Here is a 115,098-nt window from a genome sequence, read left to right on the forward strand (position 1 = left end):
TCGGCGGTTCTCTTTTAGCCAGCCGAACATGCGTTCGATGATGTTGCGCTGTCGATATTTTGGGCGGTCAAACAGTCTTGGCAAGCCGGGTTTGGGCTTGCGTTTCATTGAGCGCAGCGGAATGACCGGCTGCATCCGATATCGATCGCAGTAACGGCGCAAGGCCTCGGCGTCGTAGCCTTTGTCAGCCAGCAACCATTTGCATCGTTTGCGTGGACGACCACGCTGGTTTGTCGGGATGCTGACATCATCAAGTAACGGCTGGGCGGTGGCAATGTCCCAGCCGGCGAAGTTGCTACTGCCGACGCAGGTTATCTGCCTTCACGGATCAACTGCTCCATTGCCTGCCAGATTTCTTCCCAAGGCGTTGCACGGCCAACATGGTGCATCTGGTAGAGATCGATATGGTCAGTCTTCAGGCGCTGAAGACTGGCTTCGCAGGCACGGCGTATGTGATAGGCCGACAGGTATTTGTCGTTGGGACCAGTGCTAGGCAGAAAAACAGCACTACGCAACACTAACTGATTCCGTTGACCATAATACCGTGCCTTATATGCGGCTCGGGAACGCTACACATAGGGCGCTGTTGTATTCATCAGCGTGCCCGATGTGTAGCGTGCCTTGCTAGCCACCCAGAGTGGTCTGGCGGGCAGCGCCACCACGGTTATACTAAATCGCGTGCGCCTCTACCGTATCTTGGGTGGCAGCTGGCCTAAGGACTGACTAGTAAGTACTTGATGGCCCCTGTTTAGCTAGCGGTCTACAGGCTCCGAGTTATCTTTCAATATTGCCGAAAAAGCTGCCGGCTATCGTGCGGCCTTATCGTAGCCACTCACCAAACGGCGCGTCGGCATCAATGTAGCGCGCCGCAGATTGCACATCACGCCATCCAACATACTCCATAAGAGATTTGCTGCTCCACCGATTATCGCTCGCCCAAGTGGCGAAACCTCGACGTAGAGAGTGTGCCGAATAGCCTGCCGGGGCGACACCGCTGCGCAGGAAAATTTGACGCAATAGGCGTGAGAGACTGTTGGCATGGAGCGTATGCCTGCCTAAGTTCCCCCAGCGATCGATGGCGCGAAACAGCGCACCCTCGGTAAGTCCACTCGCTTTCAACCACACCTCATAAGCCGCGACCGGGCATAAACGCTTGAGCGCGGGAACCTTGAGCACACGGCCGCGGTTGTTGCGGTCGGATTTACTACTCGGCAAGAACAGCTCCAGCCCCTGCGCTTGGCTCAACTGAATGTGCTCGATGCGCAACCGGCTCAACTCATCACTGCGGAACGCGCGCCAGAAGCCAAGCAGGATCAGCGCCTGATCACGCGCAGCGCGCAGCCTCACCGCTGGCAACGGATCCGCAAGTTCCTCAGCTAAGTGGGCGATGCAGGTTTCCAACTCCTTTAGCGCCAGTGCCTCGGCTTGCTTTACCGGCTGCGGGTGCAGCGCCTGAATCCCCTTCAGCGTATCGCGTACCCGATAGGATTTGGTGGGGTCGGTAAAGCCCAGTTGCAGGTGCCAACGGGCCAAGGCAGCCAGATTCACCCGCAGGGTTCGGGTCGTCAATTGATCGCCGTAATGCGTGAGGTAGCGGACGACACTCTCGCTGGAGGCCGGCAGCAGACCGCCCCACTCCGTTTCGAAGTGCGCGATGGCTTGGGCGTAGCGCCGCTCGGTACTGGCTCGACGCGCGGCCTGGAGATAACGCTCGGGCGAAGTGTCCACGCCCTCCTCCAGCTGTACCTCTGATAAGGCCAAAAATTCGCAAAAAAGCGTTATCACGTTCGAGAATCTGGGCTTCTCACACCTCAGTATCCTGCCCGTTTAGCGCTCGGGGCGGCTGGCTATACACCTGTAATTTCGTACCGCTCATTCGGTACGAAATAATCGGCGGTAATACCGCGAGGGCAGCTGTAACACGCCTTCGGCGGCGGCCTTCGCCGAGCTTGGACTGACGCTGCGGGGCGCACCGGTTGGCGTGCATTCGGCACACCGCCCCGGGCCTCCTCCACTTCTCAGTGTAGTCAAACGTCACGGCGCCCCCCCCCCCCGCACAGTGTCACCCGCCTCAGCTGAGCCCGCGCGACCGATGGCCCACTGCGCAAGTCGCCGGCTTCTACGCTTAAAGGAACGCTGGCAAACGAGGCAGCCCCATGAAAATCCTGGGACGCGTGGAACAGCACGCCGTGACCGATGTGCGCTGTGATATCTGCGCTGAATCCACCCGGCTGGCGAATGGCAACTTGCAGTTCGGGACGCTGGAGGCGCGGTGGGGTTATGGGGCGGCGCACGACGGTGAGCGCTATGAAGTGCACCTGTGCGAGCGCTGCTTCTTTACCACCCTCGCCTTCCTCAAACAGGAGCGACGGACCGCGCACCTGTTCGACAGCGACCCCAGCTCCAGCGAACCGGAACTGGGCCTGGTCAGCCGCAACGATTGGTTCCACGACGGTGGCTGACAGGTGCCCTCAAGACTCGGCAGGTCACCTGCTTTGTGGGTGGGTAAGACCGGCCAACCCCGGCTGAGCTGATCTAGGCCCTAGCGAAGGAGGCCAACTGTCGATGGATGTGCTCGCAGACGCCGCCACTGCCTTGCGGCAGGCCCGCCATGTCGTGGTGCTCAGCGGCGCGGGGATCTCGGCCGAAAGCGGGATTCCGACGTTTCGAGATCAGCTGACGGGGCTATGGGCGCGCCATGATCCGCAGCGCCTGGAAACGGCGAAGGCGTTTCGCGAGAACCCGGCGCTGGTGTGGGGCTGGTACCTGTGGCGACGCCAACAGATGCTGCAGGCCCAGCCGAACGCGGCACACCACGCCATTGTCCGCCTGGCCGGCAGCGGACGGCACCTCACAGTGATTACCCAGAATATCGATGACCTGCATGAGCGCGCTGGCTGTCAAGGCGTCGTGCACCTACACGGCAGCCTGATCACGCCCAAGTGTTTTGCCTGTCACCGCCCCGCCGAGCGCAGTGCCGTTGAGCAGCCCGTCTCCCAGCAAGGCGAGCTGGTCGAACCGCCGCGCTGTGGCCACTGCAATGGCCGATTGCGTCCGGGGGTGGTGTGGTTCGGCGAAGATCTGCCGGCAGGCGCCTGGAAGGCCGCCGCGCAAGCGGCGCGTGAGTGCGACGTGCTGCTGTCGATTGGCACCTCCGGCGTGGTCATGCCGGCCGCCAGTCTGCCGGACCTCGCCCTGGCGGCAGGCGCCGTGGTCATCCACATCAACCCGATCGACGTCAGCATGGACAAGCCCAAGGAGCTGATGCTGATTGGCAATGCCGGACAGGTACTGCCCTCCCTGCTCGAACGGGTACTCGCTAATTAGGGAACGGCACTCAGAAAGTGCCTTCTCAAGGCGCCACCCAGCTAACACGCGACCGCGACCAAAGCAGCGCATCCGGTTTGCACCATACTGTGTAGAAGCCACCCTGACGGATCAACGCCATGGCCCGTAGCGGAATCAACAAAGCGCTGGTGCAATCAGCGCGCGACGCACTGCTCGCCCGGGGTGAAGCGCCGAGCATTGACGCGGTGCGGGTCGAACTGGGCGACACGGGTTCGAAAACCACGATCAGCCGTTACCTGCGCGAACTGGCGAGCGAAGAGCCGCGACCGCCTGCGGTCACCTTGAACGAAGAGGTCCAGACCTATATAGGCGGTTTAGTGCAGCGCCTGGCGGCAGATGCACAAGCAGCGGTCAGCGCCGACCGCGCTCGCCTTGAACGACAAAGACTGGTTTACGAACAGCAACGCCAGGTCGATAACGCCCGCCATGACGAGTTGAAAAAGAATCATCAAATGCTTCTAGAGGAACGCATGGAAGCTCGCAAGCAAGAGCGCAGCCTTGCCACGCGCATCGAACAGCTGGAAGGTGACCGGCAGCGACTGCTCGCCACTGAATCCCATCTCCAGCAAGCCGTGCGCGATCGTGACGAACAGCTTCGGTCGCTGGAGGAAAAGTACCAACAGGCGCGCGAGTCGTTGGTGCACTTCCGGGAGCAGAGCCGTCAGCAGCGAGAGGCCGACATCCAGCGCCATGAAGCACAGGTACAGCAGCTCCAGCATGAGCAGCGGCGTCTGCAGGAGCAACTGATGAGCAAGCAGGAAGAGTTGACCCACCTGTACCGTGATCTGGAGCGTCAAAACGCTGAACACCAGGCCCATCGCCTCGCCTTGCAGGCCGAACAGAAACAGGTCAAGCAGCTTCATGCGAGTCACGAACAGCTGGATACAGTTATCATCCAACTGCAACAGCAGGAGCAGTTGCTGCAGCTTGAAGCGACCAGCTTACGGGAACGCGCACACCGGTATTTGCTCGATCGTCGCCAGGACCGTCGCAGTCTTCGCGACCTCACGCAACAACTGCACCAGGTTCATCAGCTGTTGGCCCGTCTGCCCAGCCCAACAGTTTCCCCCCGCCAAGCCTCAGGCCCCGATAACGCCACTCCCTGAGTGAACAATACGTCGGCGGCTCCACCACCGGCGAGGCTGCTTGCTTATCGCAAGAAACAGCAAGCTATGCATGCTGGTCAGAGAATTCGCAGCAAACACCATTTAAGTGGATAGGGTGATCCATCCATTGCGAGCGTTTGCGGCACCACTTTTTCCGCAAGGAATAGGGCAATCCACAACCTGATGGCCCCATAGCCTGCGGAGGACCAACATCCAACTCGTGCTGAAGCTGCTGACGGAAGTTCCAGATCAGTAGCGCGAGATGTTGATCATCGCCATGTACCCACTGCCGTCCCTGCAGAAGTTCAAAAAGCGTTTCATTGGCAGCCCAGCTCGAAAGACACCACTGCCGGTCGGCTTGCGATGCAGACTCAATGCCAAATATTGTGGGGAACAGATAATCTCGGAGCTCAGTACAAATGTCACTAATCGGTCTCTGCATGCAGTAGAGACCCGCCATGGTCACAAAATTTTTTTTCAGCCACATCCGATGAAATTCAAAGCGAGTGCCGCGCGTCTGCAACAATGCCAAATGAACAGCCAGGCAAGGCCAATCCACGCGATCATACAATAGACGAGTTAACTTACCGTTATACCTATCCAAAGGTTTTCCGCCCACACGTATCGTATCGGCCAATTCATCCCACTCGTTCGTCCACTCAGGATGCGAGGTCACTAACCAAAGTGGATTTTCGTACAGTGACCGCAGGTTTGAAAAATTTTCAAACAAACATTTCAGATGATCATCACGGGGCGTTGCACCGCGCTGCATGCCTCTCCAGAACGACCTGCCATCCCCCCAGGGCCAAAGGTTTCGCCAGTATTTGGCGATGGCGCAAGGCGCGTGAGCGCAATTCATCGATTCGGCCGTTGCATGGAACAAAGCGATGCTGCGAATCCGATACAAATTACATTCACTTTTAGCAGGGTACATGTCGTACACCTCCGTTACGTTCATCTCACGATCCACTTTGCGCGGTTTTTGATCACCAGAAATTACGACTGGGAAACGCGAGCTAGAGCCTTGCGCGGAAAAAACAGAGCAGCGATTCAACGCATTCCGACGACCGCTATTCTGCTCCAGCGATTCAGCTCATAATGAAACCCGTACAGCAAATGTTCAATAAGATTGACACCCAGAATCAAGCCGGGTCTTGAAGGAAATTTGCAAAAGCTATTGAGAGGAAAGTCGCGATGCGATTTACTTATTAGCTGACCGCTCTAGGCTTAGAAGGATCTGCTGTCAACAGTGAGGCCAAAATGAAACCGAACATTACTGCGATCCCATCAGCCAGGCTCAAAACACCGGAATTGCACATTGGGTTGGACGTAACTCACTTAGATATATTGATGGCAGAGGCAGATGATCTGTCTTCGAGAGAGCATATCTGTCGCCCGTATTTGAGCTTGATGTATCACATTCACTCAAACACCCCCTTGTGCTATCAAGTTACATCGAAATGTCCGTCAAAATCACACCCACTTGTGAGCCTGAAATTTTTGTCCTCGAGTTTGCTTGCTTCGCCAAGATGCCGTGTGGTGATTCACGCCGAACCATCACTGTTCAGCAATCAACTGCTTGATCAACATTTCAAGGACGTGACTTTCACCAATATGCCCCCTTTTAAAAAGCTGCCATAGAATCTCGGCAATTTCATCTATCGCAATTCTTGGGCAATGGAGCGTTAGGATAGATCGCCCCGCGGTAAAGAGAAGCGCCTTCAACAGCTCGAGGCTAAAGCTGACCAAGGTACTGGAAGAGATATTCGGATTAGCGACGCGTTAACCGATCTCGATTTCAGTAACCGTGTTGCATAGCATCGCCATTCTATTCTTTAAGCTTGGAGAGCTGACATGAAACCGTCGATCAACGTCCTCTTAGCCGCCATTGCCAGCAAGCGATTTGGTGACCGTAACGGAAATGCTGCGTTCGATGTTGTCTGCGGGCGCTGGAACAAGCCCCTGAAGAAACGTCAGATTGTTCCCTACAACCTGTTTGCCAGCGGCCAACAGGATATCCGTCTGAATCGGTGTAGCAAACGACCGCCATTGCGAAACGATGACAGAAGCAGACGGCCTGTCAATCGGGCTTACTCGACTCACCCAGGGCCGATGTGGCAAATGAGCGAAGGTGCACACGGGCAATTGAGTACCGTCATGCCTAAGTCCCTCAAGCAGAGTGCATTTCAGGCCCGCTTCGGCCTTGATCGGAATAGCAAGTTTTCAATCCTGGGTCAACGTATCCCAAACCAAAGCTCTGGATTTTCCATGAGTCCAGTCAGAATGACGTTGCGCATCGAAATCAATACAAGGCATTCGGGGTTATCGCCGAATTATCACCTGATGAAACACCTCCATTCCCTCCTCTTTCGGATTGAATAAAAAATAGGGTGTCCGGTATAGCAGGTAGGCCTTTAACTCTTTCAGTGCGGTTTTCCGTTAGCAGGAGTGATCAATCATGCTCCGAGTACCCGCTGAGTTCAGCAACATCATCAACTTGAATCCCGCACATCCGCCAAAGCGCGGTCGATACGGGCGAAGAGTCACTCGTTTTCCTTCACGTAAAAATCACTGCTCAGTTCCGTGCGACTCCTTATTGGAGTCCGATTTCTGCCTCCTCCTTGAACGTGATCTTAGGGTAGTCAAATACGAGTCTCACCCGGTGACGGTACACTCCCTCGAACACCGCGCGCGCTACACACCCGATTTCTGCGTCCATTATTCCAATGGTGACGAAATCTTTTATGAAGTGAAAATTACTGAGCGTATGACATCACCACGAAGCGTGATGACGCGCACTGTCTTTGAGCCTGTTTTCGCTACTTGCGGGGCAACGTTAGTAACGGTAACCAGCGCTCAAATACAAGAAGGCCCATCACTGGTAGCGCTGGAAAAGTGGTACCAGTACGCTTTCCACTCAACACCCCAAAGGGCCTGGCCTGTCGTCGAAAAACTCCACCCTCTCTCCGCCGGAGCCCCACTAAGCTCACTTCTCGATGAAAACATTACCATCAATGAGGTTGCCTATGGTTTGTTCTATCAGCTCTTAGCCACTGAGAATTATTCTAACTTTAGTGGCAGTAGCATCCTGCGCGCCAACGTCGATCAGAATCAATTCACTCGACTTTTAAACCAAGGAGTACTGCCAGCATGGTGCCATTGCGACCTTAACTTTCCTGGACTACACGCTGACAGACCCAATATACCGAGGTAATAGCGCTGAATCACACGTACACATGCTGCACCAGTTTTCACATGCATATCTATTTGTATGATGATGGAGTATCAATCATGTCTGCAGAAGTTCAACTCGTCATTCAGGTCGGGGAACATTATTTATATCAGCAGGACAGGTATCAAGTGGTAGATATCATCGCGAATACGGTACAGCTACGAAGCCTTCGGCGCTCGAGCGACATCATTTTCCAATCCTATGAGCGTTTGCTGCAGTCGTGGCAACGCGGAAACTTCGTCCGGATTCAAGAAGCCCCTCTCAAAGGAGCAGCCAATAAGATTGTAGCCGGGCTTTCTCATATAGAGCGTACCCACTTGGATCGCCGGACGGCCTATACGCTAGCAGTTGAGACCGATCAGCATGGAAAACTCCCTATAAATGAGACACGTAAACTCATTGATCGAGTTGCGCAAAGGATTGGTGATACACATCCTCCCAGCTATTCGGCGCTATATGTCTGGAATAGAAAATTCAAAATATCCGGAGGAAGTCCGATCGCGCTTATTCCAAAACCTCGCAAACACAAGAATCGTCTTGGGCGGCAACATATCGAAACTCAAGAGACGATCATAAAGACTCTTGACCAACTCTACTATAAGCGTCCACCCGCCTCTCTGTCAGATGTCATAGATGCCATTCAGGAAAAAATTAAAATGATCAATCGTCAGCGTATTGAACATTTTAAGATCCCATCTAAGACAACCTTGTGGCGCATTATCAGCGAGCTTGACACTTATACGAAAGAACTCCATCAATTAGGCTACCGCGAGGCGTCGAAGCATCAGAAGTGGAGCAAACGAACGCCACAGTCAGCATATCTATTGCAATATCTGGAATGCGACACGCATGTCGTGGATTTGGAGCTCGTGGATGATCAAGGCGTAAATGTTGGAAAATGTTACTTGACCGTTGTATTGGAGCTAAAAAGCCGTCGCGTCATTGGTTACGACTTGTCATTCAACCCACCGAGTCTCGAGAAGACGCTTCGCGCACTGAAAATGTCGCTCTCGAAAAACTTTGAATACAACGGGCTTGGTAGCCATTACAAAGTTGACAATGGTCCTGATTTTATCGCCGAACTCTTAGCAGACAAATTTCATTTATTGGGGGCCAAGATGGCTTTTTGCGCACCCGGCAGCCCTGATCAAAAACCACATGTAGAAAAGTGGTTTGATACTTTTGAAGAGCAACTACCCCACATTATGAAAGGGACCACGTACTCTAACCCCCGAGAATGCGGTGACTATAAATCGGCTGAACACGCGATTTACACCCTAGAGCGCTTCCAGCAAATTTTTTCAAATTGGCTGGAAAAGATCTACCATCAAAGCCCTCACTTCAGCCTCAACGGTTTGTCTCCAACCGTCGTCTGGAATGAACATCTTGATCCTGTATTCCCACCGCGGAAATTTTCTGACGAGGACATCCACCAACTGTTCCTCAGCAAAACCACAGCCACGCCATCCAATGGACGCCTGAGGTTCAACAATCTGCAATGGACCCTTCCGGCAGTACCATTCTTGGGCACCCAAGGAATTTCTTCACCTGATTTGGACCTCTATTACGATATTTCCGAGCTCGGGTACGCATGGACATGCCACCCAAAAAACCCTGAGAAAATTTTCAAACTAGAAGCGGTCGATCCTGAATACCAGTGTGGCCTGACTATGTCCACCCATGAGGAGATCCACCGAAAACTCCTTGAAAAGGCGAAGACCTTTGATTTCTCCTCTGCAAAACAAGAGCGGTTACTCCTTATTGAAGAGTGCAGCCAGGCGACTAAGCGGTCTGAAAAGCAGATGCGCAAAAAGATGAAAGAATCTGTTCCACCTAGCAGCGCGTCTCAGATGCCCTCTCACTCTACCGATTTGGCCATGCCACTGAATGTAGAAAACAATGTGCCTTCCGACATGGAAGTTATGCAGTTCAAACCTTACCCTGAATAACCCTAGTCATCACTGACAAAAACGGGAGTGCAAAATGAATGATATAGATACTCTGATAAGTCTTTATTCCAATCAGATCGTCTTTTTCAGCCATTACCGCAAGGCGTATGCGATGATGGTTAAGTCAGTAGAGTCGACCCGTACACGCCAGAGACCCAATTGCTGTGTGATAGCGGGACCCTCGGGAGTTGGGAAGTCCACAATCGCTATGCTCTACCGAGATTCTTTTCCGCCTCCTACACGTGTCATCACCCCTGAAGACAGTATAATAGAAGAGTTACCCGCGTTCTACTTTTGCTTACCATCAGCAGCCACAGTAAAGTCCTTTCTCAAAACGCTGATCAAGGCTCTGGGCAGCGAAGATGGACAGGGTGACACAGTCGATTTGAAGGCACGGGCCATCAGGGTATTCAAAGAGCGCAACGTGAAGGTGTGTTTTTTAGATGAACTTCAATTCCTTACAAGCCCTGATACTCAGCACTCAAGAGACGCAGTGATCAACTGCCTCAACGACTTACTAAATAGCATTAACATACCTATTATCATCCTCGGGACCGAGGCATGCATTGATGTGGTATACAGCAGAGAGGTATTGGCCCGACGCTACCCGTACCGTGTCGACTTTGGCTACCTACGTTTCAGCACAAATGAAAACTCTGACTACATGCAACTTTTGAACAGCCTTGACTCAAAGCTGTATGAGATAGGCCAATTGAACGCAGGAGTACACCTGACAGATCATCGCCTTGCGACAGGACTATTCATCGCCAGCAACGGTAGTTTAGAGTACATTAAAAAAATAACATGCGAAGTCCTTGAGGTCTGCCTGCACCGGAACCGGAAAATGCTATTTACGGACTTTATCAACGCGGCCGACTCCATACATCTATCATTAAGTTTATACCCCGGAAAAAATCCTTTTACACTTTCAGGCAGTCAAATACCTAGAGCATTGGAGCGATATCATGAATTTACACTACCTCCCCCTCGCTAAACCTGACGAATCGCCTACAAGCATGATTCGCCGAACGGCAATTCACAACGGCTATTCCAGCTGCACGATGTTTATGAGGCACTTCCTTGGCACCAGTTATTACAATCACCTTCTATTCCAAGAAGGCGAATTAGCGCGCAAATTAGCCGAACAGGCACGCCCCTACGACAAAGAATTGCTCAAGGGATTTTACCAGGTAAAATTAAAAGCCAACAATCAAACACGAATCATTTCGCTACACAATATCACCATCCCGAATGCGTTACTTCGGTATAGCGAGGCCGCTATCTGCACTGACTGCTGGCAGGAAGAACTGGAGAACAAAATCAAAGACTTAAGATCCTCTTCGTATTGCCTGCGGCACCGCAAGCAATATTTATCCTATTGTTTATCTTGCGGACGTCACTTTACTTGGTACAACCAGATAACAATTAAATGCATTTGCGGCACTCCAATTCAATCACCCTCTGTTAGCTCAGCCGATGTATATCCAGAAAGTCTTGTCGCCAGCCTGCTAGGATCGGAAAGCCAGGAGCGACTTGATCTGTTTTCGCAAACACTAACTACTATGGACTTCTATGCCTCCAAACAAAAAGACCCCGTACGCAATCGCAACATTGTTAAAACCGCAATAGGGCTAGCACTTAATGATCTGGAACTATGCGCCGAAGCGCTGGCCAATCTTTCCAACACCAGTTCAACACGGGGAAATGCAATGCTACTCGCAAAACTTCCAAGTAGCCCCGATCAAATTGATGCAATTTCAAAAATACTTGCTAAGAAAACCAAAACTTTCAGCCAGAGCTGCACCGAAACACTTAATACCGAACAGGTTAAAAAAGTAATTAAGGTATCAGAAGCACACTGGAACAAGATTCAAGCCCACCCTAAATTCCCACGAACTTCCAGGACGCGCCCGCGCTATGACAACTCCGACATCAACACAATCTTAGCGATTTACGAAGACATAAGAATTCACAGGCCCCATACTTATGAGCACGAATTAATTTCGCTGAGGGAATGCTATACCACACTAAAAATGCCGAAACCAAATTTCTCCAATTTGTGCAAACAGGGATTCTTTGGCCCTACTTTCCAACTCGGAGCAGCCACGCAACATTTTTTCGAAGCTGCAAAATTTGAAGTTTTTCACCGCGAATATATTTCAGTTTGGCAATTAGCTCAAGAATACAGCCTTAACGTGCTAACCGTCCGAAAAATTATCAGCAAAGGCAAACTAAATACTATTAAAACTGATCGCTATGTGTCGTCCACATCGCCCCTTGCTTCTTTTATCAAGCGAAAAGATATTGCGGCATTCAATCAATTCAAGGAAAGTCATGAAGCAGACGCAAAACTTACAGCGCAAGCAATTCTTCATGGCTGCCCTGCGCTACCTACATCCATGTCCACTTTAGTTCTGAGCAGTCACGACGCTGCATTACACCTGCGCACACATCGCAAGTACATTTATGCACTGATACATAAGGGCTTTCTCGATGCGTATCGCAAAGGCCGAGAACTGCATGTAACTCTCGATTCATTTAAAAAACTTAGGCAAGAATTCATGACTGGAACCGAGCTTGCAAAGCATCTGGACATTCATTGCGCCTACATACCTCAAGTTCTAGCACATCACGGACTGCTTGACTTAGCGATTGTACTTCCGTACTGTCAAGTTCAATATTTATATAGGCGCTCAGATTTCACTGAGGAGCGCCTCGCAACCCTCAATCCAAGTAAAAGTGATTATGGGCGGGCGCGCCAAGAAAAAAAACTTATAAGAGTTTCCAAGGTTCGTCAAGAATTTGAAATAATTCCTCACGAGTTCCACAAAATCACTTTCCATATATTTAACGCCCGCCCGGAGCATTACCGCACCGAAAGACATAGGCGCTACTTATCAGAGTCTGAAGCCAACCGTATTCGTCGCTTTATTGGAACGTTAAGGTCGGTTTCCACCCTGAGTGTTGAATACGGCGTTTCGCAAGTAGAAATTGAGTGTCGATTCATCCGGAACAATTCAATCGAGAGCCTCCGCATCGGCACTGAACACTATATAAGCAAAGTCAACTACAAAGTCCTTGATCAGTTCTATGCATCCAACTTCACTCTTAAACAGGCTAGTAAAATCACCGGACTACCCGGCAGTTACTTGCAGGGCCTGCTAATGAAGAAAGCCATTAAAGCTTCGAAAATCCCACTTGGCGGACATCCAACGCCGACCATGATCTCAATCAAAGCCCTTCGTAAGGCCATCAGTCGATACAAGCGCAACGGAAGCAAGTTGCTTCACTTGAAGCTGGCAAATTTATAACATCAACATCCTTTCTAAGCTTTCGAAAAAGTGCTAGCTATCAAGCCTACGTCATCATTTTCTGAAAATAAGTTCGCCATTTCTATTTTTTTGAAATAGCATTTTTTTCATTGTGAATTAATCTCCCTCGCCCTGAGGCTTATCAGGCTGATCATTTCAATGGTTTCTGAAAAACGTCGCCAGGCCTGAGTGACCCGTTTGAACTGAAATTCTTCCATCGAGGTTTGAAATGGATCCAAGCCAGCCCTGATGAGCCCGTTAGCCGTTGCAACAGCTGCCGCCCGGAATCTGCATTTCAAGTGCAATGCACCCTGCTGGGCGGTTCGAGGATCAATGACCAGACTTGGGCCTGCGGACTAGGCGTTCGTTGCAGGGTTGCGCGCGGGGAATTCCGCTGATCGACGACAGCCACTGGGCACGAGCTTCGCGATGATGACGGCCACAACGGCACCGTGGCATATTGAATGCTCGTGACCTGATCCTGGCATTCGGATTTGGAGGATTCCATGCGTGACATCATTGACGGCTTTCTGCGCTTTCAGCGAGAGGTTTACCCCCAACGCGTCGAGCTATTCAAGCAACTCGCGACGACGCAAAACCCGAAGGCATTGTTCGTCACCTGCTCGGACAGTCGTGTCGTACCTGAACTTCTTACACAGCGCGAACCGGGCGAACTGTTCGTGATTCGCAACGCCGGTAACATCGTGCCGTCCTATGGACCCGAACCCGGCGGCGTCTCGGCAACCGTCGAATATGCGGTCGCGGTGCTCGGCGTGCAGGACATCGTGATCTGCGGCCACTCCGACTGCGGTGCGATGGGCGCGATTTCACGCTGCACTTGTCTGGACCATCTTCCCGCGGTCGCTAGCTGGCTGCGGCACGCAGACGCCGCAAAAGCGATCAACGCGGCGCATGCGTTCGACACGCCTCGCGCCAAGCTCGACGGCCTTGTGCGGGAAAACGTGATTGCGCAACTGTCGAACCTTCGTACCCACCCCTCGGTCGCACTGGCGCTCGAGCAGGGGCGTTTGAACCTGCACGGCTGGGTCTACGACATCGAGGCGGGTTGCATCGATGCGCTTGATGGCGCGACACGAAAATTCGTCTCACTTGCAGACTCGCCGAACACGGTCGCGATCGCTGCGCGCAACAGCAGACAGATCTGATGGCGAAAGCCACAAGCGACATCGAGGCAAACAAAGCCCGCGATGGCTGTGGCCAGGTGGCTAGCGCAGGGTCAGTCCAGACCTTGTCTAGGCTCAGCTACCGCGGCCTAGCCGCACAGTCACCTGAACACGGCCCACCTCAGATGAACATTGGCATTAATACGCCGGGCGTCTGCGCGCCGAAGACAACGGCCCCATTAATGCGCAAAGAGGGAATCACACGTCCAGCCCAGGCGGCGACAGAAGCTTCGGTTTCCTGCAATTCATCGCTGAAAGCGGCACTTTGCATGAATGCCTGAATGTCGCCGAAGGACGCCATCTCGCGCCCCAGCAACTTTTCCAGCATGGCCGGATCACCTATGTCCTGACCATGGCAATACAAGGCTTGGTACACGCTTTCCACGAATGGCCGGGCAGGCCTGGCGCTGCGCTGCAACCACAGCACCGCCGCAAGCGCCAGCCGCGTGTCCGGAACGCAGACGATTGCGCTGAACGCCGGTTCAATGCCCAGCATTTGCAGTTCCGTTGCCACGAGGGACTGATGGAGCACCGCTTGTGTCCCGAAGCGGTACGCCAGGAAGTCGCGGTAGGTCATGCCGGCTGCCGATCGACTCAGCACGCAGCGGCAGGGTTGAAAGGTAACATTCAGTTCTCTATTGGCCTGGGTCATCGCGATCACGAGCCGGCGCATTGCGACCCAACCCCAAGGGTCGAGAAAGTCGAACGCCAAGATCGGTGGAGTCTGCATGATTACTACCCTGAAGGATTCGTTCATCCAAGGGTAAGGCGTTACGGGGACAGACTGAAGCCACGCACCACGCAATGGAGCGTTGCGTACGCAGCTATGCGATATTGAGCAACTCTTTCATGAACTGCGCAAATACCTTGATGCGTGTCGATTCACGGTTGATCGGCAAGTAGACGATGTTGATCGAGGAATTGACGGATATCGGGTTCACTTCATATTCCGGCAGCAAGCGGGTGAGCCGCCCCTGCTGCACATCCTCGGCGACCAGCCAGTCGGCCAACAGTGCAATGCCCTGCCCTGCAACGGCTGCTTGCCTGAGAATATCGGCATTGTTGCTTTGCATCCGCCCCTGAACCGAAACCGGCAGAGTCTGGTCAGCGACTTCGAAAAGCCAGTCTCGCATCGGCCCACCGTAGTCGAATCGCATACAAGAATGGGTGCTGAGTTCGCCTGGCTGAGTGGGCGCACCATGCTGTTCAAGGTACGCCGGGCTTGCCACCAGCCAGCGTTGAAAGTGACCGATGGTGGTGCAGATGACTTCCTCGCTGGAGACCGTCGAGCCCAAGCGAACGGCCAGATCGATTCGGTCCTTGAACAGATCCACCCTCTCATCGCTGAGGTTCAGGCTCACCTCCACCCCCGGATGACTCGCCAGAAACCGGCCCAAGTGGGGTGAGATCAGGCGCCGGCCGAACTCCACTGGCACGCTGACCCGAAGCTTGCCTTTGGCTTCGCTTCCTCTGTCCGTCACCCTGCTGTCAGCGGCAGCGAGCGCATCGAGGATGGCCACCGCGCTTTCGAAATAGGCCTGCCCCAAGTCGGTCGGGCTGTTCTGGCGTGTGCTGCGGGTGATCAGCGTGGTGCCCAGCTCCGACTCCAATGCGGCAACCTGACGCGCTACGGAAGAAGTTGCCACGCCAAGCTTTCGGGCCGCTGCGGAGTATCCACCGCAGCGCACCGTCTCAACGAACATGCTTAACGCGAGAAACTTATCCATATTTCCGACTCCGTTGAAGATCCATCCGGCAAGCCAGTGTCGTCACCCGTCGACGCTGCTGGCAGGCTGGATGATAGTCATGTGAACGGACGTGGAAATAGAACAGGCGTGCTCAGCTCATCGATCAGCGCTTGCCCGCATGCTTCATGAGGAAAATCACCAGCGCCACGGCCGGAAACGCAGCGGCAGTGAAGATCGTGGCTGGCCAGCCAAAGCGCTCATAGAGCGGGCTTGCAAGCATCGAACCCAGTGCACCGCCGACAAAGATGCTGGTCATGAACACGGCGTTCAGGCGTGCTCGGCTGTTGGGGTCCAGCGCATAGACCTCGCGTTGCCCAAGCACCATGTTCAGTTGCACCGCGAAGTCCAAGGCGATTGCCGCTGCCACCAGTCCCAGGTAGCCCAGCCCAGGAATACCACCGATCAGCAGCGCTACCGGTGCCAGTACCAATGCCACCAAGGTACTGACGTGGCCATGCCCTGCATCGGCCAGACGGCCGGCGATGGGGGCCGCGACGGCACCCACTGCGCCGACCAGCGCGAACAGCGCCACCCCATTCTGGCTGAAGCCATAGTGACGGATCAGCTCGATCGGCACGATGGTCCAGAAGAAGCTGAAGCTTGCGAACAACAGGCCTTGGTACAGCGAGCGTTCCCGAAGAACGGCATATTGCTTGGCAAGGCCGAACACCGAACCAATCAGACGACCATAGGTGGTGTGATGGTTAGGCATGCGCTTGGGCAGCAGTACGGCGACCAGCAAGGCAATCGCGACCATCAGCACCGCAGCGCTGAAGAACACACCTCGCCAGCCAATGTATTCGGACACCAGGCTCGCTACGGGGCGAGCGAGCAAGATCCCGAGCAGCAGGCCGCTCATGATGTTGCCCACCACCCGGCCACGACTGCTTTCAGGTGCCATGTGCGCGGCCAGCGGTACCAGGATCTGCACGGCGACGGAAGTCAGGCCGATCATCAACGCCGCGATCAGGAACAGCGAGGGCGAGTCCGCAAACCCTGCTGCCGCGAGAAACCCGCCGACGACCAGGGTAAAGCCGATCACCAGGCGTTTGTTTTCCATCAAGTCGGCCAGCGGGACCAGGAACAGCAAGCCCGCTGCATAACCGAACTGGGTCAACGAAACGATCAGGCTGGCATGTTCGGGCGACAGGCCAATGCTCGGCGCGATCAGTTCGACGATGGGCTGGGCGTAATAGAGGTTTGCAACCACCGCACCGCAGCAGAATGCGAGGAACACGACCAGCGCTTTGGATAGCGTCGGGGTTGCATCGGCATGCACCGACGGTGAAACAAGTACTTCAGGGCTGCTCGCTGACATGGCGTCATCTCCGGATGGGTTGAAAAGTTCAGGAGCAAGCCTATGCGCCAAGGCGAGGCGTTGGAATATGAACGCCCAGCAACGAAGCTGTGCATGTTGCGCAAAACTGCCAGCGTTGCGTGAACAGCAAAGCTTCCTTGCGCGAGGGACCTATACCCCTGGAAAACCTGCTCCTTTAGGCTCAGGCCCTCAACCAATCGGTACCGAACACGCCGAGGTTGGAGATGAGGAGATCTTCGATGTCGCGTAACAAGCGTTGGGCATCCGTGGCCGTTGCCCTTGCAGTAGCAGGGTTGGCGGCAGCGTTCGGGTTGATGTGGCGACCTGCTATCGAGCCGATCGAGCGGCCAGCAGCCTTCGATGCCGCGCAGATCGCTCGCGGCGCCAAGGTCGTTACAGCCGGAGACTGCGCGGTTTGCCATACACGTCCCGGTGGTAAATACCTGGCAGGTGGCCTGCCACTGGTAACGCCGTTTGGCACACTCTACAGCACCAACATCACGCCTGACGCCGAAACGGGCATTGGCCAGTGGCCGCTCGCAGCGTTCGAACGCGCCATGCGCGACGGGGTTTCCCGCGATGGGCATTTCCTTTATCCAGCCTTCCCATACAAGCACTATCGCCTGCTCAGCGATCACGACCTGGCGGACGCCTACGCCTATCTGATGAGCGGGCCGCCAGTGTATGAGCCCGCCTCCCCCAACCGCATGAAGTTTCCAATGAACATTCGCCCGCTGGTCGCGGGCTGGAACCTTCTGTTCTTGCATACACAGCCCTTCGAGCCGACAGCGCAGCAATCGCCACAGTGGAATCGTGGCCGCTATCTGGTCGAAGGCGCAGGCCACTGTGGCGGTTGCCACACGCCTTTGAACTTTCTCGGTGCCGAGAAAGACAGCCAGGCGCTTTCCGGTGGGCTGGTCGATGGTTGGGAAGCGCCCTCCCTGCTCGGCCTTGCCCGTCGCGAAAAGCCTTGGACGCAGGCACAGTTGGTGGGCTATCTGCAGGCCAAGGTGGTTGACGACCATGGCACCCCAGCCGGGCCGATGCGCCCGGTCAGCCAGGAACTGGCGCGACTGCCGCAGGCCGACGTCCAAGCCATTGCCCACTACCTGCTGAGCTTGCCGGCGCCGCGTCGTAAACCGACCGACGACCATTCGGACACGGTGGTAACGGCTGAGTCAACCAGCCTTGGTCGCGATCTTTTCCAGGGCGCTTGCGCGGGCTGCCACGGTGCTGCGGCGCCGATGCGCACCATCGACGGCCGGCCTTCACTGGCGGCCACATCCGCGGCTCAGGCCCATGAGCCACGCAATTTCATCAAGACGGTACTTGAGGGCATTCCTCCCACACCCGGCGAGGCCGGCCCAGCCATGCCCCCCTTCGCTGCCAGCCTGAACGACCGACAGCTCGCCGCCCTGGCCTCGTACGTCAGGCAGCAGGCGAACCCGGAGCAGCCGTGGAGCGGAGTGGACTCGACTATCGAAGCGCTGCGCGAGGAGGCCAAATGAGCAACGTCAATCTCACCGTCAACGGCAAGGTGCACAGCCTGGACATCGATCCGGACATGCCATTGCTCTACGCCTTGCGTAACCACCTGCAACTCAACGGCGCCAAGTACGGCTGCGGGCTGGGCCAGTGTGGCGCCTGCACGGTCATCGTCGACGACAGGCCGGTGTTCTCGTGCGTGACGCCATGTTCAGGCATGGAAGGCCGCAAGATCCGCACGCTCGAAAGCCTGGGCACGACAGAGCGGCCAGGCCCCCTGCAGCAAGCCTTCATCGATACCCAGGCGGCCCAGTGCGGTTACTGCATCGCTGGGATGATCATGCGCGCGCAGGCCCTGCTGGAGAAAAACCCTCGCCCCGACGAGGACACCCTTCGTGCCCACATGGCGACGAACCTGTGTCGCTGCGGCACGCACCTTCGGATCATTGAAGCGATCACCCGCGTCGTTGAAAACGGTGGAATCCATGTCGTCCAGAACTGAATTCAGTCGCCGCGCATTCCTTCAGGGCAGCAGCCTGCTGATGGCCTTCACGTTGATGCCAGCCGCGCGCAAGGCGCTGGCCGATACTGAGGTGGATACCCTGGGTACGCTCGTGCTCGCCCCGGATCTGCCCGGCAGCTTGCGCACCAACCCTTACCTGGACGCCTGGATCAGGGTTGGTGCAGAGGGGATCACCGTGTATACCGGCAAGGTGGAGCTAGGGACCGGCGTCAAGACCGCCCTTGTGCAGATTGCGGCAGAGCGTCTGGATGTCGCACCAACAGCGATCACCTTTCTCACGGCCGACACGGCCCTGACGCCCAACGAAGGCTACACGGCCGGCAGCCACACGATCTTCGACAGTGGCACGGCGTTGTTCAACGCCGCTGCTCAGGTTCGCCAGATGCTCCTGGAGTCGGCCGCCAGACGCTGGGGCGTCGATGCCGCATCGCTGAAGACCGCTGACGCGATGATCATCGCCCCGTCCGGCCTGCGCATGAGTTATGCCGAGGCCGTGGCCGGTGTGGACTTGCATCGACACGCCAAGGCCGAGTCACCGCAAAGCGCACCGGAGCAGTTCAAGCTCATCGGCCACGCCATTCCACGCCTCGACATCCCTGCAAAAGTCACCGGCGCCGCGGCGTTCGTCCAGGACATGCGGCTACCGGGCATGGTCCACGCGCGGGTCATCCGGCCACCAAGGCCTCGCAGCACGCTCACCGGTTTCGATATGCAAGCTATTGAAAGCCTTCCAGGCATCGTCAAGGTGGTCAAGGATGGCAACTACCTCGCCGTGGTGGCCAAGGATGAATGGCAGGCCGTCACCGCCATGCGCGCAGGCTACGAATCAGCGACCTGGAGCGGCGCAGAGGTGATTGCGGACCAAGCCGTCATTCACCAGCTGCTGCCCAGGCTGCAATCCAGGCGCTACCCAATCAAGCATGAAGGCTCAGCGGCGCCTTCCAGTGGCAAGACGTATCGGGCGCGCGTCACCAAGCAATACTTGATGCACGGTTCGATCGGCCCCTCCTGTTCGGTGGCCTGGTTCAAGGACGGTACGCTGACGGTCTGGAGCCACACCCAAGGTGTATTCCCACTGCGCGCCGGCATCGCCGAGATGGTCGGCCTGCCGCTAAGCGCCGTGCGTTGCATCCATGTCGAAGGCTCCGGATGCTACGGGCACAATGGCGCCGATGACGCGGCAGCCGACGCTGCGCTGATCGCCCTACAGGTGCCGGGCGTCCCGGTGCGTGTGCAGTGGATGCGTGAACAGGAGAACCTGTGGGAGCCCTACAGCTCGGCCATGCTCACCGAACTGGAGGCGGATCTGGACCGCAACGGCCGAATCAACCATTGGAAATACGAGCTCTGGACCACGCCGCATAACGAACGCATCACCAATGCCGGCCGCCTCGTGCCCGCGCGCCTGCTCGCTCGGCCGTTCACCTCGGCGCCCTCCATTCCGATCGCGCAGCCCGAAGGCGATGGTGACCGCAACGCAATCCCGTTGTACCAAACGGGCGCGAGCACTATCGATATGAATTTCATCACGCAAATGCCATTTCGCACCTCGGCGATGCGCTCGCTTGGGGCGCACATCAACGTCTTCGCCATCGAGGCTTGCCTGGACGAACTGGCTGGCCAGGCAGGGGTGGATCCCGTGGAGTTCCGCCTGAGCCACCTCACCGACCCCAGGGCCCGGGCTGTCATCGAGCGGGCCCGCAGTGAATTCGGCTGGCCACGGCGATCGCCCACCCCAGGCTCGGGCATTGGCATGGGCTTCGCGCGCTACAAGAACATCATGGGCTACTGCGCAGTGGCGGTGGAAATCCAGGTACATCCGCAAACCGGCGAGATCGAGATCCAGCGGGTGGTCACGGCCGTCGATGTAGGACAGATCGTGAACCCCGATGGGCTGCGCAACCAGGTGGAAGGCGGCATCGTTCAGTCCAGCAGCTGGACGCTGTATGAGGCAGTCAGTTATGACGCCGGTGGTGTGCGCAGCTACGACTGGAGCGGCTATCCGATCCTGCGCTTCCCGCAGCTTCCCAAGCACGTGCAAGTGCACATGATCGACCAACCTGGCCAGCCCTTCCTCGGGGCCGCTGAAATCGTGCAGGGTCCGATGGCTGCCGCGCTGGGCAATGCGCTGGCAGATGCCACAGGACACCGACGGCTCGCCCTGCCGCTCACCCGTTCCGGTCAGCAAGGGTAGCCGGTGGCACTCGCGCCAGCGTTTACAGAGGTTACGGTAGATGCAACATCTTGATGTGACGGTTCTCGAACAGGCCCTGGCCTGGGCTGACGAGGGGAAAAGTGTGTGGCTTTGCACTGTGCTCAGCACCTTCGGCTCGGCCCCGCGGTCGCCTGGCGCCATGCTGGTGGCCCTGCGATCCGGAGCACACAGCGGCTCATTGTCGGGCGGCTGCGTCGAAGAGGAATTTCTTGAAGCACTCGGCCGTGGCGAGCATGCCGCACCGGCGCAGGTCATCCGTTACGGCGGTACGGCCCAAGAGCGAAGTCGCCTGCAGTTGCCGTGTGGTGGCAGCCTGGACGTGCTGGTCGAGCACAGGCACCCGTGTGCGCAATGGCGTGACCACCTCAGGCAATTGCTCGAGGCTCTGCGCGGGCAGCATCGACTGACGCGCACGCTCGACCTGGAAAGCGGCCTCTTCAGCGTGAAAAGCCCTGTCGCGGGTGCAGATCCGGTGGTGCGTCTTGGCAGCCGCCTGGAGATCAACCTCGGGCCTGCGCTTCGCTTGTTGCTCGCCGGTCTGTCGCCGGTCGCCCAGGCATGCGGGCAGTTCGCCCGCGCACTGGGCTTCGAGGTGATCGCCTGCGATCCGCGCGAAGAAGCCGCGGCGATGCCGATCGAGGGTGTGAAGCTGATTTCCATGTTGCCCTCGATGTACATCGCCAACGGCGGTTGTCACGCGGCAACCGCAGTGGTGGCATTGACCCACGACCCCAAGATCGATGACTTGGCCTTGATGGAGGCGGTACACACGCCTGCCTTCTACATCGGTGCGATGGGCTCGCGCCGGACTTCGGAAAAACGCGCGCAGCGGTTGCAGCGAATCGGCGGACTGTCGCCCGCGCAAGTGGACCGTCTACATATGCCCATCGGGTTGGACATCGGCTCCAGAACGCCAGCCGAAATCGCTTTGTCGGTAATGGCCGATGTGCTGCGTGTTTACCGGGGCAAAGCCCGAGCGGCTCTTTGAAGCTGCTTCCGTCGCAAGCTTTGCGAGTGGCGCAACGCACTTGCTCTGGTTGTGGTGATTATCAAATGCGGACCCGGGTCTTAACCTGACGTCATCAAACGACAGCAACATCGCTGCACCTTCGACCCCGTATAAACACTGACTTGAAAGGAACTGAGTGATGACCAGTAATCTGTTCAATCCTATTCGCGTGGGCGCTGTGGAACTTCCTCACCGTATCGCCATGGCACCCCTGACCCGATCGCGCGCAGGCCAACCAGGCGATGTGCCAACGCCCATGGCAGCGGAGTATTACGGCCAGCGTGCCAGTGCAGCGCTGATCATCACCGAAGCCACGCAGATCTCCCAGCAGGGCCAAGGCTACGCCTGGACCCCGGGTATCTACACCCGTGAACAGATCGAAGCCTGGAAACAGGTGAGCGATCAGGTGCATGAACGCGATGGCCGCATCTTTATGCAACTGTGGCACGTGGGACGTGTTTCGCACCCAAGCTTCCAGCCCGGCAACGGGCTACCGGTTGCTCCGAGCGCCATCGCAGCGCCCGGCAAGACCTTCATCGTCGACGAACAGGGCAATGGGGTCTGGGGTGATGTGCCGGTGCCGCGCGCGCTGGATACCGAGGAAATCGCCGGCATCATCGACGACTACCGCCATGCGGCGCTGAACGCCATCGAGGCCGGGATGGATGGTGTCGAGATTCACGCGGGCAATGGCTATCTGCTCGACCAGTTCATCAACAGCAACAGTAACGAACGCACCGATCCGTATGGCGGCTCCTATCGCAACCGGGCGCGCCTGCTGTTGGCCGTCGTCCAGGCAGTGGCGCAGGAAATCGGTGCAGATCGCGTCGGTGTGCGCCTGACCCCCATGGGACGGTTCATGGGGATGGGAGACGACACTCCTCTGGAAACGTTCACCTACATCGTGGAGTCGCTGAACCGGTATGGGCTGGCCTACCTGCATCTGGTCGAGCCTGCGGTCGTCGGCACCGTCAAGGACGAGAACTTCGACCCCCGCTGGGACGAGATCATCCTCACGCTGCGGGATACCTGGAAAGGCGTACTGGTAATCGCGGGCGGATACGACGCTGCTTCTGCCGAGAAAGCGATCCGTGATGGCCGTGCGGACGTGGTAGCTTTCGGCAGGCCGTTTCTGGCCAACCCGGACTTACCACGCCGAATCCGCGAGGGCCTGCCGCTCAATACCCCCGACCCCGCGACCTTCTTCGGCGGCAACGAACGGGGCTACATCGACTATCCGACTCACCCGTAACGGGCGTTGCTGGCTGATGCAACGCGCCAGTCAAATTCATCACGCCGTGTCACTTTCACGCCGCCAGCGGCGCAAGGGGAAGTCATGACTGCATCAACACCGCGTGCCCCATGGCTACCGATTTGGGCGGGTCTTTGTGCCAGCCTCGTCGGTATCGGCCTGGCGCGTTTCGCCTATACCCCACTCATCCCGGCCCTCATCGAGGCCCATTGGTTTGCCAGCTCTGCAGTCGTTTTCCTGGGCGCTGCGAACCTCGCAGGCTACCTCATCGGTGCCTTGATCAGCCGACCGATCGCGACCAGATGGTCAAGTGCAAGCGTGCTCCGGTTCATGATGGTCCTGGTCAGCCTAGCATTTCTAGGCTGTGCCTGGCCCCTGTCGGTGAGCTGGTTCTTCTTCTGGCGGCTGCTATCGGGCGTCGCCGGGGGCGCGATCATGGTGCTGGCCGCAACGGCCATCCTCCCCCATGTCGCCACCCACCGCAGGGGGCTGGCAAGTGGTGCGATCTTCCTTGGAATCGGACTGGGAATCGCAGGTGCCGCCAGCCTGGTACCCTGGTTGCTGGACAAAGGCCTGCAACAAACCTGGCTCGGTCTTGCGGCGTTGTCGCTGCTGCTGACGATCAGCAGCTGGGCGGGATGGCCAGCAGACCCTCCGCATCATCCGCCGACACCGACGCCGGCAAAGCCTGCAACGTCGGCGGCAGTGCTGGTCTTGTTCGGCCAGTACGCGCTGATGGCCACCGCGTTGGTCGCGCCCATGATGTTCCTGGTGGACTACATCAGCCGCGGCCTTGGTGCCGGCACTCATGCCGGTGCGCTGATATGGGGACTGTATGGTCTGGGCGCTATCGCGGGCCCCGTACTGTATGGGCTGCTGGCCGACCACTTGGGCGCACGGGCGGGCATTCGGATCGTGCTCTTCGCACAGTTGGTCGCAATGGGTGCATTGATTGAAAGCCATGACCTGCGACTGCTTGGCGCGGCAGCATTGCTGATCGGCTCTTTCCCGCCTGGCATTGTCCCGCTGGCACTTGCCAGGGTGCACAGCCTGGTCGAGGGGCATACACGGCAGAATGCGACCTGGAGCCGCGCCACGGTTTCGTTCGCGAGTTTCCAGGCAATCGCCGGATACGGATATTCAGCCCTGTTCGCGAGCAGCGATGGCCACTACGGCGTGCTGTTCAGCGTCGCGGCTGCTGCACTGGTCCTGGCGCTGCTGCTGGAGCTGATTCTAAAAAGCGAATCCCGAACAGCCGCCGTCCAGGCCATTTAAGAACAAAGCCCGCGTGCGCGGGCTTTGCTGCACTTAAAAGTCCCGCTTGTAGAAGATGTCCAGCGAGCTTGCCAGCCCGCTGGCCGCTTCGAGATAGACCTTCTTGCTCAGCTTGTAGCGCAACGCGATGGTGTTGGCTGGCTCGAACACCCCTACCCCATAACGCAGGCTCAGTCGCTCGGTCAGGTTACCACTGGCCACGACGCTGGTGGCGTTGCCCGACCCCTCGGTATCGAGTTGGAAATCGTCAATGCCAAGGCTCGATGCCAGGCTGCCGGTGATCCCGGCGCTGCCTGCCAGCCCAAGGCCCAGGGCAGCCTCGGCCAACATGTTACTGTCCTCGCCCGAGGCGCCCAACGGGCGGCCCAGCACCAGATAGGACAACGCTTGTTCCTGGCTCATCGCCGGTTCCGAGAACACCTGGGTGGTCGGTTGCTCGGCGCTGCCACTGAGGCGGATACCGGCAATCACATCGTCGACTTTGCGGATCGCCTCGATGTCCAGGTACGGCTGGTCGATGGGCCCTGCGAACAGCAAGCGCGCACGACGAATGGTCAGGCGCTGGCCATAGGCACGGTAACGGCCATCGGCCAGGCTCAGTTCGCCACGGGTGTCCAGGTTATCGCCGATGTGTACATGCCCCAACAGGTTGGCGGAGAGGCCGAAGCCGCTGAACGAGAGCTTGTCGCGTCCCACTTCTACGTCGATGTCCATGGCCACGGCCATGGGCGCCTTGCCCTCTTCGGTCTGGTGGCCGACGATGACGGTGTCGTCCGACACCTTCACCGTCGACGGTGGCAGCTCGCGCACGGTGATGTTGCCCTTGGGCACCAACACTTTGCCAGTGACCGACAGTTTGTCGTCGACCAGGCGCAGACTGAGGTCTGGCGCGACTTCCAGTTCTGCATACGGCTCGACCGTGACAGGCAATTGCTGACCCTGTAGGCGCACGTCCATGCCCAGGGCCTGGCCCCAGGTCAGGTGCCCGGAAAGTTGCCCGCGACCCGCCGCCCCGCTGCGCCAGTCGCCATTGAGTTGCACCCGTTCACCGGCGATCTGCGCTTGCAACGACAAGCCCTGCAAACTCACCGGCAGCTCGGCTCCGCTCACCTCGCCCCCGCTGAGCACCACGTCGCCATTGACCTGCGGTGCCAACAGGGTGCCGGAGAGCCGGCCACTGCCGTTCAACTGCCCGGCCAGCCGCTCGACCATGGGCACGAACGGTCGGGCGACCGAGAGGTCCAGGCCCGCCAGGCGGAAGTCACCCGACAGCGGTTTGTCCTTGCCCAACGGATCGAGGCGCGTGGTGACGTTGAGCTCGCCCAGCCGCTCGCCACGAAAATCCAGGCGGGTGTCGACCCGTCGCGGCGCCAGGGTGCTGTCCAGCCGCAGGGCCTGGTACGGGAAGTCGATCCAACGGCCGTTGTCGCGTACACGCAGGGTGCCGCCACTGGCGTCGATAACGATCTTGCCCTTGGGGCCGCTGGCGGGAACATCCAGATTGACGTCGGCATTGAGCAGCCCCTGCCAGGCAAAGTCCTTGGGCAACCACTGGGCCAGGCTCTCCAGCGGGAACTGCTTGAGGTGGTAACGCAGGCGCGGCTCAGGTGCCAGGCGCTGGTCGTCACCGCACAGGCTGGCCTGGCCGGAACGCCAGCAATGGGCGCCAAAGTCCAGTTGGCCGCTGGCCAGACGCTGCAAACGTGCCGGCCCTTGCAGTTGCCAATCCTGACCACCGGCCTGGATCCGTCCGCTGGCCAGTCGGCCGCGCCAGTCGCCCTTGTTCAACTGGCCATCCAGACCCAAGTCGAGTTTCAGCTGCGGGCCATCCAAAGCCAGGGTCAGTGCCTGCTGCCGGATGTCGCCCTTGCCATTGGCCTGGAGCGTGCCGAGGGATGTTTCGCCCAGACGAATACCGCTGGCCTTGAGCTCGATCAGGCCGCGCTGGGCGTTATCCAGACGAGCATCCAGGTCCAGGCGCTGGATCCGGTTCTCGGCCTGGACCAGTTGCTGACCCTGCAGGTCCAGCGTGCCTTGGGGCGCCTTGAGTGTTCCGCTGATGTCCAGCCGGCCTTTGGCCTGCCCTTGCAGCCTTGGCCAAAGCTGGCCCAGGCGCGGCAGGTCAAGGTCCACCCGCCCGGCCAGGCGCTGCTGCATACTGCCGCTGCCGGTGATGCGGTTGTCCCCCAGCTGCACGGCCAAGGCGCCCAATGTCCAGCTCTGGGCAGCGCCCTGGGCCTCTACCTTGAGCACCGCCGGCTGACCACGCAGGCGCCCCTTTAGATCCAACTGGGCATCGAGGGTGAGTTGCTCGCCTTTGAACTCACCCTTGCTTCGCAACGGCCCCGCCAGGGTACCGGGTAGCTCGGCGAGCCAGTAAGCGGGATCGAGCGCCGACAGCTGCAGGTCGACATCCCACGCCAGTGTGTCGGCGAAACGCACGGCAACATTGCCGCTCGCCTTGCCCTGGCCTGCCACCAGCGCCAGTTGCGGCAACCGAACCTGGCCCAGGTCGCCTTCGAACGGGCTGGCCAACGTGAAGGCACCTGCCGGGCCGTCGAGTTCACCCTTGAACGTACCTTGGTAACTGCCATCGCGGTAATGCACCTGGGCATCGAGGCGCTTGAGGCTGACTTCAGGCGGGGTTTCCAAGGGGTACAGGCGCAGCCAGGGGAAGTCCAGCCAATCCAATTGGGCATCGGCCTGCAGGGCGTTCTGCCAATCGGCGGTGGCACTTAGCTTCAACCGCTGGGTTTCACTGGCGCTCAGGTCCAAGGCATCGAGTCTTGCCCCCTTGGCATCCACACGCCCCGCCAGCACCAGCGACACGGGGGCTTGTTCGGCAGGCAAACTGGCCGAGCCAGTCAGCTGATAACCCTTTAGCAAGTCACCCTCGGCGTCCAGCTTGAGCTGGTTGAGTTGCACGGTGTCCGGAAGCGCAGCTGCGGGCTTGAACGCTTCGGAACGGACGTGCAGCTTGGCCGGCAGGTGCTCGGCAAGGGCCTGCAGCTCACCGGTCAACCGGGCATTGAGATAACCGGTGCTGCTCGCATCCAGTTCGAGGGTTCGCTGCAAATCCCCCTTGGCGGTCACGGCCAGTTGCCAGGCCTGACCTTCCACGGCTGGCAGCTGTAGCTGGCCATCGAGTTGCAGCGGCCAATCGCCTTCGGGCAAGAGATTACCCTGCAACGCCAGGTGCAGATCGTCCCGATGCACTTGCAGGCGGTCGATGCGAAGCCCAGTGGTCGTCCAGTGCGCCGCCAGTTGCAGGTCGCCCAACAGATCATTGCCGTCGAGTCGCAACTGCCCGACCTCGACCGTACCCACTTCGATCCCGATCGGCAGGCGCAACACCGGCAGCTGCACAGGGCTGGTGTCAGCAGGCGCGTCGCTGGGCGCAAAGGCCATGTCGACCCGCTGGGCCTTGAGCCGGTCGATGCACAAGGTGGCACGCAACAGGCAAGCGGGCGACCAGGACAGCACCGGCTCCTGGAGCTCGACACGGTTACCGCCATCTGCCCAGACAATCTGACGGGCCTGCCAACTGCCACCCAGGCGCCCCTGGAATTCAGTGACTTCGAGCCCAGGCACCTGACCCAGCAGCCAGCGCCCGACAGCTTCGCTAGCCAGTATCGCGCCGAGCGCCAAGGCCACTAACAGCACGATGGCCAGCAGGCTCAGCCCAAGGGTTCTCAACACACGCATCACAGCTCAGGCCCCATGGAAAAGTGCAGGCGGAAACCGCCATCGTCATCGAGCGCCCTGGCCAGGTCCAGACGCAGCGGCCCGACCGGCGATACCCAACGCACACCGATGCCGACCCCGGTCTTGAGGCTGGGCAGTTCAAGCGTATTGAACGCGTTGCCTTGGTCGACGAAGGTCGCAACGCGCCACTTCTCGGCCAACGAATACTGGTACTCGGCGCTGGCGGCCACTAGGTAGCGCCCCCCGATCCGGTCGCCGTCGCTGTTCTTCGGCGACAAGCTCTGGTAGTCGTAGCCGCGCACGCTCTGGTCGCCACCGGCGAAGAAACGGAGTGACGGCGGAATGTTGTTCTTGTAACCATTGGTGGCACTGCCGCCGAACTGCACACGGCCCAGGAAACGGTGGTTGTGGCCAAGCGTCGTCAGGCCTTTCAACAGGACATTGCCATGCAGCAGGTTGGTGTCCGAAACCAGCCCCTCCTTGGCCGCCTGAACATCGAACTGCAGGCGGTAGCCGCTGTGCGGGTCGATGCGGTTGTCGCTGCGCAGATACGAAAAACTCACGCCTGGCATCAGCAGGTTGCTAAGGCCCGAGTCGTCGCCCAGGCGGTACTCCTCGCGCTGGTACTTGAGCGAGATGACCCGCTGCCAACCACTGGGCAGCTTGCTGTGCCATTCCGGGCCGACGGTCAACAGCTTGCTGAGGGTGTCGGTTCCGGCGAGCTCTTCGTTCTGATAGCCACCGGCGAACCGCAGTTTGTCGGTCAGCGGAGGGTCCAGGGGAATGTCGTACCAAAGGCCGACGTTCTGCCGCGGGGCCGATAGTTCGGTTTCCCAGCCGTAGCTGTGCCCTTGTGGGTTGACCCAGTGGCGGGTCCAGTTGGCCTTGCCACGCGGACCAACGTCGGTCGAGAAACCCAGGCCCAGGCCCATGGTGCGCGGTTTGCGGGTTTGCAGATGGACGTCCACCGGGATGTCTTCGCCCACGGCGGCAGTGGGCGCCGCGTCGACCCGCACGCCTTCGAAGTAGCCGCTGGACTGCAAGTCGTTGTTGAGCTCGGCCACCAGTTCCGAATCGTAGGGGGTGCCAGGCTTGAACGAAACCATGCGTTGCAGCAGTTCTTCATCCAGTGGCGTGTCGCCACCGAACGTGACCGCGCCCAGGCGGTAGCGTGGGCCGCTCTGGTACACCAGCTCGATGTCGGCCACCCCGGCCTGGGGGTCCACTGCCAGACGCTGGCGAGTGAACCGACCGCTGAAGAATCCATAGCGCGAGGCCTGGTTCTGGATCAGCCGCTTGGCATCCTCGTAGTGGCCGTGGTTAAGCGGCTCGCCCGGACGCAGCGCACGACCATCCGGTATGCGAAACGCCTTCATCTCACTGGCTGGCCCTTCGATGCGCACCGTCACGTTGCGCAGGCGCACCGGTTCGCCGGGTTCAATGCGGATGATCAATTGCGGGTGTTCGTCGGCCTTGGCTGCGGGCTTGACCTCAGTGTCGATCTGCGCCTGATAGTAGCCCAGTGCCTGCGCAGCCTTGCGCGCCTGCTCCTGCGCCCCGCGACTGAAGCGCAGCAGCGCTTCCTCGTCGCGGTCACCCAGATTACCGATATAGCCTTCGACATTGGCCTTGAGCGCTTTATTGGCCGGCTTGACCTTCACCAGCAACTCGCTCTGGCCCCATGCTGCGAAACTGGCGGCCCAGAAAATAAGGCCCCAGGTGAATCTTCCTGAATACGTCATGCGGCGCATGCTACCAGAGCCGGGCCCTCATGGGAGGCGTTCAGGCCTCCGTCATTCTTGATGACACAGGATTGGGATGAAAGAACACCCTTTCCCGGATTGGTCCTACAGCTACCTCGCCGATCTCTTCGTACCCCTGGCGTTGGTAGAACGCCAGATAATGCTCATTGCCCGTATCCAGCACCACCCCTTGGGTGTTTGGGTCTTCCGCGCACCAGTCGTGCACGGCCTGGAGCAATTGTTCACCGTAGTGCCGGCCCTGAAATTGCGGATGGACCCCCAGCAAAGGCAGCACATGCACCCTGGCGCCCGGCAGGCAACTGGCCAATGCGGCCTGGTATTCCATGTAGCGGCGCGTGCAGCGCAAGCCAGTGCCCAACATCATGCGCAGGCGCCAGGCCCAGCTGTCGGCCACCCCCAACCGTCGTTGCGGCGGCACGATCAGTGCCAAGGCGATCAGGCGGTCATCCAGCAAAAGGCCAATGGCGGGCAATTGCAAATAGAAGTGCTGGCGCACCCACTCACGCACCATCACCCGCAGGCGCCTTTCGTAGCCAGGCCGCTGGCCCTCGAACACATAGCCGAACGTCGGTTCGTGGCGATAGGCGTGGTACAGCAGCGAGCGCACCTCACGGCTATAGCCCTCATCGAGCATACAGACACGGGCCTTGGCTTCAGTGGTTTCGGGCATCGCGGGCGGTCCTCCTGGAAAGGTCATTCAGTGCCTTGGAGGTGCCTGGACGCACATCGTTCACCCCCTCCAGCACGTTAGCAGCGCCACCCCAAGGCTGCCACGCTGGTGGAGACGGCCGATGTCGGCTAGCATCCGGCCTTTTACCAGGATTGTCTTTCGATGAAGATCGTCTGTTTCAACATCAACGGCCTGCGTGCCCGCCCGCATCAGCTGGCGGCGCTGATCGAAAAGCACCAGCCGGACGTGATCGGCCTGCAGGAAACCAAGGTCAGCGACGATCAGTTCCCTCTGGCCGAGGTCCAGGCACTGGGCTACCACGTGCACTTCCATGGCCAGAAAGGCCACTACGGCGTCGCCCTGCTATCGCGCCAGGCGCCTCTTAGCCTGTTCAAAGGCTTTGCCACCGACGAAGAAGATGCCCAGCGCCGTTTCATCTGGGGCTCCTTCGCCGATGCCAACGGCACCCCGATCACTATCATGAACGGCTACTTCCCCCAAGGCGAAAGCCGCGACCACCCCACCAAGTTCCCGGCCAAACAGCGCTTCTACAGCGACTTGCAGGCCCTGCTCGAAGGGCAGTTCCACAATCACGAGCCGGTGCTGGTGATGGGCGACATGAACATCTCGCCCCAGGACTGCGATATCGGGATCGGCCCGGACAACGCCAAGCGCTGGCTGAAGACCGGCAAATGCAGCTTCCTGCCTGAAGAGCGGGAATGGATGGAGCGCCTGAAGGGCTGGGGCCTGGTGGACAGCTTCCGTCACTTGTATCCGGAAGTGAACGACCGCTTCAGCTGGTTCGACTACCGCAGCCGCGGCTTCGAGGACGAGCCCAAGCGCGGACTGCGCATCGACCTGATCATGGCCTCGCAAGCCCTGGTGCCGCGCCTGAAGGCCGCAGGGGTGGATTACGAGCTGCGTGGCATGGAAAAGCCCTCGGACCATGCGCCGATCTGGCTGGAATTGAGCTGAAACGAATCGCCGGCAAGCCAGCCTCTACGAAGTCGTCGTACGCTCCGTAGAGCCGGCTTGTCCGCGATCGGACCGACTACAGGCCCAAGCGCAGCGCCTCGCCAACACCGGCGCCGCGCACATCGTCCGCCGCACTGACCAGTGCGAAGTTGTACGCCCCATGGGACCAGTAGCGTGCCTCCAACCGCCCATCCGTGCGCTGCCCCTGCGGCATGCGCGCGAAGCGTTCGCCCGGCGAGCGCAGAAACAGACTGATGCGTTGCCCTTCACGGTCCTGGAATACCAGCAAAGCCGCCGGCCCCTGCTCGTTGCTGAGCAGTCGTGCCCCCACCGGCTTGAAGCCGTATCCCGCGAGGTCTGGCAACTGCCCTACCCGACTGAAATGCCGCTCCAGCCAGTCGCGCAACTGTGCCGGGTCGCTGGCCTGGATATCCAGCGCTTCGCTGGCAGCGAACAGGCGATGGGCCTGCACGGCATCGGCCATGGGCAGGCCAGCGTCCGCCAACGTGGCGTCCCGTGCCTGCCAGCCAACCAATCCACCCACTCCCACGGCCAGCAGCAACACCGCAGCCGACGCCCAGCGGCGCTGCCTGCGATGACGCAAGCGTTGCTGCAGCCTGCCCACATCCAACTGTGACGAGCCTGGCTGCTCGCCGAAACCTGCCAATGCCGCCCGCAAACGCCGGGCATCGCTTCGCCAGGCCTCGACCCTTTGCGCTTCCAACGGGTTGGCCGCCAACCAGGCTTGCACTTCGGCTCGCCGTGAGGGCTCCAGACGGTCATCGACGTAGGCATGCAGCTCATGTTCACTGGGAATAAGGCGCGTCATTTCAGTCTCCGCAAGGCCGGGGGCTGCGGGTTGCCCTCGGTCAGTTCACGCAACGCGGCACGGGCGCGCGACAGGCGCGACATCACGGTACCGATGGGAATCCCTAGGGCGTGGGCGGCCTCCTTGTAGCTCAGGCCCTCGACGCTGACCAGCAACAACAGGGCGCGCTGCTCGTCCGACAATCGCGCGAAGGCCTGCAAGTCCGCCTGGGCCAGGACGATGCGTTCGATATCGCCGCCAACCGGCTCTTCCTGCGCCTCGGCGCGCCCAAACCAGGACAGCCAACGCGCATGCAGGCGGTCACGGCGCTTGCCATCGAGAAACTGCCGATAAAGGATGGTGAACAGCCAGGCGCGCAGGCTGTCGGCGTCACGCTGCTGACTGCTGCGGCTGAGGGCACGCTCGACGGTCGCCTGGACCAGGTCGTCGGCGCTGCCAGACTCGCGCGTCAGCCAGATGGCAAAGCGGCGCAGACGCTGCAGCAGCTCGCGCCATTGGTGTTCGTCCAAATCATGCATGGAAGTCATCCGGCCCCTGGGATGGTCAGTGTAGAGGGCAGACGCCCGGCCACAAAATTTATTCCCTCGCAGGGAATAACCGCCTTCCTGCCCCGTCGTACCGGCACCTCAACTGCACCGGACGATGACCATGAACTCACCCTTGCACGGCCCCGCCAAGCACCTGCGGCTGGCCGCCATAGGCGCCATCATGCTGGCCATGGGCGCGGGTTTCGCCTATGCCGCTGGCTGGATCGGCGGCCCAACAGTGACCCCGCAGCGCATCATAGATACCTTCGAGGCCCAGGCTGGCCATTACCCCGGCTACCGCAAGAACCATGCGAAAGGCCTGTGTGTCAGCGGTTACTTCCAGGCCAGCGGCCAGGCGGCGACGCTGTCGACGGCGCGGGTGTTCAGCCAGGCGCGGGTACCGGTCATCGGCCGGTTCGCCATTGGGGGGGCCAATCCGTTCGCACCGGACACCGCGGTGCCCGTGCGCAGTCTGGCGCTGCAACTGAGTACCGATGACGGCCAGCTCTGGCGTACCGGTATGAACAACCCTCCCGTGCTGGCGGTGAGCACGCCGCAGGCGTTCTATGAACAGGTGCTGGCCAGCGCGCCTGACCCTGCCACCGGCAAGCCTGACCCGGCAAGGCTACAAGCATTCTTCGCCGCCCATCCGGAAAGCGCGGCGTTCCGCCAATGGGCCGCCAGCTATACCCCGAGCGACAGCTTCGCCAGCACCCAATACCACAGCATCAATGCCTTTCGCCTGATCGACGGCGATGGCAAGGCTCACCCGGTGCGCTGGCAATTGGAGCCACAGACCCACTTCGCCGCGCTCCCAGGCAAGGTCGATGACAAACAATTCCTGCAACATGACCTGCAACAACGCCTGGCCCAGGGCCCGTTGCGCTGGACCTTGCGCCTGGTGCTGGCCGAGGCCGGCGACGCCGTGGACGACCCGGCCCAGCCCTGGCCTGCGCAACGGCGCCGAGTGGACGCTGGCACCTTGGTGATCGAACGAGTGGACGCCCCTGAACAAGGTGCCTGCCGCGACCTGAACTTCGACCCGCTGATTCTCCCCCGTGGCATCGAACCTTCCGCCGACCCGATCCTCGCCGCCCGCTCGGCGGCCTATTCGGAGTCTTTCAATCGCCGCAGCCGCGAATCGCTCAGCACCGGAGCCCGCCCATGAAACCTGAAGCTTTCCACCCCCTGGCCCGCTCGCTGCACTGGCTGATGGCAGTGTTGATCCTGGCCATGCTGTTCATCGGCGTGAGCATGGTCGCCGACCTGTCAACCCGCCACCCGATGCTGGTCGAGCTGCACAAGGCCACCGGCCTGGCGCTGCTGGTACTGGTGCTGCTGCGTATCGGCGTGCGCCTGACCCGACCTCATCCGCCCCTGCCCGACGACTTGCCGACTGTGCAACGGTTCGCTGCCGGCGCCTCGCACCTGCTGCTCTATGCCCTGATGCTGGCCATGCCGCTGCTGGGCTGGGCAATGCTGTCGGCGGGCGGTTACCCTCGACCGCTGCAGCTACCGGCCATCGCCCCACACGACCTGCAACTGTACGCCGTACTGCGCCAAGCCCATGGCTGGGCCGGGTACCTGTTGTTCGCCACTGTCCTGCTGCACCTGGGTGCAGCGTTGATGCACGCACTGGTGCGCCGGGACGGCGTGTTGCGTAGCATGTGGCCAGGCCCCCTGCGCCGCGGCGAATGACAGCGTGCGGTCCAGGCCGGTTCGACAACCGATGAGTGCTCTTAATAAGATCGCCCTTTAACGCTGAAACTGCCTGGACTGCCCGATGACTGCTGCAAAGGATCCTGCCACCCTGGGTGTCACACGCACCCTCGACCTGCGCCCCCTGCTGCTGGCCAACATGGCCTGCACCATGTCGATGATGGCCTTCGTGGCCTTGATCGGGCCAATTGCCCGGCTGCTGGGGATGGCGACCTGGCAGGCCGGGGCAGCCGTGACCGTGGCCGGCGTGGTCTGGGTGCTGCTGGCACGCCCCTGGGGGCGCGCGGCCGACCGCCTCGGACGCCGACGCATCCTGCTGCTAGGCAGTGCGGGCTTTACCCTGGCCTACTGGTCATTGTGCCTGTTCGTCGAAGGCGCCTTGCGCTGGCTGCCAGACGCCACCTTGGCGTTCGTCGGTCTGATGCTGGCTCGCGGGCTGATCGGCGCGTTCTACGCGGCCCTGCCGGTGGCCGGCAATGCGCTGATCGCCGACCATGTCGAACCGCAACGTCGGGCCCGAGCCATGGCCTCCCTGGGCGCAGCCAATGCTGTGGGGCTGGTACTGGGCCCGGCGATTGCCGCGCTGTTGGCACGCCACAGTCTGAGCCTGCCGTTTCACATCATGTCCTTGCTACCGGCCACCGCGTTCATCGTGTTGCTGTTCAAGCTAAAGCCGCAACCGTTGGCCCACAGCCATGCGCCGAGCCCGGTGCGCCTGACCGACCCGCGCCTGCGCCGCCCCCTGCTGGTGGCCTTCAGCGCCATGCTCAGCGTCACCGTTTCGCAGATCATCGTCGGTTTCTTCGCCCTCGACCGTTTGCACCTGCCGCCGACCGAGGCAGCCCAGGCAGCCGGCATCGCCTTGACTACGGTCGGGGTGGCACTGATCCTGTCGCAGATCGCCCTGCGCCAGCTGGAATGGCCACCGCTGAAGATGATACGGGTTGGCGCCAGCGTCTCGGCGCTGGGCTTTGCCGGCGGCGCTCTGGCCACGAGCGCGCCCTGGCTCTGGGGTTGCTACTTCGTCGCCGCCGCGGGCATGGGCTTTGTGTTCCCGTCCTTTTCCGCGCTGGCCGCCAATGCCATGCACGCGTCGGAACAAGGCGCCACGGCCGGCTCCGTCGGCGCGGCGCAGGGGATGGGCGCGGTGATAGGGCCACTGGCTGGCACCTTGGTCTACGCGCTGGATCCACGCCTGCCATTCCTTGCGGTTGCCCTGTTGTTGCTGCTGGTCGGGCTGTGGCCAATGCCCCGCGACCAACGCACCTGACAAGCACTGCGCGCAAGGCTTCAGAGTGTGCTTTAATGCGTCGCCCATTATTTTTTACACCTCTGATTACAAGGCGGCTATGGACACGGGGACACGACTCAAACTGGTGCGTGAACGCAACAACCTCTCCCAACGGGAGCTGGCCCGTCGCAGCGGCCTGACCAACTCGACGATTTCGCAGATCGAGCAAAACCGCGTCAGCCCTTCGGTCAGTTCCCTGAAAAAACTGCTCGAGGGGATCCCGATGACCTTGGCGGAGTTCTTCAGCTTCGACGAGCCGGTGCGGGAAGAGCGCTTCGTGTTCCGCGCCAACGAGCAGCCTGACCTGGGCCGCAACGGCCTGCGCATGCTGCTGGTCGGTGCGAGCGTCGAAGCCCGCCAGATGCGTATGCTGCGCGAGCTGTATGCACCAGGCGCCGACTCCGGCGAGCCGATCGTGCATGCCGAGGGCGAAGAATGCGGGCTGGTCACCCGGGGCACGGTCGAATTGTGGGTCGATGGCCAGGTCAGCGTGCTCAACTCCGGCGATGGCTACTACATCCCCACTACCCTGCCGCACAGTTTCAAGAACATCGGTCCGGACGAGGCCGAAATCATCAGCGCCAACACGCCGGCCAACTTCTGACCGTGCCTGAACCCGGCCAGCGCTTGCACTCCCGGGCCGTTTACCAGTGCCTGCGCGAGACGGCCCTCGGCGTTCACTCGCTGCAGGTTCGCGCCCGTGATGGGCATGGGCTGGTCGAAGTGGACATCGACGGCTGGCAGCTGACCCTGGCCGTGGATGCCGAAGGCCTGGCCCATTGCGTGCGCTGCCAGTCCCCCGAGGGCCTGCAGGCCGATCTGGAAGACTGGCAACGCTACGGCAGCAACCCCACCGACCTGCTCAGTCTCTGGGAGCGTACCCAGCTCGAGAAACTGCTGGCTCGCTAACGCAACGCACCTTCGACGAAGTCCAGGCGATCCTGCCCGAAGAACATCTGCCCATCGACAAAGAACGTCGGTGCACCGAACACCCCACGCGCCACTGCTTCTTCGGTCACCTGCTTGAGCGTCGCCTTGACCTGTGGCTCGGCGGCCAAGGCCTGGAACGCGGCAGGGTCGAAGCCTGCCTGGCGCAAGGTAACGTCCAGCACTGCAGCATCCCCCAGGTTCAACTGCTTCGCCCACAGGCCGGTGAACAGCACGTCGAGCAACGTTTCGAAGCGCTCGGGTGCCAGCAATTGCGTGCCGGTCAAGCCGCGCATCAGGCTCAGGGTGTTGATCGGAAAGCCCGGGGGCATGGCGAACGGCACGCCATAGCGCGCAGCGAAGCGCCCCAGGTCGGTGAACATGTAGCGCCCCTTGGCCGGGATCATGGCGGGTGAAGCATTACCGGTCGCCTGGAACACACCGCCCAGCAACAAGGGTCGGTAGCGAAGCTCGGCGCCGTGGCGGTCGCAGATACCCGCCACTTGGGTCCAGGCCAGATAGCTGGCCGGGCTGCCCAGATCGAAGAAAAACTCGACAGTCTTGCCCATTGAAAGCTCCTTGTTCGACATAGGGGTCACCAGCGCTCCATCCATGGCCGCAGATCCAGCTCGAAGGTCCAGGCGTCCCGTGGCTGGACATGCAGGAACCAGTAGCTGTCGGCGATATGTGCCGGGTCGAGGATACCGTTCTGGTCCTTGAGGGCGTAGCGCTCGGGGAAGCTGTCGCGAATGAAGGCGGTGTCGATGGCCCCATCGACCACCACATGGGCGACGTGAATGTTTCGCGGGCCCAGTTCACGGGCCATGCTCTGGGCCAACGCGCGCAAGGCATGCTTGGCCCCGGCGAAGGCGGCGAACCCGGCAGCGCCTCGGGTGCCAGCCGTGGCACCGGTGAAGAGGATCGTGCCGCGCTCGCGCACCACCATCCGCCGGGCAACCGCCTGTGCGGTCAGGAAGCCGGCGAAGCAGGCCATTTCCCAGATCTTGAAATACTTGCGGGGCGTTTCCTCGAGAATGCTGCACGGCACATTGGCGCCGATATTGAAGACAAACGCCTCGATCGGGCCAATGTCGCGCTCGATGGTCTCGATCAGCTGCGTCACCTCTTCTTCCTTGCGGGCATCGGAGCCAAAACCATGGGCCTGGCCGCCCGTAGCGCGGATCTCGTCCACCAGGGGTTGCAGCTTCTCGGCCTGGCGTCGTGTGACGCAGGCGGTGTACCCCTCGCGGGCGAAACGCTTGGCAATTTCCCCTCCGGTGGCATCGCCGGCACCGATCACCAGCACTACTTTTTGTTGCTCTGTCACGACCCGCCTCCATTAGTGAACGATCACTTAGTAAACGAACGCTATGTTATGATCGCCCCCATCGTCAAGTCAGGGCGCGAGGGGTTTCGGATGCGCTATTCCACCGAACACAAGCAACAAACGCGAGAAAGACTGCTGGCCAGCAGCGGCGCGCTGGCCAAGCGTGGCGGCTTCTCCAGCACCGGCGTGGCCGGGCTGATGAAGGCCATTGGCCTGACCGGCGGCGCCTTCTACAACCACTTTCCATCCAAGGACGATTTGTTCACCGAAGTGGTCCGCCAGGAGTTGTGCAACAGCCCACTGGCCCGCCTGGCCAATCGAGGCACCAGCAAGGCACGCCTGGCACGCTGTCTTGAGCAATACCTGAGCCTGGCTCACCTGCACAATCCCGAGGGTGGTTGCCCGTTGCCCCCACTAGGTGTTGAAATCGCTCGGGCCGAGCCACAGGTGCGCGAGGAAGCCGAGCATTGGCTGGTAGCCCTGCATGATGCGTGGAGCGAAACGCTGCAAGACCCGCAACTGGCCTGGGTGCTGATCAGCCAGTGCGTGGGCGCCCTGGTGGTCGGGCGCATGATGGTCAGCGAACACGTGCAAACCCAGGTGCTGGATGCCAACCGTACCTTCGTCGACAAGGCCTTGAATGAAGCTCTCTAGTCTTTTGCTTGGCCTTGTGCTGTCTGCCCCCGCATTCGCCGAACAAGCGTGCCCTCCTGGGCAATACCAGGTGTGCCTGATGGGATGCTTCTGCGCGCCGATCGACCCCGGCCAGGCCGGGCAGATTCTCAAGGACGTCGAGGTCGTCGCCTCCAGCAGCCTGGTGTTCGCCCTGCAGCAGGCCCGCGACGAAGCCACGGCCAGCGGCACACAGCCCATTCCGCTGCATATCCGGGTACAACTGGAACCCTGGTACGATTTCGCCGTGCTCGACGCCGCACGTTACCGGGTCGGCGACGAGCAACAGGTGAGCGCCGCCAATGCCCTGCTGCAGAACCCTGACGTGAATGCGGTCACGCTCATCGACACCATCATATTCCGCCACGCGACCGATGCCGAGGACAACGTGGCGCTGTGGGCGCATGAACTCAAGCACGTTCAGCAGTATCAGCAATTGGGCGTGGAAGAGTTCGCGCGGCGCTACACCCGAAATTACGAGGAGCTGGAAGCGCCGGCTTACAAGATCGAGGCTCAGGTGAATAAGACCCTGCGCCAGCGAGGCTCGGGTCAGGCGCGCTAGCCGTTGGTGACAACCTCACCCGCTTCATCGCGACTGGCGTAGCGCTGCGCCAGTACCGCGCAGACCATCAGTTGGATTTGGTGGAATAACATCAACGGTAAAATCATCGCCCCGATACCGCTGCCTACGAACAGCACCTGCGCCATGGGCACACCGGTGGCCAGGCTCTTCTTCGAACCTGCGAACAGAATGGTGATGCGATCCTCGAGGTTGAACCCCAGCACCTTGCCCAGCATATGGGTGCCCAGGAGCACCACGGCCAGCAGGATGGCGCACACCGCGAACAACCCTGCCAGGTGCTGCGAGGAAACGGTGTGCCACAAACCCGTGACCACGGCCTCGCTGAATGCGGTGTAGACCACCAGTAGAATCGAACCTTGGTCGACCAGCTTGAGCCAGCGTGCATTGCGCTTGACCCAGTTGCCGATCCAGCGGCGGGCAACCTGGCCGGCCAGGAACGGCACCAGCAACTGAAGAGTGATCTTCAGCACCGCGTCCAGGCCCGAACCGGTATCGCCACTGGCACCCAGCAACATCATCACCAGCAACGGCGTGAGAAAAATACCCAGCAGACTGGAAGCCGCCGCGCTGCAGATGGCTGCTGGCACGTTACCGCGGGCCAGCGAGGTGAAGGCGATGGCCGACTGCACCGTGGCCGGCAACGCGCACAAATACAGCACGCCCAGGTACAACTCGTTGCCCACCAGCGGCACGAACAACGGCTTGAAGGCCATCCCCAGCAAAGGAAACAGCACGAAGGTGCAGGAGAATACCAACAGGTGCAGACGCCAGTGGCCGGCACCGGCAATGATGGCCTCACGCGACAATTTGGCGCCATGCAGGAAGAACAGCAAGCCGATGGCCAGGTTGGTCAACCAGCCAAAGTACAACGCCCCATCACCCGAGCAGGGCAGCACGGTGGCAATGAACACCACACTGAGCAGCGCCAGGGTGAAATTGTCGAATAACATGCGCAAATACTTCATCACAGATTCCGTCTTGTCATTGTGCTGGGGCAGACGATAAGGTCTGGGCCTTTTTCCCGCTAACGCCGGAACCCCCGCCGGTATCGCTGAACGGACACTCCGTCGCACAGGACCCGCCCCCATGTCACGCTTTCTTCTTGCCACGCTGGCTACCGCTACTTCCCTCGCCTGGGTCCATGCCTCGGCCCACGCCGATGACACCCTGCAAGCACGGGTGACCCAGACCATCCGCCCGCTGATGCAGGCGTACGGGATCGCCGGCATGGCAGTGGGGGTCTACCACAAGGGCCAGGCGCATTACTTCAGCTTTGGCGTGGCCGACAAGGCAGCGGGCACACCGGTCAGCGCCGATACCCTGTTCGAGGTCGGTTCGCTGAGCAAGACCTACACGGCCACCCTCGCGGCCCTGGCCAGTGCCGAAGGCAAGCTGGACCTCGATGCGCCTGCCCGCCGCTACCAGCCCGCACTGGCCGGCACGTATCTGGGTGATGTCAGCGTGCTGGAGCTTGGTGCCTACAGCGCCGACTGCCTGCCCTTGCAGTTCCCCGACGATGTGCAGACGCCACGGCAGGTGCTGACGTTCTTCCGCCAGTGGAAACCGCACAGTGAGCGCGGCACTCAGCGCTGCTACTCGAACCCCAGCATTGGGCTGTTTGGCGATCTTGCAGCACGCGCCCAGCATCGGCCTTTCGACCCGTTGATGACCCAGGGGCTATTGCCGCGAATGGGTCTGGAGCACACCTATCTGAACGTCCCTCCCGAAGCGCGTAGCCTCTACGCCCAGGGTTATGACGCCCAGGACCAACCCGTTCGGGTCAACCCCGGCCCATATGCCGACCCGGCGTACGGCATCAAGACCAGCGCCACCGACCTGCTGCGTTACGTACGCCTGCACATGCAACCCTCCGCCTTGCCTCAACCCCTGCAGGAGGCCACCGCGATCACCCAGGCAGGTTACTTCCAGGTCGGCACAATGACTCAGGGCCTGGGCTGGGAGCGCTACCCCTACCCTGTCGACCTGCAGACCCTCGTCGATGGCAACAGCCCCAGGCTGATCCGCGAACCTCAGAGCACCCAACGCCTGAAGCCTGCCAGTCCCGCCTTGCGCAACGCCTGGTACAACAAGACCGGCTCCACCAATGGCTTTGGTGCCTACGCCGTATTCATTCCCTCCGAAGGCCAGGCCGTGGTGCTGCTAGCCAACCGCAACTACCCCAACGAGGCGCGGGTTCGGGCTGCATGGCAGATTCTGTCCGGCCTGTCGCATTGACCGGCGACACCCTTGAAAAGGCCCCGACAGGTGGATTGTCCGACAAGATGTAGTGAGAAAAAATATTCACTACAAAACGGTTGACGCCGTTCATCCGCCTTGGGCATGATGAGGCCGTCTCCCTGATCGGGAGCGGTGGCAAGGGTATTCCAGACGGCCTGCGCGGTAACGCAGGCCGTTCGTGGAGAGGGAACTGTCCAAAAGGCAGCGTGAGAAAGCCCCTGTTGCGATGCTGCTGTAGCAGCCGTGGTAGTGCGCTACACCGTGGTGGCGCCAACTGTGAAAATCACAATCAATAGGTAATGGGGGCTTTATGATGAACTTGAACAACAATCCCACGATCGACCAACTGTCCAAGCTGTTCGCCGCACGCAAGGACAGCCTCGACGATCACCTGCTGTGGGTCAGCCAGACCGGTGAGGTACGCCTCGACCGTCTGCCGCCAAACACCGTCGAAGATGAATTCGAAGCGCACCTGCCCAGCATGCGCGCACGCTTCAAGGTCTACCGCCGTGGCCAGGGCTACGTCGGCAAGAAGGCCGCCGCCGACACCGAGTTCGTAGGCCGCGTCCTGCAGACCCTGCAGGAGGAATGGCCCGCCGCCCGCGAGCGGCAGGCGATCAAGGTGATCGATTCGATCAACTGATTGAGCACGCCTCCTCATCAGCCCGGCCCGCAACGGCCGGGCTTTTTCATGCCTGTTAAACTGTCGGCCCCTGGACCTTGGAGCCCTTGATGAACACTCCCGCATTCGGCACCGGCGATGCCTCTTACCAGGCCGCAGGCGGTATCGATGGCCTGCGCCGCCTGGTCGATGACTTCTACCGCCTGATGGATGAAACACCGGCAGCCGCCAGCGTACGCCAGATGCACCCGGACGACCTGAGCGGCTCACGGGACAAACTGGCCTGTTTTCTCAGTGGTTGGTTGGGTGGCCCACGCCTGTACAGTGAACGCTACGGCTCGATCGCCATCCCATCGTTCCATGCGCAGTGGCCGATCGACGCACAGCACGCCAGCGTCTGGCTGACTTGCATGCGCGATGCCATTGCCCTGCAACGGTGGGACCCGGCGTTCTCCGACTACCTGCTACGTCAGTTGCACGTCCCTGCGCAACGCATCGTCCAGGCGTCTGAAGCCCGGCACGCTCAAGCTTGACGGCGTAGCACGGTGGTTGGCAGTGGCAGTGCACCTGTGGCCAGTGCTCGCGCGCGGTCCACACCCCACACCAGTGCGCGGGTCATGGTCTCGCCAGGCCGCGCTGGGTAATACTCCTCAAGCAGCGCCTTGCCGTCCTGGGCATACAAGCCAAGGAACAGCTGCGTCGCACCCAGGCGCGACAGACGTACCTGAACATCGAGCGTGGTGCCATCGCTCAGCGCCTCGTCATGACAGCGGCTGTGCAGCTGGGCGTCAGCCCACTGCCAATAAGTCTCTTCCCTGATGCGCATGGAAAAACAATCCTCCTTTTCTGACATGCCGCGCAAGAAGACCACAAGCGCCGCGATCCGGCGAGCGCTACCCCTGGATACCATGAGCTGGATCAAGCAACCAAAACAAAAACCCCGCCGTTCGGCGGGGTCTTGGGTCAGCGTTACTTCTTCGCAGGTAGCCGGGGCGTGAAACGGCCCTTCTTGTAGCGCTGCAAATGCGCAGGCTTGAGCTGCTCTGACTCGTCCAGGGTCATGTTGGCAAAGCCCAGGCGAAACGACGACTGGCCGCACCATACCTGGCTGTTGATTGGGAATGCGTCGTTCGTGTCTTCGAAAAAGGACTCGCTCATGCCCCGTCTCCCTCAAGTGACGACCGCGTCGGCAGGTAGATGACATGCCCAGGAAAAACGCGGTCTGTTGAAGAAAGAGACTAGCCAGTCATTTGCAGACTGCCCGGGCAAAACATCCAAACCCGACCAGTGGCAAAAAGCCTTACCTCAACCGCACCGCCGTACCAGTGGCGAACACCACGACCATTCCGCCCTGCACCGAGGGCATGCTGATCTCGAAATCGACCCCCACCACTGCATCGGCTTGCAACTGCCGTGCCCGAGCCTTCAGTTCTTCGGTGGCCTGTTCGCGGGCCTCGCGCAATGCGCTTTCCAGGGTCTGCGAACGCCCCCCGAAGAAGTCCCGAAAGCGTGCGAAGAAATCGCGCACAAAGTTGATGCCCTGCACCGATTCAGAGCTGACTACCCCGAGGTACTCGGCAATCGGGCGGCCTTCGAGCTGGCTGGTGGTGGAAATGATCATGGGCGTGCTCCGTGGGCCTGGCAAAAGAGGCCCAGTCTAACAAAGCCCTCGCCCGCATTGCGGCGCTTGCCCGTTGCAACTGAACGCGGGTGTGTTTTCAGTTATTGCGCGCTGGCCGCCCTCAAGCGCTGCCCCAGCTTCGGCCCGAAGACATTGACCAGCAGCCCGGCCATCACCAGCAACGCGCCCCATCCCTGCACGGCGGTCAACCGTTCACCCAGCAACCACGCCGAGGAACTCAAGCCAATCACCGGAACCAGCAACGAGAACGGTGCCACCTTGCCCGCCGGGTAGCGCGACAGCAGCTTGCTCCAGAGGCTGTAGCCGAGCATGGTGGCGACAAAAGCCAGGTAAGCCAGGGCCAGAATCGAGCTCCAGCTGATGTTGGCCAATGCATGACCGATGCGCTCTGGCCCCTCCAGCCACCACGAAAGCGCCAGGAACGGCAATGGCGGAATCAACCCGCCCCAGATCACCAGCGCCACCAAGTCCACCGAGCCGAAGCGCCGGGTAATGATGTTACCCAGGCCCCACATGGCACCGCCGCACAATGTCAGCAGCAGCGCCACCATCGGCACGTGCCCGCTGTCCTCGCTGCCGATCAGCGCCAGGCCGCTCGCCGCCACCAGTAACCCGAGTACGCTGGCCAGGCGCAACCGCTCCCCCAGAAACAGCGCAGCGAAACCAAGGGTGAAGAACGCCTGGGATTGCAGCACCAGCGAAGCCAGCCCCGGTGGCATCCCGCTGTACATGGCCTGGAAGAGAAAAGCGAACTGGCCCAGGGAGATGGTCGCACCGTAGGCAATCAGCCAGCGCCAGGGCAGCTTCGGGCGCTTGACCAGCAATATGGCCGGAAACGCCACCAACACGAAGCGCAACGCCCCCAGCAACATCGGTGGCAGCCCGTCGAGGCCAACCTTGATGACCACGAAGTTGACTCCCCACGCGATGATCACCACCAGGGCGATCAGCAGGTCCTTGAGCGGCATTGCGGCTTCCTTCTTCAGGCGTTCTAGACATATTTCGTTACAGCATAAAGGCATTTCTTCGGCAGGGACCAGCACAGTTGGCGGCCAGCCTTGCGCAACAGTGCCGCTGTTGTGCTACCTGCCGCTGTCGAGGTTCAGGCCAGGGCGCCCTGTTTCGCATGCATCGGTTGCATTTGCCCTCGGCGCCCAACCCATGGCATAGATGCAAGTCTTTGCAGGTAGGAGATCCGCGTATGAGCAAGTCCCCTTACGTTCCGCCCAAGGTCTGGCGCAACGAGGCCGCTTCCGGCGGCCAGTTCGCCAGCATCAACCGCCCTGTCGCTGGCCCGACCCATGACAAGGACCTGCCGGTGGGCAAACACCCCCTTCAGCTTTACTCCCTGGCCACGCCCAACGGCGTCAAGGTCACCATCCTGCTCGAAGAATTGCTCGCCCTCGGCCACACCGGTGCCGAATACGACGCCTGGCTGATTCGCATCGGCGAAGGCGACCAGTTCTCCAGCGGCTTCGTGCAGGTCAACCCGAACTCGAAGATTCCCGCCCTGCTCGACCGCAGCGTCGAACCTGCGGTACGGGTGTTCGAGTCAGGCTCGATCCTGCTGTACCTGGCCGAAAAGTTTGGCGCTTTCCTGCCCAAGTCCCTTGCTGCCCGCACCGAAACCCTGAACTGGCTGTTCTGGCAGATGGGCGCGGCCCCCTACCTGGGCGGAGGGTTTGGCCACTTCTATGTGTATGCCCCGGAGAAATTCGAGTACGCCATCAACCGCTTCACCATGGAAGCCAAGCGCCAGCTCGACGTGCTGGATCGCCGCCTGGCCGAAAGCCGTTACCTGGGTGGCGATGAATACAGCATCGCCGATATCGCCGTATGGCCATGGTACGGCCAGCTGGTACGCGGCAACCTGTATGGCGCCGCAGAGTTCCTGGCGGTGGATGAGTACCCGAACGTTCAGCGCTGGGCCGAGCAGATCGCCGCACGCCCGGCGGTACAACGCGGCACACGGGTGAACCGCACCTGGGGCGACGAAGCCAGCCAGGTGGCGGAACGGCATTCGGCGACAGACCTGGCCTGAGTGCACCGGGCCGCTTGGCGGCCCCATCAATGCCCGCCTGCAAAAAACCATTTCTCCCGCGCAAACCTGCTTCCCCCGAAACCTTCTTGTACACTCCTCGCATTAGCCCCCACCTTGCACAATTTTTGGTGAAAGCATGATCGAGGTAACCGAGGTTTCCATTGCCGAGCTGCGCGATGCACTTGAGTCGGGCCGCACGACGGCGGTCGAGCTGGTCAAGGCCTATATGGCGCGTATCGACGCCTACGATGGAGCCAATACCGCCACTGCCCTGAACGCCGTGGTCGTGCGCAACCCAGACGCACTCAAGGAGGCCGAAGCGTCCGATGCGCGTCGCGCCAAGGGACAGACCCTGAGCCCGCTGGACGGCATTCCTTACACCGCCAAAGACAGCTACCTGGTCAAAGGCCTTACCGCCGCCTCCGGCAGTCCGGCCTTCAAGGACCTGGTCGCCCAGCGCGACGCCTTCACCATCGAGCGCCTGCGTGCGGCCGGTGCGGTGTGCCTGGGCAAGACCAACATGCCGCCCATGGCCAACGGCGGCATGCAGCGCGGCGTCTACGGCCGCGCCGAAAGCCCGTACAACGCCAACTACCTGACCGCACCGTTCGCGTCCGGCTCCTCCAATGGTGCCGGAACTGCCACCGCCGCCAGCTTCAGTGCCTTCGGCCTGGCCGAGGAAACCTGGTCCAGTGGTCGCGGCCCAGCCTCGAACAACGGCCTGTGCGCCTATACCCCCTCTCGCGGGGTGATTTCGGTCCGTGGCAACTGGCCACTGACCCCGACCATGGACGTGGTGGTGCCTTATGCACGGACCATGGCCGACCTGCTGGAAATTCTGGATGTAGTGGTCGCCGACGACGCCGACAAGCGTGGCGACCTGTGGCGCCTGCAACCTTGGGTACCGATTCCGGCGGCCTCGACCGTGCGTCCGACCTCGTACCTCGACCTGGCGGTGGATGCCAGCGCGCTCAAAGGCAAGCGTTTCGGCGTGCCTCGCATGTACATCAACGCCGATCCCGAAGCCGGCACTTCCGAAAAGCCTGGCATCGGTGGCCCGACCGGTCAGCGCATCAACACCCGTGCCAGCGTCATCGACTTGTGGCAAGAGGCACGCAAGGCGCTGGAAGCCGCCGGTGCCGAGGTGATCGAAGTGGACTTCCCGCTGGTGTCAAACTGCGAAGGCGACCGTCCGGGTGCACCGACCGTGTACAACCGTGGCATCGTCAGCAAGGAATTCCTTCACGACGAACTGTGGGAACTGTCAGGCTGGGCCTTCGACGATTTCCTGCGCGCCAACGACGACCCCAAGCTCAACCGCCTGGCCGACGTCGATGGCCCACAGATCTTCCCCCACGACCCCGGCACCCTGCCCAACCGTGAAGACGACCTGGCCGCGGGCATGGACGAATACGTCAACATGGCCAAGCGCGGCTTGAAGACCTGGGACCAGATCGAAACGCTGCCCGACGGCCTGCGCGGGCTGGAGAAAACCCGCAAGATTGACCTGGAAGACTGGATGGATGACCTGGGCCTTGACGCGGTGCTGTTCCCTACCGTGGCCGACGTGGGACCGGCCGATGCCGACGTAAACCCCGTGTCGGCGGACATCGCCTGGAGCAATGGTATCTGGGTAGCCAACGGCAACCTGGCGATCCGTCACCTGGGCGTGCCGACCGTCACCGTACCGATGGGCATCATGGCGGATATCGGTATGCCCGTAGGCTTGACCTTCGCCGGTCGCGCTTACTCCGACAATGCCCTGCTGACCTTCGGTGCAGCATTCGAGGCCACCGGTTCGCGACGCATGATCCCGCCGCGCACGCCTGCCCTGGTCTGAGTCAGCACATCGTCGGCAAACCGGCTCCTACACAATCCTCGCCGAACCTGTAGGAGCCGGCTAGCCGGCAACAAGACCCGTGCAGCCCCATCAATTGTCTTATGCTGAGCGTTCCTGAACCCAGCGATAAGCCCTCATGCTCTTTCGCCTGACCGCCGACACCTTGGTCCTACTGCACCTGGCCTTCATCCTGCTGGTGCTGTTGGGCGGGCTGTTAGTGATCCGCTGGCCTCGCGCCTTGCTCGTTCACCTGCCAGCCCTGGCCTGGGGCCTGGCCGTGGAATGCCTGCACCTGGGTTGCCCCCTGACGACGTGGGAAAACCGCATGCGCAGTGCCGCAGGAGATGCCGGTTACGAAGGCGGCTTCGTCGAGCATTACATCTGGCCCTTGATTTACCCCGCCGGCTTGACCGAACGGACTCAGTTGCTGCTGGGCACGCTGGTGCTGGTGGTCAACCTCGCCCTTTATGGTTACATCGTCTGGCGCAAGCGCCGGCTCAGCGGGTAGCCACCACGAACAGCCGTGGGAACGGCAACAACACCTTACCGTCGGTGGCCGGGGGGTAGTCGCGCTCCATGGCTTGCAGGTACAACTGCAGAAAATCGGCCTGCTCCTGCGCGTCCAACTTTGCCAGGTAAGGTCGCAGCGCCGAGCCCTTGAACCACTCCACGACTGCCTCGGCGCCTCCCGCCAAGGGGTGATGGTAGGTGGTGCGCCATACATCCACGCGGGCGCACAGGGGGCTGAGCAGGTCATAGTAATAGGCTGCGCTGTGCCGGGGCGGCAGGACATGGTCAGCGAACTTGTCGGCCCAAGGGCCCTGGCTGGCGATTTCACGCAACCGCCGGTGCGCAGGTTCGTCCAGGTTGTCGGGCGTCTGCACCGCGAGACTGCCGCCCTCGCACAGCTGGTGAACCAAATGAGGGTACAGCGATCCGTGGTCCGGCAACCACTGCAACGACGCATTGGCCAGGATCAGGTCCTGCGGTTTCGATGCGGTCCAAGTGGCGATATCGGCCTTCTCGCAACGCACCCGCAGCACGCGCAACCGTTGCCGCTCAAGCGCCTTGTTGATCATGTCCTGGTCGTTGTCCAGGGCCACAACCTGGGCATCGGGACAATGGTGCAGCAGGACTTCGGTAGAGTTTCCAGGGCCGCAGCCCAGGTCGGTGGCGTGGTGCACCGCGCGCTGCGGCACCGCGGCGAGCAGGTCGCGCACGGCGCGGGTGCGTTCATCTTCGAAAAGCGAATACTGATTGGCGGACCAGGCCATGGCGGGTTCCTTTTGGCGGGCAATGCTCGAAGCATAAGCCATGTGCCCATACTTAGGGTCATGCGCTTGCTCACACTTTCGGTAACGCCACGTGGCGCCTCCACCATCACGAAAAAAAACGGCCGGCCTCCCGAAGAAGCCGGCCGTCTCTCAAGCGTTGAACGCTTAGTGTTGCTTGCCAGTACGGATCTGGTGCACCACACCCATGGCCACCACGATGGCAGCGGCGATGCCGGTGGAGATCACCAGGATCTGGTAGTCAGGCATGAATGCCATGGTCACCAGGGCTGCCACGATGAAAGCGATCACCAGGTAGGTCAGCCAAGGGAACAGCCACATCTTCAGGCGCACTTCCTTGCCCTCGGCGATCAGCTTGCGGCGCATGCGCAGCTGCGAGAAGGCAATTACCAGGTACACCAGCAAGGCGATCATGCCAGTGGTGTTCATCAGGGTTTCCAGTACGTCTTTCGGACGCAGGGTCTCGCTGAAATTGATCAGCGCACACACCACGGCCACGGCGCAGGAACCGATGATCGCGTACACCGGAACACCGGTGCCGGCACGGGTGATCTTGAAGAACGACGGCGCGTCGCCACGCTGGGCCAGGGAGAACAACATGCGCGAAGCGGTGTAGTGACCGGAGATCAGGCAGCTGCTGACCGACGTCAGTACCACGAAGTTCATCAGCAGTTCTGCGTACGGCACACCCAGCAGTTCCAGGGTACGACGGTAGGCGCCGTAGCCGGACTCACCCAGGTGCGGGTCGTTCCATGGAACCAGGCAGACGATCAGGAAGATCGAGCCGACGTAGAACAGGCACACGCGCCATACCACCGAGTTGGTGGCCTTGACGATCTGGGCGGCCGGGTCCTTGGCTTCGGAAGCCGCGATGGTCACGATTTCAGCGCCGAGGAATGCGAACATCACCCCCAGCAACGCACCGATCACGGTGGTGATGCCATTGGGCATGAAGCCTTCGGCGGTCAGGTGGCTGATGCCACGGACTTCACCGAACTGCCAGATATTCATGACCGCGGCAGTACAGATCACCAGGAAGCAGACAATCGCGACCACCTTGATCAGCGCGAACCAGAACTCGAATTCGCCGTAGTGCTTGACGTTGAAGAAGTTGACGGTGATCAGCACCAAGGTCGTGGCCAGCACGAATACGTTGACGCTCACATCGGGGAAGAAGCCGTGCAGGATCTTGCCCGCCACGTAGGCCTCCCAGGCCATCAGGATGACCCAGTACCACCAGTACAGCCAGCCGATGGTGAAGCCGGCCCAGCGGCCAATGGCGCGGTCGGCGTAGGTCGAGAACGAGCCGGTGTCTGGCGAGGACGTCGCCATTTCACCCAGCATTCGCATGATCAGGACCACCAGGATGCCGCCGGCGAGATACGCCAGCACAGCGGCCGGGCCGGCACTGTGAATCACGCTGCCGGAACCGACGAACAAGGCGCCGCCGATTACCCCGGCGATCGACATCATCGTCAGGTGGCGCGACTTGAGCGAAGCGCTGAGCTTGCTCTCGTGCTCGCCCTTGGCGGTGGTGGTTGTGGATGTTGCTCCCATCAGTTGTGTACCCCGTGCTTCTTTTTATCCAAGGAAAACTGTGAGACCCCGATGGCTAGCGGTCTCACCTGTACATCAGCGCTAATGCGGGCAGGAAGGTGTGCACAAGCACACGCAGGCCTTCCATGGCGGCCTGCTTACGCGCCCCAAGGTTGACCCTGGAGCGGACTGAACATGCTTTATGTGGCGATATCTGACACGTAATGTAAAAATGTCCGGCGCAGAGAGCCATGCACAGTGGCATGAAATACGCGCTGCACTGTACAGGTCACCCATGCAATACACCCGCAGTACCCCGCAGACGCCCAGCGTTCTGCACACCTGAAGGCACCCCAATGTTTGAACTACATCCAGACGCCCCCACTCCGCTGGTCAACCAGATCATCGACGGGGTGCGCGCGCTGATCGACAACCAGACCCTCAAGCCTGGAGCCAAGGTGCCGTCTATCCGCGCCTTCGCCGCGACCTATTCGGTGAGTACCTTCACCGTGGTCGAAGCCTATGACCGACTGGTGGCCCAGGGGCTGCTGGTAAGCCGTGGCAACGCGGGCTTTTTCGTCAATCGCGCAGCGGGCGAGTTGCTGGACAACCACAGTGCCGAGACCGACACCAGTCGACCAACGTTCAACTCCGAATGGTACTTGCAGCAGATCTTCGAAATCCGCCAGTTGCCGTTCAAGCCAGGTTGCGGCTGGTTGCCCAACGACTGGATGTACGAAGACGGCCTGCGCCGCGGTTTGCGCCAAGTGGCCGGCAGCCCGCTGGAGCTGTCCGGCTATGGCGACCCGATGGGCCTGTTGGAGCTGCGCACGCTGACGGCGCAGAACCTGCAGCAAGAGCTGTCGATCGTCGCCAATCCAGCACAATTGATGCTCACCCACGGTGCCAGCCAGGCTCTGGATCTTGCAGCGCGTACCCTGGTGCGCCCAGGCGATGTGGTGCTGGTGGACGACCCGGGTTACCCCAACCTGATGAGCATCCTGCGTACCCAGGGCGCCACCTTGGTGGGAGTCCCCCGCACACCGGCAGGCTATGACCTGAACCAACTGGAGCAGTTGCTGGCGCACTACCGCCCCACCGCGTTTTTCACCCAACCGCACCTGCACAGCCCAACCTGTTCACGCACCCCGCTGGCGCAATTGCACCGCCTGCTGCAACTGGCCAGCAAGCACGGTTTCAGGCTGGTGGAGAACAATCTGTACGCCGACATGGTCGCCGAGCCGCAGCCTTGCCTGGCCAGCCTGGACCACTTGCAGCAGGTGGTGTACGTGGGCAGCTACTCCAAGAGCATCTCGCCCAACGTACGGGTCGGCTACATGCTGGCCAACCCCGAGCTGATGCAGAAACTGCTGCACCTGAAAATGCGCTCGGGCCTTACCACGTCACAGGTCATGGAGCGCGTGGTATACGCCGCCATCATCGACGGCCGCTGGCGCAAGCACCTCAAGCGCCTGCGCCAACGCCTGGCCGAGGCGCACCAGGAAGTGGGCCGTCACCTGCACCGGTTGGGTTTCGAGTTATTCACCGAGTCGGACGAAGGCATGTACATCTGGACCCGCCACCCAGCGATTCCCGACAGCGCGGCGTTGCTGGACGATGCGCTGGAGCAAGGGATCATGCTCGGGCCTGGCCAGTTGTTCATGGTCGATGCGCAGGCCACCGGGTGGATGCGGTTCAATGTGGCCTTCAGCAGCGACCCGGCGATGTGGGAGTTGCTGGAGAAGGTGTTGGTCAAGCACGTGCGGCGTGGGAACACGTGAGGCGCTGCCGGGCGAAACTGAACCGCCCCCCCGCGGGCAAGCCCCCGCCTACAGGTATTGCGCTGGGCTGGCAGGCGTCTCTCCAGGAGGCGGCTTGCCGGCTATTGGGCCGCCCATGACGGCCCCGTTATCGGCCCTTCACCTATCGCCAAGCTGCTTGTTCAGCAAAGAAGGCTTGAGCATTCGCCTCCAGGCTCTCCAGGTGATAGCCCCCTTCCTGGACAATCAAGCATGGCACCCCTAACGCCCGAATCCGCTCCCCTAGCGCGGCAAAGCCTTCGGTCGTCACCGCCACCTTGCTCTGTGGATCCTGCTCATAGATATCGAACCCCAGCGACAGCACCAGCACCTCGGCGCCAAAATCCTTCACCGCATCCAGCGCAATTTCAAGCTGGACCATGAAGTCCGCCTCACTGGCCCCATGGGCCATCGGCAGATTGAGGTTGTACCCCTCCCCCGCACCGCTGCCACGCTCGTCCTCGAACCCGGCCACACCAGGATAGAAGTTGGTCGGGTCACCATGGGTCGATACGTACAGCACATCGTTGCGCGCGTAGAAGATTTCCTGAATGCCCTGCCCATGGTGCATGTCGGTGTCGAGGATCGCTACGCGGTTGTATCGGCTGCGCAGCGCTTGGGCGGCGACGGCGGCATTGTTGATGTAGCAGAAGCCACCAGCTGCATCGAAGCGGGCATGGTGTCCCGGCGGGCGGCACAGGGCATAGGCGGCGGGTTCACCGTCGAGGATGGCCTTGGCCGCGGCCACTGCGCTTTGCGCCGACCAGTAGGCCGAACGCCAGGTATGCTCGCCCACCGGGCAACTGCCGTCGGCCAGGTAACGCGCGGCCTGGGCAAGGATGCCGCGCAGGGCATTGGGTTCGCGCACGAAGATGTTGGACATCACCTCGTCGCCCCAATCCTCGGGTACCTCCTTCCAACGCGCATGTGCCTCTTCGAGGAAGACCAGGTAGGCCTCGCCATGCACAGCCTTGAGCGGTGCCAGCCCCGCATCTTCGGGCTGGCGGATGTCGAAGCCCAGATCCTTGGCTGCCTGCAGCAGGTGTTCGGCACGCTCGGGAACTTCCTGCGGGGTGCGCATGGCGCCGCGGGAGTAATAGCTGCGGGGGTGGTGCAACAGTTGCTCGGGGTGGAAGTAGCAACGCATCAGGCTTCTCCTTGTTCGACACGGCCAGCGCGGGCCAGCACGGCATTGAGCAGTACATCGGCGCCCTGACTGGCATCCTCGGGCAGCACGTCTTCGGCTTCGTTGTGGCTCAGGCCACCGACGCAGGGGATGAACACCATCGCTGTCGGGCAATAGCGGGCCAGCAGGATCGCGTCATGGCCAGCACCGCTGACGATGCTCTGCTGGGAGTAACCGAGCCCATCGACCGCCCGCTGCACCTGCGCCACGCACTCGGCATCGAAAGGGGTTGCCGGGCTGCCCCAGTGGCGTTCGATGCGCACCTGCAAGCCTCGCTGCGCAGCAATCGTCTGCAGCTCCGCGGCCAGATCGCGCTCCATGGCTTCAATGGCTTCATCACGGTGGTGGCGCAGGTCGACTGTAAAGCGCAGCAAGCCTGGCACGGTATTGCGCGATGACTTGACGATGGACAGCTCACCCACGGTGGTCAGGCCTTCAGGGGCAAAGGCTGCCGCCAGTTGCTCCACGCTCTGGACCATCTGCGCAGCACCGTACAGGGCATCCTTGCGCAGCAACATCGGTGTGGTGCCGGCATGGGCCGCCATGCCCTGGACCGTTACGTCCAACCAACGAATGGCCTGACCGCCACTGACCACCCCAATGGACTTGGCGTTGTCTTCCAGGATCGGGCCCTGTTCGATATGCGCTTCGAAATAGGCATCGACCTTGCCTCCCAGCGGACGTTGGCCGGCGTAACCGAGACGCTGCAGCTCATCGGCCACGCTGATGCCGTCGGCATCACGGATGGCCAGGGCGTGGTCAAGAGACAATGTGCCGGTGAACACCGCCGAGCCGAACATGGCCGGAGTGAAGCGGGCGCCCTCTTCGTTGGTCCACACCGCGATTTCCAGCGGCTTGCGGGTCTGGATAGCGAGGTCGTTGAGACGGCGGACCACCTCCAGGCCAGCCAGCACACCATAGACGCCATCGAAGCGACCGCCTTCGGGCTGGGTGTCGAGGTGGCTGCCCATCATCACCGGCGCGGCGTCAGGGTCGGTCCCTGCACGACGGGCGAACAGGTTGCCGATGGCATCTACCGACAGAGTCAAACCGGCCTCACGGCACCAGTGACTGAACAGTGCGCGGCCGGCTTTGTCGTCGTCGGTCAGGGCCAGTCGGCAGCTGCCGCCACGGGCAGTGGCACCGACCTCAGCCATGTCCATCAGGCTCGCCCACAGGCGGTCCCCGTTGCTTTTCAACATATACGAATACTCCGGATTCGGTCGGGATCAGGCCAGCTCCAGGCGCTGACTGCGGGTGTATTGGCGCGCCAGGGCCAGCACGCAAGTGAGCGAGATCGTGGCGATCAGGGTGTAGAACACCGCCATCGGCCACCATTGGCCAATGAAGGTATGGGCCAGCCAGGTGCCGATCAGCGGGGTAAGCCCGCCAGCGATGGCGCCACACACCTGGTAGGCCATGGAGATGGCGGTGTAGCGCACACGGGTTTCGAACATGCCGCTGACATAACCGGCGATGACCGCGTAGAACGAAGCCATGCAGGCTGCCGCCAGGGCGATACCCAGCACGATCAACGGGCCTTCGCCGGAGCTGACCAGCACGAACATCGGGTAAGGCGAAGCCATGGCCAGCAGGGCGACCAGCGCCAGGAAGCGCGTGGTACCGATTCTTTCCGATAGCCACGCTGCCAGCGGTTGCACGCAGAACTGGATGACAGCCACGAAGAACAGGCATTCAAGAATCAAGGCGCGTTCCAGGTGCAACTGCTGGGTGGTGTAGCTGATCATGAAGGTATTGGTGAAATAGACCCCGGCGATGCCCAGGGTATTGGCGCCGATGCACAGCAACAACGGGCGCCAGGCAGTACGCAGCACTTCCAGTACCGGGGCCTGCTCCTTGCGTTGAGTCTTCAGGGCCTGTTCACGGCTGGCGATGAACTCAGGCGACTCGTTGACCCCAAGGCGAATGGCCAGGCCTACCAGCAGCAACAGTGCACTGGCCAGGAACGGTACACGCCAGCCCCAGCTCATCAGCTCTGCTTCTGGCAACCGCGTGACGGCGCCAAAGGCCAACAGGGAAAGGATCAAACCCGCCGGGCTACCCAACTGGGCGAAGGAGGCGAAGAAGGTACGGCGCCCTTTGGGGGCATGCTCGCCAGCCATCAAGACCGCCCCACCCCACTCGCCGCCCACGGCAATGCCCTGGACGATGCGCAGCAAAATCAGCAGCACCGGCGCGGTTGTACCGATCTGGGCGTAGGTCGGCAGCAGGCCGATGCCGACCGTCACCACGCCCATCATCAACAGGGTGATGACCAGGGATTTCTTGCGACCAATACGGTCGCCGACATGGCCGAAGACAATGCCACCCAGCGGCCTGGCGAAAAAGCCTACGGCGAAGGTGCCGAAGGCGGCCATGGTGCTGAACAGGCTGTCGTCGGAGGGGAAGAACAAGGCACCGAACACCAACGCCGCGGCGGTAGCGTAAATGTAGAAATCGTACCACTCGATCATGGTGCCGATGAATGCGGCGGCAGCGGCCCGGCGCGGCTGGGGTGAAGCGGTAGGCTTCATGGATGGCTCCTTTGCTTGTTTTTCTGGCAGGAGTAAGTGAGTCACGGGAGCGCTCTGTCGGCGTCTAGGTGCGATTTATCGTTCCAAGGCTATGATTAGTCAATTTTCTATTTATTATTCCAACTATAAATCGAGCTTATTCTAGAGTCCCGCCATGTCCGACCGCCTGCTCAACGACCGCCTCGACTGGAACCTGCTGCGTACGTTTCGGGTGATTGGCCAGGAGTTGTCCATCAGCCGCGCCGCTGCCCGGCTGCACCTGACCCAACCTGCCGTGAGCCAGGCACTCAAGCGCCTGGAGGAACAACTCGGGCGCCAACTCATCGCCCGCCGGGGGCCGCGGTTCGTACTGACCGAAATGGGCGAGCAGCTGTTCCAGCTGGCCGGTGAGGTGTATGGGCAGATGTCGCAAATCAGCGGGCTGCTGGAGCAACCGGCCGATGAATTGGTGGGCAAGGTGCGCCTACTGATGATCAGCCGCATCGTCAGCGAGCGCTTCGATGATTTTCTCGCTGCCTTCCATCGCCAGCACCCAAGGGTGGAGGTGGAGATCGACGTGATGCGCAGCTCCGATATCGTCGCCGCCCTGCAGGAGAAGACCGCCACGGCAGGCCTTAGCCTCAACCGCCGGCCCCAGCCACGCCTGGAACAACGACTGTTCCTGCGTCAACGCTATGCGTTCTTCTGTGGCAAGCACCATCGTCTGTTCGGCCAGGCCGAAGGCGACTTGCAGCGGGAGAATTTCGTCAGCTTCGCCAGCGACCAGATCGGCGGCATGCTGTCGCCGCTGACCATTTTCCGCGACCAACAGGGCTTTTCCGGGCGTATCGTGGCTTCGTCGCCCAGCCTGGAGGAAGTCCGCCGCCTGGTGATCGCGGGGTTCGGCATCGGCTGCCTGCCCGAGCACGTGGTGGCACCGGATGTGGCCGCGGGGCTGCTGTGGAAGCTGCCCCCGCACGAGGGCATTGCCGATGTGGACATCCACCTGCTGTGGAACCGCGAGCAACGCCTGAGCCGGGCCGAAGGTGTGTTCATCGAAGCATTGCAACGCGGTCTGGAGTAGGCGCCTACAACTGCGCCAGGCGCTCGCGCAGAAACGCCACGAACCCCTGCACCGGCCTGGCCACCTGCCGGTGCTGCGGATACACCGCCGACAACTGCAGGGGTGGCGGTGTCCAGGGCTCCAGCAGCGTCACCAGGCGCCCATCGGCCAATGCCTGCCCAACGATGAAGGTCGGCAGGTAGGTGATGCCCATGCCGGCGATCGCCGCATCCCTGAGCAGTTCACCATTGTTGGCACGCATCCGACCAGTGACCGCGATGCTTTGAGCCTTGCCCTGCCCCTTGAACTGCCACTGCACCTGACGTGCGTGGCCGTATGGCAGGCAATCGTGCTCGCTCACTGCCTCGGGCGTAATGGGCTGCCCCCGCGCTTGCAAGTAGGCTGGACTGGCGCAATACACCCGCTCGACACTGGCGATGCGCCGCGCCACCAAGCTTGAATCTTCCAGCGCGCCGATCCGCAATGCCAAGTCATAACCTTCGCCGATCAGGTCGACAGCGCGGTCGCTCAAGTCCACTTCGACGTCGACCTGCGGATGCAAGCGGAGAAACTCAGTCAGCAGGCATCCCAGGTGCGCCATGGCGAAAGACAGCGGCGCACTCAAACGCAAGGTACCGCGCAGGGCCTGAGCCTGGCCGCTGATGTCGTATTCCACCTGCTGCACTTCGCCCAGCAGACGCAAGGCCGACTGATAGTAATGTTGGCCCAGCGGCGTGGCATCCAGGCGCCGAGTCGAGCGATTGAGCAGGCGCACACCCAGGCGTTCTTCCAACTGCATCAAGCGTCGGCTGACCGATTGCTTGGACATGCCCAGGCGGTCGGCGGCAGCGGTGAAGCTGCCAGCTTCCATGACCTGGGCGAAGATCCGCATGTCTTCGTATGGATTCATTGTCTCTCTCTACGTGACAGTAAAACGCTTTATACCGACTTTTTCCCACGAAGGCATCTCCCTACTCTATGCACAGGTCGCAGCGATGGCCCCCAGGCCAGGCAAGACGCCCACTCCAACACTTCATAGAAAAGGATTCGCACATGAACATTGTCCACAAAACCCTCACCGCCAGCCTTCTGGCCCTGTCCGTCTCCAGCGCATTTGCAGCGGGCAGCCCGGGTGTCGAACAGCATACTCAAGCCTTCCTCGAAGCCCTGGAACGCGGCGGCGGCAAGCCGCTCGAGCAACTCACCCCGAACGAAGCCCGTGCCGTGCTGACCGGTGCCCAGGCGTCGGTGAAGGTCGACCTGTCCGGCATCGAGGTCAAGGAACGCACCATCCAGGCCAACGGCCAGTCGATCAAGCTGCAGGTGGTGCGCCCAAGCAACGCTAAAGGCGAGTTGCCAGTGTTCATGTTCTTCCACGGTGGCGGCTGGGTACTCGGCGACTTCCCGACCCATCAGCGATTGATTCGCGACCTGGTGGTCGGCTCCGGTGCGGTGGCGATCTATGTGGACTACACCCCATCGCCCGAAGCGCACTACCCCACTGCGATCGACCAGGCATATGCCGCGACCCGTTGGGTGGCCGAGCATGGCAAGGACATCGGCGTGGACGGCAAGCGCCTGGCCGTGGCAGGCAACAGCGTCGGCGGCAACATGGCGGCCGTCGTGGCACTCAAGGCCAAAGAGGCTGGCACGCCGGCGTTGCGCTTCCAGTTGCTGCTGTGGCCGGTGACTGACGCCAGCTTCGAGACGGGTTCTTACAAGCAGTTCGCCGAAGGGCACTTCCTCACCACCGGCATGATGAAGTGGTTCTGGGACAACTACACCACCGACGCCAATGCTCGCGCGCAGATCTACGCTTCGCCACTGCGGGCCAGCAGTGAGCAGTTGAAAGGCCTGCCGCCGGCGCTGGTGCAGACGGCCGAGTTCGACGTGCTGCGTGACGAAGGTGAAGCGTATGCCCGCAAGCTGGATGCCGCTGGCGTGACGGTGACTTCGGTGCGGTACAACGGGATGATTCACGACTATGGGCTGCTCAACCCGTTGAATGAGGTGCCGGCGGTTAAGGCGGCGATGAGGCAGGCGGCCACCGAACTTAAAATACATTTGCAGTGAGTCAACGATCAAAAGACCCGCCTTGGCGGGTCTTTTTCGGATCTACAATCTATCCAGTTCAATCAGCAGCCAAACTACAAAAAGCCATATACAACCGATTAGAAGACACCAGAATGATATCTGCAGCCTGCGCCTGAGATAGAGCGGGCAGTTTCGGCAGTCATCAGCATCCAACCACCCTTGGCGAATTCCTAAACCAAGCCAAACTGACGCCAACGTGACACCCGACACTATCATCGACCTTGTTCTAAGCGAAATAGTACTCCAATACGTAAAGTCCTCCACAAAGCCCTGGCTATTTTTAAATGCCTTGCATAGCACCTCGAAATGCCGGGAACCCGCTCTATGGTAGCCAATACCGACCCCAGTCAAACTGATGATGAAAGGTGCAAGCACAAACGCTATTTTCAAGCCAACGGGCACGTTCGATAGATCAATCATAGAGCGCCTCGTATGCCATTTCTCCTAAAACGTCGCCCACCCGTTCACCTAACGTGCTACCACCATAGGATCCACCACCAATCATCGCAATACCACAAACAGCCTTACCATAGACGCCAAAACGGCACACCGCTTTCGCTGCAAGAGACGCAAGCTGCCCCCAGCGACTCCTCCAGCTAACCCTCCTGCAAAACTTCCCGCTTCTGTAAATCGAATTTTCTTACAGGCTTTGGTCTCACCTGATCGGCACGCTTCATAGACCTTCAAATAAGAAGACCCGGCACCCAGTCCGATTCCAACCCACCCTCCGTATTTGAGATACTTCGACACCTTCGCCACCTCGTCCAGGTGCGTCGCGTAGCCCGGTATCTGTCCTGACACGCCTGCCTTCTTCCAATGATGTACAACACTCTTGGACGAGATACCAAGATCACGGCGCAGACTGTCATAACTTCCCAAACCTAGCGGCTTGTTCAAAAAGGCCATGCGCAATTGGCTATCCAGTTGCTTGTAGAGCTCCTTGCGCGAGGCAAAGAACTCTGGGCTGTTCAGATGGCCATGCAGGGTAAATTGACGCTGGTGCAATGCTTCGATCCCTTTCAGAGTATTTGTTACCTGCCCCAGCCCCCGCTCAAGCATATCCATGCCAACGCCCATCGACTGGCTCGCGCCATTGAGTACACCTGCAATCTCGCTTAGGTGCCGCATCATGAAATTGGCTTCCTCGGGTCAAAGAATCGCCAGTGACGCTCTCGCTTCTTCCGCCACCATGATCAATTCGGTTTCCCCAGGGCTGCAGGTAAACTCGCTGCTCGGGCTGCCCAGCACAAAGATCTCGCCGGCCTTGAAGCCGTCAGCGAAGGTGGGATTCAAGCGCTGCAGCGATGAGAGGGGCAAAGGCTTTTGCATAGCCAGGCTCGCCAATACCTCCTCGAACGACATGCTGCGCTGAACGATATGAAAGCCCGACTCCAATCCAGAATCAGCAGCGCCGAGGGACCGTGTTGTCGGCGCAGCGACTGCTCTTGCCGTGGCCAAGCTCCGGCCTGACGGCATCGGCCCCGTAAGGGGCGCCACTACACGATTGCTGCCAGTCGGGCAGCCACATTTCATCAATGATCCATCCTCCGCCACGGGCTGCCCGAATGAGAGGAACAACTCGCTACCCTCTGCAATCACTCCTTCCTGGCCACACATCGGACAAGCCTTAGTGACATCACCTCGGCGAAGCACCTTCTGACCATTGAAGGTATAGCCACTGCCACTGGCCATGCAGATGGCCCCGGTGGTGGTCCTGTCCCCGTCTACTGCCTGGCCTTTACCGTCGATTTCATTACGTATGGAGTGCGATTCCCGAGTGGAAAATCCGGAAGCTAGCAGCCGAAATCCCCCTCCGAAGCGCGTCAGCGAAAATTAGGAACAGTACTACTGCCGCAAAAGAAATAGCCGTCAGAGCACGTCTACCGCTGTCATCCTGGACAAGACAGTAATACTCATTGAACCTAATTTATAAACACTTAAAGTGACAGTACGATTCTCCCATCAATTGCCCTGCGGCCCTTCCGGCCCCGGCTTTTCAAGGAGAACCACCATGCTCACCCTGCGCAACGCCCAAGACCGTGGCATTGGCTTCCATGGCTGGCTGAAGTCGTTCCATACCTTTTCCTTCGGCCATTACCGTAACCCCGAAGAACAAGGTTTTTCCGACCTGCTGGTGATCAACGACGACCGTGTCATCGCCGGCAAAGGCTTCGGCGAGCACCCGCACCGAGACATGGAAATTTTCTCCTATGTGCTTGAAGGTGCACTGGAGCACAAGGACACCCTCGGCACCGGTTCGGTGATTCGCCCCGGCGATGTGCAACTGATGAGCGCGGGGCACGGTGTGGCCCACAGCGAGTTCAACCACAGCCTGACGGTGCCGGTACACTTCCTGCAGATCTGGATCGTGCCCAACGTCAGGGGCGCGACACCGCGTTACCAGCAGCGGCACTTCAGTGCAGAGGAAAAACGCGGCAGGTTGCGCTTGATCATCTCGCCCGATGGCGCCGAAGGCTCATTGCAGGTCCGCCAGAACGCGCGGGTGTATGCCGGGCTGTTCGATGGCGAGGAACGGGCGACCCTTAACCTGCGGGAAAACCGCCATGCCTATGTGCATGTCGCCCGGGGCAGCATCGCGCTCAATGGGCAGGCGCTGAATGAGGGGGACGGTGTGCGGGTTCGCCAAGAGCAAAGGCTGGAGCTGGCCAATGGCAATGATGCCGAAGTGTTGGTATTCGACCTGCGTCCACATGAGTTGCCTGGGATGCCTTGAAGGCTACCTCAGGCATTACTGGCCTACGGCGGGCAAGCCCGCCATAGGCCAGTCGCGAATGGCTCAGGGCTCGAAACCTTCGACGATGATCACCTCGGCCTTCGCCACCCCTTGGCGATGGCTGCAAGCCTGCTGGTACAACGCCGACCGATAACAGGCCACTGCCTGTTCATACGAATCGAACTCGATCACCACGCTACGCTGAGGCGTAGGCCTCCCCTCCATTGCCTCGCTACGCCCGCCACGAGCCAGGAAGCGTCCACCGAATGCCTTGAAGGCCGCCGGCGCACGCTGGGTGTACTGCTGGTATTGCTCGGGGTCGCTGACATCCACATGGGCGATCCAGTAAGCCTTCATCCGCTGATCTCCTGCTACGTCGATATTGTGTATGATGGTATACCATAAAAATCACCCCATCACAGCGAGCGTGCAGCATGGCATTCAACAGCATCGAAGAACTTCTCGAAGATTACCGGCAGGGCAAGATGGTACTGCTGGTGGACGATGAAGACCGGGAAAACGAAGGCGACCTGCTGATTGCCGCCGAACGCTGTGACGCCCAGGCTATCAACTTCATGGCCCGCGAAGCGCGCGGCCTGATCTGCCTGACCCTCACCGACGATCACTGCCAACGCCTGGGCCTGGAACAGATGGTACCGGCCAACGGCAGTGTGTTCAGCACCGCCTTCACCGTGTCGATCGAAGCGGCCACCGGCGTCACCACTGGCATCTCCGCCGCCGACCGGGCCCGCACGGTGGCGGCAGCCATGGCTCCTGACGCCCGCCCGGAAGACCTGGTGCAGCCCGGCCACATCTTTCCCCTGCGCGCCCGCGAAGGCGGCGTCCTGACTCGTGCCGGGCATACCGAAGCCGGCTGCGACCTGGCGCGCCTGGCCGGCTTTGCCCCGGCATCGGTAATCGTCGAGGTGCTCAACGACGACGGCACCATGGCCCGGCGGCCCGACCTGGAAGTGTTTGCCGCCCGGCACGGCATCAAGATCGGCACCATCGCCGATTTGATCCACTATCGCCTGAGCACCGAGCAGACCATCAAGCGCATCGGCGAACGGGAGCTACCCACCGTCCACGGCACCTTCCGTCTGGTGACCTATGAAGACCGCATCGAAGGCGGTGTGCACATGGCGATGGTGATGGGTGACATCCGCCGCGAGCAGCCGACCCTGGTGCGTGTGCATGTGATCGACCCGCTGCGTGACCTGGTCGGTGCCGAGTATGCCGGCCCGGCCAACTGGACGTTGTGGGCGGCGCTCGAGAAGGTCGCCGAGGAAGGTGCAGGCGTGGTGGTGATCCTGGCCAACCACGAATCCTCCCAGGCCTTGCTCGAACGCGTGCCGCAACTGACCCAGCCGATACGGCCTTACCAGCGCGGACAATCGAAGGTGTACTCGGAGGTGGGTACCGGAGCGCAAATCCTCCAGGACCTGGGCGTGGGCAAGCTGCGTCACCTGGGGCCGCCACTGAAATACGCAGGGCTGGCAGGGTATGAGCTGGAAGTGGTGCAAAGCATTCCGTTCGAACCGGGGATCGCGGGCTGAACAACCTCCCCTTTTCCAATTGAGCCGGGCCGCTCCTGCAGAGGGCCCGCGTCGCAACCAGAACCTCGGAGTGATGGCCGGTAGCCTCATCCCTCTTGCCAAATTTTTGGAATACCATAATATGATATCCCGTAGACCTTGATTCAGCAGGCCGGCACCTACAATGACAAACGGCCAGAAGACACTTTGTTGAAGCTGCTCCCCGAACACTGTTGGCGGGCGCACCACAAGCCCCGCCTCGAATAACAAAAGCAACGAGGGCGTAACCATGCTGTTGAGCAAACGTGTAACCGCAGTGCTGTCCGCCAGCCTGCTGACCCTGGCATGTCAGGCCGTGCAGGCCGCCGACAGCCTCAACTTCGTCAGTTGGGGCGGCACCACCCAGGACGCCCAGAAAGAAGCATGGGCAGTCCCCTTCACCAAGTCGACCAACATCAAAGTCGTTCAGGACGGCCCGACCGATTACGGCAAGCTCAAGGCCATGGTCGAGAGCGGCAACGTGCAATGGGACGTGGTCGACGTCGAAGCCGATTTTGCACTGCGGGCTGCCAGCGAAGGCCTGCTCGAACCCCTGGACTTCAAACAGATCCAGCGCGACAAGATCGATCCTCGTTTCGTCTCCGACCACGGTGTCGGCTCGTTCTTCTTCTCCTTCGTGCTCGGCTACAACGAAGGCAAGCTCGGTGCCAACAAACCGGTCGACTGGAGCGCTCTGTTCGACACCAAGACGTACCCTGGCAAACGCGCCCTGTACAAATGGCCCAGCCCTGGCGTGCTGGAGCTTGCCCTGCTGGCCGACGGCGTAGCGCCCGACAAGCTCTACCCGCTGGACCTGGACCGCGCCTTCAAGAAACTCGACACCATCAAGAAGGACATCGTCTGGTGGGGCGGTGGCGCCCAGTCGCAACAGCTGCTGGCCTCCGGAGAAGCGTCCCTGGGTCAGTTCTGGAATGGCCGGGTCTATGCCCTGCAGCAAGACGGTGCGCCGGTGGGTGTGAGCTGGAAGCAGAACCTGGTCATGGCCGATTTCCTGGTCATCCCCAAGGGCGCCAAGAACAAGGATGCGGCCATGAAGTTCCTGGCCAATGCCAGCAGCGCCGAGGGCCAGGCCGATTTCGCCAACAAGACCGCCTACGCCCCGGTGAACATCGACAGCGTCGGCAAACTCGACAAAGACCTTGCGCCAAACCTGCCGACCGCCTATGCCCAGGACCAGGTCACCCTGGATTTCGCCTACTGGGCCAAGAACGGACCGGCCATCGCGGCGCGCTGGAATGAGTGGCTGGTCAAATGAAAGTTGCCATCAACGCCCTGCATAACGCGCACGGTGCCCCCAGCGGCACCGGCGCTCCGGGAGCGGCCGCGTGCCGCCCAAGCCTGAGCCAACGCTGGAAAGGCAGCCGCAACCTGCTGCCTGCCCTGCTGTTCCTTGGCCTGTTCTTCTTCGCGCCGCTGGCCGGTCTGTTGCTGCGCGGAGTGCTGGAGCCGGTGCCGGGGCTGGGCAACTACGAGCAGCTGTTCGCAAACTCGGCTTACGCGCGCGTGCTCTTCAACACCTTCTCCGTCGCCGGCCTGGTGACCCTGATCAGCGTGCTGCTGGGCTTTCCGCTGGCCTGGGCAATCACCTTGGTGCCGAAGGGGTGGGGGCGCTGGCTGCTGAACATCGTGCTGCTGTCGATGTGGACCAGCCTGCTGGCGCGCACCTACTCATGGCTGGTGCTGCTGCAAAGCTCGGGGGTGATCAACAAGGCGTTGATGGCCATGGGCATCATCGATACGCCGCTGGAGATGGTGCACAACCTCACCGGCGTGGTGATCGGGATGAGCTACATCATGATTCCGTTCATCGTCCTGCCGCTGCAGGCGACCATGCACGCCATCGACCCGATGGTGCTGCAGGCCGGCTCGATCTGTGGTGCCAGTCCCTGGACCAACTTCTGGAAGGTGTTCCTGCCGCTGTGCCGCTCGGGGTTGTTCTCCGGTGCGTTGATGGTGTTCGTGATGTCGCTCGGTTACTACGTCACCCCGGCACTGCTGGGCGGTGCGCAGAACATGATGCTGCCTGAATTCATCATCCAGCAGGTGCAATCGTTCCTGAACTGGGGCCTGGCCAGCGCCGCCGCCGCACTGCTGGTGGTGATCACCCTGGTGCTCTTCTATCTGTACCTGAAGCTGCAGCCGGAATCTCCGGTTGGCAACGCGAGGTAAGCCGTCATGCTCCTGTCTCCCAACGCCATGGGCCGCCCGCTGCGTACTGGCCTGTACTTGACCACCGGGGTCATCGCGGCCTTCCTGCTGCTGCCGGTGGTATTCATCGTCCTATTGTCGTTCGGCTCATCCCAGTGGCTGGTGTTCCCACCACCAGGCTGGACCTTCAAATGGTATGGCCAGTTCTTCTCCAATCCCGAATGGATGGACGCCGCCCTGGCCAGCCTCAAGGTCGCCGTGCTGACCACCCTTGCCGCCGTGCTGCTGGGCCTGCCCACCGCCTTCGCCCTTGTACGCGGGCGCTTCCCTGGCCGTGAGTTGCTCTACGGCCTGTTCACAATGCCGATGATCGTGCCGCTGGTGATCATCGCCGTGGCGGTGTATGCGCTGTTCCTCAAGCTCGGCTACACCGGCACGCTGTTCGCCTTCGTGGTCAGCCATGTGATCGTCGCCCTGCCTTTCACCATCATCTCGATCATCAACTCGTTGAAGTTGTTCGACCAGTCGATCGAGGATGCCGCGGTGATCTGCGGCGCCTCGCGCCTGCAGGCCATTTTCAAGGTCACCTTCCCCGCCATCCGCCCGGGAATGATCGCCGGCGGCCTGTTCGCCTTCCTGGTGTCCTGGGATGAAGTGGTGCTCAGCGTGATGATGGCGAGCCCCGACCTGCAGACACTGCCGGTAAAGATGTGGACCACCCTGCGTCAGGACCTGAGCCCGGTCATTGCCGTCGCATCGACGCTGCTGATCGGCCTGTCGCTTCTTGTCATGATTATTGCCGCCGCACTGCGCCGGCGCACCGAAGTCAACGCCTGAGTGCCCGGAGAGAACAACCATGAGTGCAGTGATCAAAGACACCGCGCACAACAAGACCCTGGTCAGCCTGCGCGGTCTGAACAAGCACTACGGCGACTTCACCGCCGTGGACAACCTCGACCTGGACATCCAGGACGGCGAGTTTCTCACCTTCCTGGGCTCCAGCGGCTCGGGCAAGTCCACCACCCTGTCGATGCTGGCCGGCTTCGAAACGCCCAGCAGCGGCGAGATTCTGGTCGAAGGCCAGTCGCTGGTGAACGTGCCACCGCACAAGCGCGACATCGGCATGGTGTTTCAGCGCTATTCGCTGTTCCCGCACCTGAACGTGCGCGACAACATCGCCTTCCCGCTGGCCATCCGCAAGCTCGGCGCCGCTGAGACCAACAAGCGCGTCGACGCCATGCTCAAGCTGGTACAGCTGGAGAAATTCGCCCACCGCAAACCCTCGCAGATGTCCGGCGGCCAGCAGCAGCGCGTAGCGATTGCCCGGGCGCTGGTGTACGAGCCCCGCATCCTGCTGATGGACGAACCGCTTGGTGCGCTGGACAAGAAGCTGCGTGAAGACCTGCAGGACGAGCTGCGCCAGCTGCACCGGCGCCTGGGCATCACCATCGTCTACGTGACCCACGATCAGGAAGAAGCCATGCGCCTTTCGCAGCGCATCGCCATTTTCAGCCACGGCAAGATCGTTGGCCTGGGTACCGGCTACGACCTTTACCAGAACCCGCCAAACGCGTTCGTGGCCTCGTTCCTGGGCAATTCCAACTTCCTGCGCATCAAGGCCAGCAGCAATGGGGCAGGCAGCTTCGAAGGCCAGCCGGTAGCCATTCGCCTGACGCCAGGCCTGACGGCCGGGCAAGACGCGCTGATCATGGTGCGCCCGGAAAAAGCCCTGGCACTGACGGCTGAACAAGCCGCTCGTGACTCGTTGCCAGCAGGTTGGAACGAGGTCAGCGCCAAGGTCGCGGAAGTACTGTTCCTCGGCGAAAGCCAGACCTGTCATGTGGTGACCGCCGGTGGTACCGAACTGACCGTCAAGGCGCTGTCTGCCGCGGGTATGCCCATGCAGCCGGGCGATACCGTGAAGGTTCGCTGGGCCGTGGCGGATGCCTGCGTGTACACCGAGTGGGCCGAAAGTGACCTGAGCAAATCCGCCGGCGCTCATTGATGCAGCGCCATCGCCGGCAAGCCGACGCTTCGTAGGAGCTGGCTTGCCGGCGATAAGCGGGCAAAGCCCTCCCTCTCGCCACCCGCTGTCACATTTCAGTCACGCCCCTGTCGTAATCTGCCGGGCACTCCTGTGCCAAAGGTCCCCGGCATGCATCGCCTGCTCATCCTGCTCATCCCGTTGCTACCGCTGATGGCCCTGGCCGAACCGGCGCACCTGCGTATTCAGGGTTCCAACACCATCGGCGCGGCCTTGTTGCCGGCACTTGTCGAAAGCTTGTTGCAGTCGCAACACGCCACGGCCATCCAGCGATTGCCCGGAGCGGTACCTAACGAGAGTGTGATCCAGGCACAGGATACCCAAGGCCGCGCCCTGCAGATCGACATCGCCGCGCACGGTTCGAGCACCGGCTTCACCGCCCTGGGCCGCGGCGAGGCTGACCTGGCCGCGGCCTCCCGCCCCATCAACGACGCCGAAGCCAACCAGCTGCATGCCTTGGGCGACCTGCGCGCGGCGCGTGCCGAGCAAGTCATCGGCCTGGACGGTGTGGCGGTGATCGTCCATCCCGACAACCCCTTGCCGCAACTGACCACCCAACAATTGGCCGAAGTCTTCTCCGGGCACATTCAGCGCTGGGAGCAGCTGGGCGTGGTCGGCGGCGAGATTCACAGGTATGCCCGGGACGAGCGCTCCGGCACGTTCGAGACCTTCAAGGCAATGGTACTGGACCGGCACCAGGCCAGCTTGATGCCGCAGACCCAGCGCTTCGAGTCCAGCGACGAACTGGCCGAACGGGTCGCTGGCGATCGCCAGGCCATCGGCTTCAGTAGCCTGGCAGCGGCGCACGGCGCCAAGGTGCTGGCAATCGCCGAGGGTGATGCGCCCGCGATGCGCCCTGAGCGCGCGCTGGTGGCCAATGAAGATTACCCGTTGTCGCGCAGGTTGTATTTCTACCTGCCCGCCAATGCCACACCCATGGCCCGGGCATTGGCCGACTTTGCCCAGAGCCCGGCCGGCCAGGCGATCGTCGCCGCACAGGGTTTCGTTTCTCAACAGGTCACGGCCCAGTCAGTGCCGCCACACACCAACATGCCACCGCGCTATCGCACCCTGGCCCTGAAGGCGCAGCGACTGAGCGTCAACTTCCGCTTCCAGGAAGGCAGTGCCAGCCTCGACACCAAGGCACTGCGCGACGTGCAGCGGGTGGCCGACTACCTGCGCCAGAACGCAAAGCTGCACACCAAGGCAGTGCTGGTGGGCTTTGGCGACCCCAAGGAAACGCCCGGGCGCGCCGCCCTGCTGTCACGTCTGCGAGCCCTGGCGGTAAGACGCGAGCTGGCGAGGGGCGGCGTCGAAGTCCTGGAGATAACCGGTATGGGCGACGAACTGCCTGTGGCCGGCAACGACCTGGAACAGGGCCGTTTGCGCAACCGGCGGGTGGAAGTGTGGGTCTACTGAAACCCCAGGTTTAGCCGTTGGCGCCCTGCCCAACAACGCAGTGGCCGAACGGGCTATCGGCCGCCGTCTTGGTCACCACAGGCCGGATTGCATGCGCGCCTGGACTCAAAGGATGGCGTCCAGCAGCCGGTACCAGGCAATGCCAACGCCCAGGTACAAGCGCTGCAGACCATGGAGCGGTATCGGCCGAATCGGCGTCACCGGAAACGGAAAATGCTCGGCCTGCCCAAGCAAGCGCTCGGCCAGATGGCGGCCAAGGGTCGTCGACATGGCAATGCCTCGACCGTTGTAGCCCAGCAGGATGCTCAGGCCAGGGGCCGGCTCATGCAGGTGCGGCAGGAAATCCTGGGTCAGCGCCACCCGCCCAGCCCACTGGTACTCGAACTCGACATCCTTCAAGTGCGGGAACAGCCCCACCACTGAGCGGCGCAGATGATTCCAGTCAGTGGCCGCACGCGGTTCTGCAAATGGCCCTCGCCCGCCCAGCAACAGGCGTCCTTGTGCGTCCTGCTTGAAATACACCAGCAGGCGCCGGGCATCGGAGCAGACTTCGCCCCCCGGCAAAATCGTGCGACGCAACTGCTCAGGCAATGGCCGGGTGGCGACGATGAAACTGTTCGCCGGCAGCAGCGTCTGCCGCAACTTCGGCCACAGATCGTCCGTGTAGCCATTGGTGGCCAGCACAACCCGTTCGGCTGTGACCACGCGGCGGGTATCGGTGGTGAGCGTCCACCCACTGCTGTCACGACGCAAGCCGGTCACCCGGTTATGGCCATGGATCTGCACGCCTTCGCTCAACGCCGCCCGCGCCAGGCCGCGCACGTAGCTCAGCGGCTGGACACTACCGGCACGCGGGTCGACCCAGGCACCGAGGTAGTCATAACTGCCTATACGCTGGCTCACACGGCCCTGGTCGAGCAGCTCGACAGGCACACCGCGCTTGCGCCATTGCTCGGCGCGCCGCTCGATCGCACGCATGGCGGCCGGCGTCGCAGCCGGCTGGATCCAGCCCTTGCGGGTCGCGTCGCACTGAATGCCGTAACGCTGGATGAGCGCGAAGACTTCATCGGCAGCGCCACCCGCCACGTCGACCAAGCGCTGCCCCTGCACCGGGCCGAAGAGGCGCAGCAAGTCTTCCGGGTCATGCTTGAGGCCCGGAATGACCTGCCCGCCATTGCGCCCGGAGGCGCCCCAGCCAGGCTCGCCGGCATCCAGCACACAAACCCGCACACCCTGGCGGGCCAGGTGCAGGGCCGTCACCAACCCTGTATAACCGGCACCGACCACGGCGACATCCACCTGCTTGTCGTTATCCAGTGGCGGTGTATGCACCCCCGGCGTGGCAGTGGCCGCCCATAATGAGGCAGGCAATGCCAGTTGCGCAGCACTCATGCCTGGCCCCCTTCACTGGTCAGCAAACGTCGCAGGAAGTCCTGGGTACGCTGTTGCTGAGGCGCCCCGAGCACCTCGCGGGCCGGGCCCTCTTCGATGATCCTGCCGCCGTAGAGGAAGCAGACCTTGTCAGCGACCTCACGGGCAAAGCCCATCTCGTGGGTCACCACCACCATGGTCATGCCTTCATCTGCCAGTTTTCGCATCACCGCCAGCACTTCACCTACCAACTCCGGGTCCAGCGCCGAAGTCGGCTCATCGAACAGAATCGCCTTGGGCCGCATGGCCAGCGCACGGGCGATGGCAACGCGTTGCTGCTGCCCCCCGGAAAGCTCGTCGGGGTAGGCGTCCATACGGTGGGCCAGGCCTACCTTCTCCAGCAGTGCCCGAGCATGTTCGCGGGCGGCTTGCGGGTTTTCCCTTTTCACATACACCGGACCTTCCATGACGTTCTGCAACGCAGTGCGGTGCGGAAACAGGTTGAAGCGTTGGAACACCATGGCCACCTGACTGCGGATGGAGTGGATGCTTTTGGCATTGCGGTCCACCCGTTCGTCTTCGACCAGGATGTCGCCACCTTCGTAGGTCTCCAGCCCGTTGATGCAGCGCAGCAAGGTGGACTTTCCCGAACCCGATGGGCCGATCAGGCACACCACCTGACCGCTGTCGACGTTCAGGTCGATGCCTTCGAGCACAGGTGTACTGCCGTAGCTTTTATGCAGAGACTGAATGCTGATCATGCGTGCTTCCTCGTGGCGATACGCGTTTCGAGACGGCGCAGGGCATACGACAGGGGCAGGCTCAGGGACAAGTAGAGCAATGCCACCAGGGTGTAGACGGTCATGTTCTCGAAGGTCGACGAAGCAATCAGCTGGCCGGCACGGGTCATCTCGGCAACGGTGATGGTCGACACCAGGGACGAGTCCTTGAGCATCATCACCAAGGTGTTGCCGTAGGGCGGCAAGGCAATACGCAACGCCTGTGGCAGCACGACCCGGCGCATGATCATCGGCCCACGCATGCCAAGGGACTCGGCCGCCTCGATCTGGCCCTGTTGAATGGCCTGTATGCCGGCGCGGAAATTCTCCGCCTGGTACGCCGAGTAGGCGATACCCAAGCCGATGATGCCCGCATGCAAGGCGCTGAGTTGAATGCCGAATTCAGGCAGCACGAAGTAGATGTAGAACAACTGCACGATAATCGGCAGGCCACGGATGACGTTGACCAGGGTGATGCCGCACAGGGCGACGGCGCGCACCTTCGACACCATCATCAGGGCAAAGCCCAAACCAATCAGGGAACTGAGCAGGAACGAGGCAATCGTGACCTGCACGGTGACCACCGCGCCATTGAGCAGAATGGGCAGGAAGTCCAGAGCATTCTGGAAGAACATAAGCGTGTCCGGGATGGATGTACCTAAGAGACGGCGCCCTTTCTGGGCACCGGAGGATGACGACCGTCAGTCGAGCTTCCACTTGGCGATGATGCCGGCCAGCGTGCCGTCGGCCTTGATGCTGGCGATACCCTTGTTGACCTGTGCCAGCATCTGCGGGTCGCCCTGGCGCATGATCAGGCACACCTGGCCCTTGAGGTGCGGCTGGTAACTCTCGACCAGGCGCACTTTCTTCAATGTGCCCTGCGCCATCTGATACGCCAGGATCGGGTGATCACCGAAGCCGGCCTTGATCCGACCCAGCGCCAGGTCACGGGTGAGGTCGGCGAGCGAGTCGTAGCCACGCACTTCCTTGAAGATGCCACGGCGATTCAGTTCGTCGATGAAAACGGTCCCCACCTGGGCTCCCACCACTTCGCCCTTGAAGTCATCCATACTGGTGTAGGCCTTGTCATCGTCGGCACGCACCATCAGCCCCTTACCGTACTCGAACACCGGTTCCGAATACTGCACGACTTTCTCCCGCTCTGGCGTGCGCAGCATGGCCGCTGAAATCAGGTCGATCTTACGAGCTGTCAGCGAAGGGATCAGCGCCGCGAAATTGGTCTGGGCAATTTCCACTTCAAAGCCCGCCGCCTTGGCCACGGCCTCAGCCGAGTCGACCATCATGCCCTGGATACTGTTGCTCTTCACATCAAGGAAAGTGAACGGAACGCCGGTGGCAGTGGCGCCCACTTTGTAGGTCTCGGCCTGGGCGACCAAGGCGGTGGCACAACTGGCGACCAGGGCCAGAGCGCAGGTGACTGCTCGAAGACGTGGATACATGCTGAACACTCCCATTTCACGCGACTTATTGTGTTTATGCGTAGGGTTGGCCTCAGGTATCGGCAGGAGGCATGTTTTTTACTATAAACAATTTACAAAAATCGTAAAGAGATTTACAAATATCGCATATCGATATTAAAGAAGCGGAAATGGATGATTCAACGTATGAACGATAGCGAAAGCAGCCTGTTCAATCAGTCATTGGAGAAGGGTTTGGCCGTGCTCCGAGCGTTCAATGCCCGCCGCCGTACCATGAACCTGGCAGAGGTGGCCGAGGCCGCCGGCATCAACAAGAGTTCGGCGCAGCGCATGATCTACACCCTCGAAGCCCTGGGCTATGTGAGCAAGCATCCGCTGAGCAAACGTTTCCAGCTCACTCCGGAAGTGATGGAGATCGGCTATAACTACCTGGCCGCCGACACCTTGGTGGACGTGGCCAACCCCTTCCTCGCGGAACTGGCGCAAACTACCGGCGAAACCACCAACCTGACCGAGCCCGTGCGCACCGACATGCTCTACGTGGCGCGGTTCGTAGGCCCCAAGTTCATCCCCATCCACTTACCGATCGGTAGTCGCATACCGATGTACTGCACGGCTTCCGGCCGCGCCTACCTGAGCGCTCTGGAAGAGGATGAAGTCAAGGCGCTGCTGGCGCGCAGCGAGCTCATCCGCCATACCCACCTCACCCGCACCAGCCCCGAGCAGATTCTTGAGGCGATTGCCGAGGTCCGGCGCAAGGGATATGCGATCAACAGCGAAGAACTGTTCCTCGGTGACATGGCCGTGGCTGCCCCCGTGCGAAACAGCCAAGGCCGGCCTGTTGCGTCCGTGCATGTGGTGGCGCCCACCAGTCGCTGGTCGGTGGAAGATGCCGAGCGCCGACTGGCGCCGGCCGCTCTCGAATGCGCGCGCGCCATCAGCACATCGATCAGGGCCCTTTAGGGCGCGCTGCACGCAAAAAAATGTAACAGCTCACCATTCGGCTTCGCGGGGAATTGGGTCTAGGCTCAGAACCATGTGATACCGGGCCCCTCTGACGGCTGCCGAGCCGCCATGTCGGATCACTGTTGCCATGCAACGTCGACATTCAAGGAGGGGCTCATGACAGCTCTGCAGACATTCCTCACCACCCCGTTCCTCGGCACCAGCACTTGGTTGTGGCTGGTGTTCATGGCCATCGTCATCGGTTTGCTGGTGCTTGACCTGGGGGTTCTGCACCGCCAGGACCGCGAGATCGAAATGCGCGAAAGCCTGTTGTTGTACTCAGGCTATTTCAGCGTCGGCGTGCTGTTCGGGGCCTGGGTCTGGTTCGAACTGGGGTCGCAGGCGGCGTTAGAGTTCTATACCGGTTTTCTGGTCGAGCAGTCATTGTCGATGGACAACGTGTTCGTCATGGCCATGATCTTCGGCTTCTTCGCCATCCCCCGCCGTTACCAGCACCGCGTCCTGTTCTGGGGCATCCTTGGCGTCGTGGTGTTGCGCGCGATCATGATCGGCGTGGGCGCAGCGCTGGTGCAGAACTTTGCCTGGGTGTTGTATGTGTTCGGCGCGTTCCTGCTGTTCACCGGGGTCAAGATGGCGTTCTCCAGGCAAGAAAGCCATCCGGATCTTGCCAACAACCCAGTGCTCAAGTTCGTGCGCCGGCACATGCGCGTCACGGACCAGATCCATGGCTCGCACTTTTTCGTACGCCTCAAGCCCCCAGGCCACACCAAGGCCCTGCATTATGCCACGCCGCTGTTCCTGGCCCTGGTACTGATCGAACTGGCCGACCTGGTGTTCGCGGTGGATAGCGTGCCGGCGATTTTCGCCATTACCCAGGACCCCTTCATCGTCTATACCTCCAACATCTTCGCCATCCTTGGCCTGCGCTCGCTGTACTTCGCCCTGGCCGCACTGATGCACCGCTTCGTCTACCTCAAGTATGCGTTGGCGCTGGTGCTGATCTTCATCGGCTGCAAGATCTTCTACCACGGCATGGTGGGCAAGGTACCGGCGTTGCTGTCGTTGGGCGTGACATTCGGGTTGTTGCTCGGCGGGGTCGTGTTGTCGTTGTTCAGGACGCGTAGGAGTGCACCGGAAGCTGCTCAGCCACCCATGGATCAGACGCAAGGCAAGGCCGTGAACGTGAACAAGGAAGAGGATCCGCAAATGAGGGTGTGAGCCAGAGCCGGGGGCCGCTTTGCGGATGCACTGGCCCCCAAGGCCTGCTGCATTTGCAGAGTTAGAAGCGATGACCAACACGCCATGATGAAAGGAATGATCAAGAACGCGCTCTTCAATGACGGCGACCACTTTTCAAACTCAATCATCCATCACCTCATGAATGACTTGCCCTACCAGCTCTCCCAGCGCGACCTTTCAGGCGTCAAGAAACGCCAATTTCATCCATGAAGCCGTCGACAAACCACACCAACCGCTGATGCCGCTGAGCCGCCAGTCGTGCGCCCTCGCCGGTCTGAAACCCCGACGCCAGCGTCAGCAATTTGTTGGGAAAGTGCTCAAGACTGAACTGACGATCCTGGTAGTCGCGGCCTTTGGCCTTGGGATTGTTCGGGTCATACAGCGCCGTACACATGCGGCCACCGACGTAGAAGCAGCGGGCAATACCGACCATGCCGAGGGCGTCGAGGCGGTCGCTGTCCTGCAGGATCTTCGCTTCCAGGGTATCGGCTGGCAGATGGGCGCTAAAGCTGTGCGCGGCAATGGCGTGGCGAACCGCCTCGATGCGTGGCGTGGGCCAGTTCAAAGCTGCGAGTATCTGCGCCGCCTTGCTGGCGGACAGCCGCGAGGCCTGACTGCGTTGGGGTGAGTCTTTTTCCACGGCCACACAATCGTGCAGCACGGTTGCGGCCAGCAACACCTCCAGGTCCCCGCCCTCTACCGCGTGGATCCTGCGTACGTTGGCCCACACTCGGTGCAGGTGCGCCAGGTCATGGGCGCCGTCATCCGTGGCTTCAGGCATGTGCGCCTGCAACGCATCCGCAAGAAATTGGAGGGGGTGGAACGGTGAGTGACTCATTTACATCCTGGCCGTGGCAAATCGGAGACAGCGGCGGCAAGCCGCCCCTCGCAGGACGGCACATACCGCAATGATGTAGCAGGGACCTGTGGGAGCGAGTTCACCCGCGAACACTGGCAAAGCCAGGGCCATGCACCGCGTCGAATGCTTCGCGGGCAACCCGCACAGAAACTGCGTGATCAGCACAGACTAGCGCAACATCGACGGCGGCACGTACTTACCGATTTCATACTTGCCAATCGCCGCCCGGTGCACTTCGTCCGGCCCATCGGCCAAGCGCAGGGTGCGCTGCATGGCGTACATGTAGGCCAACGGAAAATCACCGCTCACCCCTGCCCCACCATGTATCTGGATTGCCCGGTCGATCACCTTCAAGGCCACGTTCGGAGCCACCACCTTGATCTGGGCGATTTCGCTGCGCGCCACTTTGTTGCCGACGGTATCCATCATATAGGCCGCCTTCAGGGTCAGCAGCCGCGCCATGTCGATTTCCATCCGCGAGTCGGCGATCTTGTCGATGTTGCCGCCCAGTCGTGCCAATGGCCGGCCGAACGCTGTTCGCTCGACCGAGCGCCTGCACATCAACTCCAGTGCCCGTTCAGCCATGCCGATCGACCGCATGCAATGGTGAATGCGGCCGGGGCCCAGGCGTCCCTGGGCAATTTCAAAGCCGCGGCCCTCGCCGAGGATGACATTCTCGTAGGGCACCCGCACATCCTCGAACAGCACCTCGGCATGACCATGGGGTGCATCGTCATAACCGAACACCGGCAATGGTCGGACGATGTTCACCCCAGGTGCATCGGTCGGCACCAATACCATCGAATGCTGCTGGTGACGCGGCCCATCGGGATTGGACAGGCCCATGAAGATCATCACCTTGCAACGCGGGTCGCAGGCGCCGGAGGTCCACCACTTGCGACCGTTGATCACCCACTCATCCCCATCGCGCACGGCGGTGGCAGCCATGTTGGTGGCATCCGATGAGGCAACGTCCGGTTCGGTCATGGCGAACGCCGAACGGATCTCGCCGCGCAGCAGCGGCTCGAGCCACTGGCGCTTCTGCGCCTCGCTGCCGTAGCGGACCAGCACCTCCATGTTGCCGGTGTCCGGCGCCGAGCAGTTGAACGGCTCCGGGCCGAGCAGTGAGCGGCCCATGATCTCGGCCAGCGGCGCATATTCCAGGTTGCTCAACCCCGCGCCGTACTCCGACTCGGGCAGGAACAGGTTCCACAGGCCTTCGGCGCGGGCCTTGGCCTTGAGCTCTTCCATGATCGCAGTCGGCTGCCAACGGTCACCCTCGGCGACCTGCCGCTCGAACACCGGTTCGGCGGGATAGACATGGGTGTCCATGAACGCAGCGACGCGTTCGCGCAGGGCCTGGACCTTGGGTGAATAGGCGAAATCCATCTGGGCTACCTTCACGGTTCGAAATACATGGACCAGAGCCTAGAACAGCCGGCCTTCATCCACCTAGTCTATTTTCTACGTGTATAAACATTCATAACCGATATATGATCGACCCATAATTCCAACAAAGAGCGGCGCCTATGAACCTCAGCAAGGTCGACCTCAACCTGTTCATCGTTTTCGACGCGATCTACACCGAAGCCAACCTGACCCGCGCCGGGCAGATCGTCGGCATCACCCAGCCGGCGGTGTCCAACGCCCTGTCACGGCTGCGCGAAACCTTCAACGATCCACTGTTCGTCCGCACCGCCCAGGGCATGGTGCCTACCCCCATGGCGCAGAACATCATTGGCCCGGTGCGCAACGCCCTGGCGCTGCTGCGAACCTCGGTGCAGGAAAGCCGCATCTTCAACCCGCAGCAAGCCAACAAGACCTTCCGCATCAGCATGACCGACCTCACCGAAGCGGTGATCCTGCCGCCGCTGTTCCAGCGTCTGCGCCGCCAGGCCCCCTCGGTGCTGATCGAGAGTTTTCTGTGCAAGCGCCGCGAGACCACCAAGGAGCTGGCCGCCGGTAGACTGGATTTCGCCGTCGATGCGCCCTTGAACACCGACCCGCAGGTACGCCATGTCAAACTGATGCAAGACCGCTACGTCTGCGCGTTGCGCCAGGGCCATCCGCTGGCTGAAGCCAAGTTGACGCTCGACAGTTACCTAGGCATGACCCACATCCACATCTCCAGCCGCCGCAACGGCCTGGGCTATGTCGACCTGGCGCTGGGCAAGATGGGCGTGCAGCGCAAGGTTGCCTTGCGTTCACAGCACTACTTGATGGCATCGCAGGTGCTGCAGCAAACCGACATGGTGATGACCGTTCCCGAGCGATTCGCCCGTCGCCATCAGTTGCGCTATCAACCGCTGCCGGTCGACGTGCCACCGCTGGAAACGCACCTGTATTGGCACGAAAGCACTGATCAGGACCCGGCCAATCGTTGGATGCGCGAACAGATCATCGAGCTGTGCGAGCGCGTGGTGCTCGAGGAGGAGAAAGCGCTGCAATCGGCATGACAACGACGGGAGAACAATTTTCTACCTCAAGGCCTTGCAATAGAGAAATTTTTTCAAGGTTGGCCGACGGGACCCACCATTGAGCAAAACATTTCGGGCAGCAGCGGGTACGCTTTCATCAAAGATCGCCATATCCACGGCAACAGAAACGGACCCGCCCCAATGCCCAGTGCCCCGCTTTACTTCGATTACGCTGCCACCACGCCGGTCGACGACCGGGTCATCGAAACCTTGGTTTCCTGCCTGAGCCGCCATACGAATTTCGGTAACCCCGCCTCCAGCGGCCACGCCTATGGCCAGGCGGCTCGCGATGCCGTTGAAAAGGCGCGCCAGCAGGTCGCTGATCGCGTGGGCGCCAAAGCGAGCGAGCTGGTCTGGACCTCCGGCGCTACCGAGTCCAACAACCTTGCACTCAAGGGCATAGCCCTAGGTGCCGGGCAACCCGGCCACTTGATCACCAGCCGATTGGAGCACAAGGCAGTGCTGGACACTGTCGCCGAACTGGCTCGCCAAGGCTGGGCGGTCACTTACCTGACGCCGGACGAAGACGGGCTGATCCAGCCGCAGGCCGTACAGGCTGCGCTGCGCGACGACACCCGTCTGGTGTCGTTGATGGCCGTGAACAACGAACTGGGAACCATCACCGACTTCGCCGCCATCGGCGAGCATGTGCGAGCGCACGGGGCTTTGCTGCATGTGGATGCAGCACAGGCTGTGGGCAAGCTGCCCATCGACCTGGGCAGCCAGGCGGTTGACCTGATGTCGTTCTCCGCTCACAAGGTCTATGGCCCCAAAGGCATCGGTGCGCTGTATGTGGGGCCACGCGCATTTCCATGGATGCGTGCACAGATGCACGGCGGAGGTCATGAACAGGGCTTGCGCTCCGGGACCCTGGCCACCCACCAGATCGTCGCGATGGGCACCGCGTTCGCGCTGGCCGGTCAGCCGGGCGACGGCGAACACCAGCGTATCGAACGGCTGGCCGAACGCCTGCGTGCAGGCTTGCTGGCGTTGCCGGGGGTGAGCCTCAACGGCAGCCGTACACAGCGCATCCCGCACACCTTGAATCTGTGTATCGAGGCCAAAGGGTTCAACAGTGCAGCCTTGGCCAGCGAGCTTGCGCTTTCGACCACCTCGGCGTGCAACTCGGCAAGCAACGCCGCGTCGCACGTGCTGTTGGCGCTGGGGTTGGACGAAGCGCTGGCGCGCAAGAGCGTGCGCATCAGCCTAGGACGGTTCACCACCGAGGCCGAGGTGGACAAGGCCGTCGAAGTCTTCTCGCGGGTGGTGACGGCGGCTTCGCAGGCATTGTGGTAAGGCCACGTTACGTTTCGGTCGCAACACAGGGCGCACGGGATTAACATGGTCGCCTTCCAGCGCGGCCGATGGCCGCCCCTTGCCTGACTGTCCGCCAAAAATCCATGCCCTTCGAACTCACCGTAGAACCGCTTACCCTGCTGATACTTGCCCTGGTCGCCTTCGTCGCCGGTTTCATCGATGCCATCGCCGGTGGCGGTGGCCTGCTGACCACGCCGGCCTTGCTCACCGCTGGCATGCCGCCGCACTTGGTACTGGGCACCAACAAACTCAGCTCGACCTTCGGTTCGGCTACCGCCGGTTTCACCTACTACCGACGCAAGCTGTTCCACCCTGCCCAATGGCGTCGGGCACTGCTCGGCACACTGGTGGGTGCCTTGATCGGTGCGGTGGTCGCCCACTACATGCCCGCCGAATGGCTGAACAAGATGCTCCCGGTCATCGTCTTCGCCTGCGGTATCTACCTGTTGTTCGGTGGCACGCCCAAGGCGCCCCTGGACGCCGATGCGCCAATCAAGAAGAAGTGGCAGTTACCCCAGGGCTTCACCCTGGGCTTCTATGACGGTGTGGCCGGCCCCGGCACCGGCGCGTTCTGGACCGTGAGCACCTTGCTGCTCTACCCCATCGACTTGGTACGGGCCAGCGGTGTGGCGCGCAGCATGAACTTCGTCAGCAACATCGCGGCGCTGACGGTGTTCATCATTTCCGGGCAGGTGGACTACATCGTCGGCTTGTGCATGGGCCTGTCGGTGATGGTCGGTGCCTTCTTCGGCGCACGCACGGCGATCAGCGGCGGCAGCAAGTTCATCCGCCCGGTGTTCATCACCGTGGTGCTGGCCTTGACCGTGCGCCTAGCGTGGCAGCACTGGTTCGGGCAGGCCTAAACGACGCGCCACATACAGGTCGATCAGGTATCGGGCGATGGAGCGCCCGGCCGGCAGGGGTGGCAGTTCATGCACGCTGAACCACTTGGCGTCTTCGATCTCGTCCGGCTGCATGACGATCTCGCCCCCCGCGTACTCGGCATGGAAACCCAGCATCATCGAATGCGGGAACGGCCAGCACTGGCTCCCGATGTACTGGATGTCCTTCACCTCAACCGCGACCTCCTCACGCACTTCACGCACCAGGCAATCCTCGGCCGACTCACCAGGCTCGGCGAAGCCGGCCAGTGTGCTGTAGACACCGCTCACGAAACGTGGCGAACGGGCCAGCAGGATCTCGTCGCCACGGGTCACCAGCACGATCATGCTCGGCGAGATACGCGGGTAGCTACGCAGGTCGCAGGGCTGGCAATACATCGCCCGCTCCCAGCGAATTTGCGTCATCGGCTGGCCGCAACTGCCGCAAAAACGGTGCTCGCGCGCCCAGGTGCCGATCTGCGCGGCATAGCCCAGAATCTTGTAGGTCTCGAAATCGCCTTCGAGCATGAACGAACGTAGCCCGCGCCAATGGCAACCCGGCACCTCGCTGGCGCTGCGCAGTTCGAGCAGGAACACGGGCTCGCCGTCGAAGTGGCCGATACCCTGCTCGCACAGCACGTCCAGGTCCTGGCGCTTGAGCCAGTCCCGGGGGAACAGCGCGCCATTGTCATCCAGCAGGAACCCGTCCGGGCTGCGGGCGACGGCAAGTCCCCCGGTGATTTGCGGGTCGAGTACTGCGGTGATCCAGCGAGCTGACATGTGGAGGTTCCTTGCAGCGCGTCCCCCGGACTGTCAGTCGGCGAACGTCGGTTTCTGTTTGCTCATGTGCGCCGCCACGGCCACGCGCAGGTCTTCGGACTGCAGCATGGCGGCGTTCCAGGTAGCGATGTATTCAAGGCCATCGTCGATGCGATGGTCGCGCATGTAGCTGAGCATCTCCTTGGTGCCGGCCACGGCGATCGGCGATTTTGCGGCAATCTCGCGGGCGATGGCAAAGACACCGTCCAGCAGCGCGGCCTGATCATCATAGACCCGGTTTACCAGGCCGATGCGCAGCGCCTCGTCGGCATCGACCATGCGACCGGTGAAGGCCAGCTCACGCATCATGCCGTCGCCGATGATACGTGGCAAACGTTGCAACGTACCGACGTCTGCCGCCATGCCCATGTCGATTTCCTTGATCGAGAACTGCGCATCCTGGCTGCAGTAGCGCATGTCGCACGCCGACACCAGGTCGATGGCGCCGCCGATGCAGTACCCTTGGATCGCTGCCAGCACCGGCTTGCGGCAGTTGTCGACGGCGTTGAACGAGGCTTGCAGGCGCAGGATGGTGCGCCGCAGCAAACGGGCATTGCGCCCCACGTCCTTGCCCATCTGCCCGGCCAGCGAGGCGAGCATCATCAGGTCGATGCCGGAGGAGAAATGTTTGCCCGCGCCACTGATGACCACCGCCCGTACTGCATCGGTGTCGTCGATCCACTGGAAGATGTCGACGATTTCTTCCCAGAAGGCAGCATTCATCGCGTTGATCTTCTCGGGACGATTGATCTGCACATGGGCGATGTTGTCGGTCTGCTCGACCTTGAACGCGCTGTAGTCGGTCACGGGCGGTACTCCTTGAGGGGAAAGGTTCACAGCGCTGGATGTTAACCCAGCCCTGTGGCCGCACTTGTGCCAAAAACGGGACTCCATGCCTTGCCTAACGGCAGCTGATGCGGCACCGTGCGCCATCGCTGAATCATAAGGAAACATATTCATGTCCCGCTCCCTGACGGGCGCGCTTGCCCAGAGTTTTCTGGGCCAGTCGCCGCGCTGGTACAAGGCCGTCATCTGCCTGTTCCTGGTGCTGAACCCAGTGCTGCTGTTCACGGCTGGCCCGGTGGCCGCTGGCTGGCTACTGGTCGTCGAATTCATCTTCACCCTGGGCATGGCGCTCAAGTGCTACCCGCTGATGCCCGGCGGCCTGCTGCTGATCGAAGCATTGCTGGTGGGGATGACAACGCCCCAGGCATTGTACGAGGAGTTACAGCACAACTTCCCAGTGATCCTGCTGCTGATGTTCATGGTGGCGGGCATCCACTTCATGAAAGAGCTGCTGCTGTACCTGTTCTCGCGGATTCTGCTGGGCGTGCATTCCAAAGCCGTGCTGGCCTTGCTGTTCTGTGTGCTGTCGGCATTCCTCTCGGCCTTCCTCGACGCACTGACCGTGACGGCGGTGATCATCAGCGCCGCCGTGGGCTTTTACGCGGTGTATCACCGCGTCGCTTCGGGCGCCAACCCTCGTGAGGAAAGCGCGCTGGACAGTGACCAAGAGGTCGCCCAGTTGCACCGCGAAGACCTCGACCAATTCCGCGCCTTCCTGCGCAGCCTGCTGATGCACGGCGCGGTCGGCACGGCCCTGGGCGGCGTTTGTACCTTGGTAGGCGAGCCGCAGAACCTGCTGATCGGCCATGAAATGGGTTGGCACTTCGCCGACTTCTTCTTCAATGTCGCACCCGTGTCGCTCCCCGTGCTGGGTGCAGGACTGGTTACCTGCGTACTGCTGGAAAAACTGCGCCTATTCGGTTACGGCGTGTTGATGCCAGCACCGGTGCGCCATGTGCTGGCCGCCTATGCCGCCGAAGATGATGCCGCCCGAACCCCGGCGCAACGCCTCGCCCTGCTGGTACAGGGCCTCGCCGCGTTGATCCTGATCATCAGTCTGGGCCTGCACATCGCCGAAGTCGGCCTGATCGGCCTGCTGGTAATCGTGCTTATCACCGCCTTTACCGGCATCACCGACGAGCATCGCCTGGGCCGAGCCTTCCAGGACGCCATGCCCTTCACGGCCCTGCTGGTGGTGTTCTTCGCGGTGGTCGCGGTCATCCATGACCAACAGCTGTTCAGCCCGCTGATCGCCTGGGTGCTGGCGCTGCCTGCCGAGCAGCAGCCGGGCATGCTGTACCTCGCCAACGGCCTGCTCTCAGCGATCAGCGACAACGTGTTCGTCGCCACCATCTACATCACCGAGGTCAAGCAAGCCTTCCTCGACGGCGCCATGAGCCGCGAACATTTCGAAACCCTGGCGGTGGCGATCAACACCGGTACCAACCTGCCCAGCGTGGCTACACCCAATGGGCAGGCGGCCTTTTTGTTCCTGCTGACCTCGGCGATCGCACCACTGATTCGACTGTCGTATGGGCGGATGGTGTGGATGGCGCTGCCCTACACCGTGGTGATGGGCGGGCTGGGCTGGTGGGCGGTTACCTACTGGTTGTGAGGCGGCTATCCTGACCCAATCGACGACAAGTCGGCTGTAGCGGGACCTGCACCGGTATCCCGTACGCGACGTGCGTACGGGTGCGGTGGATACCTGCGTATGCTGTTCAACGGCGTACAACTTTTGCCTCGCCCCCGCATCGAATGACAGGTGAGCCCTTTCTACGCGAAACGGAGATGACCCATGGCAACACGCACGCCCCTGCTGCTTTCCTGCCTGACCCTGGCGCTGGCCCTGACCGGCTGCGCAGGCTCCAGCGACGATCAACGCCCCCCTCCCACTACCCAGCAGGTCGACCTGCAACGCTACCAGGGCACCTGGTACGAACTGGCTCGGTTGCCGATGTTCTTCCAGCGCAACTGCGTACAATCCGAGGCACATTACGGTCTGCGCGAAGATGGCCGGATCGACGTGACCAACCGCTGCAAGGAAAACGACGGCCAGTGGAACGAAGCCAAAGGCATCGCCGAAGCGCAGCAGCCTGGCAAGACCGACAAGCTGTGGGTGACTTTCGACAACTGGTTCAGCCGCCTGGCGCCGGGACTGACCAAGGGCGATTACTGGGTGCTGTACCACGACCAGGACTATCGCGTTGCCTTGGTGGGTCACCCGAACCGGGAATACCTGTGGCTGCTGTCACGCACACCGACGGTCACCGAGCAAACGCGCGAACAAATGCTTTCGATCGCCCGCAATCAAGGCTATGACACCAGCAAGCTGATCTGGCGCCAGGAAACGTCGACGCCCTGACCCAGCCGAGCTAAGGTGTAAGCCCACCCCCTTCGGAGCCAACCTCTTGGACCTGCTGTTTCTGGGCACCTCTTCCGGGGTGCCCACCAAGACCCGTAATGTCAGCGCCACCGCCGTGATCGAAGCCAGTGGTCGCCACTGGTACCTGGTCGATTGCGGCGAAGGCACCCAGCACCAATTGCTGCATACACCGCTGTCGATACGCGACCTGCGCGGCATTTTCATCACCCATGTGCATGGTGACCATTGCTTTGGCCTTCCAGGCCTGCTGGCCAGCGCCGGCATGAGCGGTCGCACCGAACCCTTGGACCTGGTGCTGCCTCACGCGCTGCATGACTGGATCCGCCTGAGCCTGGCGGCCAGTGAAACCTACCTGCCGTTCGAGCTGCGTCTGCTGGCGGTCGAGAGCCTGGCCGACTGGTGCAGCGAAACCCTTCAGGTGAACACCGTGCAACTGTCGCACCGTGTGCCTAGCGTCGGTTTCGTGTTCACCGAGCTGAACCCAGAGCCACGCCTGGATGTACAGCGCCTGGACGCCGAGGGTATCCCCCGTGGCCCCTTGTGGGGCGAGCTGGCCCAGGGCCTTTCGGTGGAATTCGACGGACGAGTGCTGCATGGCCACGACTACCTGCGGGCGTCTCGTCCTGCGCGGAAGCTCATCGTCTGCGGCGACAACGATAACCCTGAGCTTTTGGCCGAGGTGGCCAGAAACGCGGATGTGCTGGTGCACGAAGCCACCTTCACCCAAGCGATCATCGCGCGCAACGGGGTAACGTACGGCCACAGCACCGCAGCTGCGGTCGCACGCTTTGCCGCGCAGGCTGGCGTGCGCAACCTGGTGCTGACCCATTTCAGCGCCCGCTACCAGTCCAACCCCCAGCGCAGCCCGTGTATCGACGATGTGCACGAGGAAGCCCAGGCGTACTACGGTGGCAACCTGACCCTCGCGCGGGATCTGCAGCGCTACCACATCGGGCGTGATGGCTGCCTGCACGCCGTTTGACGCCGCGCCTACAGGCAAGACGCAACACCTGTAGGGGCCGGGCTGCCGGTGACAAGTCCGGCACGCTTCCTAGGCTGCCAACTTCCCTTTGGCAATCGCTTCAGACGCCGCCAGCATGGCCCGCAACAGCACCGCGCACCCGGCCGCCAGGTCCTCTGGCGCGGCGTTCTCGATCTCGTTATGGCTGATGCCGTTCTCGCACGGCACGAAGATCATCCCCGCCGGCCCCAGCTCGGCGAGGAAGATCGCGTCATGCCCGGCGCCACTGACGATGTCCATGTGCGACAGGCCCAAGGCACCTGCCGACTCGCGCACGGCATCGACGCAGGTGGGGTCGAAGTACAACGCTGGGAAGTCCGCCGTCGGGACCAGCTCATAGCTAAGACCGTGCTTGGCGCAAGTGGCCTCGATCACTGCGCGCACGTCGGCGATCATCGAATCCAGGCGCTCGCTTTCAAGGTGACGGAAGTCCAGGGTCATGCGCACCTCCCCCGGAATGACGTTGCGCGACCCCGGGTACGCCTGCAGGCACCCGACCGTGCCACAAGCATGCGGCTGGTGCCCGAGCGCGGCACGGTTGACCGCCTCGACCACGGCGGCGGCGCCTACCAGGGCATCCTTACGCAAGTGCATGGGGGTCGGGCCAGCATGGGCCTCGACGCCACGCAAAGTCAGGTCGAACCACTTCTGTCCCAGTGCGCCCAGCACCACGCCGATGGTCTTGGCCTGGTCTTCGAGAATCGGTCCCTGCTCGATATGCGCTTCGAAATAAGCGCCGACCGTATGGCCCAGCACCGCACGCTCACCTGCGTAGCCGATGCCACTCAACGCCTCACCGACAGTCACCCCCTGGGCATCGCGCTTGGCCAGGGTTTCCTCCAGGGTGAACTTACCGGCGAACACCCCAGAGCCCATCATGCAGGGCGCGAAGCGTGAACCTTCCTCGTTGGTCCACACCACCACCTCAAGCGGCGCCTCGGTTTCCACCCCCAAGTCATTGAGGGTGCGGATCACTTCTAGCCCGGCCATCACTCCGAAGCAACCATCGAACTTGCCGCCGGTGGGCTGGGTGTCGATATGGCTGCCGGTCATCACGGGCGGCAATGCGGGGTTGCGGCCGGGCCTGCGGGCGAAGATGTTGCCGACCTTATCGACACTGACGCTACACCCCGCGGCTTCGCACCATTTGACGAACAGGTCACGGGCCTGGCGGTCGAGGTCGGTCAGGGCCAGGCGGCAGACGCCGCCCTTGGCGGTGGCACCGAGGCGCGCGAGGTCCATCAGCGACTGCCAGAGGCGTTCGCTGTTGACGTGGCGTTCGGACGGTTTCAAGACGAAGCTCATGGGGTTGTCTCCTCAGGCGTTCTTGTTGTCTGCAATCATCATCGAAGTCGCGCTGTTGCCATCGCCGCAAGCGGGCGATGAAGCCAGCACACGTCTTACGGCAATGGCTTGGCCAGCCGCGCCGCTCCACGCACCGCCACACCACCGAGCACGTAATACAACACGCCGCCCAGCAGCGACCCGGTGAACCAGCCGTAGTCATAGAACCAGCTGAAGCTGCTGTTGCCGATCGCCATCACGGTCAGCGCCACCGGCAGCGCGAAGGCGGCGAAGCCTGCCCAGTTCCAGGCCGGATACACGTCGTCGCGGTACAGTCCGGCGAGGTCCAGACGCTGACGACGGATCAGGAAATAGTCCACGACCATGATTCCGGCAATCGGCCCCAGCAGACTGGAGTAACCCAGCAACCAGTTGGAATAGATACTTTCCAGGCTCACATCCGAGACGATCCAGCCTAGCTTTTTCAGCAGCTCGTGGCCCATCAGTGCCAGGCCGATGAATCCGGTAAGCCAGACTGCGCGGCTTCGCCCGATCAGGCGTGGCGCGATGTTCTGGAAGTCGTTGGTCGGTGAGACGATGTTCGCCGCCGTGTTGGTCGACAACGTGGCGATCACGATCAGCGCCATGGCCAGTGCCACCCAGCCCGGACTCTGGATCTTGCCGATCAGGCTCACGGGGTCGGACACCGTCTCACCCACCAGCGAGGCCGATGCCGCGGTCATCACCACGCCCAACGAGGCGAACAGGAACATGGTCAGGGGTAAGCCAAGGATCTGCCCGAGAATCTGGTCTTTCTGGCTTTTGGCGTACCGACTGAAGTCAGGAATGTTCAACGAGAGTGTGGCCCAGAACCCCACCATGGCGGTGAGCCCTGCGCAGAAGTAGCTGGCCATGCTAGCCCCTTCCGGGCGTTTGGGCGGCTGAGCCAGCAGCTCGGTCATCGACATGTGTGGCAAGGCCCAGAACAGCAAACCGAAGCCCACCGCTACCAGCAAGGGGGCCGAGAGGGTTTCCAGCCACTTGATCGACTCCGCACCGCGCAACACTACCCACAGGTTGAGCACCCAGAAGATCATGAAGCCGATCACCTCGCCGGTGCCGCCCAGGGCCTTCCAGCCTTCGAACATCGAGCCCAGGAACAGGTGAATCGCCAACCCGCCGAACATGGTCTGGATACCGAACCAGCCACAGGCCACTACTGCGCGAATCAGGCACGGCACATTGGAGCCGATGATGCCGAACGAGGAACGCAGCAGAACCGGAAAAGGAATGCCGTACTTGGTGCCAGCGAAGGCGTTGAGTGTCAGCGGGATCAACACGATCACGTTGGCCAATAGGATGGCCAGCAACGCTTCGCCCACGCTCAGGCCAAAATAGGCAGTGAGCACCCCGCCGAGGGTGTAGGTAGGCACGCAGATGGACATGCCCACCCACAACGCCGTGATGTGCCATTTGTTCCAGGTGCGCTGATGCACTTTGGTCGGTGCGATATCGTGGTTGTAGCGGGGGCTGTCGAGGACGTCGCTGCCGGCGGACAGCTCGAACAACCCGTCCTGTTCGATCACTTCCGATCTGCTCTGTTGCATGGGGCTCTCCAGGTTCTTTTTCTAGTTGTCGCTCATCGGGCTAACGCGATGGCCGGAGCACACACACCACCAGTACTGCACCTCCGGCCCGGCCAGGCGGTCGCGGCCAACGCAGTTCAACAACCGTGCCGGGTTGGCCAAGGCCGCCCCGTTTGGTCGCCGCCGACCGGAGGTAACTCACTGACTTGCAAGCGTATTCATCAATACCGACGACAGCGCTATGGCCATCACCTGCCTGCCGTACACCTGGCGTGTCCAACACCCAGGGTTTCAATCTGGTGCGGCCTGAAAAAACAGCGGCCCCCCTGCGCCGGCAGGACAATCATCAAGCAGCTGATTTTGCATAGAAAATCTTGACCAATTTCGCTTCCTGTCAAGTGCGTCAAAATGGTGAGAGACCGTTCCATTTTGGTGATTTGTGATTTTATTCTTTATTTTTCAAGCACTTAATTTGGTTATAAGTTCATAAACTTTTTTCTTGATCATTCTCTGATCAGCATCTAGATTCCATTCTTGTCAGGCCTGACAGGATTGCATCGCAACCTCCAGCCACTGGCATCAAAACTTCAAGAACCGGCGTTCGACCGGTCAGCCTGCGAGGAAAACGGCATGTCCCTGTTGATCCGTGGTGCCACCGTGGTTACCCACGAAGAAAGTTTTTCCGCTGATGTCCTGTGTGCCGAGGGTTTGATCCGCGCCATTGGCCAGAACCTCGACGTCCCCACCGATTGCGAAGTCCTCGACGGCAGTGGTCAGTACCTGATGCCAGGCGGTATCGACCCACATACCCATATGCAATTGCCCTTCATGGGCACCGTGGCCAGCGAGGACTTCTTCAGCGGCACCGCTGCGGGGCTGGCCGGCGGCACCACCTCGATCATCGACTTCGTCATCCCCAACCCTCAGCAGTCGTTGCTGGATGCCTTCCACACCTGGCGCGGTTGGGCGCAGAAGTCTGCCGCCGACTATGGCTTCCATGTCGCCATCACCTGGTGGAGCGAACAGGTGGCCGAGGAGATGGGCGAGCTGGTGGCCAAGCACGGGGTGAACAGCTTCAAGCACTTCATGGCCTACAAGAACGCTATCATGGCCGCCGACGACACCTTGGTCGCCAGCTTCGAGCGCTGCCTGCAGTTGGGCGCGGTACCTACGGTGCATGCCGAGAATGGCGAGCTGGTCTATCACCTGCAGCAGAAACTGCTCGCCCAAGGCATGACCGGGCCTGAAGCGCATCCGCTGTCGCGCCCTTCCCAGGTCGAAGGCGAAGCCGCCAGCCGGGCAATCCGCATTGCCGAGACCCTCGGCACGCCGCTGTACCTGGTCCATGTGTCCTGCAAGGAAGCGCTGGACGAAATCACCTACGCACGGGCCAAGGGTCAACCGGTATACGGCGAAGTGCTGCCCGGCCACCTGCTGATCGATGACAGCGTCTACCGTCACCCGGACTGGGCCACCGCGGCCGGGCACGTGATGAGCCCTCCCTTCCGCCCACGCGAACACCAGGAAGCGCTGTGGCGAGGCCTTCAGTCGGGCAGCATTCATACCACCGCTACCGACCACTGCTGCTTCTGCGCCGAACAGAAAGCCATGGGACGCAACGACTTCAGTCGAATTCCAAACGGGACCGCGGGCATCGAAGACCGCATGGCCGTACTGTGGGATGCCGGCGTCAACAGCGGGCGGCTGTCGATGCATGAGTTCGTCGCGCTCACATCCACCAACACCGCGAAGATCTTCAACCTGTTTCCGCGCAAGGGCGCCATCCGCGTCGGTGCCGATGCCGACCTGGTGCTGTGGGACCCACAAGGCACCCGCACGATCTCGGCGCAGACCCACCACCAGCGGGTGGACTTCAACATCTTCGAAGGCCGCACCGTGCGGGGCATACCCAGCCACACCATCAGCCAGGGCCGTGTGTTGTGGGCCGATGGCGACCTGCGTGCGGAACCCGGCGCGGGCCGTTACGTGGAACGTCCACCCTACCCCTCGGTGTACGAGGTGCTGGAGCGACGCGCCGAACAACAGCGCCCGACGCCCGTCCAGCGATAGTGCTGTTGAGGCTGCTACGCAGCCCATCGCCGGCACACCGGCTCCTGCATAGACCGCATCCACTTCAAGGTCATCCATGGACCTACAGGAGCCGGCTTGCCGGCGATTGAGCCACACCCAATAAAATCAAAGAGGCTACAACCGTGATCGACGCCCTGAAGCACTTGCCGCGCCCCCGGGCCGGCGCCGACCAACTGGCCGAGCAGTTCACCGACCTCGCGCCGCCGCTCACCCCGCGCCAGGCTGCCGTGGAAAGCGCCCGCTGCCTGTATTGCTACGACGCCCCCTGCGTCAACGCCTGCCCCAGCGAGATCGACATCCCTTCGTTCATCCACCGCATCAGCGATGAAAACCTGCAAGGTGCCGCCGAGCGTATTCTCTCGGCCAACATCCTGGGGGGCAGCTGCGCCCGCGTCTGCCCTACCGAAATCCTCTGCCAGCAAGCCTGTGTGCGCAACAATGCCCAGGAGTGCGCACCGGTCCTGATCGGCCAGCTGCAACGCTACGCCCTGGACAACGCACAGTTCACTGAGCACCCGTTCAGCCGCTCCCCATCCACCGGCAAGCGTATTGCCGTCGTAGGCGCTGGCCCCGCCGGGCTGTCGTGTGCCCATCGCCTGGCCATGCATGGCCATGATGTGGTGGTGTTCGAGGCCAGTGAAAAAGCCGGTGGCCTGAATGAATACGGCATCGCCCGTTACAAGCTGGTGGATGACTATGCCCAGCGCGAGGTGGCGTTCCTGCTGGGCATCGGTGGCATCGAGATTCGCCACGGCCAACGCCTGGGCAGCAACCTAAGCCTCGCCGAACTGCGCGACCAGTATGACGCCGTGTTCCTCGGCCTGGGCCTTGGTGCCGTGCGCCAGCTCGGCCTGGCCGACGAAGAAGCCGCCGGCTTGCTGGCCGCCACTGAATACATCCGCGAACTGCGCCAGGCCGATGACCTCTCGCAACTGCCGCTGGCCGACCGCTGCCTGGTGATTGGCGCTGGCAACACAGCCATCGACATGGCCGTGCAAATGAGCCGGCTGGGCGCACGCGACGTCAATCTGGTCTATCGCCGTGGCCATGCCGACATGGGCGCCACTGGCCACGAGCAGGACATTGCCAAGGCCAACCAGGTGCGCCTGCACACCTGGGCGCGCCCGGATGCCGTCCTGCTGGACGATGACGGCCGTGTGCGCGGTATGCGTTTCGCCCGCACGCACCTGCAGGAGGGTCGCCTGACCGACACGGGCGAAACCTTCGAGCTGGCTGCCGACGCCATCTTCAAAGCCATCGGCCAGTCCTTCGACGAAGCCTGCCTCGGCGACCCGCTGGCGGCACAACTAGACCGCGACGGCGAGCGGATTCGCGTCGATGCGCACCTCCGGACCAGCCTGCCGGGCGTATACGCCGGTGGCGACTGCACCAACCTGGGCCAGGATCTGACCGTCCAGGCCGTACAACACGGCAAGCTGGCCGCCGAAGCCATCCATGCCCAACTCATGCTCAACGTGGAGGCTGCGTAAATGGCCGACTTGTCCATCGTATTCGCCGGCATCAAGGCCCCAAACCCTTTCTGGCTGGCTTCCGCGCCGCCCACCGACAAGGCCTACAACGTCGTGCGCGCCTTCGAAGCGGGCTGGGGCGGTGTGGTCTGGAAAACCCTGGGCGAAGACCCAGCGGCGGTCAACGTGTCGTCGCGCTATTCGGCGCACTATGGCGCCAACCGTACCGTACAGGGCATCAATAACATCGAGCTGATCACCGACCGTTCGCTGGAGATCAACCTGCGGGAAATCACCCAGGTGAAGAAGGACTGGCCCGACCGCGCGCTGATCGTCTCGCTGATGGTGCCGTGCGTGGAAGAGTCGTGGAAATTCATCTTGCCGCTGGTCGAAGCCACGGGGGCCGACGGCATCGAGTTGAACTTCGGCTGCCCCCATGGCATGCCGGAGCGCGGCATGGGCGCAGCCGTCGGCCAAGTGCCTGAGTACGTGGAGATGGTCACCCGCTGGTGCAAGACGCACTGCTCGCTGCCGGTGATCGTCAAGCTGACCCCCAACATCACCGACATTCGCCAATCGGCGCGCGCTGCCCATCGCGGGGGCGCCGATGCGGTGTCGTTGATCAACACCATCAACTCGATCACCAGCGTCGACCTGGACCGCATGGTCGCCCACCCCATCGTCGGCGACCAAAGCACCCACGGAGGCTACTGTGGGTCGGCGGTCAAACCCATTGCCCTGAACATGGTCGCCGAGATCGCCCGCGACCCTGAAACCCGCGGGCTACCGATCTGCGGCATCGGCGGGATCGGCAACTGGCGCGACGCGGCCGAGTTCATCGCGCTGGGCAGCGGTGCGGTGCAAGTGTGCACGGCGGCGATGCTGCATGGTTTTCGCATCGTCGAGGACATGAAGGACGGACTGGCGCGCTGGATGGACCAGCATGGTTACCAGAATCTGGAGACTTTCCGCGGCTTGGCGGTGGGGCATACCACGGACTGGAAATACCTCGACATGAACTACAAGTCGGTGGCGCACATCGACCAGGATGCCTGTATCGGGTGCGGACGCTGCCATATCGCCTGCGAGGATACCTCGCACCAGGCGATCGCCAGCACGTTGAAGGAGGACGCAACGCACAGCTACAGCGTGATCGAAGAGGAATGCGTGGGCTGTAACCTGTGCCAGATCACCTGCCCGGTGGAGCACTGCATCGAAATGGTGGCGCAGGATACCGGCAAGCCGTACATGAACTGGACGCAGGACCCACGCAACCCCTATCGCGAAGCCAGCTGACCCACTCGGACAGAGGCTTCTGAGGGCCACATCGCCAGCAAGCCGGCGCCTACAGGTGTGTAGCGATCCCTGTACGGGCAGGCTTGCCGGCGATCCGCGTCACGGCTCCAGGCCGATTCCGCGCAGGATCACACAGGTCACCGTCTGCACCGCACTTTCGAATGCCAGGTCCGACAGCGGCTCCCCGCCATTGAGCAGGGCCACCTGGTAACCGAAGTCGGCATAGTGCTGGGTCGCCGCCCAGATCATGTACAACAGCGCCGATGGCTCCACCGCCAGGATGCGCCCCTCCTCCACCCAACGGCGGATCTTCGCCTCCTTGAGCTGCGCCCAGGGCACCAGGATTTCATCCAGGCTAGCCCCCAACAGCGGCGCGCCATGCAGCATTTCTTCGGCCCAGATCTTCGAACCCAACGGACGGGTACGCGAATGGCCCATCTTGGCGCGGATGTAACTGGTGAGCACCACCCGGGGGTCATCGAAGCTTTCGAAGCACAGCGCATCCTGCTTCCACACGTCCAGCAGGTCCTGCAATACCGCGCGGTACAGGTCGTCCTTGGTGCTGAAGTAATAGTGCAGATTGGAGCGCGGCAGTTCGGCCTGCTCGGCAATGTCACCCATGGAAGTTGCGCCGAATCCCTTCTCAGCGAACACTTTCTCGGCCGCCTGCAGAATCTTCTCTACATTGCGCCGACGGATTTCGATCTTGTGGTTGGCCATGGCCTGTCCAAAACGCCTGAAACCTGTCAAGGCTAACAGGTTTGCAGGGAATGCAGGCAGCCGTTATGCGGCTTCATGCTGTGATGGCCTGGACCTTGGCGCAATAGGGGGCCAGCGGTCGGTCAACCCAGCGTGTGCCACTCACGCTTGTCCCGGGCCAACAGCTCGTTGCCCGCTTCAGGGCCATCCTCGCCCGCCGGGTATGCATGCACTTCACCGTCCGTGGCCCAGGCGTCGAGAAACGGCTGCACCGCGCGCCAGCCGTTCTCGATGTTGTCGGCGCGCTGGAACAAGGTCTGGTCGCCGGTCAGGCAATCGTAGATCAGCGTCTCGTAGCCGGTGGCCGGGGTCATCTTGAAGAAATCCTTGTAGGCGAACCCGAGCTCGACGTTCTCCATCACCAGTTCCGGCCCAGGGCGCTTGGCCTGCAGGTCGAACCACATGCCTTCGTTAGGCTGGATCTGGATCTTCAGGTAGTTGGGCTTCGGCCGCTCCAGCTCGGACTCGCGAAACTGAGCATAGGGTGCAGGCTTGAAGCAGATGGCGATCTCGGTATCACGCACGCTCATGCGCTTGCCGGTACGCAGGTAGAACGGCACACCGGCCCAACGCCAATTGTCGATCATCACCTTCAGCGCGACGTAGGTCTCGGTCTGGCTGTCTTCGGCAACATTGGGCTCCTGGCGGTAACCGGGCAGGCGCTTGCGGCCCTGTTTGCCAGCGGTGTACTGGCCGCGCACCGAATTCTTCAACGCAAGCTTCGTCGACCAGGGCCGAATGGCGCCAATGACCTTGGCCTTCTCGCTGCGCACGGCGTCGGCGCCGAAGGCTGCCGGCGGCTCCATCGCGACCATCGCCAACAGCTGGAACAAGTGGTTGGGCACCATGTCGCGCAGTGCGCCGGTATGGTCGTAGAACGCCCCCCGGGTTTCGACGCCGACGGTCTCCGCCGCCGTGATCTGTACGTGGTCGATGTAGTGGTTGTTCCAGAACGACTCGAACAGGCCGTTGGAGAAGCGGCTGACCAGAATGTTCTGCACCGTTTCCTTGCCCAGGTAGTGGTCGATGCGGTAGATCTGCCGCTCGCTCATCACTTTGAGCAAGCAGGCGTTCAAGGCTTCGGCGCTGGCCAGGTCGGTGCCGAACGGCTTTTCCACCACCACCCGGCGAAAGCCCCCTGCGCGCTCGTCAAGCAGTCCGGCCTCACCCAAGCGCTGGGCCACTTCAGGAAAGAATCGTGGCGAAGTGGCCAGGTAGAAGATCGCGTTGCCATGACTGGTCTTGTCGATGCGTTTGGTCAGGGCGGTGTAGGTGGCCGGATCGAGAAAATCGCCGGTCTGGTAATCCAGCGACTTGGCCAGACGCTGCCAGCGCTTTTCGTCCAGGCACTGGGGGTCGCGTTCGAGCATGAAGCGGTGCAGGCGCTCGGCGAAGTCTTCTGCGCTGGCCGGGTTGTGGTCGACGCCAACGATGCGCAGGTTACGGTCGAGCAACCCGTCGCGGCTGAGGTTGTACAGCGCCGGCATCAGCAGGCGCTTGACCAGGTCGCCGTTGGCGCCGAACAGAAACAGGGTGCAAGGGGGGGCAGCAGGAATGGTCGGTCTGGTCATTCGCCTTTCTTCTCGATGTGGCCACCGAAACCCAGGCGCATGGCAGAAAGGATCTTGTCGCCATAAGTCCCCTGCTGCTGGCGTGAACGGAAGCGGGCGAACAGCGCGCTGGAGAGCACCGGCACCGGCACGGCCTGCTCGACGGCGGCGTCGATGGTCCAGCGCCCTTCGCCGCTGTCGGACACCGAGCCACTGAGCTGCGCGAGCTGCGGATCGGCAACCAACGCATCGGCGGTGAGGTCAAGCAGCCAGGAGGTGACGACGCTGCCGCGGCGCCAGACTTCGGCGATTTCAGCCACATCGAGGTCGAAGCGCTGCTCTTCTGGCAGCTCATTGCCGCCCTTGCTGCGCAGCAGGTCGAAGCCCTCGGCGTAGGCTTGCATCAGCCCATATTCGATGCCGTTGTGGATCATCTTCACGTAGTGCCCGGCGCCGGGCGGGCCTGCATGGATGTAGCCGTGCTCGGCACGCTGGTACTCACCACTGCGCCCCTGGGTACGCGGGATGTCGCCGACACCGGGCGCCAGGGCCTTGAACAGCGGCTCGAGGCGCTCGAACACCTCTTTTTCACCGCCGATCATCATGCAGTAGCCACGCTCAAGGCCCCACACACCACCCGAGGTGCCGACATCCAGGTAATGCAGCCCACGCTTGGCAAGTTCGGCGGCGCGGCGTACATCGTCCTTGTAGAACGTATTGCCGCCGTCGATGATCGCATCCCCCGGCTCAAGCATGTCGGCCAGTTGGGCGATGGTCTGCTCGGTCGGCTCGCCCGCAGGCAGCATTACCCATACTGCGCGGGGTGCCTTCAGCTTCTGTACCAGTGCGCCGAGGTCGTGCGCGCCTTGCGCGCCCTCCCCCTCCAGTGCCGTAATGGCTTCACGGTTGCGGTCGTTGACCACGGTGCGATGCCCTGCGCGCATCAGCCGTCTTGCGATATTGCCGCCCATGCGGCCCAGCCCGACGATTCCCAGTTGCATGTGCCGACGCTCCCCTTAGAAATGGATGACAAGGCGGTTCAGGTGTTCAGATTAGTCCAGCGCTCCGCCATGAGGTTCACCGACGAACGGCGCGACAACCATAAACAAAAAAGTTCCCAACGCGGCAGAAAGAATTCAGAATGCGCGCCGCGCGAGCGTCTACGCTTAAAACGTCACTAGCCAATTGCGAGGTGTGCAATGGGTACCTTGATGCCTGCTACTCCCGTCCAGACCCTTTATGTAAGCGTCCGCCGCGACGAACTGGCTCGCTTGAAAGAAGAACGCGACCAACTCAAGCAGCAGGTGGCCCTGCTGAACCTGCAACTGGCACAAAGCCGCAACGGTGGCAAAGCCGTCAGCGTCTGATTGAACCCTGTCGTGGGGGCTCTCCTGGCTCCCACTCTGCTTCACATCGTGCTTTATACGCCCGCCTACACCCTCCCCGTGACGCACCAAAACGGTGCGAGGTGCTATTTGCCGACACATCATGTCGCACGCACTTCTGGCCCCTGCCCCACCCTGGAACACACCATTCACATCCTGTCACATACGCCAACGTTTGCGTCTAACGCGCGTCATAACGAAAGTGACCGACGGGTCACCTTTTTATCTCCCTGTCTCCTACACTCTGATTTCGGCCCGCCATTTGCTGTGTAGAAAAGCGACGGAAAAAAAGTCGAACTTTCTGAAAAGGCGGCGGGTCATGGAGTAAACAGGCCATTGCAAAGGGACTTCCCACGCTAAGGCTTACCCACCCCATTCAGTCAAACGCTTTCGGCCGGAATGCCGATCGCGCAGTGCCTGCGCGCACGACTCAGGGGCAAGGACTGCACTACGAAGAAACGCATTCAGAGAGAACCAGCACGACATAACGCAAAGGGTGCCAGCACCCGACCAAACATAGGGACGGAGAGAAGTATGATCAGTGCCGCTGTCGAACCTCATGTAGATTCATTCAAACCGGACAATCGCGAGCCGCTTACCCCGGACTTCGCCACGACAGCCAAGGCACCTGGCGCCCAGCGCCAGCACAATCCCAACAAGCGCAAGATCCTGTTCGTCACCTCGGAAATCGCCGACCTGGTCAAGACCGGCGGGTTGGGCGACGTGTCCGCGGCACTGCCTCGGGCGCTTGCTCACCTGCATGATGTCCGGGTACTGATCCCCGGCTACCGCCAGGTGATGGAGAGCGACAACCCCATTCACATCGTTGGCGAATTGGGCGGTCACGCGGCCCTGCCGCCGTGCAAGATCGGCCGCATGGACTTGGCCGACGGGCTGGTCATTTATGTGCTGATCTGCCCCGAACTGTATCAGCGCGACGGCACACCCTATGGTGCCAACAACGGCCGCGACTGGCCTGACAACCACATCCGCTTCGCCCGCCTGGGCCTGGCCGCAGCCGAGATCGCTGCCGGCGAAGGCATGATCCACTGGAAGCCCGAGGTGGTTCATGCCCATGACTGGCCGGCCGGCCTTGCTCCCGCCTACATGCACTGGCGCGGGCTCAACACGCCGACCCTGTTCACCATCCACAACCTCGCCTATCAAGGGGTCTACAGCCGCGGTTGCAGCCCGGAACTGGCGATCCCCGAGCACGCCATGCAGCAGGAAGGCATGGAGTTCTACGGCAAGCTGTCGTTCCTCAAGGCAGGCCTTGCCTATTCCAGCCATATCACCACGGTCAGTGCCACCTACGCCCGGGAAATCACCACCCCCGAATTCGGTTGCGGCCTGGATGGCTTCCTCGCCAGCAAGGCCCAGCAAGGCCTGCTCGGCGGCATCCCCAACGGCATCGACGAAAGCTGGGACTCGGCCACCGACAAGTACCTGCAGCACAACTTCAGCATCAACGACTGGGACGGCAAGGCGCGCAATGCCCAAGAGGTACGTGAGCTGTTCGGGCTGGCACCGTCCGAAGGCCCACTGTTCGCCGTGGTTTCGCGGCTGGTGTACCAGAAAGGTCTGGACCTGACCCTGGGCGTCGCCGACTACATCGTCGAACAGGGCGGGCAGATCGCGATCATCGGCCGTGGCGAGCCCGAAGAAGAGCAAGCCATGCGTGAGTTGGCCCTGCGCCACCCCGGCCGTATCGGCGTGCGCATCGGCTTCAACGAAACCGATGCCCGGCGCATGTTCGCCGGCAGCGACTTCCTGCTCATGCCCTCTCGCTACGAGCCCTGTGGCCTGAGCCAGATGTACGCTCAGCGCTTCGGCTCGCTGCCAGTGGCACGCAATACGGGCGGGCTGGCCGACACCATCGAAAACGGTGTCACCGGTTTCCTGTTCGACGAGTCGACGGTCGAGAGCTACCGCGAAGCCTTGAGCCGAGCCTTTTATGTCTACGGCAAACCGGATCTGCTCAATGCCATGCGCTGCCTGTCAATGACCCAACCGTTCAACTGGTGCCAGGCGGTGGAACCCTACGCCCGCCTCTACGAGGACTTGGTCAAACAGGCACAGTTCAGCCACTAGAGCGGAGGCCGAAGATGCACAGGCATGGCGCACACCTGCTGGACGCCACGTCGGCGCGCTTCGCCCTCTGGGCGCCGGATGCGCGCAGCGTGAGCCTTCAACTGGAGCAACAGCCGGCGATCGAGCTACTGCCGGAAAACGACGGCTGGTACACCGGGGTTGCCCAGTGCCAGGCCGGTGACCGTTATCGCTATTGTATCGACGGCGAGCAATGGGTAGCCGACCCGGCATCACGCTACCAGCCCGAGGGGGTCGACGGCCCTAGCCAACTGGTGGATACGCACGCCTATGATTGGCAGCACCCCTGGCAAGGTCGACCATGGCACGAGGCCGTGATCCAGGAATTGCACGTGGGTGTGCTCGATGGCTATGCCGGGGTTGCCCGGCAGCTGCCGCGCCTGGCACAGCTGGGTATCAGCGCCATCGAGCTGATGCCCCTTGGGCAGTTCCCCGGCACGCGCAATTGGGGCTACGACGGCGTGTTCCCCTACGCCCCCCAGCACAGCTATGGCAGCCCAGAGCAACTGTGCGCGCTGGTCGACCAGGCCCACGGCCAGGGGCTGATGGTGCTGGTGGATGTGGTCTACAACCACTTCGGCCCCCACGGCAATTACCTGCACCACTATGCCAGCCCATTCTTCCGCGAGGACAAACACACCCCCTGGGGCGCGGCCATCGACTTCCGTCGCCCCGAGGTGCGGGAGTTCTTCATTCAGAATGCACTGATGTGGGTGTGCGACTACCGCTGCGATGGCCTGCGCCTGGATGCGGTGCACGCCATCGACCACCCCGACTTCCTGCGCGAGTTGGCACAACGGGTGCGCGCAGCCGTCTCCCCCGGCCGGCATGTCTGGCTGGTGCTGGAGAACGAGCACAACCAGGCTTTCCTGCTGGAACAAGGCTTCGATGCGCAGTGGAACGACGACGGCCACAATGCCCTGCATGTACTGCTGACGGGTGAAACCGAAGGCTACTATGCCGACTACCAGCACCGCCCGATCGAACAGTTGGCACGCTGCCTGACAGAAGGCTTCGTGTTCCAGGGCCAGGCCAACCGCCACGGCACCCCACGGGGCGAGCCCAGCGGGCACCTGGCGCCCACCTCGTTCGTGCTGTTCCTGCAGAACCATGATCAGGTCGGCAACCGCGCCCTCGGCGAGCGCCTGAGCCGGCTCTGCCCGCCTGCGGCCTTACGCGCCGCCACCGCCCTGTTACTGATGGCACCGATGATTCCGCTGCTGTTCATGGGCGACGACGACGGCAGTTGCCGGCCGTTCCTGTTCTTCACTGATTTTCACGACGAATTGGCCGATGCCGTGCGCGAGGGCCGGCGCAACGAGTTCGCCCACTTCGCTGCATTCACCCAGCCGCAATCACGCGAGCAGATCCCCGACCCCAATGCGCCAGACACCTTCGACGCTTCCCGGCCTCTGGCCAAGGAAGTGCTCGCCGGCTGGCACGGTCTTTACCAGCACCTGCTCGACCTGCGCCACCGCTACATCATCCCGCAGCTACCTGGTTGCCGTGCGCTGGGTGCCGAGGTGCTCGGCGAAAAAGCCCTCACCGCCCGCTGGCGCCTGGGCAATGGCAACACCCTGCGTATCGACCTGAACCTGGCCGACACCGCCCAACCGGTCGGACTGCCCGGCTTCGAACAACGCGTGTTCGACACCAGCGACAGTGCCCACCCCGATTCCCACCTGGCCGCCTACAGCTGCGTGGTCAGCCTGCTCACACCTGGTCAGGAGCGCCCATGAGCGATACCCCACTGCACCGCCTGGCTGCCCGCGTCGGTCTGGCCCGCGACTGGATCGACGCCAACGCCAGGCCCCAGCAGGTCAGCGACGATGTGCTGCGCAACGTGCTCGAAGCCCTGGGCCACTGCGCCCAGGACGATGCCGCTGTCCTGGCCAGCCTGCGGGCCGTGGAAGCAGCCGAAGACAGCGAGCACCTACCGCCGCTGCTGACTGCCGACGTCGGCCAGCCGTTGCCACTGCAACGCTACTTCAGCGCCGCAACCCAGGCCCATTGCACCTTGGAGGATGGCAGCCAGCGCCTGCTGACCCTGGACGCCCAGGCCCGCCTGCCCGGTGACCTGCCCATCGGCTATCACACCGTGGACATCGACAGCCGCAGCTTCACCCTGGCTGTGGCACCGCTGCGCTGCCATAGCCTGGACGAGGCCGTGACGCAACCGCCGCCACGCTGCTGGGGCCTGGCCGTGCAGCTTTACAGCCTGCGCCGCGACGGCGACGGTGGCTTCGGTGACTGCCTGGCCCTTGAGCAACTCGCTCGCAGCGCCGCCGAACGCGGTGCCGATGCCCTGGCCATCAGTCCGGTTCATGCACTCTCGGCCATCGACCAGGAGCACTACAGCCCCTACTCGCCATCCAGCCGATTGTTGCTCAACACCCTGTATTCAAGCCCCGCCGCACTGCTCGGCGAGCGCTCCGTGCGCATGGCCATCGAGGCCTGCGGCCTTGAACACATCCTGGAAGACCTGGAACAAGGCCCTCTGGTCGACTGGCCCCGCGCAGCCGATGCCCATGAACGTCTGCTGCAAGCCCTGTATCGGGATTTCAGCCAGAGCGATCACCCGCTGCGCGAGGACTTCGACAGTTTCCGCGCCGCCGGTGGCCAGGCGCTGGAGCACCACTGCCGCTTCGAAGTGCTACAGATCCAGGCCAAGGCACGAGGTCTGGGCGCTGACTGGCGAGCCTGGCCAAGTGCCTGGCACGACCCTTATCACCCTGAAGTCGAGGCGTTCGCCGACGCCCATCAGGCCGAGGTCGAGTTCCAGGCATTTTGCCAATGGCTGACCGAGCGCGGCCTGCAACGCGTCCAGGCCGCGGCCCGCAGCAATGGCATGGTGATAGGTTTGATCGCCGACCTGGCGGTGGGTGCCGACGGGGCCGGCAGCCAGGCCTGGAGCCGCCAGGACGAACTGCTGGCCGACCTCAAGGTGGGTGCTCCGCCCGACATCCTGAACCGCTCGGGGCAGGACTGGGGCATCTGCGCCTTTTCCCCCGAGGGCCTCAAGCGCAATGGCTATCGCGCCTTCATTGAGATGCTGCGAGCCAACCTGGCCCATGCCGGCGGCCTGCGCATCGACCACGTGATGGGGCTACGCCGCTTGTGGCTGATTCCGCGAGGTGCCAAGCCAACCGAAGGGGCCTACCTCCAATACCCAGTGGACGACCTGCTGCGCTTGCTGGCTCTGGAATCGGTACGCCATCGCGCGATCATTCTTGGCGAAGACCTCGGCACCGTCCCTGATGGCTTGCGCGAACGACTGGCCGCAAAAGCCATACTCGGCATGCGTGTGCTGCCGTTCGAACAGACATCGACGGGGCACTTCAAAGCGATCCTCGACTGGCCGGACAACGCGCTGGCCACCACCGGCACCCACGACCTGGCACCTCTGGCCGGCTGGCTGGAAAGCCGCGACATCGACTGGAACCACCGCCTGCAATTGATCGACGCTGCCACCGAACTGCACTGGCGCCATGAGCGACAGAAAGAACAAGCCGGCCTGCGCCACATCCTCGAGGCCAACTACGGTTCCTTGAAAGACAACGCCGCCATCATCGACGCCGCCATCCGCTTCGTTGGCCACACCCGCGCACCGCTGGTCCTGGTGCCCCTCGAAGACCTGCTCGGCAGCGACGAACAGCCCAACTTGCCGGGCACCACTCACAGCCACCCCAATTGGCGCCGTCGCTTTGCCCAGCCCGTTGGCAAATTGCTCGACGATGAAGATGCCTCCCGTCGCCTGGAGCTACTGGCCCAGGCGCGCGAACAAGCCTGGGAGCGTGACCGATGAAGCCATTGACCGCCACCCAGCGCCTGCAATTTCACAGTGACTTCACCCTTGACCATGCGGTGCCGCTGGTGCCGTATTTCGCCCGGCTTGGCATCAGCCACCTCTACGCTTCCCCCCTCCTCAAGGCACGCGCCGGCTCACGTCATGGGTACGACGTGGTCGACCCCACCTGCGTGAACCCCGAACTGGGTGGCGAGGCCGCCCTTGAGCGCTTGGTGAGCGCGTTGCGCCAGCACGGCATGGGACTGATCGTGGACACCGTTTCCAACCACATGGCCGTCGGCGGGGCCGACAACCCTTGGTGGCAGAGCCTCCTGGCCTGGGGACGGCGCAGCCCGTATGCCGAATTCTTCGACATCCAGTGGCACTCCAGCGACCCGCTACTGGCCGGGCAACTGTTGCTGCCCTTCCTCGGCAACGACTATGGGCTGGCACTGAAGAACGGCGAAATACCGCTGACCTTCGATGATCAGCACGGTGTGCTGCATATCGCCCACTACGACCACCGTTTCCCGATCTGCCCGGTGGACTATGGCCGGGTCCTCTCACAGAGTCCTGACCCCCAGTTGCAGGCCCTGGCCCCACGCTTCGCCGCCCTGCACCTGGCTGACGAGCCCCTGCACGCTGCCCTGCCCTTGCAGGCAGAACTGGCACGCTGCGTCGCCGATGGTGCCGACCTGGCATCCGCGCTGCAGGCCTTCGATAGCCGCAGCACAGCGGGTTTCAAGCACCTGCACGCGCTGCTCGAACGCCAGACCTACCGCCTGGCCAGTTGGCGAACCGCCGCCGACGACATCAACTGGCGGCGCTTTTTCGACATCAACGAACTGGGCGGCCTGCGGGTCGAGCGTGCCGTGGTGTTCGAGGCTACCCACGCCAAGCTGTTCGAGCTGATCGAGCGCGGTTTGGTCGATGGCCTGCGCATCGACCATATCGACGGCCTGGCCGATCCGCGCCAGTACTGCCGCAAGCTGCGCAGGCGGGTCGATCGTCTGCTGGCACGGCGCCCCGTGAACGCGGCAGTCGAGCATTTCCCGATCTACGTGGAAAAAATTCTCGGCGCCGGCGAGCACCTGCATCGCGACTGGCTGACCGACGGCACCACCGGCTACGAGTTCATGAACCAGGTGTCGCTGCTGCAGCACGCCCCCGCTGGCGAGGCGCCGCTTAGCGAGTTGTGGTCGAGCATCAGCGAACGCCCCGACTTCCCCGAGGAGGTCCGCCAGGCGCGGCACCTGGTGCTCAATGCCAGCCTGGCCGGCGACTGCGAGTCGGTGGCCCAAGCCCTCCTTCAGGTCGCCCGCGACGACCTGATGACCCGCGACCTGACTTTAGGCGCGATCCGCCGCGCCGTGCAGGCGCTGGTCGCGCATTACCCAGTCTACCGCACGTACTTCAACGCCTGCGGGCGCCCGGCCGAAGACGAAGCTTTCTTCCAGCAGGCGCTGGCCGGTGCCCGCCAGGACCTCGGCGAAGCCGACTGGCCGCTGCTGGCGCAGCTCGAACAATGGCTGGGCGGCCAGCCCTGGCGGCACCTGCCTGCGGGCAAGCCACGCAAACACCTGCGCCATGCCTGCGTGCGCTTCCAGCAGCTCACCGCCCCCAGCGCCGCCAAGGCGGTGGAAGACACCGCCTTCTACCGCAGCGGCCGCCTGCTGTCGCGCAACGATGTAGGCTTCGAGGCCGAACGGTTCTATGCCGATGCGGCCGAGTTCCACAGCCAGGCCCAACGCCGGCTGCGCCACTACCCCGACAACCTGCTGACGACCGCCACCCATGACCACAAACGTGGCGAGGACTGCCGCGCGCGCCTGGCCGTGCTCAGCGAGCGCGCGCCCTGGCTGGCCAGCCGCGTCGAGCACTGGCGCGAACTCGCCGCCCCATTGCGCGAGTCGCTGGAGGACGGCCTGGCCCCTAGTCCCGGCGATGAGTTGCTGCTATTCCAGACGCTGCTGGGCAGTTGGCCACTGGAGCTCGACCTGCACGACGATGCCGCACTGCGCAGCTATGCCGAGCGTATCCGTCAGTGGCAGCAGAAAGCGCTGCGCGAGGCCAAGCTGCGCAGCAGCTGGAATGCGCCGAACACAGCCTACGAAACGGCCTGTGCAGCCTACGTCGATAGCCTGCTGCTGGACCGCCAGAACCAGCAGCTGCGCCAGTCGCTGGCCGACGCGGTGCGCCTGATCGCCTGCCCTGGCGCTCTCAACGGCCTGGTACAAACGCTGTTGCGCATGACCGTGCCCGGCGTGCCCGACCTGTACCAAGGCAACGAGTACTGGGATTTCAGCCTGGTCGACCCGGACAACCGCCGCCCCGTGGACTACGCTTGCAGGCGTCGCACCCTGGACGCTGCCACACCGCTCGACGCGCTGCTCATGCACTGGCGCGACGGACGTATCAAGCAGGCGCTGGTGTCGCAGGTATTGGATTGCCGTCAGGCACACTCCGCGCTGTTCCGTCGCGGAGCCTACCTGCCGTTGACCGTGCAGGGCCGACATGCCGACAAGGTCGTGGCCTTCGCCCGCCTGGGCGAAGATGAACGCGCCATCGTGATTGCCCCACGCCTTGCCAGCAGCCTGCTTGGCGATGCCCCTACACCGTTGATCCCAGCGCAGAACTGGGACGACACCCGGCTGATCCTGCCGTTTGCCTTGTCGCCTGCCAATACGACGGGACTTTTCACCACCGGTGCGGTCAGCCCTTGTAAGGAGCTGATGTTGAACAGCGTACTGGCGAAGTTTCCGGTCAATCTGTTGATACAACAATCTTGAACATCAGGAGCGTCATGATGAGCGTCGATGAAAAGCGTATTCGCGAATTTGCCTATCAGATCTGGGAGTCGGAAGGTAAACCCGTAGGCCAGGAAGAGCGCCATTGGGACATGGCGCGCAAGCTTGCGGAAGCCGAGTCCCTGGCGCCCAAGGCGGCGCCACGCAAGCGCGCCCCGGCCAAACCTAAAGCCCCTGCCGTGGCCGAAAAGCCGGCGCCGGTGAAGAAGCCGCGCGCGGTGAAAAAGCCCACTGCCGGCTGAATCGGTATCAGTCTCGGCCTCATCGCCGGTAGCCAGCCCTTGCCCTTTTGCAGGCGCCAGCTTGCCGGTGATGAGCCCGCCTACATTTCCCTCCACACAGGCCCTCGAGGATTGCCATGAGCCCCCGCACCCCAAAGAAAACCCGCTCTGTCGCCCCATCGCGGATCCGCGAAGGACTGCCCTTCCCCCTTGGTGCCACCTGGGATGGGCTGGGGGTCAACTTCGCATTGTTCTCGGCCAACGCCAGCAAGGTCGAACTGTGCCTGTTCGACTCCAGCGGCGAAGAGGAACTGGAGCGCATCGAGCTACCCGAGTACACCGACGAGATCTACCACGGCTACCTGCCCGACGCGCATCCAGGGCTGGTCTACGGCTACCGCGTGCATGGCCCTTACGAGCCAGAGAACGGCCACCGCTTCAACCCCAACAAACTGCTGATCGACCCCTATGCCAAGCAATTGGTCGGCGGCCTGAAATGGTCCGAAGCCTTGTTCGGCTACACCATTGGCCACCCCGACGGCGACCTGTCGTTCGATGAACGCGACAGCGCGCCCTTCGTGCCCAAGTGCAAGGTGATCGACCCTGCCTTCACCTGGGGCCGCGATCAGCGCGTGCTGGTGCCCTGGGAGCGCACGATCATCTACGAAGCCCACACCAAGGGCATCAGCATGCGTCACCCGGCGGTGCCGGAAGCTCTGCGCGGCACTTTCGCCGGCCTTGCCAATGACGAGTTGCTCAAGCACATCAAGGACCTGGGTGTATCAAGCATCGAGCTGCTGCCGATCCATGCCTTCGTCAACGACCAGCACCTGCTGCAAAAAGGCCTGAACAACTACTGGGGCTACAACAGCATCGCCTTCTTCGCGCCGCATCCCAGCTACCTGGCCAGCGGCAAGATCGCCGAGTTCAAGGAGATGGTCGCTCACCTGCATGATGCCGGCCTGGAGGTGATACTCGATGTGGTCTACAACCACACTGCCGAGGGCAACGAACTCGGTCCGACGCTGTCCATGCGCGGCATCGACAACGCCTCGTACTACCGCTTGATGCCGGATGACAAGCGCTACTACATCAACGATTCCGGCACAGGCAACACCCTCGACCTGAGCCACCCCTGCGTACTGCAACTGGTGACCGACTCGCTGCGCTACTGGGCCGGCGAGATGCGCGTCGATGGTTTCCGCTTCGACCTGGCGACCATTCTCGGGCGCTACCACGATGGCTACAACGAACGTCACAGCTTCCTCGTCGCCTGCCGCCAGGACCCGCTGCTCAGCCAGGTCAAGCTCATCGCCGAGCCATGGGACTGCGGCCCCGGCGGCTACCAGGTGGGTCACTTCGCACCGGGCTGGGCGGAATGGAACGACCGCTTCCGCGATACCGTGCGTGCGTTCTGGAAGGGTGACGAAGGCCAGCTAGCCGATTTCGCCTCGCGCATGACCGCCTCGGGCGACATGTTCAACAACCGTGGCCGACGCCCCTATGCCTCAGTCAACTTCGTCACCGCCCATGATGGCTTCACCCTGCGCGACCTGGTGTCGTACAACCACAAGCACAACGAAGACAACGACGAGAACAACCAGGACGGGACCGACAACAACCTGTCATGGAACTGCGGGGCCGAAGGCCCGACCGACGACCCGACCATCAATGCCCTGCGCACCCGGCAGATGCGCAACTTCTTCGCGACCTTGCTGCTGGCCCAGGGCACCCCGATGATCGTCGCCGGCGATGAGTTCAGCCGGACCCAACATGGCAACAACAACGCCTATTGCCAGGACAGCGAGATCGGCTGGGTGAACTGGGAGTTAGACGAAGAAGGCGAAGAGCTGCTGGCCTTTGTCAAACGCCTGACCCGTCTGCGCCTGGCCTACCCGGTGCTGCGCCGCTCACGTTTCCTGGTCGGAGACTACAACGAAGCGATCGGGGTCAAGGACGTCACCTGGCTGGCACCGGATGGCCGCGAAATGAGCGTAGAACAATGGGAAGACCCCCATGGCCGCTGCCTGGGGATGCTAATGGACGGTCGCGCCCAGGTGAGCGGCATCGCCCGCCCCGGTTCGGAGGCTACCCTCCTGCTGATCGTCAATGCCTACCACGACACCGTACCGTTCCTGCTACCGGCCGTACCCGAGGGCGATTACTGGAGCTGCCTGATCAACACCGACAGGCCCGAGATGCGCAAACCCCAGCATCTGCAGTTCGATACGACCTTGGAAGTCAAAGGCCGCTCGGTGCTGCTGATGGTGCTCCAACGAGAAGATGAATAGACCCAACGGGCGCCACCGCCCAAGCGGCGGTGGAGCTTGAGCTCTAGCCCTAACAATGATTCGGCATAGCCGCCGATCGGCAAATAGCGAACATCGCTATGCCCACAATTTTTATCAATAGATTCATAGCGTTGAGCCAATCACCAAGGCATGAACGGGACTTTCACGTTTTCTTGACGCAAGCGCTGACCTCTCCTTAGCTGAACATTATCACTACGCGTAAAAAATCACGCCGGGCCTCTAGCTCGCGCCTTCGTGCGCACTTGCTAAAGCTGGCGTGCTGGTTTGGGTCGCCCTCTGTTTTTGCCGTACAGCTCGTGACAACAGGCCAGGTCCTTGGGCTGTACAACAAAAAAATGAGGAGATCCGCTATGAAAAGAACCTCGAATCCCTGGCGTTTCGACAGCATTTTCTGCGCGGTTTCCACGTCGCTGCTTCTGGCAACCCCTGTGGAAACCTTGGCGTTTGAATTGCAGGACGACCCGACCTTCGACCGCTTCCTGCAACAACCGTCAATGCCACAGCTGTCACTCGACCCGGTGAGCGCCGTCGGCCTCACCCTGGGCACGCTGAACGAGTTTTCCGATCGCATGAGCGAGCGCCACGGGCAGGCCGCACCGGACCTGGTCGCCAGCCAATGGTCGCAGTTCTTCCCCAGCGTGCAACGCCAGGGCGCGCAGCCGCCAGACCAGCTCGAAGCGCCCAGCCAGCAATTGATGATCGGCCCGGACCTGTTCGTACGTGAATCCTCGGCGGGCAATGTGCACCGGGCGGGAATCTTCGTTGGCCATAACAACCTGCAGAGCACCTTCAACGGTATGCGCCCGTTGCTTGGCGACAAGCAGCGCAATGCGGTCAACCTCAGCGGCGAGAGCCTGGGGGTGTACTGGAGCATGACCCATGATCGCGGCTGGCACCTGGATGCCGTGGCCATGGGCTCGCGCATTGATGTCAACGGCCGTGGCGAAAGCGGCCAGCGCCTGGACGACAGCGGCCACGCGATGACCTTCTCGGTGGAAGGCGGCTACCCGATCAAGTTGGGAGGCGGCTGGGTGATCGAGCCACAGGCACAGTTGATCAACCAACAATTCTTCCCCGGCAGCCAAGTGCAGGAAGAGACCTTGCAGGCCTTCGACAGCCAGCCCAGCTGGAGCGGCCGGGTCGGTGCCAAGTTGTCCGGCCGCTACGCCGTGCGCGGCATGCCGATCGAGCCTTACGTGCGGACCAACGTCTGGTACGACTTCAGCAACGCCGACTCGGTGAAGCTGGACCAGGTCGACAAGATTTCCAGCTCGCGCTACTCGACCACGGTGGAGTTAGGCTTGGGACTGGTAGCCAGGGTCACCCCGTCCGTGGCGCTGTTTGTCAGTGCCGATTACAGCAGTGATGTGGATGGGAATGACTTGAATGGGTTGATTGGGAGTTTGGGGGTGAAGATGCGTTGGTAGTGTGTACTGCTGCATAGGGCAAGGGCGGCATTAGGTCATTTAGAGGGGACGGAATTGAGTGGCGGGTCCGCTTACGGGCCGACCTGGATGCCATGCTAAAGGGTGACCTGCACAGGTTGAAAGGACTCGCATTCGCCACCGCCTTGTACATCGCAGCGGTAGTCGGCACCGACGTATTCGCAGTCGGTTGTCCATCAACTCGTTACACCGTGGATCGGCTTACAGCGGGCGGTCGAGCAGGTACTACTGGTACTCCGACGGGCCGCGTCGGGTGGCGTGGAGTGGGTGAGCTGGACGGCGACGGCGTAGCGGTACTGGCGCTTGAGCAGCGTGGATGGGCTGTCGTGGCTGCCGAGCCACTGCTCCTGCAAACGCCCGACCAGGTCCCAGGCCTGGGGTTGCCCTGCTGCCGAACCACTTCGCGGTGCAGGTCGTCGCGCTCGTAGGCGAGCATTTCGTGGTGGTCGAGGGTCATGCCCAGCAGGTGGCCGCTGCCGTAGGTGAGCCAGCTGACTTTGTGGCCGTCCGGGCGGAGGGTGCTGGTGCGCTGGTTGAGGGCGTCGTATTCGTGCTGCCACACGGCGACCATCGGCGTGCCGAGGTGATCGCAGTGGTACCAGGCAATCGCATCGAACGCCTGCGGTGGCATCGTCATCTGCCACAACGGATATTTCTTAAGGCCTACAGGAATGTTTGCACAGGTATATCGACATTTGAGTGCGCAACTTCTTGCGCAGTTGACTCAGGAGAGTGCGCCGAAGCTGTAAAAGCCATCGCGAAATGCAGCAAGCCGGCCGCCACCAAAACCAACGTGCTACCATCGTGCCGCACTCATGGATGCTCTACCGATTCGACAAGGAACGCCGCGCGTGACCACTTCCGTTACTGCTTCACCCTGCCCTGCCCGTTTTCTGCCAGCAGGCCACGCCTGATGCTCGGCGCCCTACTGCAACGGACCCGCCAAGACCTCTCTCCCTGGCAGCGTATAACCCGTGCCTTATGGGGCGGCAGCCTGCCGCTGACGCGCGCCCAGGGCCGTTTGTTGGCGCAATTGATGCTGCTGCCAAGCGCGATGTACCTGCTGCTTGCCCTGGCATACCTGGCGCAGATCACCGACCTGATCGGCAGCCTGGCGCCGCATGCGGTGCTGCAACGCCTCGCCGACCACGGCCAATGGTTGGGGGCTTTCGCCCTGGCCCTGCTGGCATTGAGCTGCTTGTTGCGCAAGGGGCTGCGCCTGAACTGGGGCTTCGGTCGCACACTGTTGTGGGCGCTGCTGACCTGCACAAGCTGCCTGTACCTTGGCAACCAGGCCCAGCGCCTGCTGATCGATAGCCTGGTCGAGCGCACCAGCCCTAGCCAACAAGCCCAGGCAGCCTTCGGTATGCCGCTGCTCAACCGCATGCTTGAACATGACCTGCGCATCGACGGCCAGACCGCCACGCCCGCGCAGTTGCAAAGCCCCGAGGGCAAATGGCGGCTGGCCGAATTGGCCCTGCTGCTACCGGACAGTCCCCAAGTGGCGCTGACAGACGGCCTCACGCCGCAGGCGTTCTTCGAGCAGCTCGCCGACCAACGACGCGGGGGCCTGGAGCGTAATTACCAGCGTTACCTGCAAGCCACCGGCAGGCAGGAGGACCATTACCGCCAGTACCGACGCGCTAGCCAGTTCTACGCGGATGCAACCAGCCGCCTGGCCATCCTCCAGCGCCAGGGCCAGGCCTGGACCGACTACCTGCGTCTGCTCACCAAGCGTGGTCGCACCCTCAATCCATGGGACCTGCCGCTCGCTGAGTGGCAACCTGTGCGCCACGTGCTACGCGAGCAGATGAACGTTCCGGTCAACGACCTCTGGCGCCCCGATGACCGCCGCGGCTTCAACCAGGCGGTCGCCAGGCAGGTGCGGCGCGAAGCACGTAACCGATACGCCGAAACACTCCAGCAACGCATCGACGCCGGCTGGATCGAACCCGGCCTGACGCGGACGGGCTTCCTGGCAGTTAACGCCATCCAGGCCCAATGGCGACAGGATTTGGCCCTACCCGCTGGCATCACTTTGTATGCCTACCTGACCAAGGAAGCCTTCGCGCTCACAGTCTACCGACCGGCACTGCAATACGACGCCCGCGAACTGATGAAGCAACGCGTCGAGGCCAGCAACGACCTCTCTACCCTCGGCCGTGACAGCTACCGCGATTTGGTAACCCCAGGCGTCACCGTGCTGCTGATCAGCATCGGGTTGGTGGTGCACCTGTTCAGAACGCTGGCGTACCTGCTGCGTTTGGGGCTGCCGCAGCCTCCGGGCGTATACCTGAAACTGTTGGCGCTGTACGTGTTGCTACTGGGCAGCATGGCGCTGTTTACGGGCAAGTCACAGGTACCGGCATTCGGACTGACCGCGGGCAACAGCGATAGCCTGGTGTTAACCCTGGCGCGCAACACGTTGGACTGGACCGCTGCGCATCAGGCGCACCTGTATGCCTGGGGCAATGGCCTGCGCCAGGGCATGCTGCGCGGCTATGGCTTCGGTGCTACAACCCCTCAGGAAGACTGAGTGTTGCGCATGCTCCTGAGCCGCGCCCACAGTCCTTGGGCGGCAAAGGCATCACGCAACTGCGCCGCACTCACGCGGCGCTGCTCGGGGTCGAACGCCAGCGCCACACGCAATGCGCTCCAGGCCTTGGCCGGCATGCCAAGCGGCACCGAAAGCCGCGAGCTCAGCGCCTGGTCGCGGACCTTGATCGAGGGTACACGCTCGAAGGGATGACGGCCGCAGGCCAGCTCATACAATACGCAGGCAACGGCATACAGGTCGCTGGCCCTGCTGGGATTACTGCCCTCGAACAACTCCGGCGCTGCATAGGCCGGTGTCCAGGCTTCGAAACGGCCGTAGCTCAAATGCGGCAACCTGGCCAGTGGCCCTTCCACGGCCATGCCCAGGCCAAAGTCGAACAGACGCACGCCATCGTCGCCGAGCATCACATTGCTGGGTTTGATATCGCCATGCACCACCCCTTGGCCGTGTACACAGGCCAGGGCGTCGAGCAGCGGCACGGCTATTTCACGCACCTCTGCCCACGCCAGGCCCAGGGGCTGGTCGCAGAGTACGCGGTCAAGCGCACGACCACGCATCAACTCCATGCTGATGAAGGCGCGCCCGCATTGCGGATCGACAGCGAAACCATGCAACCGCACCAGGTTGGGGTGCCGCAAGCGGCTGGTAAGCGCGTATTCGTTGAACAGCAATGCGTTGGCGTCTGCCGAGGCAGCCAGTTGGTCGCTCATCAGCTTGACCGCCAACAACGGTTGCGGATCACCGTAGCTTTCCTGCAACAAGTCGCGAGCGCGATACACCAGGCCCATGCCGCCAGCCCCCAGCAGCCGCTCGAGGCGATAGCGGCCGGCCAACAGCTCGGGCACAGGCAACACGTCGACGGCTGCCGGGATTGCAGGCAACGGTTCTGCCGCCCTGCCCTTGCCACGGCGCTTGCGCCGCCCCTTGCCATTGCTGCCCCGATCCGGCTCGCCGGCCGGCTGGGTGAAGGAAAAGTAGGTGGCGTCGCCACCTTGCTCCAGGGCATCGAGTATATCCAGTGCGTCGCCGCTCATTGATGGATCACCACTGCGGTCAGGTTGTCTTTCGCCGCACCACCCAGTGCAGTAGCAAACAGTCGCTGCAAGGCATCGGCGGGCGACGCAAGGTCCAGGGCGTGGCCGAGACCATCGCTTTGAAGGCTGTCGTAGAGACCGTCGCTGCACAGGAGGAACACATCGCCCGGCAACGCTTCGAACTCCAGCACCTCCAGCTTGAGCTCGGCACTGGCGCCCACCGCACGGGTCAGTGCGCGTGCCGAGGGGTGGCCACGGGCCTGCTCGGCGCTCATGCGCTGCTGGTCGATCAATTGCTGCGCAAGCGAATGATCGCGGGTCAGCTGGTACAGCCGATGCCCACGCCACAGGTAGCAACGGCTGTCGCCGGCCCACACGCATGCACCACGGCGGCCTTCAAGCAGTAACGTGACCACTGTGCTTCCGATGATTCGCGCGTGGCCCTCGACGCTCACTGTCAGCTCCTGGCCCAGGCGGCGATTGATCCAGTGCAGGCATTGGCGGACCGCGACCACACGCTCGTCGAAACTGGCGGCAGGGGCCAGTTCAGCCAGGCTGGCCACGATCATCTGGCTGGCGACATCGCCATCCTCATGTCCTCCCATACCATCCGCTACAGCCCACAACCCATGCTGCGGGCAATCCAGAAATGCATCCTCGTTGCGGGCGCGCACCTTGCCGGCGTCTGTGCGCGCCGCACTGCGCCAGGGGTTGGCGTGCAGCATCAGAGTTCACCCGGCAGCCGCAGGCCACGCAACACGTTCAGGTCGAACGGGTTGGGCGAGCGCTGGCTGGTCAGCAGGTAGTTGGCGCGCATACCTCCGACGTTGGCCTTGACCACCATGGTGTCGCGGCCCTTGAGGTACTCGGTCTGCATCAGGTCGAGCAAGCGGAACAGCGCCCACGGGCCGCCGTTCTTTTCCAGCGACATGGGGCGGCCATTGATTTGCTCCAGGGTCAGGCTGCTGTTGCCGTCCTGTGCCTCGGTCGGCCACTTGAACGTGGTGGAGACAATCGGACCATGACGGTAGTCGATCACCTGGTCACCGAAGCGAAACTCAGCGCGACTCACCGATGGATCGAGGGTGTACGGTTCGAGCTTGAACTGCACTTGCGGCTCTTGCGGGTTTTGCGCAAAGAAGCTCTGGCGCACAGCCTGGATGATGCCCATCTGTTCAAGGAACGTCTTGGTCATCGGCAGGCTCTGGCCGTCCAGGCTGCGCAAGCGATAGTTGCCTGGCTCGCCACTGACGAACG

Annotated in this window: 101 protein-coding genes and 3 pseudogenes (1 of these 104 only partly in view); 58 read left to right on the forward strand and 46 right to left on the reverse strand. The window is 61.7% G+C overall.

Features of this window, described 5'->3' with window-relative positions:
- From H620_RS25580 to H620_RS0106525, 3 genes and pseudogenes are all read right to left on the reverse strand, one after another.
- Positions 1-279: pseudogene (locus H620_RS25580) on the reverse strand (transposase); the annotation flags it as partial.
- Positions 280-311: 32 nt separating this feature from the next.
- A complete protein-coding gene (locus H620_RS27075) occupies positions 312-518 on the reverse strand; it encodes an aldo/keto reductase (RefSeq protein ID WP_027906993.1) in 207 nt (68 codons plus the stop codon).
- Positions 519-819: 301 nt separating this feature from the next.
- A complete protein-coding gene (locus H620_RS0106525) occupies positions 820-1,728 on the reverse strand; it encodes a site-specific integrase (protein ID WP_027906994.1) in 909 nt (302 codons plus the stop codon).
- 428 nt (positions 1,729-2,156) lie between these two features.
- Here H620_RS0106525 and H620_RS0106530 point away from each other — a divergent pair, with 428 nt between their 5' ends.
- The 3 genes from H620_RS0106530 to H620_RS25585 all read left to right on the forward strand — a co-directional run bounded on the left by H620_RS0106530 (position 2,157) and on the right by H620_RS25585 (position 4,454).
- Entirely contained in the window at positions 2,157-2,462 is a 306-nt protein-coding gene (locus H620_RS0106530; RefSeq protein ID WP_027906995.1) for a hypothetical protein, read from the forward strand.
- A gap of 103 nt (positions 2,463-2,565) precedes the next feature.
- A complete protein-coding gene (locus H620_RS0106535; protein ID WP_027906996.1) occupies positions 2,566-3,327 on the forward strand; it encodes an SIR2 family NAD-dependent protein deacylase in 762 nt (253 codons plus the stop codon).
- A 119-nt stretch (positions 3,328-3,446) separates the two neighbouring features.
- On the forward strand, positions 3,447-4,454 hold the full coding sequence (locus tag H620_RS25585; RefSeq protein ID WP_244880948.1) for a DNA-binding protein: 1,008 nt from the start codon (positions 3,447-3,449) through the stop codon (positions 4,452-4,454).
- 64 nt (positions 4,455-4,518) lie between these two features.
- On the opposite strand, the gene H620_RS26885 is transcribed toward H620_RS25585, so the two are convergent.
- Positions 4,519-5,412, reverse strand: a complete 894-nt coding sequence (locus tag H620_RS26885) for a hypothetical protein (RefSeq protein WP_125854296.1) — start codon at positions 5,410-5,412, stop codon at positions 4,519-4,521.
- Positions 5,413-6,308: 896 nt separating this feature from the next.
- On the opposite strand from H620_RS26885, the gene H620_RS0106550 reads away from it, so the two are divergent.
- From H620_RS0106550 to H620_RS0106580, 5 genes are all read left to right on the forward strand, one after another.
- On the forward strand, positions 6,309-6,836 hold the full coding sequence (locus H620_RS0106550; protein ID WP_027906998.1) for a hypothetical protein: 528 nt from the start codon (positions 6,309-6,311) through the stop codon (positions 6,834-6,836).
- Positions 6,837-7,745: 909 nt separating this feature from the next.
- On the forward strand, positions 7,746-9,635 hold the full coding sequence (locus tag H620_RS25590; protein ID WP_049818723.1) for an integrase catalytic domain-containing protein: 1,890 nt from the start codon (positions 7,746-7,748) through the stop codon (positions 9,633-9,635).
- 34 nt (positions 9,636-9,669) lie between these two features.
- On the forward strand, positions 9,670-10,629 hold the full coding sequence (locus H620_RS0106565; protein ID WP_027906999.1) for a TniB family NTP-binding protein: 960 nt from the start codon (positions 9,670-9,672) through the stop codon (positions 10,627-10,629).
- Positions 10,601-12,946, forward strand: coding sequence for a helix-turn-helix domain-containing protein (locus H620_RS26890; protein ID WP_155950773.1), 2,346 nt, complete (start codon positions 10,601-10,603; stop codon positions 12,944-12,946). Before H620_RS0106565 ends, H620_RS26890 begins: the two co-directional genes overlap by 29 nt.
- 506 nt (positions 12,947-13,452) lie before the next feature.
- Positions 13,453-14,112: a carbonic anhydrase gene (locus H620_RS0106580; RefSeq protein WP_023380107.1), complete on the forward strand. Its 660-nt coding sequence runs from the start codon at positions 13,453-13,455 to the stop codon at positions 14,110-14,112.
- A 139-nt stretch (positions 14,113-14,251) separates the two neighbouring features.
- Here the strand turns inward: H620_RS0106580 and H620_RS0106585 are convergent, their stop codons facing one another.
- The 3 genes from H620_RS0106585 to H620_RS0106595 all read right to left on the reverse strand — a co-directional run bounded on the left by H620_RS0106585 (position 14,252) and on the right by H620_RS0106595 (position 17,196).
- Positions 14,252-14,860, reverse strand: a complete 609-nt coding sequence (locus H620_RS0106585; RefSeq protein WP_023380106.1) for a DsbA family protein — start codon at positions 14,858-14,860, stop codon at positions 14,252-14,254.
- A 94-nt stretch (positions 14,861-14,954) separates the two neighbouring features.
- The gene (locus H620_RS0106590; protein ID WP_027907001.1) at positions 14,955-15,857 is read right to left on the reverse strand and encodes a LysR family transcriptional regulator; all 903 of its coding nucleotides are present in this window, start codon (positions 15,855-15,857) and stop codon (positions 14,955-14,957) included.
- Between the two features lie 124 nt (positions 15,858-15,981).
- Positions 15,982-17,196, reverse strand: coding sequence for an MFS transporter (locus tag H620_RS0106595; protein ID WP_023380102.1), 1,215 nt, complete (start codon positions 17,194-17,196; stop codon positions 15,982-15,984).
- Between the two features lie 239 nt (positions 17,197-17,435).
- On the opposite strand from H620_RS0106595, the gene H620_RS0106605 reads away from it, so the two are divergent.
- The 6 genes from H620_RS0106605 (at position 17,436) to H620_RS0106630 (ending at position 24,955) form a co-directional block, all read left to right on the forward strand.
- Positions 17,436-18,704 carry a c-type cytochrome gene (locus H620_RS0106605; protein WP_027907002.1) on the forward strand — a complete coding sequence of 423 codons (1,269 nt, stop codon included), beginning with the start codon at positions 17,436-17,438 and terminating at the stop codon, positions 18,702-18,704.
- The gene (locus H620_RS0106610; RefSeq protein ID WP_023380100.1) at positions 18,701-19,183 is read left to right on the forward strand and encodes a (2Fe-2S)-binding protein; all 483 of its coding nucleotides are present in this window, start codon (positions 18,701-18,703) and stop codon (positions 19,181-19,183) included. The genes H620_RS0106605 and H620_RS0106610 overlap by 4 nt, the downstream gene beginning before the upstream one ends.
- Positions 19,167-21,398 (forward strand): xanthine dehydrogenase family protein molybdopterin-binding subunit, encoded by a 2,232-nt coding sequence (locus H620_RS0106615; protein WP_027907003.1) that lies wholly within the window; start codon positions 19,167-19,169, stop codon positions 21,396-21,398. The genes H620_RS0106610 and H620_RS0106615 overlap by 17 nt, the downstream gene beginning before the upstream one ends.
- 40 nt (positions 21,399-21,438) lie before the next feature.
- Positions 21,439-22,407, forward strand: coding sequence for an XdhC family protein (locus H620_RS0106620; protein ID WP_023380098.1), 969 nt, complete (start codon positions 21,439-21,441; stop codon positions 22,405-22,407).
- Positions 22,408-22,567: 160 nt separating this feature from the next.
- Positions 22,568-23,680: an alkene reductase gene (locus H620_RS0106625; protein ID WP_027907004.1), complete on the forward strand. Its 1,113-nt coding sequence runs from the start codon at positions 22,568-22,570 to the stop codon at positions 23,678-23,680.
- 84 nt (positions 23,681-23,764) lie between these two features.
- Positions 23,765-24,955, forward strand: coding sequence for a YbfB/YjiJ family MFS transporter (locus H620_RS0106630; protein ID WP_023380096.1), 1,191 nt, complete (start codon positions 23,765-23,767; stop codon positions 24,953-24,955).
- A gap of 33 nt (positions 24,956-24,988) precedes the next feature.
- On the opposite strand, the gene H620_RS0106635 is transcribed toward H620_RS0106630, so the two are convergent.
- From H620_RS0106635 to H620_RS0106645, 3 genes are read right to left on the reverse strand one after another with little or no spacing between them, the layout of a single operon-like run.
- Positions 24,989-28,663: a translocation/assembly module TamB domain-containing protein gene (locus H620_RS0106635; protein WP_027907005.1), complete on the reverse strand. Its 3,675-nt coding sequence runs from the start codon at positions 28,661-28,663 to the stop codon at positions 24,989-24,991.
- A complete protein-coding gene (locus H620_RS0106640) occupies positions 28,660-30,402 on the reverse strand; it encodes an autotransporter assembly complex protein TamA (protein WP_027907006.1) in 1,743 nt (580 codons plus the stop codon). The genes H620_RS0106635 and H620_RS0106640 overlap by 4 nt, the downstream gene beginning before the upstream one ends.
- Before the next feature lie 40 nt (positions 30,403-30,442).
- The gene (locus tag H620_RS0106645) at positions 30,443-31,093 is read right to left on the reverse strand and encodes a GNAT family N-acetyltransferase (RefSeq protein ID WP_023380093.1); all 651 of its coding nucleotides are present in this window, start codon (positions 31,091-31,093) and stop codon (positions 30,443-30,445) included.
- A 162-nt stretch (positions 31,094-31,255) separates the two neighbouring features.
- Between H620_RS0106645 and xthA the strand changes: the two genes are divergently transcribed.
- Positions 31,256-32,068, forward strand: a complete 813-nt coding sequence (gene xthA / locus H620_RS0106650; protein ID WP_023380092.1) for an exodeoxyribonuclease III — start codon at positions 31,256-31,258, stop codon at positions 32,066-32,068.
- A gap of 76 nt (positions 32,069-32,144) precedes the next feature.
- On the opposite strand, the gene H620_RS0106655 is transcribed toward xthA, so the two are convergent.
- The gene (locus H620_RS0106655) at positions 32,145-32,897 is read right to left on the reverse strand and encodes an anti-sigma factor family protein (RefSeq protein WP_023380090.1); all 753 of its coding nucleotides are present in this window, start codon (positions 32,895-32,897) and stop codon (positions 32,145-32,147) included.
- A complete protein-coding gene (locus H620_RS0106660) occupies positions 32,894-33,415 on the reverse strand; it encodes a sigma-70 family RNA polymerase sigma factor (RefSeq protein WP_027907007.1) in 522 nt (173 codons plus the stop codon). The genes H620_RS0106655 and H620_RS0106660 overlap by 4 nt, the downstream gene beginning before the upstream one ends.
- A gap of 124 nt (positions 33,416-33,539) precedes the next feature.
- Between H620_RS0106660 and H620_RS0106665 the strand changes: the two genes are divergently transcribed.
- From H620_RS0106665 to H620_RS0106685, 5 genes are all read left to right on the forward strand, one after another.
- Entirely contained in the window at positions 33,540-34,592 is a 1,053-nt protein-coding gene (locus H620_RS0106665; RefSeq protein ID WP_027907008.1) for a catalase family peroxidase, read from the forward strand.
- Entirely contained in the window at positions 34,589-35,122 is a 534-nt protein-coding gene (locus H620_RS0106670) for a cytochrome b (protein WP_023380087.1), read from the forward strand. Before H620_RS0106665 ends, H620_RS0106670 begins: the two co-directional genes overlap by 4 nt.
- Before the next feature lie 85 nt (positions 35,123-35,207).
- Positions 35,208-36,413, forward strand: coding sequence for an MFS transporter (locus tag H620_RS0106675; RefSeq protein WP_027907009.1), 1,206 nt, complete (start codon positions 35,208-35,210; stop codon positions 36,411-36,413).
- A 79-nt stretch (positions 36,414-36,492) separates the two neighbouring features.
- Positions 36,493-37,038, forward strand: coding sequence for a cupin domain-containing protein (locus H620_RS0106680; protein WP_023380085.1), 546 nt, complete (start codon positions 36,493-36,495; stop codon positions 37,036-37,038).
- 2 nt (positions 37,039-37,040) lie between these two features.
- Positions 37,041-37,343, forward strand: a complete 303-nt coding sequence (locus tag H620_RS0106685) for a DUF7693 family protein (RefSeq protein ID WP_244880949.1) — start codon at positions 37,041-37,043, stop codon at positions 37,341-37,343.
- Here the strand turns inward: H620_RS0106685 and H620_RS0106690 are convergent.
- A complete protein-coding gene (locus H620_RS0106690; protein ID WP_023380083.1) occupies positions 37,340-37,930 on the reverse strand; it encodes a 2-hydroxychromene-2-carboxylate isomerase in 591 nt (196 codons plus the stop codon). The genes H620_RS0106685 and H620_RS0106690 overlap by 4 nt on opposite strands.
- A 26-nt stretch (positions 37,931-37,956) precedes the next feature.
- Positions 37,957-38,688 carry an SDR family oxidoreductase gene (locus H620_RS0106695; RefSeq protein ID WP_027907011.1) on the reverse strand — a complete coding sequence of 244 codons (732 nt, stop codon included), beginning with the start codon at positions 38,686-38,688 and terminating at the stop codon, positions 37,957-37,959.
- A gap of 90 nt (positions 38,689-38,778) precedes the next feature.
- Between H620_RS0106695 and H620_RS0106700 the strand changes: the two genes are divergently transcribed.
- Both H620_RS0106700 and H620_RS0106705 read left to right on the forward strand, forming a co-directional pair.
- On the forward strand, positions 38,779-39,342 hold the full coding sequence (locus tag H620_RS0106700) for a TetR/AcrR family transcriptional regulator (protein ID WP_023380080.1): 564 nt from the start codon (positions 38,779-38,781) through the stop codon (positions 39,340-39,342).
- A complete protein-coding gene (locus tag H620_RS0106705) occupies positions 39,329-39,922 on the forward strand; it encodes an eCIS core domain-containing protein (RefSeq protein WP_027907012.1) in 594 nt (197 codons plus the stop codon). The genes H620_RS0106700 and H620_RS0106705 overlap by 14 nt, the downstream gene beginning before the upstream one ends.
- Here the strand turns inward: H620_RS0106705 and H620_RS0106710 are convergent.
- Positions 39,919-40,908, reverse strand: coding sequence for a bile acid:sodium symporter family protein (locus H620_RS0106710; protein WP_023380077.1), 990 nt, complete (start codon positions 40,906-40,908; stop codon positions 39,919-39,921). The genes H620_RS0106705 and H620_RS0106710 overlap by 4 nt on opposite strands.
- Positions 40,909-41,029: 121 nt before the next feature.
- Between H620_RS0106710 and ampC the strand changes: the two genes are divergently transcribed.
- The 3 genes from ampC to H620_RS0106725 all read left to right on the forward strand — a co-directional run bounded on the left by ampC (position 41,030) and on the right by H620_RS0106725 (position 43,336).
- The gene (gene ampC / locus H620_RS0106715) at positions 41,030-42,178 is read left to right on the forward strand and encodes a class C beta-lactamase (protein ID WP_023380074.1); all 1,149 of its coding nucleotides are present in this window, start codon (positions 41,030-41,032) and stop codon (positions 42,176-42,178) included.
- 313 nt (positions 42,179-42,491) lie between these two features.
- Complete coding sequence (locus H620_RS0106720; RefSeq protein ID WP_023380072.1) at positions 42,492-42,824, forward strand: hypothetical protein; 333 nt, start codon at positions 42,492-42,494, stop codon at positions 42,822-42,824.
- Positions 42,825-42,913: 89 nt separating this feature from the next.
- The gene (locus H620_RS0106725) at positions 42,914-43,336 is read left to right on the forward strand and encodes a group II truncated hemoglobin (RefSeq protein ID WP_023380070.1); all 423 of its coding nucleotides are present in this window, start codon (positions 42,914-42,916) and stop codon (positions 43,334-43,336) included.
- On the opposite strand, the gene H620_RS0106730 is transcribed toward H620_RS0106725, so the two are convergent.
- The 4 genes from H620_RS0106730 to H620_RS0106745 form a co-directional block, all read right to left on the reverse strand.
- Positions 43,327-43,629, reverse strand: coding sequence for a hypothetical protein (locus H620_RS0106730; RefSeq protein ID WP_023380069.1), 303 nt, complete (start codon positions 43,627-43,629; stop codon positions 43,327-43,329). The genes H620_RS0106725 and H620_RS0106730 overlap by 10 nt on opposite strands.
- Positions 43,630-43,772: 143 nt before the next feature.
- The gene (locus tag H620_RS0106735; RefSeq protein ID WP_023380068.1) at positions 43,773-43,961 is read right to left on the reverse strand and encodes a hypothetical protein; all 189 of its coding nucleotides are present in this window, start codon (positions 43,959-43,961) and stop codon (positions 43,773-43,775) included.
- Positions 43,962-44,103: 142 nt separating this feature from the next.
- Positions 44,104-44,424, reverse strand: coding sequence for a YbjQ family protein (locus H620_RS0106740; RefSeq protein ID WP_023380067.1), 321 nt, complete (start codon positions 44,422-44,424; stop codon positions 44,104-44,106).
- Between the two features lie 101 nt (positions 44,425-44,525).
- The gene (locus H620_RS0106745; protein ID WP_023380066.1) at positions 44,526-45,413 is read right to left on the reverse strand and encodes an EamA family transporter; all 888 of its coding nucleotides are present in this window, start codon (positions 45,411-45,413) and stop codon (positions 44,526-44,528) included.
- Positions 45,414-45,646: 233 nt separating this feature from the next.
- Between H620_RS0106745 and yghU the strand changes: the two genes are divergently transcribed.
- From yghU to H620_RS0106760, 3 genes are all read left to right on the forward strand, one after another.
- Positions 45,647-46,486, forward strand: a complete 840-nt coding sequence (gene yghU, locus H620_RS0106750; protein WP_023380065.1) for a glutathione-dependent disulfide-bond oxidoreductase — start codon at positions 45,647-45,649, stop codon at positions 46,484-46,486.
- 136 nt (positions 46,487-46,622) lie between these two features.
- Positions 46,623-48,326 carry an amidase gene (locus tag H620_RS0106755; protein ID WP_027907013.1) on the forward strand — a complete coding sequence of 568 codons (1,704 nt, stop codon included), beginning with the start codon at positions 46,623-46,625 and terminating at the stop codon, positions 48,324-48,326.
- Between the two features lie 136 nt (positions 48,327-48,462).
- Positions 48,463-48,834 carry a DUF2784 domain-containing protein gene (locus H620_RS0106760; protein ID WP_023380063.1) on the forward strand — a complete coding sequence of 124 codons (372 nt, stop codon included), beginning with the start codon at positions 48,463-48,465 and terminating at the stop codon, positions 48,832-48,834.
- On the opposite strand, the gene tam is transcribed toward H620_RS0106760, so the two are convergent.
- Both tam and H620_RS0106770 read right to left on the reverse strand, forming a co-directional pair.
- Positions 48,824-49,600: a trans-aconitate 2-methyltransferase gene (tam, locus tag H620_RS0106765; protein WP_027907014.1), complete on the reverse strand. Its 777-nt coding sequence runs from the start codon at positions 49,598-49,600 to the stop codon at positions 48,824-48,826. The genes H620_RS0106760 and tam overlap by 11 nt on opposite strands.
- A gap of 165 nt (positions 49,601-49,765) precedes the next feature.
- Complete coding sequence (locus H620_RS0106770; protein WP_023380061.1) at positions 49,766-51,175, reverse strand: amino acid permease; 1,410 nt, start codon at positions 51,173-51,175, stop codon at positions 49,766-49,768.
- 335 nt (positions 51,176-51,510) lie between these two features.
- Between H620_RS0106770 and H620_RS0106775 the strand changes: the two genes are divergently transcribed.
- Positions 51,511-52,935, forward strand: a complete 1,425-nt coding sequence (locus H620_RS0106775; protein WP_027907015.1) for an aminotransferase-like domain-containing protein — start codon at positions 51,511-51,513, stop codon at positions 52,933-52,935.
- A 142-nt stretch (positions 52,936-53,077) separates the two neighbouring features.
- Here the strand turns inward: H620_RS0106775 and H620_RS0106780 are convergent, their stop codons facing one another.
- Genes H620_RS0106780 through H620_RS0106790 form a run of 3 tightly spaced genes read right to left on the reverse strand, consistent with a single transcriptional unit; the run spans position 53,078 to position 56,673 of the window.
- Complete coding sequence (locus tag H620_RS0106780; protein ID WP_023380059.1) at positions 53,078-54,100, reverse strand: histone deacetylase family protein; 1,023 nt, start codon at positions 54,098-54,100, stop codon at positions 53,078-53,080.
- Complete coding sequence (locus H620_RS0106785) at positions 54,100-55,341, reverse strand: Zn-dependent hydrolase (protein ID WP_027907016.1); 1,242 nt, start codon at positions 55,339-55,341, stop codon at positions 54,100-54,102. Before H620_RS0106785 ends, H620_RS0106780 begins: the two co-directional genes overlap by 1 nt.
- A 27-nt stretch (positions 55,342-55,368) precedes the next feature.
- Complete coding sequence (locus H620_RS0106790; protein ID WP_023380057.1) at positions 55,369-56,673, reverse strand: MFS transporter; 1,305 nt, start codon at positions 56,671-56,673, stop codon at positions 55,369-55,371.
- A 154-nt stretch (positions 56,674-56,827) separates the two neighbouring features.
- Between H620_RS0106790 and H620_RS0106795 the strand changes: the two genes are divergently transcribed.
- The gene (locus tag H620_RS0106795) at positions 56,828-57,736 is read left to right on the forward strand and encodes a LysR family transcriptional regulator (RefSeq protein ID WP_027907017.1); all 909 of its coding nucleotides are present in this window, start codon (positions 56,828-56,830) and stop codon (positions 57,734-57,736) included.
- 4 nt (positions 57,737-57,740) lie between these two features.
- Here the strand turns inward: H620_RS0106795 and H620_RS0106800 are convergent, their stop codons facing one another.
- On the reverse strand, positions 57,741-58,625 hold the full coding sequence (locus H620_RS0106800) for a LysR family transcriptional regulator (RefSeq protein WP_023380055.1): 885 nt from the start codon (positions 58,623-58,625) through the stop codon (positions 57,741-57,743).
- A 143-nt stretch (positions 58,626-58,768) separates the two neighbouring features.
- Between H620_RS0106800 and H620_RS0106805 the strand changes: the two genes are divergently transcribed.
- Positions 58,769-59,788, forward strand: coding sequence for an alpha/beta hydrolase (locus H620_RS0106805; protein WP_027907018.1), 1,020 nt, complete (start codon positions 58,769-58,771; stop codon positions 59,786-59,788).
- A 522-nt stretch (positions 59,789-60,310) separates the two neighbouring features.
- On the opposite strand, the gene H620_RS27365 is transcribed toward H620_RS0106805, so the two are convergent.
- The 3 genes and pseudogenes from H620_RS27365 to H620_RS27375 form a co-directional block, all read right to left on the reverse strand.
- Positions 60,311-60,940, reverse strand: coding sequence for a hypothetical protein (locus tag H620_RS27365; RefSeq protein WP_244880950.1), 630 nt, complete (start codon positions 60,938-60,940; stop codon positions 60,311-60,313).
- Between the two features lie 18 nt (positions 60,941-60,958).
- Positions 60,959-61,171 (reverse strand): hypothetical protein, encoded by a 213-nt coding sequence (locus H620_RS27370; protein WP_244880951.1) that lies wholly within the window; start codon positions 61,169-61,171, stop codon positions 60,959-60,961.
- A 213-nt stretch (positions 61,172-61,384) separates the two neighbouring features.
- Positions 61,385-61,501: pseudogene (locus H620_RS27375) on the reverse strand (PAAR domain-containing protein); the annotation flags it as partial.
- 319 nt (positions 61,502-61,820) lie between these two features.
- Here H620_RS27375 and H620_RS0106815 point away from each other — a divergent pair.
- A complete protein-coding gene (locus H620_RS0106815) occupies positions 61,821-62,543 on the forward strand; it encodes a pirin family protein (RefSeq protein WP_023380052.1) in 723 nt (240 codons plus the stop codon).
- 63 nt (positions 62,544-62,606) lie between these two features.
- On the opposite strand, the gene H620_RS0106820 is transcribed toward H620_RS0106815, so the two are convergent.
- Positions 62,607-62,900, reverse strand: coding sequence for a DUF1330 domain-containing protein (locus H620_RS0106820; protein WP_023380051.1), 294 nt, complete (start codon positions 62,898-62,900; stop codon positions 62,607-62,609).
- Positions 62,901-62,977: 77 nt separating this feature from the next.
- On the opposite strand from H620_RS0106820, the gene ribBA reads away from it, so the two are divergent.
- The 6 genes from ribBA to H620_RS0106850 all read left to right on the forward strand — a co-directional run bounded on the left by ribBA (position 62,978) and on the right by H620_RS0106850 (position 69,749).
- Positions 62,978-64,099, forward strand: a complete 1,122-nt coding sequence (gene ribBA / locus H620_RS0106825; RefSeq protein ID WP_023380050.1) for a bifunctional 3,4-dihydroxy-2-butanone-4-phosphate synthase/GTP cyclohydrolase II — start codon at positions 62,978-62,980, stop codon at positions 64,097-64,099.
- 268 nt (positions 64,100-64,367) lie between these two features.
- Entirely contained in the window at positions 64,368-65,393 is a 1,026-nt protein-coding gene (locus tag H620_RS0106830; RefSeq protein ID WP_023380049.1) for an ABC transporter substrate-binding protein, read from the forward strand.
- Complete coding sequence (locus tag H620_RS0106835; protein ID WP_023380048.1) at positions 65,390-66,307, forward strand: ABC transporter permease; 918 nt, start codon at positions 65,390-65,392, stop codon at positions 66,305-66,307. The genes H620_RS0106830 and H620_RS0106835 overlap by 4 nt, the downstream gene beginning before the upstream one ends.
- A gap of 6 nt (positions 66,308-66,313) precedes the next feature.
- Entirely contained in the window at positions 66,314-67,123 is an 810-nt protein-coding gene (locus tag H620_RS0106840) for an ABC transporter permease (RefSeq protein WP_023380047.1), read from the forward strand.
- 19 nt (positions 67,124-67,142) lie between these two features.
- A complete protein-coding gene (locus H620_RS0106845) occupies positions 67,143-68,291 on the forward strand; it encodes an ABC transporter ATP-binding protein (RefSeq protein ID WP_027907019.1) in 1,149 nt (382 codons plus the stop codon).
- Positions 68,292-68,441: 150 nt separating this feature from the next.
- Positions 68,442-69,749 carry a substrate-binding domain-containing protein gene (locus H620_RS0106850; RefSeq protein WP_027907020.1) on the forward strand — a complete coding sequence of 436 codons (1,308 nt, stop codon included), beginning with the start codon at positions 68,442-68,444 and terminating at the stop codon, positions 69,747-69,749.
- A 105-nt stretch (positions 69,750-69,854) separates the two neighbouring features.
- Here the strand turns inward: H620_RS0106850 and H620_RS0106855 are convergent, their stop codons facing one another.
- The 4 genes from H620_RS0106855 to H620_RS0106870 form a co-directional block, all read right to left on the reverse strand.
- Positions 69,855-71,141, reverse strand: coding sequence for an NAD(P)/FAD-dependent oxidoreductase (locus tag H620_RS0106855; protein WP_023380044.1), 1,287 nt, complete (start codon positions 71,139-71,141; stop codon positions 69,855-69,857).
- Entirely contained in the window at positions 71,138-71,881 is a 744-nt protein-coding gene (locus tag H620_RS0106860; protein ID WP_023380043.1) for an amino acid ABC transporter ATP-binding protein, read from the reverse strand. The genes H620_RS0106855 and H620_RS0106860 overlap by 4 nt, the downstream gene beginning before the upstream one ends.
- Positions 71,878-72,534: an amino acid ABC transporter permease gene (locus H620_RS0106865; RefSeq protein ID WP_023380042.1), complete on the reverse strand. Its 657-nt coding sequence runs from the start codon at positions 72,532-72,534 to the stop codon at positions 71,878-71,880. Before H620_RS0106865 ends, H620_RS0106860 begins: the two co-directional genes overlap by 4 nt.
- 66 nt (positions 72,535-72,600) lie before the next feature.
- The gene (locus tag H620_RS0106870) at positions 72,601-73,359 is read right to left on the reverse strand and encodes an ABC transporter substrate-binding protein (RefSeq protein ID WP_027907021.1); all 759 of its coding nucleotides are present in this window, start codon (positions 73,357-73,359) and stop codon (positions 72,601-72,603) included.
- A gap of 165 nt (positions 73,360-73,524) precedes the next feature.
- Between H620_RS0106870 and H620_RS0106875 the strand changes: the two genes are divergently transcribed.
- Both H620_RS0106875 and H620_RS0106880 read left to right on the forward strand, forming a co-directional pair.
- Positions 73,525-74,301 (forward strand): IclR family transcriptional regulator, encoded by a 777-nt coding sequence (locus tag H620_RS0106875; RefSeq protein WP_027907022.1) that lies wholly within the window; start codon positions 73,525-73,527, stop codon positions 74,299-74,301.
- 159 nt (positions 74,302-74,460) lie between these two features.
- Positions 74,461-75,522: a TerC family protein gene (locus H620_RS0106880; RefSeq protein ID WP_023380039.1), complete on the forward strand. Its 1,062-nt coding sequence runs from the start codon at positions 74,461-74,463 to the stop codon at positions 75,520-75,522.
- Positions 75,523-75,727: 205 nt separating this feature from the next.
- On the opposite strand, the gene H620_RS0106885 is transcribed toward H620_RS0106880, so the two are convergent.
- Together H620_RS0106885 and H620_RS0106890 are read right to left on the reverse strand one after the other, a co-directional pair.
- Positions 75,728-76,381: an HD domain-containing protein gene (locus H620_RS0106885; RefSeq protein WP_027907023.1), complete on the reverse strand. Its 654-nt coding sequence runs from the start codon at positions 76,379-76,381 to the stop codon at positions 75,728-75,730.
- A 189-nt stretch (positions 76,382-76,570) separates the two neighbouring features.
- Entirely contained in the window at positions 76,571-77,791 is a 1,221-nt protein-coding gene (locus H620_RS0106890; protein WP_023380037.1) for an acyl-CoA dehydrogenase, read from the reverse strand.
- Between the two features lie 140 nt (positions 77,792-77,931).
- Here H620_RS0106890 and H620_RS0106895 point away from each other — a divergent pair, with 140 nt between their 5' ends.
- From H620_RS0106895 to H620_RS0106905, 3 genes are all read left to right on the forward strand, one after another.
- Positions 77,932-78,858 carry a LysR family transcriptional regulator gene (locus H620_RS0106895; protein WP_023380035.1) on the forward strand — a complete coding sequence of 309 codons (927 nt, stop codon included), beginning with the start codon at positions 77,932-77,934 and terminating at the stop codon, positions 78,856-78,858.
- A gap of 162 nt (positions 78,859-79,020) precedes the next feature.
- Entirely contained in the window at positions 79,021-80,175 is a 1,155-nt protein-coding gene (locus H620_RS0106900) for a cysteine desulfurase family protein (RefSeq protein WP_023380034.1), read from the forward strand.
- 104 nt (positions 80,176-80,279) lie between these two features.
- Positions 80,280-81,059, forward strand: a complete 780-nt coding sequence (locus H620_RS0106905) for a TSUP family transporter (protein WP_027907024.1) — start codon at positions 80,280-80,282, stop codon at positions 81,057-81,059.
- Here the strand turns inward: H620_RS0106905 and nudC are convergent.
- Positions 81,027-81,857, reverse strand: a complete 831-nt coding sequence (gene nudC / locus H620_RS0106910) for an NAD(+) diphosphatase (RefSeq protein ID WP_023380031.1) — start codon at positions 81,855-81,857, stop codon at positions 81,027-81,029. The two genes, H620_RS0106905 and nudC, sit on opposite strands and share 33 nt — an antisense overlap.
- A 33-nt stretch (positions 81,858-81,890) precedes the next feature.
- A complete protein-coding gene (locus tag H620_RS0106915; protein WP_023380030.1) occupies positions 81,891-82,703 on the reverse strand; it encodes a crotonase/enoyl-CoA hydratase family protein in 813 nt (270 codons plus the stop codon).
- 151 nt (positions 82,704-82,854) lie between these two features.
- Here H620_RS0106915 and nhaB point away from each other — a divergent pair, with 151 nt between their 5' ends.
- From nhaB to H620_RS0106930, 3 genes are all read left to right on the forward strand, one after another.
- The gene (gene nhaB, locus H620_RS0106920; RefSeq protein WP_023380029.1) at positions 82,855-84,357 is read left to right on the forward strand and encodes a sodium/proton antiporter NhaB; all 1,503 of its coding nucleotides are present in this window, start codon (positions 82,855-82,857) and stop codon (positions 84,355-84,357) included.
- Between the two features lie 183 nt (positions 84,358-84,540).
- A complete protein-coding gene (locus tag H620_RS0106925; protein ID WP_023380028.1) occupies positions 84,541-85,107 on the forward strand; it encodes a lipocalin family protein in 567 nt (188 codons plus the stop codon).
- Positions 85,108-85,153: 46 nt separating this feature from the next.
- Entirely contained in the window at positions 85,154-86,110 is a 957-nt protein-coding gene (locus tag H620_RS0106930) for a ribonuclease Z (protein WP_023380027.1), read from the forward strand.
- 69 nt (positions 86,111-86,179) lie between these two features.
- Here the strand turns inward: H620_RS0106930 and H620_RS0106935 are convergent, their stop codons facing one another.
- Complete coding sequence (locus tag H620_RS0106935) at positions 86,180-87,454, reverse strand: Zn-dependent hydrolase (protein ID WP_023380026.1); 1,275 nt, start codon at positions 87,452-87,454, stop codon at positions 86,180-86,182.
- A 95-nt stretch (positions 87,455-87,549) separates the two neighbouring features.
- Entirely contained in the window at positions 87,550-89,040 is a 1,491-nt protein-coding gene (locus H620_RS0106940) for an NCS1 family nucleobase:cation symporter-1 (RefSeq protein ID WP_023380025.1), read from the reverse strand.
- A 609-nt stretch (positions 89,041-89,649) separates the two neighbouring features.
- On the opposite strand from H620_RS0106940, the gene hydA reads away from it, so the two are divergent.
- The 3 genes from hydA to preA all read left to right on the forward strand — a co-directional run bounded on the left by hydA (position 89,650) and on the right by preA (position 93,875).
- Positions 89,650-91,089 carry a dihydropyrimidinase gene (gene hydA, locus H620_RS0106945; RefSeq protein ID WP_023380024.1) on the forward strand — a complete coding sequence of 480 codons (1,440 nt, stop codon included), beginning with the start codon at positions 89,650-89,652 and terminating at the stop codon, positions 91,087-91,089.
- Positions 91,090-91,232: 143 nt separating this feature from the next.
- Entirely contained in the window at positions 91,233-92,600 is a 1,368-nt protein-coding gene (locus H620_RS0106950; RefSeq protein ID WP_023380023.1) for an NAD(P)-dependent oxidoreductase, read from the forward strand.
- Positions 92,601-93,875: an NAD-dependent dihydropyrimidine dehydrogenase subunit PreA gene (gene preA / locus H620_RS0106955; RefSeq protein ID WP_023380022.1), complete on the forward strand. Its 1,275-nt coding sequence runs from the start codon at positions 92,601-92,603 to the stop codon at positions 93,873-93,875.
- Positions 93,876-93,974: 99 nt separating this feature from the next.
- Here preA and H620_RS0106960 read toward each other — a convergent pair whose 3' ends face one another.
- The 3 genes from H620_RS0106960 to gnd form a co-directional block, all read right to left on the reverse strand.
- Positions 93,975-94,595 carry a TetR/AcrR family transcriptional regulator gene (locus H620_RS0106960; protein WP_023380021.1) on the reverse strand — a complete coding sequence of 207 codons (621 nt, stop codon included), beginning with the start codon at positions 94,593-94,595 and terminating at the stop codon, positions 93,975-93,977.
- 122 nt (positions 94,596-94,717) lie between these two features.
- Positions 94,718-96,205 carry a glucose-6-phosphate dehydrogenase gene (gene zwf / locus H620_RS0106965; protein WP_023380020.1) on the reverse strand — a complete coding sequence of 496 codons (1,488 nt, stop codon included), beginning with the start codon at positions 96,203-96,205 and terminating at the stop codon, positions 94,718-94,720.
- Positions 96,202-97,185 carry a phosphogluconate dehydrogenase (NAD(+)-dependent, decarboxylating) gene (gene gnd / locus H620_RS0106970; protein WP_027907025.1) on the reverse strand — a complete coding sequence of 328 codons (984 nt, stop codon included), beginning with the start codon at positions 97,183-97,185 and terminating at the stop codon, positions 96,202-96,204. The genes zwf and gnd overlap by 4 nt, the downstream gene beginning before the upstream one ends.
- Positions 97,186-97,383: 198 nt before the next feature.
- Here gnd and H620_RS27080 point away from each other — a divergent pair, with 198 nt between their 5' ends.
- From H620_RS27080 to H620_RS0107010, 8 genes are all read left to right on the forward strand, one after another.
- Positions 97,384-97,551: a DUF6026 family protein gene (locus H620_RS27080; protein WP_023380018.1), complete on the forward strand. Its 168-nt coding sequence runs from the start codon at positions 97,384-97,386 to the stop codon at positions 97,549-97,551.
- 552 nt (positions 97,552-98,103) lie between these two features.
- Positions 98,104-99,660 (forward strand): glycogen synthase GlgA, encoded by a 1,557-nt coding sequence (gene glgA / locus H620_RS0106980; RefSeq protein ID WP_023380017.1) that lies wholly within the window; start codon positions 98,104-98,106, stop codon positions 99,658-99,660.
- A 14-nt stretch (positions 99,661-99,674) separates the two neighbouring features.
- The gene (gene treZ, locus H620_RS0106985) at positions 99,675-101,417 is read left to right on the forward strand and encodes a malto-oligosyltrehalose trehalohydrolase (RefSeq protein ID WP_023380016.1); all 1,743 of its coding nucleotides are present in this window, start codon (positions 99,675-99,677) and stop codon (positions 101,415-101,417) included.
- On the forward strand, positions 101,414-103,483 hold the full coding sequence (gene malQ / locus H620_RS0106990) for a 4-alpha-glucanotransferase (RefSeq protein ID WP_027907026.1): 2,070 nt from the start codon (positions 101,414-101,416) through the stop codon (positions 103,481-103,483). The genes treZ and malQ overlap by 4 nt, the downstream gene beginning before the upstream one ends.
- On the forward strand, positions 103,480-106,254 hold the full coding sequence (locus H620_RS0106995) for a malto-oligosyltrehalose synthase (protein ID WP_027907027.1): 2,775 nt from the start codon (positions 103,480-103,482) through the stop codon (positions 106,252-106,254). The genes malQ and H620_RS0106995 overlap by 4 nt, the downstream gene beginning before the upstream one ends.
- Positions 106,255-106,268: 14 nt before the next feature.
- Positions 106,269-106,514 (forward strand): DUF2934 domain-containing protein, encoded by a 246-nt coding sequence (locus H620_RS0107000; RefSeq protein WP_027907028.1) that lies wholly within the window; start codon positions 106,269-106,271, stop codon positions 106,512-106,514.
- A gap of 116 nt (positions 106,515-106,630) precedes the next feature.
- On the forward strand, positions 106,631-108,784 hold the full coding sequence (gene glgX / locus H620_RS0107005; RefSeq protein ID WP_027907029.1) for a glycogen debranching protein GlgX: 2,154 nt from the start codon (positions 106,631-106,633) through the stop codon (positions 108,782-108,784).
- A gap of 371 nt (positions 108,785-109,155) precedes the next feature.
- Complete coding sequence (locus tag H620_RS0107010) at positions 109,156-110,232, forward strand: autotransporter domain-containing protein (protein WP_023380011.1); 1,077 nt, start codon at positions 109,156-109,158, stop codon at positions 110,230-110,232.
- A gap of 246 nt (positions 110,233-110,478) precedes the next feature.
- On the opposite strand, the pseudogene H620_RS0107015 reads toward H620_RS0107010, so the two are convergent.
- A pseudogene (locus H620_RS0107015) lies at positions 110,479-110,830 on the reverse strand (hypothetical protein); the annotation flags it as partial.
- A 333-nt stretch (positions 110,831-111,163) separates the two neighbouring features.
- On the opposite strand from H620_RS0107015, the gene H620_RS0107025 reads away from it, so the two are divergent.
- Entirely contained in the window at positions 111,164-112,786 is a 1,623-nt protein-coding gene (locus H620_RS0107025; RefSeq protein ID WP_027907031.1) for a hypothetical protein, read from the forward strand.
- Here H620_RS0107025 and H620_RS0107030 read toward each other — a convergent pair.
- The 3 genes in view from H620_RS0107030 to tssM are tightly spaced (each overlapping or abutting the next) and all read right to left on the reverse strand, a layout consistent with a single transcriptional unit that may run on beyond the window.
- A complete protein-coding gene (locus tag H620_RS0107030; RefSeq protein WP_023380008.1) occupies positions 112,774-113,841 on the reverse strand; it encodes a serine/threonine-protein kinase in 1,068 nt (355 codons plus the stop codon). The genes H620_RS0107025 and H620_RS0107030 overlap by 13 nt on opposite strands.
- Entirely contained in the window at positions 113,838-114,566 is a 729-nt protein-coding gene (locus H620_RS0107035) for a PP2C family protein-serine/threonine phosphatase (protein WP_023380007.1), read from the reverse strand. The genes H620_RS0107030 and H620_RS0107035 overlap by 4 nt, the downstream gene beginning before the upstream one ends.
- Positions 114,566-115,098, reverse strand: partial view of a type VI secretion system membrane subunit TssM gene (tssM, locus tag H620_RS0107040; RefSeq protein ID WP_027907032.1) — the final stretch only. Its footprint extends 2,995 nt past the window's final position; only the last 533 of its 3,528 coding nucleotides appear in the window; its start codon lies off the right edge, out of view; its stop codon occupies positions 114,566-114,568. The genes H620_RS0107035 and tssM overlap by 1 nt, the downstream gene beginning before the upstream one ends.

The organism is Pseudomonas taiwanensis DSM 21245, from assembly GCF_000425785.1.
Taxonomy (GTDB): domain Bacteria; phylum Pseudomonadota; class Gammaproteobacteria; order Pseudomonadales; family Pseudomonadaceae; genus Aquipseudomonas; species Aquipseudomonas taiwanensis.

Coding starts and splice junctions, on each gene's coding strand:
- H620_RS0106530 (WP_027906995.1), top strand. CDS start 2,157: ATGAAAATCCTGGGACGCGTGGAACAGCACGCCGTGACCGATGTGCGC.
- H620_RS0106535 (WP_027906996.1), top strand. CDS start 2,566: ATGGATGTGCTCGCAGACGCCGCCACTGCCTTGCGGCAGGCCCGCCAT.
- H620_RS25585 (WP_244880948.1), top strand. CDS start 3,447: ATGGCCCGTAGCGGAATCAACAAAGCGCTGGTGCAATCAGCGCGCGAC.
- H620_RS26885 (WP_125854296.1), bottom strand. CDS start 5,412: ATGAACGTAACGGAGGTGTACGACATGTACCCTGCTAAAAGTGAATGT.
- H620_RS0106550 (WP_027906998.1), top strand. CDS start 6,309: ATGAAACCGTCGATCAACGTCCTCTTAGCCGCCATTGCCAGCAAGCGA.
- H620_RS25590 (WP_049818723.1), top strand. CDS start 7,746: ATGTCTGCAGAAGTTCAACTCGTCATTCAGGTCGGGGAACATTATTTA.
- H620_RS0106565 (WP_027906999.1), top strand. CDS start 9,670: ATGAATGATATAGATACTCTGATAAGTCTTTATTCCAATCAGATCGTC.
- H620_RS26890 (WP_155950773.1), top strand. CDS start 10,601: ATGAATTTACACTACCTCCCCCTCGCTAAACCTGACGAATCGCCTACA.
- H620_RS0106580 (WP_023380107.1), top strand. CDS start 13,453: ATGCGTGACATCATTGACGGCTTTCTGCGCTTTCAGCGAGAGGTTTAC.
- H620_RS0106585 (WP_023380106.1), bottom strand. CDS start 14,860: ATGCAGACTCCACCGATCTTGGCGTTCGACTTTCTCGACCCTTGGGGT.
- H620_RS0106590 (WP_027907001.1), bottom strand. CDS start 15,857: ATGGATAAGTTTCTCGCGTTAAGCATGTTCGTTGAGACGGTGCGCTGC.
- H620_RS0106595 (WP_023380102.1), bottom strand. CDS start 17,196: ATGTCAGCGAGCAGCCCTGAAGTACTTGTTTCACCGTCGGTGCATGCC.
- H620_RS0106605 (WP_027907002.1), top strand. CDS start 17,436: ATGTCGCGTAACAAGCGTTGGGCATCCGTGGCCGTTGCCCTTGCAGTA.
- H620_RS0106610 (WP_023380100.1), top strand. CDS start 18,701: ATGAGCAACGTCAATCTCACCGTCAACGGCAAGGTGCACAGCCTGGAC.
- H620_RS0106615 (WP_027907003.1), top strand. CDS start 19,167: ATGTCGTCCAGAACTGAATTCAGTCGCCGCGCATTCCTTCAGGGCAGC.
- H620_RS0106620 (WP_023380098.1), top strand. CDS start 21,439: ATGCAACATCTTGATGTGACGGTTCTCGAACAGGCCCTGGCCTGGGCT.
- H620_RS0106625 (WP_027907004.1), top strand. CDS start 22,568: ATGACCAGTAATCTGTTCAATCCTATTCGCGTGGGCGCTGTGGAACTT.
- H620_RS0106630 (WP_023380096.1), top strand. CDS start 23,765: ATGACTGCATCAACACCGCGTGCCCCATGGCTACCGATTTGGGCGGGT.
- H620_RS0106640 (WP_027907006.1), bottom strand. CDS start 30,402: ATGACGTATTCAGGAAGATTCACCTGGGGCCTTATTTTCTGGGCCGCC.
- H620_RS0106645 (WP_023380093.1), bottom strand. CDS start 31,093: ATGCCCGAAACCACTGAAGCCAAGGCCCGTGTCTGTATGCTCGATGAG.
- xthA (WP_023380092.1), top strand. CDS start 31,256: ATGAAGATCGTCTGTTTCAACATCAACGGCCTGCGTGCCCGCCCGCAT.
- H620_RS0106655 (WP_023380090.1), bottom strand. CDS start 32,897: ATGACGCGCCTTATTCCCAGTGAACATGAGCTGCATGCCTACGTCGAT.
- H620_RS0106660 (WP_027907007.1), bottom strand. CDS start 33,415: ATGCATGATTTGGACGAACACCAATGGCGCGAGCTGCTGCAGCGTCTG.
- H620_RS0106665 (WP_027907008.1), top strand. CDS start 33,540: ATGACCATGAACTCACCCTTGCACGGCCCCGCCAAGCACCTGCGGCTG.
- H620_RS0106670 (WP_023380087.1), top strand. CDS start 34,589: ATGAAACCTGAAGCTTTCCACCCCCTGGCCCGCTCGCTGCACTGGCTG.
- H620_RS0106675 (WP_027907009.1), top strand. CDS start 35,208: ATGACTGCTGCAAAGGATCCTGCCACCCTGGGTGTCACACGCACCCTC.
- H620_RS0106680 (WP_023380085.1), top strand. CDS start 36,493: ATGGACACGGGGACACGACTCAAACTGGTGCGTGAACGCAACAACCTC.
- H620_RS0106690 (WP_023380083.1), bottom strand. CDS start 37,930: ATGGGCAAGACTGTCGAGTTTTTCTTCGATCTGGGCAGCCCGGCCAGC.
- H620_RS0106700 (WP_023380080.1), top strand. CDS start 38,779: ATGCGCTATTCCACCGAACACAAGCAACAAACGCGAGAAAGACTGCTG.
- H620_RS0106705 (WP_027907012.1), top strand. CDS start 39,329: ATGAAGCTCTCTAGTCTTTTGCTTGGCCTTGTGCTGTCTGCCCCCGCA.
- H620_RS0106710 (WP_023380077.1), bottom strand. CDS start 40,908: ATGAAGTATTTGCGCATGTTATTCGACAATTTCACCCTGGCGCTGCTC.
- ampC (WP_023380074.1), top strand. CDS start 41,030: ATGTCACGCTTTCTTCTTGCCACGCTGGCTACCGCTACTTCCCTCGCC.
- H620_RS0106720 (WP_023380072.1), top strand. CDS start 42,492: ATGATGAACTTGAACAACAATCCCACGATCGACCAACTGTCCAAGCTG.
- H620_RS0106725 (WP_023380070.1), top strand. CDS start 42,914: ATGAACACTCCCGCATTCGGCACCGGCGATGCCTCTTACCAGGCCGCA.
- H620_RS0106730 (WP_023380069.1), bottom strand. CDS start 43,629: ATGCGCATCAGGGAAGAGACTTATTGGCAGTGGGCTGACGCCCAGCTG.
- H620_RS0106735 (WP_023380068.1), bottom strand. CDS start 43,961: ATGAGCGAGTCCTTTTTCGAAGACACGAACGACGCATTCCCAATCAAC.
- H620_RS0106740 (WP_023380067.1), bottom strand. CDS start 44,424: ATGATCATTTCCACCACCAGCCAGCTCGAAGGCCGCCCGATTGCCGAG.
- H620_RS0106745 (WP_023380066.1), bottom strand. CDS start 45,413: ATGCCGCTCAAGGACCTGCTGATCGCCCTGGTGGTGATCATCGCGTGG.
- yghU (WP_023380065.1), top strand. CDS start 45,647: ATGAGCAAGTCCCCTTACGTTCCGCCCAAGGTCTGGCGCAACGAGGCC.
- H620_RS0106755 (WP_027907013.1), top strand. CDS start 46,623: ATGATCGAGGTAACCGAGGTTTCCATTGCCGAGCTGCGCGATGCACTT.
- H620_RS0106760 (WP_023380063.1), top strand. CDS start 48,463: ATGCTCTTTCGCCTGACCGCCGACACCTTGGTCCTACTGCACCTGGCC.
- tam (WP_027907014.1), bottom strand. CDS start 49,600: ATGGCCTGGTCCGCCAATCAGTATTCGCTTTTCGAAGATGAACGCACC.
- H620_RS0106770 (WP_023380061.1), bottom strand. CDS start 51,175: ATGGGAGCAACATCCACAACCACCACCGCCAAGGGCGAGCACGAGAGC.
- H620_RS0106775 (WP_027907015.1), top strand. CDS start 51,511: ATGTTTGAACTACATCCAGACGCCCCCACTCCGCTGGTCAACCAGATC.
- H620_RS0106780 (WP_023380059.1), bottom strand. CDS start 54,100: ATGCGTTGCTACTTCCACCCCGAGCAACTGTTGCACCACCCCCGCAGC.
- H620_RS0106785 (WP_027907016.1), bottom strand. CDS start 55,341: ATGTTGAAAAGCAACGGGGACCGCCTGTGGGCGAGCCTGATGGACATG.
- H620_RS0106790 (WP_023380057.1), bottom strand. CDS start 56,673: ATGAAGCCTACCGCTTCACCCCAGCCGCGCCGGGCCGCTGCCGCCGCA.
- H620_RS0106795 (WP_027907017.1), top strand. CDS start 56,828: ATGTCCGACCGCCTGCTCAACGACCGCCTCGACTGGAACCTGCTGCGT.
- H620_RS0106800 (WP_023380055.1), bottom strand. CDS start 58,625: ATGAATCCATACGAAGACATGCGGATCTTCGCCCAGGTCATGGAAGCT.
- H620_RS0106805 (WP_027907018.1), top strand. CDS start 58,769: ATGAACATTGTCCACAAAACCCTCACCGCCAGCCTTCTGGCCCTGTCC.
- H620_RS27365 (WP_244880950.1), bottom strand. CDS start 60,940: ATGATGCGGCACCTAAGCGAGATTGCAGGTGTACTCAATGGCGCGAGC.
- H620_RS27370 (WP_244880951.1), bottom strand. CDS start 61,171: ATGTCGTTCGAGGAGGTATTGGCGAGCCTGGCTATGCAAAAGCCTTTG.
- H620_RS0106815 (WP_023380052.1), top strand. CDS start 61,821: ATGCTCACCCTGCGCAACGCCCAAGACCGTGGCATTGGCTTCCATGGC.
- H620_RS0106820 (WP_023380051.1), bottom strand. CDS start 62,900: ATGAAGGCTTACTGGATCGCCCATGTGGATGTCAGCGACCCCGAGCAA.
- ribBA (WP_023380050.1), top strand. CDS start 62,978: ATGGCATTCAACAGCATCGAAGAACTTCTCGAAGATTACCGGCAGGGC.
- H620_RS0106830 (WP_023380049.1), top strand. CDS start 64,368: ATGCTGTTGAGCAAACGTGTAACCGCAGTGCTGTCCGCCAGCCTGCTG.
- H620_RS0106835 (WP_023380048.1), top strand. CDS start 65,390: ATGAAAGTTGCCATCAACGCCCTGCATAACGCGCACGGTGCCCCCAGC.
- H620_RS0106840 (WP_023380047.1), top strand. CDS start 66,314: ATGCTCCTGTCTCCCAACGCCATGGGCCGCCCGCTGCGTACTGGCCTG.
- H620_RS0106845 (WP_027907019.1), top strand. CDS start 67,143: ATGAGTGCAGTGATCAAAGACACCGCGCACAACAAGACCCTGGTCAGC.
- H620_RS0106850 (WP_027907020.1), top strand. CDS start 68,442: ATGCATCGCCTGCTCATCCTGCTCATCCCGTTGCTACCGCTGATGGCC.
- H620_RS0106855 (WP_023380044.1), bottom strand. CDS start 71,141: ATGAGTGCTGCGCAACTGGCATTGCCTGCCTCATTATGGGCGGCCACT.
- H620_RS0106860 (WP_023380043.1), bottom strand. CDS start 71,881: ATGATCAGCATTCAGTCTCTGCATAAAAGCTACGGCAGTACACCTGTG.
- H620_RS0106865 (WP_023380042.1), bottom strand. CDS start 72,534: ATGTTCTTCCAGAATGCTCTGGACTTCCTGCCCATTCTGCTCAATGGC.
- H620_RS0106870 (WP_027907021.1), bottom strand. CDS start 73,359: ATGTATCCACGTCTTCGAGCAGTCACCTGCGCTCTGGCCCTGGTCGCC.
- H620_RS0106875 (WP_027907022.1), top strand. CDS start 73,525: ATGAACGATAGCGAAAGCAGCCTGTTCAATCAGTCATTGGAGAAGGGT.
- H620_RS0106880 (WP_023380039.1), top strand. CDS start 74,461: ATGACAGCTCTGCAGACATTCCTCACCACCCCGTTCCTCGGCACCAGC.
- H620_RS0106885 (WP_027907023.1), bottom strand. CDS start 76,381: ATGAGTCACTCACCGTTCCACCCCCTCCAATTTCTTGCGGATGCGTTG.
- H620_RS0106890 (WP_023380037.1), bottom strand. CDS start 77,791: ATGGATTTCGCCTATTCACCCAAGGTCCAGGCCCTGCGCGAACGCGTC.
- H620_RS0106895 (WP_023380035.1), top strand. CDS start 77,932: ATGAACCTCAGCAAGGTCGACCTCAACCTGTTCATCGTTTTCGACGCG.
- H620_RS0106900 (WP_023380034.1), top strand. CDS start 79,021: ATGCCCAGTGCCCCGCTTTACTTCGATTACGCTGCCACCACGCCGGTC.
- H620_RS0106905 (WP_027907024.1), top strand. CDS start 80,280: ATGCCCTTCGAACTCACCGTAGAACCGCTTACCCTGCTGATACTTGCC.
- nudC (WP_023380031.1), bottom strand. CDS start 81,857: ATGTCAGCTCGCTGGATCACCGCAGTACTCGACCCGCAAATCACCGGG.
- nhaB (WP_023380029.1), top strand. CDS start 82,855: ATGTCCCGCTCCCTGACGGGCGCGCTTGCCCAGAGTTTTCTGGGCCAG.
- H620_RS0106925 (WP_023380028.1), top strand. CDS start 84,541: ATGGCAACACGCACGCCCCTGCTGCTTTCCTGCCTGACCCTGGCGCTG.
- H620_RS0106935 (WP_023380026.1), bottom strand. CDS start 87,454: ATGAGCTTCGTCTTGAAACCGTCCGAACGCCACGTCAACAGCGAACGC.
- H620_RS0106940 (WP_023380025.1), bottom strand. CDS start 89,040: ATGCAACAGAGCAGATCGGAAGTGATCGAACAGGACGGGTTGTTCGAG.
- hydA (WP_023380024.1), top strand. CDS start 89,650: ATGTCCCTGTTGATCCGTGGTGCCACCGTGGTTACCCACGAAGAAAGT.
- preA (WP_023380022.1), top strand. CDS start 92,601: ATGGCCGACTTGTCCATCGTATTCGCCGGCATCAAGGCCCCAAACCCT.
- H620_RS0106960 (WP_023380021.1), bottom strand. CDS start 94,595: ATGGCCAACCACAAGATCGAAATCCGTCGGCGCAATGTAGAGAAGATT.
- zwf (WP_023380020.1), bottom strand. CDS start 96,205: ATGACCAGACCGACCATTCCTGCTGCCCCCCCTTGCACCCTGTTTCTG.
- gnd (WP_027907025.1), bottom strand. CDS start 97,185: ATGCAACTGGGAATCGTCGGGCTGGGCCGCATGGGCGGCAATATCGCA.
- H620_RS27080 (WP_023380018.1), top strand. CDS start 97,384: ATGGGTACCTTGATGCCTGCTACTCCCGTCCAGACCCTTTATGTAAGC.
- glgA (WP_023380017.1), top strand. CDS start 98,104: ATGATCAGTGCCGCTGTCGAACCTCATGTAGATTCATTCAAACCGGAC.
- treZ (WP_023380016.1), top strand. CDS start 99,675: ATGCACAGGCATGGCGCACACCTGCTGGACGCCACGTCGGCGCGCTTC.
- malQ (WP_027907026.1), top strand. CDS start 101,414: ATGAGCGATACCCCACTGCACCGCCTGGCTGCCCGCGTCGGTCTGGCC.
- H620_RS0106995 (WP_027907027.1), top strand. CDS start 103,480: ATGAAGCCATTGACCGCCACCCAGCGCCTGCAATTTCACAGTGACTTC.
- H620_RS0107000 (WP_027907028.1), top strand. CDS start 106,269: ATGATGAGCGTCGATGAAAAGCGTATTCGCGAATTTGCCTATCAGATC.
- glgX (WP_027907029.1), top strand. CDS start 106,631: ATGAGCCCCCGCACCCCAAAGAAAACCCGCTCTGTCGCCCCATCGCGG.
- H620_RS0107010 (WP_023380011.1), top strand. CDS start 109,156: ATGAAAAGAACCTCGAATCCCTGGCGTTTCGACAGCATTTTCTGCGCG.
- H620_RS0107025 (WP_027907031.1), top strand. CDS start 111,164: ATGCTCGGCGCCCTACTGCAACGGACCCGCCAAGACCTCTCTCCCTGG.
- H620_RS0107030 (WP_023380008.1), bottom strand. CDS start 113,841: ATGAGCGGCGACGCACTGGATATACTCGATGCCCTGGAGCAAGGTGGC.
- H620_RS0107035 (WP_023380007.1), bottom strand. CDS start 114,566: ATGCTGCACGCCAACCCCTGGCGCAGTGCGGCGCGCACAGACGCCGGC.